At 39.9% G+C, this 115,343-nt stretch carries 97 protein-coding genes, 3 tRNA genes and 1 pseudogene (2 of these 101 only partly in view); 86 read left to right on the top strand and 15 right to left on the bottom strand.

The genetic code is table 11. The features are described from left to right. From Q0A08_RS06340 to Q0A08_RS06255, 18 genes are all read left to right on the top strand, one after another. A protein-coding gene (locus Q0A08_RS06340; RefSeq protein WP_438465630.1) for a type VI secretion system Vgr family protein crosses the window boundary here: on the top strand, positions 1-1,645 show its 3' portion. The gene continues 203 nt to the left of window position 1, outside the view; only the last 1,645 of its 1,848 coding nucleotides appear in the window; the start codon falls outside the window, past its left edge; its stop codon occupies positions 1,643-1,645. A 30-nt stretch (positions 1,646-1,675) separates the two neighbouring features. Continuing rightward, the gene (locus Q0A08_RS06335; protein ID WP_046019733.1) at positions 1,676-1,960 is read left to right on the top strand and encodes a type VI secretion system PAAR protein; all 285 of its coding nucleotides are present in this window, start codon (positions 1,676-1,678) and stop codon (positions 1,958-1,960) included. Positions 1,961-2,298: 338 nt separating this feature from the next. Further along, positions 2,299-2,817 (top strand): Hcp family type VI secretion system effector, encoded by a 519-nt coding sequence (locus tag Q0A08_RS06330; RefSeq protein ID WP_046019734.1) that lies wholly within the window; start codon positions 2,299-2,301, stop codon positions 2,815-2,817. A gap of 670 nt (positions 2,818-3,487) precedes the next feature. After that, the gene (gene tssB / locus Q0A08_RS06325; protein WP_046019735.1) at positions 3,488-4,000 is read left to right on the top strand and encodes a type VI secretion system contractile sheath small subunit; all 513 of its coding nucleotides are present in this window, start codon (positions 3,488-3,490) and stop codon (positions 3,998-4,000) included. Between the two features lie 41 nt (positions 4,001-4,041). Further along, positions 4,042-5,514, top strand: a complete 1,473-nt coding sequence (tssC, locus tag Q0A08_RS06320) for a type VI secretion system contractile sheath large subunit (protein ID WP_046019736.1) — start codon at positions 4,042-4,044, stop codon at positions 5,512-5,514. A 3-nt stretch (positions 5,515-5,517) separates the two neighbouring features. Then, entirely contained in the window at positions 5,518-5,955 is a 438-nt protein-coding gene (gene tssE / locus Q0A08_RS06315) for a type VI secretion system baseplate subunit TssE (protein WP_046019737.1), read from the top strand. 2 nt (positions 5,956-5,957) lie between these two features. After that, positions 5,958-7,724: a type VI secretion system baseplate subunit TssF gene (gene tssF / locus Q0A08_RS06310; protein WP_438465629.1), complete on the top strand. Its 1,767-nt coding sequence runs from the start codon at positions 5,958-5,960 to the stop codon at positions 7,722-7,724. An 11-nt stretch (positions 7,725-7,735) separates the two neighbouring features. Next, a complete protein-coding gene (gene tssG, locus Q0A08_RS06305; RefSeq protein WP_438465628.1) occupies positions 7,736-8,695 on the top strand; it encodes a type VI secretion system baseplate subunit TssG in 960 nt (319 codons plus the stop codon). A gap of 10 nt (positions 8,696-8,705) precedes the next feature. Beyond that, positions 8,706-10,220, top strand: coding sequence for a type VI secretion system-associated FHA domain protein TagH (tagH, locus tag Q0A08_RS06300; RefSeq protein ID WP_438465627.1), 1,515 nt, complete (start codon positions 8,706-8,708; stop codon positions 10,218-10,220). 2 nt (positions 10,221-10,222) lie between these two features. After that, a complete protein-coding gene (gene tssJ / locus Q0A08_RS06295; RefSeq protein ID WP_084616492.1) occupies positions 10,223-10,705 on the top strand; it encodes a type VI secretion system lipoprotein TssJ in 483 nt (160 codons plus the stop codon). Position 10,706: 1 nt separating this feature from the next. Continuing rightward, complete coding sequence (tssK, locus tag Q0A08_RS06290) at positions 10,707-12,044, top strand: type VI secretion system baseplate subunit TssK (protein ID WP_438465626.1); 1,338 nt, start codon at positions 10,707-10,709, stop codon at positions 12,042-12,044. 3 nt (positions 12,045-12,047) lie between these two features. Then, positions 12,048-12,821 carry a type IVB secretion system protein IcmH/DotU gene (gene icmH, locus Q0A08_RS06285; RefSeq protein WP_438465625.1) on the top strand — a complete coding sequence of 258 codons (774 nt, stop codon included), beginning with the start codon at positions 12,048-12,050 and terminating at the stop codon, positions 12,819-12,821. An 11-nt stretch (positions 12,822-12,832) separates the two neighbouring features. Further along, the gene (gene tssH / locus Q0A08_RS06280; protein ID WP_438465624.1) at positions 12,833-15,547 is read left to right on the top strand and encodes a type VI secretion system ATPase TssH; all 2,715 of its coding nucleotides are present in this window, start codon (positions 12,833-12,835) and stop codon (positions 15,545-15,547) included. A 4-nt stretch (positions 15,548-15,551) separates the two neighbouring features. Then, positions 15,552-17,105: a sigma-54 interaction domain-containing protein gene (locus Q0A08_RS06275; RefSeq protein ID WP_438465623.1), complete on the top strand. Its 1,554-nt coding sequence runs from the start codon at positions 15,552-15,554 to the stop codon at positions 17,103-17,105. Further along, positions 17,102-17,809 carry a type VI secretion system-associated protein VasI gene (gene vasI, locus Q0A08_RS06270; protein WP_438465622.1) on the top strand — a complete coding sequence of 236 codons (708 nt, stop codon included), beginning with the start codon at positions 17,102-17,104 and terminating at the stop codon, positions 17,807-17,809. The genes Q0A08_RS06275 and vasI overlap by 4 nt, the downstream gene beginning before the upstream one ends. Positions 17,810-17,818: 9 nt before the next feature. Then, the gene (gene tssA / locus Q0A08_RS06265) at positions 17,819-19,222 is read left to right on the top strand and encodes a type VI secretion system protein TssA (protein ID WP_438465621.1); all 1,404 of its coding nucleotides are present in this window, start codon (positions 17,819-17,821) and stop codon (positions 19,220-19,222) included. Positions 19,223-19,240: 18 nt separating this feature from the next. Beyond that, the gene (gene tssM, locus Q0A08_RS06260) at positions 19,241-22,786 is read left to right on the top strand and encodes a type VI secretion system membrane subunit TssM (RefSeq protein ID WP_438465620.1); all 3,546 of its coding nucleotides are present in this window, start codon (positions 19,241-19,243) and stop codon (positions 22,784-22,786) included. A gap of 58 nt (positions 22,787-22,844) precedes the next feature. Beyond that, positions 22,845-24,098 carry a type VI secretion system ImpA family N-terminal domain-containing protein gene (locus tag Q0A08_RS06255; protein WP_438465619.1) on the top strand — a complete coding sequence of 418 codons (1,254 nt, stop codon included), beginning with the start codon at positions 22,845-22,847 and terminating at the stop codon, positions 24,096-24,098. Here Q0A08_RS06255 and Q0A08_RS06250 read toward each other — a convergent pair. Both Q0A08_RS06250 and Q0A08_RS06245 read right to left on the bottom strand, forming a co-directional pair. Then, complete coding sequence (locus Q0A08_RS06250) at positions 24,095-24,868, bottom strand: hypothetical protein (protein WP_438465618.1); 774 nt, start codon at positions 24,866-24,868, stop codon at positions 24,095-24,097. The genes Q0A08_RS06255 and Q0A08_RS06250 overlap by 4 nt on opposite strands. A 96-nt stretch (positions 24,869-24,964) precedes the next feature. Further along, the gene (locus Q0A08_RS06245; protein ID WP_438465617.1) at positions 24,965-25,603 is read right to left on the bottom strand and encodes an OmpA family protein; all 639 of its coding nucleotides are present in this window, start codon (positions 25,601-25,603) and stop codon (positions 24,965-24,967) included. Between the two features lie 338 nt (positions 25,604-25,941). Here Q0A08_RS06245 and aspS point away from each other — a divergent pair, with 338 nt between their 5' ends. The 13 genes from aspS (at position 25,942) to nadA (ending at position 36,241) form a co-directional block, all read left to right on the top strand. Further along, positions 25,942-27,711: an aspartate--tRNA ligase gene (aspS, locus tag Q0A08_RS06240; RefSeq protein ID WP_438465616.1), complete on the top strand. Its 1,770-nt coding sequence runs from the start codon at positions 25,942-25,944 to the stop codon at positions 27,709-27,711. Positions 27,712-27,845: 134 nt separating this feature from the next. Then, complete coding sequence (gene ruvC, locus Q0A08_RS06235) at positions 27,846-28,397, top strand: crossover junction endodeoxyribonuclease RuvC (protein WP_438465615.1); 552 nt, start codon at positions 27,846-27,848, stop codon at positions 28,395-28,397. Beyond that, positions 28,394-28,993: a Holliday junction branch migration protein RuvA gene (gene ruvA / locus Q0A08_RS06230; RefSeq protein WP_438465614.1), complete on the top strand. Its 600-nt coding sequence runs from the start codon at positions 28,394-28,396 to the stop codon at positions 28,991-28,993. Before ruvC ends, ruvA begins: the two co-directional genes overlap by 4 nt. Positions 28,994-29,002: 9 nt before the next feature. Next, on the top strand, positions 29,003-30,031 hold the full coding sequence (gene ruvB / locus Q0A08_RS06225; RefSeq protein ID WP_438465613.1) for a Holliday junction branch migration DNA helicase RuvB: 1,029 nt from the start codon (positions 29,003-29,005) through the stop codon (positions 30,029-30,031). Positions 30,032-30,040: 9 nt separating this feature from the next. Next, positions 30,041-30,721 carry a protein TolQ gene (tolQ, locus tag Q0A08_RS06220; protein WP_438465612.1) on the top strand — a complete coding sequence of 227 codons (681 nt, stop codon included), beginning with the start codon at positions 30,041-30,043 and terminating at the stop codon, positions 30,719-30,721. Further along, positions 30,721-31,149 carry a protein TolR gene (gene tolR / locus Q0A08_RS06215; protein ID WP_438465611.1) on the top strand — a complete coding sequence of 143 codons (429 nt, stop codon included), beginning with the start codon at positions 30,721-30,723 and terminating at the stop codon, positions 31,147-31,149. Before tolQ ends, tolR begins: the two co-directional genes overlap by 1 nt. Next, a complete protein-coding gene (tolA, locus tag Q0A08_RS06210) occupies positions 31,149-32,180 on the top strand; it encodes a cell envelope integrity protein TolA (protein ID WP_438465610.1) in 1,032 nt (343 codons plus the stop codon). The genes tolR and tolA overlap by 1 nt, the downstream gene beginning before the upstream one ends. Further along, a complete protein-coding gene (gene tolB, locus Q0A08_RS06205) occupies positions 32,180-33,478 on the top strand; it encodes a Tol-Pal system beta propeller repeat protein TolB (RefSeq protein WP_438465609.1) in 1,299 nt (432 codons plus the stop codon). The genes tolA and tolB overlap by 1 nt, the downstream gene beginning before the upstream one ends. A gap of 21 nt (positions 33,479-33,499) precedes the next feature. Beyond that, complete coding sequence (pal, locus tag Q0A08_RS06200; protein ID WP_438465608.1) at positions 33,500-34,138, top strand: peptidoglycan-associated lipoprotein Pal; 639 nt, start codon at positions 33,500-33,502, stop codon at positions 34,136-34,138. Further along, positions 34,138-34,929, top strand: coding sequence for a tol-pal system protein YbgF (gene ybgF / locus Q0A08_RS06195; RefSeq protein ID WP_438465607.1), 792 nt, complete (start codon positions 34,138-34,140; stop codon positions 34,927-34,929). The genes pal and ybgF overlap by 1 nt, the downstream gene beginning before the upstream one ends. A gap of 40 nt (positions 34,930-34,969) precedes the next feature. After that, a tRNA-Lys gene (locus Q0A08_RS06190) sits at positions 34,970-35,045 on the top strand. Positions 35,046-35,073: 28 nt separating this feature from the next. After that, positions 35,074-35,149: transfer RNA gene (locus tag Q0A08_RS06185), tRNA-Lys, on the top strand. A 42-nt stretch (positions 35,150-35,191) separates the two neighbouring features. After that, positions 35,192-36,241: a quinolinate synthase NadA gene (gene nadA, locus Q0A08_RS06180; RefSeq protein ID WP_438465606.1), complete on the top strand. Its 1,050-nt coding sequence runs from the start codon at positions 35,192-35,194 to the stop codon at positions 36,239-36,241. Between the two features lie 35 nt (positions 36,242-36,276). Here nadA and Q0A08_RS06175 read toward each other — a convergent pair whose 3' ends face one another. Further along, complete coding sequence (locus Q0A08_RS06175) at positions 36,277-37,662, bottom strand: M48 family metalloprotease (RefSeq protein ID WP_438465605.1); 1,386 nt, start codon at positions 37,660-37,662, stop codon at positions 36,277-36,279. Positions 37,663-37,727: 65 nt separating this feature from the next. Here Q0A08_RS06175 and Q0A08_RS06170 point away from each other — a divergent pair, with 65 nt between their 5' ends. The 3 genes and pseudogenes from Q0A08_RS06170 to Q0A08_RS06160 all read left to right on the top strand — a co-directional run bounded on the left by Q0A08_RS06170 (position 37,728) and on the right by Q0A08_RS06160 (position 40,485). Continuing rightward, positions 37,728-37,964 carry a sulfurtransferase TusA family protein gene (locus tag Q0A08_RS06170; RefSeq protein ID WP_438465604.1) on the top strand — a complete coding sequence of 79 codons (237 nt, stop codon included), beginning with the start codon at positions 37,728-37,730 and terminating at the stop codon, positions 37,962-37,964. 29 nt (positions 37,965-37,993) lie between these two features. After that, positions 37,994-39,058, top strand: coding sequence for an AI-2E family transporter (locus tag Q0A08_RS06165; protein ID WP_438465603.1), 1,065 nt, complete (start codon positions 37,994-37,996; stop codon positions 39,056-39,058). An 85-nt stretch (positions 39,059-39,143) separates the two neighbouring features. Further along, positions 39,144-40,485 (top strand): annotated as a pseudogene (locus Q0A08_RS06160) (IS1182 family transposase). A gap of 241 nt (positions 40,486-40,726) precedes the next feature. On the opposite strand, the gene bcp reads toward Q0A08_RS06160, so the two are convergent. Continuing rightward, entirely contained in the window at positions 40,727-41,176 is a 450-nt protein-coding gene (gene bcp, locus Q0A08_RS06155; protein WP_438465602.1) for a thioredoxin-dependent thiol peroxidase, read from the bottom strand. Between the two features lie 179 nt (positions 41,177-41,355). Between bcp and dapA the strand changes: the two genes are divergently transcribed. The 5 genes from dapA (at position 41,356) to Q0A08_RS06130 (ending at position 46,137) form a co-directional block, all read left to right on the top strand. Then, on the top strand, positions 41,356-42,234 hold the full coding sequence (gene dapA, locus Q0A08_RS06150) for a 4-hydroxy-tetrahydrodipicolinate synthase (RefSeq protein ID WP_438465601.1): 879 nt from the start codon (positions 41,356-41,358) through the stop codon (positions 42,232-42,234). Beyond that, positions 42,234-43,328, top strand: a complete 1,095-nt coding sequence (locus Q0A08_RS06145; RefSeq protein WP_438465600.1) for a hypothetical protein — start codon at positions 42,234-42,236, stop codon at positions 43,326-43,328. The genes dapA and Q0A08_RS06145 overlap by 1 nt, the downstream gene beginning before the upstream one ends. Positions 43,329-43,360: 32 nt before the next feature. Further along, a complete protein-coding gene (purC, locus tag Q0A08_RS06140; RefSeq protein WP_438465599.1) occupies positions 43,361-44,077 on the top strand; it encodes a phosphoribosylaminoimidazolesuccinocarboxamide synthase in 717 nt (238 codons plus the stop codon). A 127-nt stretch (positions 44,078-44,204) separates the two neighbouring features. Continuing rightward, positions 44,205-45,449, top strand: coding sequence for a lipoprotein-releasing ABC transporter permease subunit (locus Q0A08_RS06135; protein ID WP_438465598.1), 1,245 nt, complete (start codon positions 44,205-44,207; stop codon positions 45,447-45,449). Then, a complete protein-coding gene (locus tag Q0A08_RS06130; RefSeq protein WP_438465597.1) occupies positions 45,442-46,137 on the top strand; it encodes an ABC transporter ATP-binding protein in 696 nt (231 codons plus the stop codon). Before Q0A08_RS06135 ends, Q0A08_RS06130 begins: the two co-directional genes overlap by 8 nt. Before the next feature lie 47 nt (positions 46,138-46,184). Here the strand turns inward: Q0A08_RS06130 and Q0A08_RS06125 are convergent, their stop codons facing one another. Further along, entirely contained in the window at positions 46,185-46,637 is a 453-nt protein-coding gene (locus Q0A08_RS06125) for a DUF2062 domain-containing protein (protein WP_438465596.1), read from the bottom strand. Between the two features lie 111 nt (positions 46,638-46,748). On the opposite strand from Q0A08_RS06125, the gene Q0A08_RS06120 reads away from it, so the two are divergent. The 8 genes from Q0A08_RS06120 to Q0A08_RS06085 are packed head-to-tail and all read left to right on the top strand — an operon-like array spanning position 46,749 to position 53,477. After that, positions 46,749-48,722 (top strand): ComEC/Rec2 family competence protein, encoded by a 1,974-nt coding sequence (locus Q0A08_RS06120; protein WP_438465595.1) that lies wholly within the window; start codon positions 46,749-46,751, stop codon positions 48,720-48,722. Positions 48,723-48,733: 11 nt separating this feature from the next. Further along, positions 48,734-49,366, top strand: a complete 633-nt coding sequence (locus Q0A08_RS06115) for a MotA/TolQ/ExbB proton channel family protein (RefSeq protein ID WP_438465594.1) — start codon at positions 48,734-48,736, stop codon at positions 49,364-49,366. Beyond that, positions 49,363-49,785 carry an ExbD/TolR family protein gene (locus Q0A08_RS06110; protein WP_046019772.1) on the top strand — a complete coding sequence of 141 codons (423 nt, stop codon included), beginning with the start codon at positions 49,363-49,365 and terminating at the stop codon, positions 49,783-49,785. The genes Q0A08_RS06115 and Q0A08_RS06110 overlap by 4 nt, the downstream gene beginning before the upstream one ends. Beyond that, on the top strand, positions 49,782-50,867 hold the full coding sequence (lpxK, locus tag Q0A08_RS06105) for a tetraacyldisaccharide 4'-kinase (RefSeq protein WP_438465593.1): 1,086 nt from the start codon (positions 49,782-49,784) through the stop codon (positions 50,865-50,867). Before Q0A08_RS06110 ends, lpxK begins: the two co-directional genes overlap by 4 nt. A 16-nt stretch (positions 50,868-50,883) precedes the next feature. Next, positions 50,884-51,078 carry a Trm112 family protein gene (locus Q0A08_RS06100; protein WP_046019774.1) on the top strand — a complete coding sequence of 65 codons (195 nt, stop codon included), beginning with the start codon at positions 50,884-50,886 and terminating at the stop codon, positions 51,076-51,078. Continuing rightward, a complete protein-coding gene (locus Q0A08_RS06095; protein ID WP_438465592.1) occupies positions 51,062-51,547 on the top strand; it encodes a low molecular weight protein-tyrosine-phosphatase in 486 nt (161 codons plus the stop codon). Before Q0A08_RS06100 ends, Q0A08_RS06095 begins: the two co-directional genes overlap by 17 nt. A gap of 12 nt (positions 51,548-51,559) precedes the next feature. Further along, entirely contained in the window at positions 51,560-52,597 is a 1,038-nt protein-coding gene (gene murB / locus Q0A08_RS06090) for a UDP-N-acetylmuramate dehydrogenase (RefSeq protein WP_438465591.1), read from the top strand. A gap of 1 nt (position 52,598) precedes the next feature. Further along, entirely contained in the window at positions 52,599-53,477 is an 879-nt protein-coding gene (locus Q0A08_RS06085; RefSeq protein WP_438465590.1) for a glutamate racemase, read from the top strand. Between the two features lie 38 nt (positions 53,478-53,515). On the opposite strand, the gene Q0A08_RS06080 is transcribed toward Q0A08_RS06085, so the two are convergent. Next, positions 53,516-55,162: a SulP family inorganic anion transporter gene (locus Q0A08_RS06080; RefSeq protein WP_438465589.1), complete on the bottom strand. Its 1,647-nt coding sequence runs from the start codon at positions 55,160-55,162 to the stop codon at positions 53,516-53,518. A 206-nt stretch (positions 55,163-55,368) separates the two neighbouring features. After that, positions 55,369-58,458 carry a ribonuclease E gene (gene rne, locus Q0A08_RS06075; protein WP_438465588.1) on the bottom strand — a complete coding sequence of 1,030 codons (3,090 nt, stop codon included), beginning with the start codon at positions 58,456-58,458 and terminating at the stop codon, positions 55,369-55,371. Positions 58,459-58,949: 491 nt separating this feature from the next. On the opposite strand from rne, the gene Q0A08_RS06070 reads away from it, so the two are divergent. Continuing rightward, positions 58,950-59,918 (top strand): RluA family pseudouridine synthase, encoded by a 969-nt coding sequence (locus Q0A08_RS06070; protein ID WP_438465587.1) that lies wholly within the window; start codon positions 58,950-58,952, stop codon positions 59,916-59,918. A 68-nt stretch (positions 59,919-59,986) separates the two neighbouring features. Here the strand turns inward: Q0A08_RS06070 and Q0A08_RS06065 are convergent, their stop codons facing one another. Beyond that, entirely contained in the window at positions 59,987-60,406 is a 420-nt protein-coding gene (locus tag Q0A08_RS06065; RefSeq protein WP_438465586.1) for a MaoC family dehydratase, read from the bottom strand. A 306-nt stretch (positions 60,407-60,712) separates the two neighbouring features. On the opposite strand from Q0A08_RS06065, the gene Q0A08_RS06060 reads away from it, so the two are divergent. After that, a complete protein-coding gene (locus Q0A08_RS06060) occupies positions 60,713-61,792 on the top strand; it encodes a S49 family peptidase (protein WP_438465585.1) in 1,080 nt (359 codons plus the stop codon). Positions 61,793-61,867: 75 nt separating this feature from the next. On the opposite strand, the gene Q0A08_RS06055 is transcribed toward Q0A08_RS06060, so the two are convergent. After that, complete coding sequence (locus Q0A08_RS06055; protein WP_438465584.1) at positions 61,868-62,473, bottom strand: Maf family protein; 606 nt, start codon at positions 62,471-62,473, stop codon at positions 61,868-61,870. A 194-nt stretch (positions 62,474-62,667) separates the two neighbouring features. Between Q0A08_RS06055 and Q0A08_RS06050 the strand changes: the two genes are divergently transcribed. The 7 genes from Q0A08_RS06050 (at position 62,668) to fabF (ending at position 67,791) form a co-directional block, all read left to right on the top strand. Continuing rightward, positions 62,668-63,138: a YceD family protein gene (locus Q0A08_RS06050; RefSeq protein ID WP_438465583.1), complete on the top strand. Its 471-nt coding sequence runs from the start codon at positions 62,668-62,670 to the stop codon at positions 63,136-63,138. A gap of 10 nt (positions 63,139-63,148) precedes the next feature. Next, complete coding sequence (rpmF, locus tag Q0A08_RS06045; protein WP_009831529.1) at positions 63,149-63,328, top strand: 50S ribosomal protein L32; 180 nt, start codon at positions 63,149-63,151, stop codon at positions 63,326-63,328. Positions 63,329-63,340: 12 nt separating this feature from the next. Further along, on the top strand, positions 63,341-64,321 hold the full coding sequence (locus tag Q0A08_RS06040; protein WP_438465582.1) for a fatty acid synthesis protein: 981 nt from the start codon (positions 63,341-63,343) through the stop codon (positions 64,319-64,321). After that, positions 64,318-65,244, top strand: a complete 927-nt coding sequence (gene fabD, locus Q0A08_RS06035) for an ACP S-malonyltransferase (protein ID WP_438465581.1) — start codon at positions 64,318-64,320, stop codon at positions 65,242-65,244. Before Q0A08_RS06040 ends, fabD begins: the two co-directional genes overlap by 4 nt. Before the next feature lie 85 nt (positions 65,245-65,329). Then, positions 65,330-66,073, top strand: coding sequence for a 3-oxoacyl-ACP reductase FabG (gene fabG, locus Q0A08_RS06030; RefSeq protein WP_438465580.1), 744 nt, complete (start codon positions 65,330-65,332; stop codon positions 66,071-66,073). A 131-nt stretch (positions 66,074-66,204) separates the two neighbouring features. Then, entirely contained in the window at positions 66,205-66,438 is a 234-nt protein-coding gene (acpP, locus tag Q0A08_RS06025; protein ID WP_438465579.1) for an acyl carrier protein, read from the top strand. Positions 66,439-66,552: 114 nt separating this feature from the next. After that, positions 66,553-67,791 carry a beta-ketoacyl-ACP synthase II gene (gene fabF, locus Q0A08_RS06020; protein ID WP_438465578.1) on the top strand — a complete coding sequence of 413 codons (1,239 nt, stop codon included), beginning with the start codon at positions 66,553-66,555 and terminating at the stop codon, positions 67,789-67,791. Positions 67,792-67,882: 91 nt separating this feature from the next. Here fabF and Q0A08_RS06015 read toward each other — a convergent pair whose 3' ends face one another. After that, the gene (locus Q0A08_RS06015) at positions 67,883-68,305 is read right to left on the bottom strand and encodes a PA2817 family protein (RefSeq protein WP_438465577.1); all 423 of its coding nucleotides are present in this window, start codon (positions 68,303-68,305) and stop codon (positions 67,883-67,885) included. Between the two features lie 60 nt (positions 68,306-68,365). On the opposite strand from Q0A08_RS06015, the gene Q0A08_RS06010 reads away from it, so the two are divergent. From Q0A08_RS06010 to queF, 3 genes are all read left to right on the top strand, one after another. After that, positions 68,366-69,280 (top strand): ABC transporter ATP-binding protein, encoded by a 915-nt coding sequence (locus tag Q0A08_RS06010; protein ID WP_438465576.1) that lies wholly within the window; start codon positions 68,366-68,368, stop codon positions 69,278-69,280. A gap of 8 nt (positions 69,281-69,288) precedes the next feature. Then, positions 69,289-70,062, top strand: a complete 774-nt coding sequence (locus Q0A08_RS06005; RefSeq protein ID WP_438465575.1) for an ABC transporter permease — start codon at positions 69,289-69,291, stop codon at positions 70,060-70,062. Positions 70,063-70,151: 89 nt separating this feature from the next. Next, positions 70,152-70,967, top strand: a complete 816-nt coding sequence (queF, locus tag Q0A08_RS06000; RefSeq protein ID WP_438465574.1) for an NADPH-dependent 7-cyano-7-deazaguanine reductase QueF — start codon at positions 70,152-70,154, stop codon at positions 70,965-70,967. Between the two features lie 49 nt (positions 70,968-71,016). Here the strand turns inward: queF and Q0A08_RS05995 are convergent, their stop codons facing one another. Further along, positions 71,017-72,585, bottom strand: coding sequence for a hypothetical protein (locus Q0A08_RS05995; protein ID WP_438465573.1), 1,569 nt, complete (start codon positions 72,583-72,585; stop codon positions 71,017-71,019). A 269-nt stretch (positions 72,586-72,854) separates the two neighbouring features. On the opposite strand from Q0A08_RS05995, the gene Q0A08_RS05990 reads away from it, so the two are divergent. Continuing rightward, the gene (locus Q0A08_RS05990) at positions 72,855-73,415 is read left to right on the top strand and encodes a nitroreductase family protein (protein WP_438465572.1); all 561 of its coding nucleotides are present in this window, start codon (positions 72,855-72,857) and stop codon (positions 73,413-73,415) included. A gap of 117 nt (positions 73,416-73,532) precedes the next feature. Next, positions 73,533-73,620, top strand: a tRNA-Ser gene (locus tag Q0A08_RS05985). Positions 73,621-73,707: 87 nt separating this feature from the next. On the opposite strand, the gene Q0A08_RS05980 is transcribed toward Q0A08_RS05985, so the two are convergent. Continuing rightward, a complete protein-coding gene (locus Q0A08_RS05980; RefSeq protein ID WP_438465571.1) occupies positions 73,708-74,616 on the bottom strand; it encodes a hypothetical protein in 909 nt (302 codons plus the stop codon). A gap of 298 nt (positions 74,617-74,914) precedes the next feature. Here Q0A08_RS05980 and Q0A08_RS05975 point away from each other — a divergent pair, with 298 nt between their 5' ends. Continuing rightward, entirely contained in the window at positions 74,915-75,535 is a 621-nt protein-coding gene (locus Q0A08_RS05975; RefSeq protein ID WP_438465570.1) for an inovirus Gp2 family protein, read from the top strand. A gap of 81 nt (positions 75,536-75,616) precedes the next feature. On the opposite strand, the gene Q0A08_RS05970 is transcribed toward Q0A08_RS05975, so the two are convergent. Further along, positions 75,617-76,021, bottom strand: a complete 405-nt coding sequence (locus tag Q0A08_RS05970; RefSeq protein WP_438465569.1) for a hypothetical protein — start codon at positions 76,019-76,021, stop codon at positions 75,617-75,619. A 133-nt stretch (positions 76,022-76,154) separates the two neighbouring features. Here Q0A08_RS05970 and Q0A08_RS05965 point away from each other — a divergent pair, with 133 nt between their 5' ends. Then, positions 76,155-76,457: a helix-turn-helix domain-containing protein gene (locus tag Q0A08_RS05965; protein ID WP_438465568.1), complete on the top strand. Its 303-nt coding sequence runs from the start codon at positions 76,155-76,157 to the stop codon at positions 76,455-76,457. 564 nt (positions 76,458-77,021) lie between these two features. Here Q0A08_RS05965 and radC read toward each other — a convergent pair. After that, the gene (gene radC, locus Q0A08_RS05960; RefSeq protein WP_438465567.1) at positions 77,022-77,483 is read right to left on the bottom strand and encodes a RadC family protein; all 462 of its coding nucleotides are present in this window, start codon (positions 77,481-77,483) and stop codon (positions 77,022-77,024) included. Between the two features lie 133 nt (positions 77,484-77,616). Here radC and Q0A08_RS05955 point away from each other — a divergent pair, with 133 nt between their 5' ends. Then, positions 77,617-77,796: an AlpA family transcriptional regulator gene (locus tag Q0A08_RS05955; protein ID WP_438465566.1), complete on the top strand. Its 180-nt coding sequence runs from the start codon at positions 77,617-77,619 to the stop codon at positions 77,794-77,796. Positions 77,797-78,086: 290 nt separating this feature from the next. On the opposite strand, the gene rmuC is transcribed toward Q0A08_RS05955, so the two are convergent. Continuing rightward, positions 78,087-79,928, bottom strand: coding sequence for a DNA recombination protein RmuC (rmuC, locus tag Q0A08_RS05950; protein WP_438465565.1), 1,842 nt, complete (start codon positions 79,926-79,928; stop codon positions 78,087-78,089). 426 nt (positions 79,929-80,354) lie between these two features. Here rmuC and zorA point away from each other — a divergent pair, with 426 nt between their 5' ends. The 22 genes from zorA to Q0A08_RS05840 form a co-directional block, all read left to right on the top strand. Next, entirely contained in the window at positions 80,355-82,262 is a 1,908-nt protein-coding gene (gene zorA, locus Q0A08_RS05945) for an anti-phage ZorAB system protein ZorA (protein WP_438465564.1), read from the top strand. Further along, positions 82,262-82,999 carry an OmpA/MotB family protein gene (locus Q0A08_RS05940; RefSeq protein WP_438465563.1) on the top strand — a complete coding sequence of 246 codons (738 nt, stop codon included), beginning with the start codon at positions 82,262-82,264 and terminating at the stop codon, positions 82,997-82,999. The genes zorA and Q0A08_RS05940 overlap by 1 nt, the downstream gene beginning before the upstream one ends. Before the next feature lie 2 nt (positions 83,000-83,001). Continuing rightward, the gene (locus Q0A08_RS05935) at positions 83,002-84,477 is read left to right on the top strand and encodes an EH signature domain-containing protein (RefSeq protein ID WP_438465562.1); all 1,476 of its coding nucleotides are present in this window, start codon (positions 83,002-83,004) and stop codon (positions 84,475-84,477) included. Between the two features lie 2 nt (positions 84,478-84,479). Continuing rightward, positions 84,480-87,524, top strand: a complete 3,045-nt coding sequence (locus tag Q0A08_RS05930) for a DEAD/DEAH box helicase (RefSeq protein WP_438465561.1) — start codon at positions 84,480-84,482, stop codon at positions 87,522-87,524. 256 nt (positions 87,525-87,780) lie between these two features. Continuing rightward, positions 87,781-89,292, top strand: a complete 1,512-nt coding sequence (locus Q0A08_RS05925) for a sigma 54-interacting transcriptional regulator (RefSeq protein WP_438465560.1) — start codon at positions 87,781-87,783, stop codon at positions 89,290-89,292. A 197-nt stretch (positions 89,293-89,489) separates the two neighbouring features. After that, on the top strand, positions 89,490-91,097 hold the full coding sequence (locus tag Q0A08_RS05920; RefSeq protein WP_438465559.1) for a type I restriction-modification system subunit M: 1,608 nt from the start codon (positions 89,490-89,492) through the stop codon (positions 91,095-91,097). Next, positions 91,094-92,278 (top strand): restriction endonuclease subunit S, encoded by a 1,185-nt coding sequence (locus tag Q0A08_RS05915; RefSeq protein WP_438465558.1) that lies wholly within the window; start codon positions 91,094-91,096, stop codon positions 92,276-92,278. The genes Q0A08_RS05920 and Q0A08_RS05915 overlap by 4 nt, the downstream gene beginning before the upstream one ends. A gap of 26 nt (positions 92,279-92,304) precedes the next feature. Then, complete coding sequence (locus tag Q0A08_RS05910; RefSeq protein WP_438465557.1) at positions 92,305-95,931, top strand: DEAD/DEAH box helicase family protein; 3,627 nt, start codon at positions 92,305-92,307, stop codon at positions 95,929-95,931. Between the two features lie 301 nt (positions 95,932-96,232). Beyond that, a complete protein-coding gene (locus Q0A08_RS05905; protein WP_438465556.1) occupies positions 96,233-98,521 on the top strand; it encodes an AAA family ATPase in 2,289 nt (762 codons plus the stop codon). A 5-nt stretch (positions 98,522-98,526) separates the two neighbouring features. After that, positions 98,527-99,858: an McrC family protein gene (locus Q0A08_RS05900; protein WP_438465555.1), complete on the top strand. Its 1,332-nt coding sequence runs from the start codon at positions 98,527-98,529 to the stop codon at positions 99,856-99,858. A gap of 218 nt (positions 99,859-100,076) precedes the next feature. Beyond that, positions 100,077-100,766: a vWA domain-containing protein gene (locus tag Q0A08_RS05895; RefSeq protein ID WP_438465554.1), complete on the top strand. Its 690-nt coding sequence runs from the start codon at positions 100,077-100,079 to the stop codon at positions 100,764-100,766. Further along, positions 100,766-101,464, top strand: coding sequence for a PP2C family serine/threonine-protein phosphatase (locus Q0A08_RS05890; RefSeq protein ID WP_438465553.1), 699 nt, complete (start codon positions 100,766-100,768; stop codon positions 101,462-101,464). Before Q0A08_RS05895 ends, Q0A08_RS05890 begins: the two co-directional genes overlap by 1 nt. Before the next feature lie 3 nt (positions 101,465-101,467). Continuing rightward, positions 101,468-102,901 carry a protein kinase domain-containing protein gene (locus Q0A08_RS05885; protein ID WP_438465552.1) on the top strand — a complete coding sequence of 478 codons (1,434 nt, stop codon included), beginning with the start codon at positions 101,468-101,470 and terminating at the stop codon, positions 102,899-102,901. Between the two features lie 3 nt (positions 102,902-102,904). Further along, positions 102,905-106,342, top strand: coding sequence for a DEAD/DEAH box helicase (locus tag Q0A08_RS05880; protein ID WP_438465551.1), 3,438 nt, complete (start codon positions 102,905-102,907; stop codon positions 106,340-106,342). Continuing rightward, on the top strand, positions 106,326-107,828 hold the full coding sequence (locus Q0A08_RS05875) for a hypothetical protein (RefSeq protein ID WP_438465550.1): 1,503 nt from the start codon (positions 106,326-106,328) through the stop codon (positions 107,826-107,828). The genes Q0A08_RS05880 and Q0A08_RS05875 overlap by 17 nt, the downstream gene beginning before the upstream one ends. Beyond that, the gene (locus tag Q0A08_RS05870) at positions 107,812-110,316 is read left to right on the top strand and encodes an AAA family ATPase (protein ID WP_438465549.1); all 2,505 of its coding nucleotides are present in this window, start codon (positions 107,812-107,814) and stop codon (positions 110,314-110,316) included. The genes Q0A08_RS05875 and Q0A08_RS05870 overlap by 17 nt, the downstream gene beginning before the upstream one ends. Then, entirely contained in the window at positions 110,316-112,160 is a 1,845-nt protein-coding gene (locus Q0A08_RS05865) for a hypothetical protein (protein WP_438465548.1), read from the top strand. The genes Q0A08_RS05870 and Q0A08_RS05865 overlap by 1 nt, the downstream gene beginning before the upstream one ends. A 234-nt stretch (positions 112,161-112,394) precedes the next feature. Beyond that, complete coding sequence (locus tag Q0A08_RS05860) at positions 112,395-112,601, top strand: hypothetical protein (protein WP_438465547.1); 207 nt, start codon at positions 112,395-112,397, stop codon at positions 112,599-112,601. Between the two features lie 44 nt (positions 112,602-112,645). Then, positions 112,646-113,683 carry a hypothetical protein gene (locus Q0A08_RS05855; RefSeq protein WP_438465546.1) on the top strand — a complete coding sequence of 346 codons (1,038 nt, stop codon included), beginning with the start codon at positions 112,646-112,648 and terminating at the stop codon, positions 113,681-113,683. Continuing rightward, the gene (locus Q0A08_RS05850; protein WP_438465545.1) at positions 113,680-114,210 is read left to right on the top strand and encodes a hypothetical protein; all 531 of its coding nucleotides are present in this window, start codon (positions 113,680-113,682) and stop codon (positions 114,208-114,210) included. The genes Q0A08_RS05855 and Q0A08_RS05850 overlap by 4 nt, the downstream gene beginning before the upstream one ends. Positions 114,211-114,217: 7 nt before the next feature. After that, complete coding sequence (locus Q0A08_RS05845) at positions 114,218-114,727, top strand: hypothetical protein (RefSeq protein ID WP_438465544.1); 510 nt, start codon at positions 114,218-114,220, stop codon at positions 114,725-114,727. Between the two features lie 17 nt (positions 114,728-114,744). Beyond that, positions 114,745-115,343 carry the beginning of a DEAD/DEAH box helicase gene (locus Q0A08_RS05840; protein ID WP_438465543.1) on the top strand. It continues 2,923 nt past the right edge of the window, so 599 of the gene's 3,522 nt are visible here — the first part of the coding sequence; the start codon lies at positions 114,745-114,747; the stop codon falls past the right edge of the window.

Genomic DNA, 115,343 nt, shown 5'->3' with positions numbered 1-115,343 from the left:
TGAACAACAGTCTTGGCACGGCATAGTGAAGAAGTTCTCTCAAGGTGACACAGGCCATCACCATACCTATTACCACCTAGTGATGGTGCCCGCGTTAAGTCGTAGTGAGTTGCGTCAAAATAGTCGTATCTTCCAATTACAAACTGTGCCAGAAATTATCTCAATTCTTTTGCAGGAAATGGGGATCAATGATTATGCCTTTTCGACATTAAGAGAGTGTGAGCAACGTGAATACTGTGTGCAATACAGGGAAACAGATTTAGCTTTTATTGAGCGAATCACAGCTGAGGAAGGTTTGTTTTATTTCTTTAGCCAAGCGGATGAAAAGCATACCCTAATATTTAGTGATAACAATCAGGTCTTACCTCAAATTCACGATACTTGTTCATATAATGCAACCGCGGCTGGTGGTAAAGGGGGGCCTTTTATTCAATCCTTTAAACGAGTGAATGAATTGGCACCGGACTTAGTTACGTTAAAAGATTACAGCTTTAAACAACCTGACTATTCATTTTTACAGCTGGCCAATGCTGAAGGTGAAATTAACGCTAATTATGAACATTTTGATGCGCCTGGTCGGTACAAATCTGATACTTCTGGCGTTGCCTTTTCTCAATATCGCCTACAGTCATTGCGTAAAAAGTCAGTTCAAGCCTTAGGTGGAAGTAATTTAGCGAGTTTATCTGCTGGATATAAAATGCTTCTCGAAAATCATCCTGATGATATGTGTAATCAAGAATGGTTAGTAACACAGGTTGTTCACGAGGGCGAACAGCCACAAGCTTTGGAAGAGATGGGTGGAGAGGGTATGACTCGTTATGGTAATGAGTTTGAGCTGGTTACTCACGATGTTGTTTGGCGAGCAGATATCAATGCCAAGCCAAGAATAGATGGTGCTCAAATAGCTATCGTCGTTGGGCCTGAAGGAGAAGAGGTTTTTTGTGATGAACATGGCCGTGTAAAGATTCAGTTTCCTTGGGATAGGTATGCAAGTGGCGATGATTTATCTAGTTGCTGGATACGAGTTTCAAATGGTTGGGCTGGATCTCAATATGGTGTTATGGCGTTACCAAGGATAGGGCATGAAGTGATTGTAGAATATTTAGAAGGTGACCCTGACCAGCCCATTATTACAGGTAGGGTGTTTAACAGTATGAGTCTTCCTCCATATGCTCTACCAGAACATGAAAGTAAAACTGTCTTAAGAACACAAAGTCATCAAGGTGAGGGCTATAACGAGTTAGCTTTTGAAGATCAGGCAGAACAGGAAAGAATCGCTTTAATCGCACAAAAGGATTTAAATCTTAAAGTGCTTAATGATCGAATTGATACGATTGAAAATGATGTGCACATAGATGTTCAAAATAACCGAGCTCAAACTATCAGTGCTAATGATCACCTTAGTGTGATGGGTGAATGTCGAGTCAAAGTAAAAGGCGATAAAAAGAGTGAAACGCTTGAAAGCTTACAAAGAAAGCAAGCTAAAGCTCTCGTGATAGATGCAGGTTTAGATATTCAATTAAGTGGTAGTGCAAATGTCGTTCTTGATGCAGGGAATGAGATTACTTTGTCGGCAGGTGGTAGCTTTGTAAAAGTGGATGCGGCAGGTGTTCATGTTTCTGGTGCAGCAATAAACCTAAACTAATAATAAATGAACGTTTAAAGGGAAGTTAAAATGGGAAATGCTGCAAAAGTAGGGGATAAAGGGTTGGATCATGATGGCTTTCCTCCAACCGCAATTACAGCGGGTTCTGGCACGGTAAAAGCAGATGGTGCGGCAATAGCGAGAATGGGTGATCCGTTAGAAATGCACTCTAAGCCAAAGCACCCGCCTCATGGTCGATCTATCGCTGGTGGCTCTGGAAGTGTTTTCGCGGATGGTATGCCAGTAGCAAGAAGTGGTGACCCTGTTGATTGTGGCGGAGCCCTTACTGGTGGTGGCACTGTTAATGTGGGTTAGTTGAACTGATTATTTACCAGAGAGCTATTGAATAATAGAAAGCCGCTTAATGCGGCTTTTTTTATGCCATCTATAAAAGCCTTAGTTAAGCAAGATTTTACTCTTAAGCAATTAATGGCTTATAGCTTAAGCAATTAATTGCTTAGACTGATCTTAGGAGTTTGATTGGGTGGTTTTTAGGTTTCTATAAAATAAAAAAAATTATATAAAACAATGCTTTGTGTTTTTGTTTTAGCATTTTTAAAAAAGTTGGCATATCGTTTGCTTTTATACAGGTGTCTACATGAGTACGACGTTTTATTTAAGGAACTGCGGTTCACATTTATAAGGATTATATTATGCCAACTCCATGCTACATTGCGATTGAAGGTAACACACAGGGTAACATCACAGCAGGTTCATTTACTGCAGATTCTGTCGGTAACATTTATGTTGAAGGTCACGAAGACGAAATGCTTGTTCAGCAATTCGACCACATCGTTACTGTACCTACTGACCCACAATCAGGCCAACCTGCTGGTCAACGTGTACACAAGCCTTTCAAATTCACAGTAGCGCTAAATAAATCAGTGCCTCTAATGTACAACGCATTAGCTTCTGGTGAAGCATTGCCAACAGTTGAATTGAAGTGGTACCGCACTTCAGTTGAAGGTAAGCAAGAGCATTTCTTCTCAACTAAATTAACTGATGCAACTATCGTTAATATCGATTGTAAAATGCCTCATTGCCAAGACTCATCTAAATCTGAGTTTACTCAGTTAGTAGAAGTTTCTTTAGCGTACCGTAAAGTTGATTGGGAACACACAGTTGCTGGAACATCTGGTTCTGATGACTGGAGAGCGCCAGTTGAAGCTTAGTTTATAACAAAAGTTATAAGCTTATAAAAAACACAAGTTTAAACGCTGTTTTTTAGGAAAGCCACACAACAATTATTGTTGTGTGGCTTTTTTTGTGCTCGATCTAATTCTAAAGTTTCATTTTATAGTGTTTTTTTTTGATTAGTGATTGATCCCATTTAATGTTGAAATGTGTAGTAAATTGCACATTTCGATATATTTAATGATTATTGATGCTTTAATAAAAAAATATAAATGTAATTTTTTATTAATTATTAAAGTGAGTAGCAATTCACTTTAAATGAAATAAGCATAAAATGCAGTTTTATTGTAAGTTTATATATCTCTTAGAAATAAAAAAGATGCTTATCAAAAAGCAATAGAGATAAACAAAAATTATGTTTAGTGCTATAAAATAGCTTAAATAGGTGGTAAAAGTGGTTTTTTTTAAGTTTTTTACACTTTTATGAATTTTGTGTCGTTTTATTTGTATCTCATTAAATATCGAAAAACAAAAAATATGTTTTTTGCTTTGTAGGAAATTGGCTATTGAAAACAAATTTTTTATTGATAATCTCTCCCCTGCATTTTTCGGATGCATAATGGAATATCTAAATGGAGTTTAAATGTAATTCAAATTTAGTTACTAGTTTTGATTTATGTTTTTAAAAATTGGAGTTAAAGGGAAGGTATGTCAAAGGAACAAAGTGTTGCACCAAAAGAACGTATTAATATTAAATATGTTCCAAATACTGGTGATGTTCAATCAGAAATCGAGCTGCCATTAAAAACGTTAGTAATAGGCGATTTTAAAGGTCATACAGAAGATGCACCTATTGAAGATAGGGAAGCAATCTCAATAGATAAAAATAATTTCACATCTGTTATGCGTGAAAGTGAGTTATCTGTAAGCGCTTCAGTGCCAAATAAATTGGTTGATGAAGAAGGGCAAGACCTTGCTGTAAACCTAGAATTTAAATCACTTGCTGATTTCTCGCCTGATTCAATTGTTAAACAAGTTCCTGAGTTAAATAAGTTAATTGAGCTAAGGGAAGCCTTGGTTGCACTTAAAGGACCTCTTGGAAATGTGCCTGCGTTCCGTTCACGTATGCAAGACTTGTTAACATCGGATGAGTCTAGAGAAAAGCTTTTGGCAGAGCTTGAGCTGTTAAATGAAGCGGAAGAACCTGAAGTTACTGAGTAATTTTGGGCGGTTTTAATAAGGATTGTTAAAGGTAAAGCGTTATGTCTGAACAAGAACAGGTAGTAGAACAGCAAAGCCAAGCTCAAGTGGGTTTGCTAGATGAAATCATGGCCCAAACTAAGATGGCGCCAGATGAAGAAGGTTATGGTGTTGCTAAGAAAGGTGTAACTGCCTTTATTGAAAATCTACTCGGCTCAGGCCAAGCAATCGATATCGTCAATAAGTCTTTGGTAGATCAAATGCTTGTTGAGTTGGATAAAAAGATTGGTACTCAAGTCGATGCGATTTTACACAATGAATCAGTTCAACAAATGGAGTCTGCTTGGCGTGGATTGAAATTGTTGATCGATCGTACTGATTTTAAAGAAAATATTAAAATAGAACTACTTCACGCAACCAAGGATGAGTTGTTAGAAGATTTTGAATTTGCACCAGAAACTACGCAATCAGGCCTTTATAAACATGTTTATTCTGCTGGTTATGGTCAGTTTGGTGGTGAACCAGTTGGTGCAATTATTGGTCATTATGCTTTTACGCCTTCAACGCCTGACATGAAGTTATTACAATATGTGGGTAGTGTTGGTGCTATGGCACATGCTCCTTTCATTTCTGGTGTAGCGCCAGAGTTTTTCGGTGTTGATTCTTTCGAAGAAATTTCAAACATCAAAGATCTAAAATCTACCTTTGAAAGCCCTAAATATACGAAGTGGCGTTCATTACGTGAAACTGAAGATGCTCGTTATATCGGCCTTACAGCGCCTCGCTTCTTACTTCGTGTACCTTATGATCCTGTTGAGAACCCAATTAAAGAGTTTAACTACAGTGAAAGTGTAAGTGACTCGCATGAAAGTTATTTGTGGGGGAATACTGCGTTTGCTTTTGCCACCCGTCTGACTGATAGCTTTGCAAAATATCGCTGGTGTCCAAATGTGATTGGACCACAAAGCGGTGGTGCTGTTGAAGATCTGCCTGTGCATGTCTTTGAGTCTATGGGAGCTTTACACTCTAAAATCCCTACAGAAGTGCTAATCACTGACCGTAAAGACTTTGAGTTGTCTGAAGAAGGATTCATCGGCTTAACAATGCGTAAAGGTAGTGATAATGCAGCATTCTTTGCTGCGAACTCTATCCAAAAGCCAAAAATCTTCCCAAATACTAAAGAAGGTAAAGAAGCAGAAACGAATTATAAGTTAGGTACTCAGTTACCTTACATGATGATTATTAACCGTTTAGCTCATTACATTAAAGTATTGCAGCGTGAGCAAATTGGTTCTTGGAAAGAAAGACAAGACCTAGAGCGCGAATTGAATGGCTGGATCAAGCAGTACGTTGCTGACCAAGAAAACCCGCCAGCTGATGTTCGTAGTCGTCGTCCTCTTCGTGCTGCAAAAATTGAAGTGCATGATGTTGAGGGTGATCCAGGTTGGTATCAAGTGTCACTTTCTGTCCGTCCTCATTTTAAATACATGGGTGCAAACTTCGAACTATCGCTTGTTGGACGTTTGGATCAGTAATTTATGTCGTATATCGCACTTGAAGAGAGTGCGTATGGTGTCAGCTTCTTTGAACGCTTAGAAGCTGGATCATCACTAAGGTCTGTAACTAAGGGGCCAGATCCTAGTGATGTGCTTGAGTCAATAAAACGTAATGTTAGTAATTTGTTGAACACACGCTTGGGAGAGGCACAAAGTGCTCCTGGTTTAGGTTTGATTGATTTTAATGATGCGACTTTGGGCAGCAATGATCTTGCTGTCCAAATCAAGTTTGCCATACGTCATTGTCTTGAAAAATATGAGCCGCGTTTAAATTGTATGGAAATACGGGTAGTTTCGGATCTCAATAGTCCTTTGAATTTAAGGTTTCAAATTGAGGCAAAAATTAGCAGTAAAGCTTTACATGAAAACGTTCAGATTCAGTTGTTGCTAGATAATAGTAGAAAATACAGAGTATTTTAGTTGTGTCGCAGGATAAATATTTCAGGGAAGAACTTGCCTTTTTAAAAGAGCAAGGCGCGGAATTTACACAAGTACATCCTCAGTTGTCACGCTTCTTAAATGGTGGCTCAACTGATCCAGATGTCGAGCGTTTATTAGAAGGTTTTGCATTTTTAACTGGGCGCTTACGCGCTAAGGTTGAGGATGAATTTCCTGAACTTACTCACTCCATCATAGGTATGTTATGGCCTAACTACTTAAGACCTGTTCCGAGCATGACTATCGTTAAGTTTTTTCCGACGGAAAAATCTATTAGCGCGCGTCAGCAAATTAAAAAAGGTACTTACCTAGATAGTAAGCCTGTTTTAGAAACGGTTTGCCAGTTTCGCACTTGCCGCGATATGGATGTATATCCACTTGAGTGTCAATCTGTAGAAACTACTAATTTTAGAGACTCATCTGAAATTGATTTAGACCTTAAAGTCTTAGGTGATCAAAGGTTAGTGGATATTGATTTAACCGATCTACGCTTTTATATCGGTGGCCAGTCCTATAGTGCGCAAATGCTCTATCTATGGCTTAGCCATTACCTGACTCGTATTGATATTGTTAGCAATGGTAAGACGGTATCCATTCCAAAATCTTGCTTTAAATTAGCGGGTTTTGAAAGCCAAGATGCATTGTTGAGTTATCCCAAAAATGTCTATGAAGGCTACCGTATTTTACAAGAGTATCTGAGCTTTCAAGAGGCTTTTTTATTCTTTGACTTAAAATCGATAGGCGAATTTGTTAATACATCTATGAACGGTGATTTAACCATTCGATTTAGTTTTTCCAAAATGATTCCTGCTGATGTGAGAGTGCGCCAAGAGTGTTTTCAACTTTATTGTGCTCCTGCAATAAATCTTTTTGAACATGATGCTGATCCGATTGATTTAAATGGTAAAAGCAGCGAATACCGAATAACACCTTCAAGCCGACACCCTGCAAATTATGAAATTTTCAGTGTTGATAAAGTTGAAGGTTGGCAAGAAACACAAAATGGAAGAGAAAGAGGTAAGCCTAGAGTTTACACGCCATTTGAAAGTTTTCAGCATGAGATAGAGCGAACTCGTCATAGAAAAGCACTTTATTATCGTGTTCGTGTAAAAGACAGCATTCGTAATGACGGCTTTGATCATTTTATGTCATTTGTACGCAGTGATGAGACAACCGCTGTTGGCATGAGCGAGGCGATTTCGTTACGTATTACCTGTAGTAATCGTCAACTTCCGCTTGAGTTGGGATGTGGTGATATCTGCCAACCTACAGCCAGTTCGCCTACCTTTGCGACCTTTGAAAACATTACTGAACCAACCCAGGCTTTAAGACCTGTTTTGGATGGAAGCTTGTTGTGGACTCTGATCTCTAATCTGTCTTTGAACTATTTATCATTACTATCTAAAGACGCATTAAGTGCCGTATTGCGTGCTTACGACTTTAGAGCCTTAGTTGATAGACAGGCAGAGATTGTTGCCCAACAACGTTTGCAAGGTATTACTAGGGTGACCTCTAAGCCGATTGAAAAAATCATGCGAGGTTTGCCTGTTCGTGGATTGCAATCTGAGATCACCTTAGATCAGTCTGCATTTGGTTCAGAAGGTGACCTGTATTTGTTTGGCACTGTGTTAAGTCGCTTTTTTACCCTATACGCAAGTATTAATTCTTTCCATGAATTGGTGGTGATTAATTCGAGCAACAATGAGCGTTATACCTGGGGCGCAAAAATTGGTGTGCAACCGCTAATTTAGGTGACTGTATTATGATTTCAAATTTACCCCAGGACGCTGAAAACTATAACTTTTTCCAATTGGTTGAGCTTCTTCATCGCTTGTTAGAAGAAGATCCAGAAAGTGAAGAGTGGGAGCTTGCTTGCAGAATGCTTTTTACTGCAAACCCAAGTATGGGATTTCCTGCCAGTGATGTGACTGATCTAAACGCTGCTGACTCAGGTCAGGTGCAATTGCAGACAACTTTTATGGGGTTGTCTGGCTCTCAATCACCTTTACCTGGTTTCTTTTTGGAGCAAATCGCATCCGAGGAAGAGGGGGGAGTAAGACGGCCTTTTTTAGACTTCTTCAACCACAGGTTGATATCACTTGTTTATCGAGTATGGCGTAAGTATCGCTATTACGTGAGGTTTAAAGAGGATGCGAGTGATGCTTTTTCTGCGCAACTTTTTGCTCTTGTTGGCTTGGCTGATGAGAACTTGCGCGGCGAAACCCCTATTAACTGGTGCAAGATGCTTTCTTATGCGGGCATGTTGGCGGGTCGTAGCCGCTCTCCACAAGTTGTCTCTGGGATTGTGGCCCATTGTTTTGACCTTGAAGATGTGAGTATTGAGCAATGGGTTGTGAGAAAAGTGCAGATTCCAGTAGAACAAGCCATGTGCTTAGGACTTGCTAATGCAAGCTTAGGTGAAGATACCATCATAGGGGATGAGGTAAATGACTGTACAGGCAAATTTATTATCTGTGTTAAGGGTTTAACACAGGAGCGCTTTGCTGACTTTTTGCCATCTGGCAAAGAGTATCAGCCTTTTTGTAAGTTGATTGAGTTTATCTTGCGCGAACAAATGGCATTTGATTTAGAACTTGAATTAAAGCATGTAGAAGCCCCTTCGTTAAGTTTGGGTGGCGAAAATGGATTTTCACTGGGTTGGACTTCCTTTATGGGAAGTACGAATCAAAACAGAAAAGTACGGATACAAATAAGGGGCTAAGCGGACACTTATGTCAGATCATGATGTGATTTCGTTTGTTGTGACAAATGCACAACTGCTTGAAGCAGGGCTTACTGCTTCAACTGTGTTTACTGCCAGTGGTGGCTCTATCGGGTCAGGACTAATGGATGATTGGTGCCTGAAAGACGGTGCCGGCAACGTAAGAGAAAACCACTGTCGTATTACTTATGTGGATGGATTCTTTTGTTTATCTGATGTGAGCAATTCGACCTATATCAATGGTTCATCCATGGCGATTGGTAGAAAAACCTTGGCCAGGCTTAATGAAAAAGATGTGCTTCATATCGGCCCTTATAAAATTCGTGTGTCATTTGAGATGAGTGCTGAGGAGATGGCTGATGGCCCTCAGACAATCGATAGACTCTTTAGTGTTGATGAAGATGAATTGAACTTGAATCGGTTTGATTTAATTGAAACCCCATTAGAAATACATAAAGAAATTGCTTACGACCCGTTATTAGCGCTAGACGAGTTAGAGGAAGAGCAAAAGGACGTTGTTGAGAGCCTAATTGAAGAAGTAAAACCCGACCAAGAGGAAGTGAAAAAAGCAGAGCTAGCGGGTTATTTATTAGCAAAAGATCAAATATGGCAGGGTCCAGAGTTATTAGTTCAGGCGGATTCTGAAAGAGACTTTGATTCTGCAATTTTTTTAAAGTCCCATGCTTCAACAAAAGTAGCGAGTTCACAGAATAGTTTGAAAAAAGTAGAGAGAGGGTTCTTGTCTAAGGCGAAAGCTAAGGCAGAAAACTTAAAAAAACAATCGCAAAAAACGCTTACTAATCTCACTAAAAATACGCCAACGAATTGGAATGTAGTCACTAAGGAAAGTCAAATGGATGAAGAAGTACTGGATTTATTAGAAAAAGAAATGGGCATGGATTTTAGCCAAGAGGTGCCTTCCCAAGACGCTAATCACATGGTTACAGGGCCTATTTTTCGTGGGCTAGGTGTCAATGCAGCCAGTAATGATAACGCGGCTGATTTGCAGTTGTTATCTGAAGAAATGGGCGCTTCTTTAAAAGCTGCTATCGTTGGTGTGCTTGATATCCACAAGCAAGTAGAAACAAGCCGTTATGGTGGTATGAATAAAAACCTTCAACCAATAGAAGATAATCCTTTACGTCTTGGTATGACTTATGAACAAACAGTATTAACCATGTTTGATTCTAATCGTAGTCCAGTTCATCTGTCTGCTCCTGCTGCTATTGATGAAAGTCTAAAGCTTGTGCAACACCATAATACGGCCGTTGAAACAGCTATTTCTGAGGCTTTAACTCATATCTTAAATGCTTTTTCTCCTGATGTTCTGATGCGCCGTTTTATGAATTACAGACGCCCAGGTCAATTGACCCAAGAATCTCAAGAAGAGTGGGCTTGGAACATGTATGAAAGCTATTTCAAAGAGTTAGCTTCAAATCGCCAACAAGGGTTTGAAAAGCTTTTCTGGGAAATTTTTGATCAATTTTACGATAAAAAACTACGCGATATTCAAAGGGAGAACTAAGCGTGAATACTCGTCTAGTGTGGGTGTTTTTCATGCTGGCCTTTTTAGTTGGGTGTTCATCTAGTCCTGTTACTTATGATCCTACGTTGGAACCGACACGCGTGACGATCAGTATGTTAGCGGATGAAAAGGTAAACCCTAATTCAAGCGGAGAGGCAACACCGATTGAGTTTACTGTGTTCGAACTAGAAGACGACTCTATGTTTATGTCTGCCGATTATGAGCAGTTAATCGAAGACTATAAGAAGGCGTTAAGCAGTAACTATATCGATAACTATGACTATGTGCTTTTACCAAGCCAGTTCAAGTTTATTGAAGCAATTGAGGTAGATGAAGACACAAATTATATCGGGATCATGGTCAGTTACTCGGATCCAGACACAAGTCAATGGAAGAAAGTTGTGAAGGTTAAGCCGTTAGGTAGAGATTATCATCTACTGACACTTTTTAAGGAAAATGAAGTGATTTTGGAAAAGGTGGAATAAGATGTCATCCAGAAATAGAGTGGTGTGGAATGAAGGGCTATTTATCAAGCCACAACACTTCCAGCAGCAATTGCGCTATATCGAATACATGGTTGACGAGCGAGTTGGGTCAATGAGCCGTTACCTATACGGTGTGACTGATATTGCATTAAATCCTGAGTATTTGAGTTTTGGCCGTATTGCTATCGAAAGAGCGGTCGGGGTAATGCCTGATGGCACCATCTTTAGAATCCCTCAAGAAGATGTTCAACCAGATGCATTAGAAATTGCAGATGGTGCTTTAGCTGGCCAGGTTATTTATCTCGCTATTCCTTTAAGAAGTGACTCTATTACTGAGATTACTTGGCCAGATAGCACAGGTGCTGGGCGTTACCAAGCCAGTAAAGAAGAGGTTCGAGATATTCATACGGTGCAAGGGGACACTACATCCATTGATGTTAGCCCAGTACGTATTCGTTTGATGCTGGAAAAAGAAGATCGCAGTGCTTATGCCTCTATTGCTATTGCTCGTATCTTAGAAAAGCGGCCTGACGGCAGCGTGATGTTGGATGCCAACTTTATTCCTTGTCATCTTAATGTCAGTGCTGTGCCAATCTTGCATCGCTTTATTGGTGAAATGTCAGGCTTAATGCGTGAACGAGCAAAAAATATTGCACAACGTATCGGCGCACCTGGCCAAGGTGGTGTTGCTGATGTATCTGATTTTATGTTGTTACAAGCATTGAATCGCATGCAACCTCATTTACGTCACTTGTCATTTTTGAGAAGCCTTCATCCTGAGCGTCTTTATGAAAGTCTAACTTCTTTATGTGGTGAATTGGCTTCATTTACTGATGAAAGTCGATTGCCCGCTGAATTTGAAGCTTATAACCATGATATGCCTGTGGCAGCCTTTAATTCTGTAATGTCTTTACTACGTCAATCATTGAGTATTGTGCTTGAGCCAAGAGCCGTTTCTTTGCAACTGCAAAAACGTAAATATGGCCTTATGGTGGCACCAGTTCAAGACCCTGAACTGGTTGAAGATGCTGACTTTATCATCGCTGTGAAAGCGAGAATGCCGCTTGATGAGTTGCGTAAACTGTTTATCCAACAAACTAAAGTGGCTTCTGTTGAAAAGATTCGCGACCTCATCTCATTGCAGTTACCTGGTATTCCGGTAACCCCATTGCCTGTTGCACCTAGGCAGCTGCCTTACCACGCTGGTTATACCTATTATCAACTGGATAAAACCAGCCAAGCATGGAGTATGTTGCAAAACTCTAGTGGCTTTGCTTTCCATGTGGCAGGTGAATTCCCAGATATCGATCTGCAATTCTGGGCCGTAAGGAGTAAATAAGGAATGGAATATGAAGCGGAAAAGAATTACGACAATCTGTTGTTTGATGAAGTGAAAAATATAGATGGCGATCAGGACTACTGGTTTAAGTTACGTGGTTCAAATATCAATCAGTTGATCGATGCCGCGACGCCATTAATGGGCATGGCGTTGAGAGTGAGGCGTCTGTCTAGTTGCGATAACGTTGACAAAATTTATGAGCAAGCAGTAGAAGAAGTGAAATCTATTGAGGTGGAGCTTACCGAAGCAGGCTATGAGCATGCCGTCATTCTCGCTTATCGATATGTGCTTTGCTGTTTCGTTGATGAAGCTGTGATGAACACAAGTTGGGGGGCTGAAAGTGTGTGGGCAGAACACTCATTACTGACACGCTTTCATAATGAGACTTGGGGTGGGGAGAAATTTTATACCATTTTATCTCGATTAGAGAGTGATCCTGGCCGTTATCAGCAGCAACTTGAATTTATTTATTTATGTTTGTGCTTGGGCTTTAAGGGCCGTTATCGCGTGATTAATAACGGTCTAGAAGAGTATGAAAAAATTATTACTCATCTATATGACATTTTACAAAAGCTGGATGAAAAAGAGCCACAAGAATTGACCCATGCGGCTGATCATGTGGTGAGAACTAAGTATCGATTATCAAGACAAATGCCAGTTTGGACACTTTTTGCGGGATTTATAGGAGGCTGGAGCCTGCTGTTTGTGGGGTTTTATATCAACTTACACAATAAATCTACCGATGTTTTAGAACAACTTAACCAGATATTGCAGTAAAGGATGAACCTGTGATTCAGATCGAATTATCAAATTTAATAAGTAAGTTAAACAGTCAAACTAAGTTAGTCATGGAGCAGGCTGCTTCTAACTGTATTAGTCGTCAGAACCCTGAGGTGACATTTGAGCACCTTATGTTTGCCATATTAGAAAACCCTTTTTCTGATATTCGAGTCATGTTGAAAAGCGCTAATCTTGATCATGTTTTAATTAAACATAAAGTGGGTGATGCCCTAACGAGTGAAACAGGTAATGCAACTTATCCTGCATTTTCACCTCTTTTAGTGGAGTTATTGCAAGATGCTTGGTTGCTATCCTCAACTGAATTGAACGAAACAGAATTACGTTCTGGCGCGATTTTCTTAGCGGCATTGATGCGCCCTGATCGTTATTTACCTTTTGCACTTATAAATACCTTTCAATCGATTAATCGTGAAACACTGCGAAAGAATTTTACTCAAATTTTGATGGATTCTGCTGAGACAGTACAAAACGACCATTCAGGTAAGAGTAATAAAATCGCGTTAAATGCAGATTCGAGTTCGTTAGCGAAATTCTGTACCAACTTTACAGAAAGAGCGCGTAAAGGTGAGTTAGATCCAGTTATCTGTCGAGATGACGAAATCAATTTAATGATTGATATCCTTTGTCGCCGTCGCAAAAACAATCCTATTGTTGTGGGTGATGCAGGTGTCGGTAAAAGTGCGGTGGTTGAAGGACTGGCACTGAGAATTGTTGAAGGCAAGGTGCCAGAGTCATTACAAAAAGTTGATCTTTTATCGCTAGATCTAGGCTTGCTTCAAGCGGGTGCATCGGTAAAAGGTGAGTTTGAAAAGCGTCTAAAATCTATAATCGATGAAGTAAAAGAATCTCCTACACCAATCATTCTATTTATCGATGAAGCACACACACTGATTGGTGCGGGTAATCAGGAAGGGGGTGGCGATGCTGCTAACTTATTAAAGCCTGCACTTGCCCGTGGCGAGCTATGTACAGTTGCTGCGACAACTTGGAAAGAATACAAAAAATATTTCGAAAAAGACCCAGCGTTAACACGCCGCTTTCAGTTAGTTAAGCTAGAAGAGCCGAGTGTAGATCAAGCTTGCGATATCATGCGTGGCCTTCATGGCGTGTATGAAAAAGCCCATGGCGTGTTAATTACGGATGCAGCGTTAAAAGCGTCTGCTGAGTTATCCGCTCGTTATGTTTCGGGCCGACAGCTACCTGATAAAAGCATTGATGTTCTTGATACCGCATGCGCTCGTATCGCTATTAATTTGACCGCGCCACCGCGTCGTCTTGCTGCAATTGACAGTCAAAGTCATCAACGACAGTTGGAAATTGATATGTTAAATCGCCAACTAAAGCTTGGACGTCCAATAGATCAAACAAGGTTGGATGAGTTATTAGCCAATGACTTGGCAGATCAAGAAGAACATGATTCATTGCATAAACAATGGACTGAACAAAGAGCACTTGTCGACAAAATTGTGTTGGCTCGACAACGTATTCTTGCACCCGAAACACAGCAAGAATCTGGCGATGAAGAAACTGTAGAGCATGATGTGCTTGGTATGGTAGCTGAGTTTGTTGAAGATGCTGAACTTACATCTGACTTAACTGATTCTGCGATAAATGCCGAGCTAGACATTGAGCCAGTATCCGATTTGGCAGCACTTGAAGCATTATATCAAGAATATGATGCCATCCCTCATGATCAAAGATTGATTTACCCAGAAGTAGATGTGGAGCAAATCGCACAAGTTATAGCTGATTGGACGGGTGTACCTGTTAATCAAATGAATACGGATGAATTGAGCAAAATTACCAATTTGCCTGCAATTCTAGGTAAAGCGATTAAAGGGCAAGATATTGCGATAGCAAGAGTGCATCGTAACTTGTTGACTGCAAGAGCGGATTTGCGTCGTTCTGGTCGTCCTAAAGGCGCTTTCCTTCTAGTGGGGCCAAGTGGTGTTGGTAAAACTGAAACTGTCGTGCAACTTGCCGATCAGTTGTATGGTGGCCAGCAGTTTTTGACGACAATTAATATGTCTGAATTCCAAGAAAAGCATACCGTGTCGCGTTTAATTGGTTCACCTCCTGGTTATGTGGGTTATGGCGAAGGTGGTGTATTAACCGAAGCGATTCGCAAAATGCCTTACTCAGTTGTTCTGTTAGATGAAGTCGAAAAAGCGCACCCTGAAGTACTTAACTTATTCTATCAAGCCTTTGATAAAGGGGAATTGGCAGACGGCGAAGGTCGAGTGATTGACTGCAAAAATGTGGTCTTCTTCTTAACCTCTAACCTAGGTTATCAAACCATAGTTGATAATGCTGAAACGCCGAACTTGATAGAAGAGCAACTGTATCCAGAGTTGTGTGACTTCTTCAAGCCAGCCTTATTAGCCCGTATGGAAGTCGTGCCTTACTTACCTCTTGCTGAAGATGTTATTGAGCAAATTGTTAGGTCGAAATTGTCTCATTTGGAAGCGCTGTTTATTGAAAGATACCAAGCAGATGTTGTTATTGAAGATGAATTGATTACCGAAATTATGAGACGTGCAACTCGTTCTGAAAATGGTGCACGTATGTTAGAGGCCATCATCGAAGGCCAAATGTTACCGCCTATTTCCCTTGCTTTGCTGGATCGATTGGCGGCAAGAGAGACGGTTAATCGTATTCATCTGTCTGTTGTTGATGGTGATTTTGTTGGTGAGGTGGAATAGCTAGATGAATTTATGGCTAAGGAAAGCTGTGGAGCAGGGTGAGCTTCGTGATGAGACTGCTTTAATTAATCAATACACCACTACTTTGAAGGAGCAAATAGGGTTATCTCTTGCTCATGTCATCATGCCTTCGCATGATGGCAGTCACCTTGAGGTGATAGATCACCCCCAATCTATAAAGTGGGAAGTTAATGACTTTAACAACCCCTTTTCTCATGTCCTGCAAGCGGCAACGCCTATGTGCATGAGTCTTAAAAAATTACTTTACTGGCGTTCTGATGCTGGATTCAGTGCGCTGGTAGGTATGCCTTCAAGTAATGAAATGGTGGCGATTTACCCTTTGCCAACAGGTAATGCAAAAGTGAAGGCCATGGTTTTGATGGTTGGAGCAATGGGAAAAATCACTCACCTTGATGAACTTGTGGAGTGGCAAGAGTACAGTGCGATTTTTATGAACCAGTTAGGTTTTATTAAGGACATTGGTAATCAAGCAACGCAAAAAGTTGATCTTGTCGGTTCAATTGAAAGGCTTAAGAAAGAGGGAGAGCAGAAAGAAAGCGCTCTCTCCCTTGCTGGGCGCTTAATTGGATCAAGTGATGAAATGCAAAAGCTTAGAAAGCAAATCATTATCGCAGCTCAATCAACTTTAACCGTTTTGGTGCAAGGCGAAACCGGTACGGGTAAAGAGCTGGTGGCACGTGCTGTACATGATTACTCCAATCGAAGTGATCAGCCATTTATTGCAATTAACTGTGCTGCTATTCCTGAAAACCTGTTAGAAAGTGAGCTCTTTGGTTATGAGAAAGGGGCGTTTTCTGGTGCTGATAGTAAAAAGGTAGGTTTAGTTGCTCAGGCCAATGGTGGCACCTTGTTTCTTGATGAAATAGGGGATATGTCACCTTCATTACAAGCAAAATTATTACGTGTATTAGAAACCTGTCAATACCGAGCGCTAGGTGCAAAAGAAGAGATGTCGTCTGATTTTAGGTTAGTGGCAGCGACTCATGTCAACTTACTGAAGTCTGTTCAATCAGGAGATTTTAGACAGGATCTTTATTACAGATTGTTTCAGTACCCACTCATGTTACCTGCACTGTCTAAAAGGCCTGCTGATATTCCTGAGTTGGCATTTAAATTTGTTGAGCAGTTTAACGAAAAGCATCAGACCTCAGTTCGTGGGATTAGCTATTCAGCTTTAGATTTATTGAAGCAATGTAACTTGCCAGGAAATGTACGTGAACTAAGGCATTTAATCGAGTTTGCTTGTATTCAAACTGATGATGAAGAGGAAATTAAACTCAGCGTAGTCAGAGATAGAGTACAAAATTTATTGGTGTTTGATGCCCCGATTCAAGAAACCGCAGAAACCTCTGTTTCGAATGTCTCAAACTTAGAAAGAATACGGGATTTAAAGCGTGCTCTAACAGGTTATGAGATCGATATTATCCGTAGCAGATTGGTGAAATTTGGTGGTGACAGAGCTAAAGCAGCTGAAAGTTTAGGAATTCCAAAGCGTACGTTAGCGCATAAGTGTTTAAAGCTGGAGATAGAAGCATGAGGGTCACATTTCTTTGTATTTATTTTTTATTGGTTCTTCCTGTTAGTGCATGGGCTCAAGCTAATAAAGCGATTGAAGATATTGGATTATTAAAAGGACTTGGTGTAGCCGGAGTTGAATGTAGTCTGGTTGCTTCAAGGTTAGCAAGATTAAGCTGTTTTGATGAGGTGTTTGGTACTGAGTTTGAAGTGGATGAAGTAATTCAACCTAATGCTTTACCTATTATGGCTAGGGCAATTAGTTCAGAGACAGATAGAGGCGAATCTTCTGCTTTTAAAATTACCTATGGTGATACGCCTGAATTAAATAACAGTGTTTGGGTAACTTCATCGGCAATGCCAAATTTAGAAAAATCACAGAAAACTACGGGCATGTTGGAAAACCACTCAACCCCCATTTTGATGCTAAGTTGCCTTGAAACTATTAGTCGGGTTGAGTTGGTGTTACCCCAAAAATTACAAGATGCTAGGGTGAATATCAGTATCTTTGGGGATAATAAAGATACTCAAACATGGGTCAGTGACGAAGATGGTTTTGTATTAAGAACGGGTCGTGGTGTCCCAGCGATTAAGGCGATGAAGGCGATTATTTCTTCTCGTTCTCTGGTGTTGAGATCTAATTCTCCTGTCATTGATGGGCTTAGATTTGATTCTTTGAATCTTGCTAGCACCATTAAACCAATACGTGAAAAGTGCGATTGGTAGGGGAAGCTTATGACTTATCGTGAAAAAATCTTAAAACCTATTAGTGCAGATAGCCCAGTAGGTAGCAAGCTCTTAGAAGATACCTTATTGGACTTTATTGAAAGCCAAATGATGAAAGTTGGCTCTTTATCCCATGCGGATGTGCAATGGGATGAAGTTGAAAAAAGCACTATGAGCCTACTTGAAAACAAAACGAAAGACTTAAAGTTGCTGACCTATTTGTTGCAGTGCTTACAGCATAAAACAACACCAGATCGCTTTACCTTATCGATTAATATTTTATCTGACTTTATGGGGGCGTTTTGGCAAACCTGCTTCCCTGCACCGGGAGACAGAGGCCTATTACCAAGACGAAAGTTTTTTAGTCAGATTGCGAATAGAAGTATGCAGGCGGCTGAAAAGCTTGATGTAGCAATGTTTGATTCGGATCTTAAAAGCGAATTAGATAAAGCGGTTGTTAGTTTGAAGGCAGCTGCTGATACTTTGTCTTTACCGCTAGACCATATTGATGCAATGGAGTCTAGCTTAACTCGTAAATTTGCATTTTTAACACAAAAAAATGAGGTGACAAAAGCTGCGCAAGCACAAAAGAGCGAAGGTGGTGCTGATCAAGCAGAGAGCAAAGCAGCAAAGATAGAGATTGATGGCAGCAGTGATAGGGCAATTAAGCAAACCTTATTAAAAGTGTCTGACTTTCTTGCTGACCTAGATGGCTCTGAAGCTCTGGTATTAAGATTAAGACGCTTTGCGGTATGGCAGTCAATCAAAGCTTTGCCTGAGGTCGATGCAAATGGGCAAACACAATTGATGCCAGTCTCTCCTGATCGAATTCGTGAATACGAAGAGCATTTACAGCGAGGGGCAGATTTGGCTTTGTGGCGAAAAGTAGAGCAAAGCCTGACAGTGTCTCCTTTTTGGTTTGATGGTCACTTCTTAAGTTATCGTATCGCGACAAAACTGAATAAACCTGATTGTGCTCAAGCGATCCAGACGGAACTTTTAAACTTTATTCAACGTTTACCTAAGGTGCTTGAATGTTCCTTTAAAAGTGGTATCCCTTTCGCGAATGAAGAGACTCAGAAATGGTTATCTTCTGTTGAAGAGCAATCATCCAATCAAAATGCTATGTCGATTGGATGGGATGAAAAACGAAAAGAAGCTTTTAGTCTAGCTAAAGAAGGGGGCCTTTCGGTTGCCTTGGGCATGCTTAATGAAGGCTTAAAGCAATCAAAAGAACCAAGAGACAGTGTCTATTGGCGCATGCTGCTAGCCGACACACTTAAGCAAAATAAACTAGCTGCTATGGCAGTAGAGCAATATGAAACCTTGCAAACTCAGGTGCAAGATATGTCTGTATCTGACTGGGAACCCTCTTTAATTCAGCGTTTAGATCGTGTTGTAAAACAAGGATAATCAAAGGAACAAATGGATATGTTTAAACCCTTACTTAAACTCTTCGCAGCAATACTGCCTAGTTTAAAATCAGCAATGCCTATTTTACTGTTTTTGCTGTTTATTTTAATGAATATAGCCATTTGGATGATGGGTCCTTGGTTAAAATATGAAGATACATTTCCGATTGCTTCGGTTTTTGCCCGTAGTTTAGTTAGTTTTATCTTTTCGCTTATCTGTTTCGCTATTTGGGGTGTTGTTCAGTGGCGTCGCTTGAAGGTTTTTCACCAAGAAAAGGAATTAGAAAGAAGTTATCAGGAAGATCCAATTCAGTTATATGAAGAGCGACAAGAAACTGAATTAAATAAAGTTATGCTGAATATGAAGGAGAATTTAAATAAACGAAATTATTTATATGCCCTTCCTTGGTATCTTGTTCTGGGTTTAGAAAATGCGGGTAAAACGAGTTTAATTAATCGTTCTGGTCAAAAGTTTGTTTTTTCTAGTGTAATGCGGGCATCAGGTAAAAAGAGTGAGAACCCATATTCATTTGATTGGTGGATTGGTAGTGACTCTGTGCTAATCGACCCTGATGGTGAATTGCTCACTCAGCGCATGGATGAAGAGGGTAATGACGGCGAAATGGAGCGTCGTTTATGGCACAACTTTGTACATTGGTTGGATAAAACCCGAAGCAGAAGGCCTTTAAACGGTGTAGTGCTTGCTTTAGATATTGCTCACCTTGCTACTGCAACCGCTTCAGAAAGAAGTGCTTATGCCAGTCTTTTAAGGGCGAGGCTAAGAGAATTGATGGAAACCCTTTCTACTCGTTTACCTGTCTATATCACCTTTACAAAATTAGATCTTTTGCATGGATTTGAACCTTTCTTTCGTGAATATACCAGAGCACAGAGTGAAGATGTTTTAGGTTTTACATTCTCAATGGAATCAGTGAATCAGCTTGATAATTGGATTGAAGAGTTTGAAACTGAATTTGCAGGGTTTGTTGGACGTATTAATGATTCCATATCTCCTATTATGCAGGGTTTACCTGATGGTGATGATAAGGTAGCGATTTATAGTTTTGCTAGGCAAATGGCAGGCATGCAGGATGTGCTAAAACAGTTTTTTGTTGATGCATTAGGCAGTGATCAATTCTCAACTGCACCTTTAGTTCGTGGTACTTTTTTTACGTCAGTTTTCCAACAAGGTGTGCCGACAAATGCATTTGTTGATGCGGCATCGCGTCGTTATGGTTTAACCCATTCTATTAATAGCGCGCAAAATGCGGTTAATTCGACGACGTATTTTACGCAAAAGCTGTTCACTAAAATTATCTATCCAGAAGCTGGGCTAGCATCAGACAATTTTAGAGTTGCCCGTCAAAAACGACGTATTCTTTGGTTATCGTTTTTAATTTGTGCCATTAGCTCTGGTTTACTTGCTGTTTCTTGGCACCAATTTTATGAAAAGAATATTGAACAAACCAACGCGGTATTAAAGAAGGTAAATAACTATAAAGAGAAATATGCCAGCGATTCTATGATTCGCTCCGAACAAGATATTTTATCTGCCTTAAACGATATTCGTGATGCCACGTTAGAGTTTGGTTTTTTCAGGGAGAAACCGCTATACATCTCTGACATGGGCTTGTACCAAGGGCATTTAATTGGACCTAAGGTTGAAGAAACCTATTTAAGCTTGCTACAAAACCGATTCTTACCTGAGTTAATGGATCAGGTTGCTAAAGACCTATCGGGTGCTAAGAATGATGTAAATAAGCTTGCGGCTTTAAGAGTTTATAAAATGATGACGGATAAAAATGGTCGTCGTGATGGTTTTGTTGAAGAGTATTTTGCTAAAGGTTGGCAGAAAGAGTATTCAGGAGACAGGGAAACTCAAGAGACGTTATTGCAACACCTTGATTATGCGATGAGACATATCGACTTAGAGGAGCTTAGAGATGGTGGTGATAAGTATGCTGAAAAAGTACTGACTAAACATCAGCCTTTAATCTCTAAAATTCAGTCGGATCTAGGTACTATGCCTGTTGAAGAAAGGGTATATCGTAACCTCAAACAAAATGCCTCTACCGAGCTAGGTTCACCTTTGAATGTGAAGCATGCAATAGGGCCAGTATTTGATATTGTTTTCCAAGAAAGGGTGATTAATACAGAGAACTTATTAGTTTCTCAGTTGCTAACAAGTAAAGGATTTGAGAAGTACTTTTTGCCTCAGTCAGAGTCTGTTGCTGAACTTGCTTTAATTGATAGCTGGGTCTTAGGGCAAAGTGAAGTTGCTGAATTTAGTACGGCAGATAAACAAGTGCTACGTGAGAAAATCAGAGAGCAATATGTGTCTGATTATACTAATACTTGGCGCGCAGCGATTAATGCTATCGATATTAAATACTTTTCAGATATTAATGATGCGGTTCAAGTATTAGATAACTTAACAGGTAGCATGGAACCTTTTTCAAGAATGCTGGTAGCAATTGAAGATAATACTAAGCTGTTCCCTGAGTTGCCTGAAAATGATGCAGAGCGCATTGATCTTATGAAGGCACCTAAGTATCAAGTCGCAGCAGCGGTAAATAGCCCGTTTGCTGAATTGAACTCGCTATTAGATGAGCGTGAAGGGCAACCTGCGTACATGGAAGAAGTCATGGAGGCGGTGGCTCAACTACAAACTTATTTGACAGCCATTCAAAATGCCCCTGATATGGGTAAAGCAGCACTGGATGCGACTAAAGATAGGTTAACCCTTAAAAATGCTGACCCAATTTATACTGTACAGCGAATTGCATCTGGCTTACCAAAACCTTTAGATACCATGGTGGGTAAACTAGCAACCGAAAGTTGGTATGTGGTTAAGCAAGAAGCGGTTAAACATTTGGAAGTGCGATGGTTTAAAGATGTTTACTCCAAGTTCGATAGTAAATTTGCGAATCGTTATCCTTTCGATCCTGCTTCTAAAAAGGATGTTTCGTTACAGGACTTTGAAGATTTCTTTGCACCAGAAGGTACTCTGAATCAGTTTTATGATAATCAGTTAAAAATGTTTATGGATGAAAACTTGGGTTTATCCGCTAACTCAGGCGAGCAGTCCTTGATTCGAAAGGATGTGTTAGAGCAACTTGAAGAAGCAAAAGTTATTCAGCAGGCTTTCTTTCAAAATAAAGGCATTTTAGATGTTAAATTCTCATTAGAGCCTGTAGAGCTGAGTTCTAATAAGCGTCGCAGTGTGATTAATGTTGATGGTCAGTATGTGGGGTATTCACATGGTCCTAAGAAAACGGTTGAGCTAGTTTGGCCTAATACGCTCAGAGAAGGGACATCATCCAAACTCACTTTTGTACCAACTAAGGTGAATGCTTCACCTCGTAGTATTGCGATTCAAGGTGCTTGGGCTTTCTTTAGGTTACTTGAGAAAGGAGAGGTTGTCGGTGCGAGTGCAACAAGTGTGGATTATCGTTTCAATTTGAGCGGTGGATATGCTGTCTATCGTTTGCATTCAGATGCCGACTCAAATCCATTCACTTCATCTCTATTTAAATCATTTAAATTATCAAAAACACTTTATTAAAAAGCGGTACCGGATGGGGCTTTAATGTCCCATCCGACTTAAGGGATTATCAGTCAATATGTTGTTTTTTTCAGATTTACATCAATTTCGCCTCGCCTCTAATGAAAGCCTCTTAAGAGATTTACCTGTCTATCAGCAAATAAGGTCTGAAATTAACCGTAGGAATATTCCACTCGCTGGCGGGACTGATTGGGATAATGTTAGAAAGCTATGTGAGCAAATAGGGGCTAGTGACGGCGTGGATTTGCTGGTGGCAGTTTATTACACGGTGGCTGCAATTAAGACTCAGGGTCTGAGTGGTTTAGCCGTTGGTATGGAGTTACAAGCCGCTGTCATTAAAAAGTTTGGTGTTAATTCTGCGTTTCCTGCTATCAGGCGATCAGAGTTATTAACTTGGATGATAGGAAAAATAGGGCCAGAAATTCGTTCATTAAACCCGAGTGTAAAACAACTTAGAGAGCTATATCGATGTGAACGTGCATGTCACAGCCTACATAATCAATTTAGTTTATTGCAGCCAGATCAGGTGCCTGACCTTGATATGATTGCCTTCACCATCTTTGAATACATTGATAAGCTTGAAACAAATGCTGAGATAGCTCAGCCTAAAACTATCGAAGTTGCAGCAAAGTTGAGTTGGAGACAAAAAATTCTGCCTTACTTTGGTGGCGCGAGTTTAGCTGTTATAGCTACTTTTGGGGGGGAATATCTTAAGCAAAATCTAGATACGCCAAGTTCAATCGTGAGTATTGAGCAAACTGTGCCAAGAGTGATGCAGCCAGAGCTGATTAATAGCCTACCTTTGATAATTGATGTCGGTAACTTTGAGGCCAATAAAGCTGAAATTTCAGCTTTTTATCTTGATCGTTCTTTAGCCTTAATGGATAAGAAGGTGACAGAAGATTTACGGCAAGCATTAGGTTTGGAAACAACGTTACAAGGTCTATATCCTAAGGATGCTTCGCTTGAAGGTGGTGTGGCCACCATGGAAAACTGGAAGGCTGATATGTTGGCTGTTGTTGATGCTCAGTATCAGCGTTTTAGTCGAGCTAGAACTAATGCCGCAAATATTAATTTAATGGTTGAAAGTGATAGGTATGAGCAGGCAAAAGTATTAGCTAAGAAAATGGAAGATTATGCGATTAGTCTGTCTCCAGTTTATGGTAGAGCTATGTATATTGAGGAGCTGATTGAGCAAGGAAGGCTTGAAACCTCTCAGTTAGAGTTAGACAAGTTGTTATATAACCTTAAAGCATTAAACCTGAAAATTGCTTTGCTTGAAAATAAAGTTGAAAGTCAAAGTAGTCATTAACGCCAATTTATCCAGTAGTGATAACTTAAAGATTCATTGTATTCGATGGTGTTTTTAAAGGTTTCACTGGCGTTGTTTTGGCAGCTGACGGGAATGAATTCGGGCTCAGTCCATCCTGTGAAACCACCTATGTACTCTCTTGTGTAGCCCCATTGTCCGCAAGAGAGTAGCTGGTCATAACTGTTCTCTCTCTCACATACCACGCATGTTTCAAACATGATCGTGATATCTTCTCCTTCAACGCCATAGGCATCTGAAATATAAGGCGTGTCATAAATCGCGACCGTTGAACTTCTTTGTACCTGGCCTTCCCATGGTTTGTCTTGGTCGTCAGCTGGGGTGTAATGGTTGCCCCGGCCATGCTCGAGATTCTCTCCATCATAAAATGGTTCTGTATTTTCAGGGGGAATATCAAGCTGATTGATATTTTCATTCACTAGGTTAATGCTGCTTTTTCTAACCTGAAGCATGCGATATTTATCACATTTAGCTTGATTACGACCCTTAAGTTGACCGTTTATGTTAGAAAAAAAGTGAATCTCTAGCCCCACTCCTGTGGCATTATCTGTGGCTATGTAGCTTGCTTGGCTACGGCTACTATGAAACCAAGCTTTTGAAAACGCTAGAATGCCCAAGTGAGTTTGCTTGGTGCTGATACTTGTTTTTACGGGGCATATTTTAGCAACAAGAAGCTCTTCTGCTGTCAGTTTGCCAAAAAGTGAAAGCAATAGTGTGGAAGCAAGAAACGTAGGAAAAATGAGTTTTGTCATACATAACCTAAAATTAAGGGGTTAGGTTACTTAAGTATAGAAAGGTTTATTTAATTGAGGTTCATTGTCATAAAAAATTAATAAAGGACAGGTTTGCTAAATGTTTAGATTTTTAGATTCTGAGGAGTCAACAGTGTAAATCGTCCAGCGTTTTTCAGTTAATTTAAGCTCTTTGATATTAATGTGGCTGACCTCAGCGGTAACACGACGATTGGTGGCGCGGCCTATTGGGGAGTCATTATCTGCGATTGGCTGGCTTTCACCATAACCTACTGCCTTGATACGATTAGGTGCTATGGTGAACTTTTCAACTAATGCCTGTTTTATTGCATTAGCACGGTTTTGAGAGAGAACTAAGTTTTTTGTCTCATCACCTTGAGAATCCGTATGGCCTTCTATCACAACATCCGTTGATTTAAATTGTTGTAAAAACTTGCCTAGCTTCAATAAGCCTTTTAATTCTGAATTTTTTAATAGATGTTTGCTTGTTTCAAAACGCACATCAAGTTTGACTTTATTTTCGATTGAATTACTTAAACTTTTAGAAACAGAGCAGCCAACATTATCGACTTTAGAGCCGGGAGGGGTGTTGGGGCACTTGTCCCGCATAGCAATCACACCGTCTTTGTCATGATCTTTGAAGCGTTGACTAATATCTTTACCAAAGAGTCTTTCTGCAAAGCTAGTCTCTATCATTAAGCTAGAAAAAATGACTATCCATAGCATTTTTTTCATCCATGATCCTTAATCTAGCTCAAGAGGGTTGTTCGGAATGTAGAGTATTACTATTCGTTATATCCAATACCATAGGTGTTTTGTTCTCATTATGTAAAATAATGTAAGGTTTTAGGTGCGGGGGATTTGCGTATTAAATAAATTCTATCTAGGTTTTTTTCATAAATCCTAGAGTGTCGAGAGCTGATCGCATATAATGCTGGGCCTTAAAAATATATTAGTACTCCTTGTTGTTGGTTTTTGACTTTAAATCATCATAAAAGCCTTTAAAAAGACGGCTTTAAAAACAACGGGGAGAAGAAGAATCTCTTACTTAGTAAGTAACAGGAATTAGAATTATGCGCAGTCATTATTGCGGCGAATTAAATGCTTCAAACATTTCTCAAGAAATTACACTATGCGGTTGGGTCCATCGCCGTCGTGACCATGGTGGCGTAATCTTTCTAGATGTACGTGACCGTGAAGGTCTGACTCAGGTTGTTTTTGACCCTGATCGTGCCGATAGCTTCGCACTGGCTGACAGCGTTCGTAATGAATATGTTGTTAAGTTAACAGGTTTAGTTCGTGCTCGTCCTGAAGGTACAGTTAATCCAAATATGGCAACAGGTGAAATTGAAGTATTAGGTACTTCTTTAGAAATCCTTAACGCTGCACAAACACCTCCATTCCAATTAGATGAGCACCAATCAGTTGGTGAAGATGTTCGTCTTAAAAATCGCTTTGTTGATTTGCGTCGCCCTGAAGTACAAGCAAAAATGCGTTTTCGTTCTAAGGTAACGTCTGTACTTCGTAATTACTTAGACGACAATGGCTTCCTTGATATTGAAACACCTATTTTGACTCGTGCGACACCTGAAGGTGCGCGTGACTATTTAGTACCAAGTCGTACTCAACAAGGTAGTTTCTTCGCATTGCCACAATCACCACAGTTATTTAAGCAACTATTGATGGTGTCTGGTTTTGATCGTTATTATCAAATTGCAAAATGTTTCCGTGATGAAGATTTACGTGCGGATCGCCAACCAGAATTTACTCAAGTAGACATAGAAACATCCTTTATGGGTGAAAAAGAAATTATGTCTATGACAGAAGAGATGGTTGTTGGTTTGTTTAAACAACTATTAAATGTTGATCTAGGTACTTTCCCTACTATGCCATATGCTGAAGCAATGGAAACGTATGGTAGTGATAAGCCTGATTTACGTATTCCATTAAAGATCGTCACTGTTTCTGATTTGATGGAAAATGTTGACTTTAAAGTGTTCTCTGGCCCAGCCGTTGACCCTAAAGGTCGTGTGGCGGCGCTTAAAGTGCCAGGTGGTAATGCACTTACACGTAAGCAAATCGATGCTTATACTAAGTACGTTAGTATTTATGGTGCTAAAGGATTGGCTTACATCAAGGTAAACGACAAATCTAATCTTGAAGAGGGTTTGCAGTCTCCGATTGTTAAGTTCTTGCCAGTTGAAGTGCGCCAGCAGTTGCTTGAGCGTCTAGATGCACAAGATGGTGATTTAATCTTCTTTGGCTCTGATTCAGAGAAGGTAGTGAATGAAGCGCTAGGTGCTTTACGTTGTAAGCTTGGTGAAGATCTTGAGCTTTATACTTGTGAGTGGGCGCCTCTTTGGGTTGTTGACTTCCCTATGTTTGAAGAAACGTCAGATGGTGGCATTACCGCAATTCATCACCCATTCACCGCGCCGTCATGTTCAATTGAAGAGTTGAAAGCTAATCCGCTAACTGCTCTTTCACAAGCCTATGACATGGTGCTCAATGGTACTGAGCTAGGTGGTGGTTCTATCCGTATTCATCAAAGCGATATGCAACAAACAGTATTTGAATTGTTGAACATTGATGAGGCTGAGCAAGAAGAGAAATTTGGCTTCTTACTTGATGCGCTTAAATTTGGTGCACCTCCACATGGTGGTTTGGCATTCGGTCTAGATCGTCTTGTTATGTTGATGACAGGTTCGGCTTCTATCCGTGATGTTATTGCTTTCCCTAAAACGCAAAGTGCAACATGTTTGTTGACACAAGCGCCAGGTGAAGTAAGTGAAAAGCAATTAAAAGAGTTGAGCATTCGTGTACGTAAACCTGTTGTAGAATAAGGTTTTTAGACGAATTTTAATAAAAGGGCCGCTTATGCGGCCTTTTTTTTGATTTAATGGTGAAATTCAGTTGAATCTTAAGGGTCATACTGTTGAAATATACAGTTAAATTTATGGATCACTGAGGTGTGTTTTTGACTCGAATATTAGCAATTGATCCAGGTTCACGTATTACGGGTTTCGGAATTATTGATGTGCAGGGAAGGCAGATTCAATATGTCGATAGCGGTTGTATTCGTTTGCCAGACGATGTCTTGGCTGAACGACTAAAAAATATTTATACCAATGTCAGTGAGTTGTTATCACGCTATCAGCCGCAAGAGTTTGCAATAGAGGAAGTGTTTTTAGCAAAAAATGCAAACTCAGCCTTAAAGCTTGGGCAGGCCCGTGGTGCGGCTATTGTGGCTGCGGCTATGGCAGGTTTGCCTGTTGCAGAGTATGCCGCTAAGCGAGTAAAGCAATCTGTTGTAGGAAGTGGTGCTGCTGATAAAGAACAAGTGCAGCAGATGGTGCAGTTATTGCTTAAATTAGAAAAGGCGCCTCAAGCAGATGCTGCTGATGCGTTAGCAATTGCCATGTGTCATGCCCATACGCGAACTTCTTCAGGGCTTGAGTATGGTGTTGGTAAGCGTGCAGCAAGATCAGGAAAGCGTTGGTCAGAATTGGATATAAGGAATCTTAAGTGATAGGTCGTTTAGTTGGGTATTTGGTAGAAAAAGTGCCGCCAGAGTTAATGATAGATGTGAATGGTGTAGGTTATGAGTTAACTGCTTCTATGACGACTTTTTATGAGTTGCCAGCGATAGGAGATAAGGTCACACTTTATACTCATTTTCAGGTTAAAGAAGATTCCCAAAGTCTTTATGGTTTTAAGGGTAAAGATGAAAGGGCCTTATTTCGTATTTTAATTAAGGTAAATGGCGTTGGGCCAAAAATGGCGCTCAGTGTGTTATCAAGTATGTCCAGTGATGAGTTGATTGCAAATGTGCAAGACTCAGATGTTACTGCTCTAACGCGTATACCTGGCGTCGGTAAAAAAACAGCAGAGCGCTTGATTATCGAATTAAGAGATAAGTTAGGGCAAGCTGCTAAACAAGACTTATTTGCAACGCCTGAAGTGTTAAGGCAAGTGCAATCTGACCCAAGGCAAGAGGCAGAGGCTGCATTGGTGTCTTTAGGTTATAAACCTCAAGAGGCGGCAAAAGCCATTGCGAAGGTGCCAGTGTCATCTGATAGTAGTGAGCAGGTGATAAAATCTGCCTTAAAGAACATGCTTAAATAGGCTCTGTACATGATTGAATCCGATAGAATAATTAGTGCTGCATCTGATGCTGTTGAGCTTTCAGGATCTGAATCTCATGTTGATAGGGCGATTCGTCCGAAAATGCTGGATGAATATATTGGTCAGCCTGTTGTTAGAGAGCAAATGGATATCTTTATTCAAGCTGCAAAACAAAGAGAGGAACCGTTAGATCACTGCCTTATCTTTGGGCCGCCAGGGTTAGGTAAAACAACCTTAGCTAACATTATTGCGAATGAAATGGGGGTTGAAATTAAAACTACTTCAGGTCCTGTGCTTGAGCGTGCTGGCGATTTAGCTGCTTTGTTAACTAACCTCAGTGAAGGGGATGTGCTATTTATTGATGAAATTCATCGATTAAGTCCGGCAGTTGAGGAGGTGCTTTATCCAGCAATGGAAGATTATCAATTGGATATCATGATTGGGGAAGGTCCTGCTGCGCGTTCTATTAAAATTGAACTTCCTGCATTTACCTTGGTCGGAGCAACAACGCGTGCTGGCTTATTAACATCACCTTTAAGAGATCGATTTGGCATAGTGCAAAGGCTTGAGTTTTATGATGTTCAGTCGTTAACAACTATAGTGTCTCGCTCATCAGAGAAGATGGGGTTGAATATGGATGCTTCTGGTAGCTTTGAAATTGCTCGTCGAGCAAGGGGTACTCCTAGAATTGCCAACCGATTGTTGCGAAGAGTGAGAGATGTGGCTCAGGTGGGTGGTCATGATATTGTGGCTCAAGAAGTTGCTCAGCGTGCCTTAGATATGTTAAGTGTAGATACTCAAGGATTTGATCACTTAGATAGGCGTATGTTATTGACTATGATAGAGAAGTTTGAAGGAAGGCCGGTTGGCCTAGATAGTATTTCTGCTGCTGTTGGGGAGGATAAAGATACGATCGAAGATGTGATCGAGCCTTACCTTATTCAGCAAGGATTTGTGATCCGTACGCCAAGAGGGCGACAGGTTACGAAAAAGGCATATGAGCATTTTAATTATCAATTGCCAAACGATTTAAATTAGAGGTAGTAAATGTCAATTTGGGGTCTTATCGCGAGTGCTAGCCTTGTTGTTCAGCTAGTCATGTTGTTGTTGGTTTCAGCGTCTGTTTTTTCTTGGGTTATCATTTTTCAGCGTGTGCGAGTGTTAAGAGGGGCTGCAAAAGTTCGTCGTACATTTGAAGATTTGTTCTGGTCGGGTATGGATTTAAGTCAACTTTATCGTCAAGTAACCGCAGAAGGGCGAAGTGTTGAGGGTATTGAAAATATATTTACTTCTGGGATTAAGGAGTTCACGCGACTACGTCAGAGTGCAAATATGGATCCCGATGCAGTAATGGAAGGGGTTCAGCGGGCTATGCGTGTAGCATTAGCGCGAGAAGAGGAAAAACTGGATAAACATTTACCTTTTCTGGCTACCGTAGGATCAACTAGTCCTTATGTTGGCTTGTTTGGAACCGTATGGGGGATAATGCACTCTTTTATTGGTTTGGCAGAAGTACAGCAGGCAACACTTGCCGCTGTGGCGCCGGGTATTGCAGAAGCTTTGATTGCGACTGCAATAGGTCTGCTGGCTGCAATTCCCGCTGTTATCTCTTATAACCGCTTCTCGACGACAGCGGATGCGTTGGCGATTAATTACGAAACATTTTCGGATGAGTTTAGTAGTATTTTACATCGTAAAGTTCATGGTAGAGATGGAGGCGCTGCATAGTGGCTCGCCCTAATCGACGTACGCGCCGTAAACCTATGGCGGAAATTAATGTTGTGCCTTATATCGATGTGATGTTGGTGCTTTTGGTTATCTTTATGATCACTGCGCCAATGTTGACTCAAGGTGTTGATGTTGAGTTGCCAAGTGCTAATGCTGCCCCTATCGAAGACCCACAATCTGAAGTTTTGGTTGCATCGATTGATGCTAATGGTGAGTACTTTGTTGATTTTGGTGGTGAGCAAAAATCACTGCCTTTAGCAGAGTTGCAAAGCAGAGTTAAAAAAGTTATTGCACAGAACCCTAGTCTCCCTGTTCTTGTGAGAGGGGACCGCAGTGTTGCTTATGGCGATGTTATTGGGCTGATGGTGGCGTTGCAGGCTGCAGGTGTGCCTAATGTGGGGCTGGTAACAGAACCTGAGGCACCTTAATGAAGTTTTTCAGTAAAGATAGTTATGGATTGCCTATCCTACTTGCTATAAGTCTGCATTTGTTATTAATTGTGGTAAGCTTGGTTGCAGTAGATTTTAAAGAAGAACAAGACCTTAGGGTAAATGATAGGCCAGTTGTTCAAGCTAAAGTTGTTGATATTAGCCAAACAATTATAGGTAAAAAGCTTGAGGAAGATAAGGCAAAAGCTAAAGCAAAGGCTTTAGCTGTTAAAAAGAAAGCTCAGCAAGAGAAAAAACGTAAGGCTGCTGAGCAAGCTCTAAAGGAAAGAAAGAAGCAATTAGCGCAGCAGAAAAAGCAAAAACAAGCTTTGGAAAAGAAAGCGAAAGCTGCTGAGAAGGCGGCAAGAAAAGCAGAAGCTGATAAGTTGCAGAAAAGGCAGGTAGCGGAAGCTGAGCAGAAGAAAAAAGCAGCTCAGAAAGCTCAGAAAGCAAAAAATGATGCAAAACAACGTTTAGCTCAGGAAGAAAGGAAAGCTGAAGCAGCAAAAAAGCTGGCTGATTCAAAAAGGCGTGAACAAGAGAAAATAAATAGACAAAAGGCGGAAGTTGAGCGTAAGCGTCTTGAAGCGATTCGAATTGCTGAAGAGCAAAAGAAGCGTCAAGAAGAGGCGCAATTGGCTTTAGCCCAGGAAAAAGCAAGGCAAGAAGCATTGGCTATAGAGTTAGCTTTACAAGAAGAGGCTGAAAAGCAGCAGGAAATTGCCGAAGCAAGTGCCCGTCAATCTATGTCTGCATTGATAGATCAGAGAGTAAGATCTCGTTGGATTAGGCCACCAAATGCCGTTAATGGGATGAAGACACAGTTAAAAATCTTCTTTTTACCAACGGGTGAAGTTGATTTAGTTAATGTAACTAAATCTAGTGGAGATGCACTATTTGATCAAAGGGCTGTAGATGCCGTATACAAAATGGGCCGTATTGAAGAGCTGGCTGAGCTTGATCCTTTTGTATTTGAGCGAAACTTTAGATCGATTGACTTAATTTTTAATCCTCAGGATTTGAGACGCTAATGAGAAAATTGAAATATTTTTCGCTAAGTTTGATGATAATGTTGTTATCGAACTTGGCAAAAGCACAATTGGTTATTGAAATTACAAGTGGTGCTGACCAGTTATTGCCTCTTGCTGTTGTCCCTTTTGCCTATGAAGGTAGAGGCGCTTTGCCTGCAGATGTAGCGCAAATTATTGAAAATGATTTGAAGCGTAGTGGCTTATTTGAGGCAATTCCAAGAACAAATATGTTAAGTCTGCCATCTAAGAAAGAAGATGTGCATTTTCGAGATTGGCGTTTATTAAAAAGTGACTATGTTGTTATTGGTGATATCAAACAAATTGATAATGAAAACTTTGAAATCAACTTTGAGTTAATTAATGTACTTAGTCAGCAAACAGTAGAAAAGCATACTGGGTTAGCGGTTAAATCTAGTGGCATGAGAGATGCTGCCCACTATATTAGTGATAAGATTTATCAGTTACTTACTGGCGTTCGTGGTGCTTTTAGTACGCGTATTTTATATGTGACAGCTGAGGGTAATAGAGCTGCGCCAACTTATCGCTTGCAAGTTGCCGATGCGGATGGTCATAGGCCTCAAGTAATTGTTGAGTCTGAAGAGCCTATTTTATCTCCATCTTGGAGTCGTAATGGTCGTTTTATTACCTATGTAATGTTTAGAGATAGGCGTCCAAATATATTTGTTCAGGAGCTTGCGACAGGTAAAAGGCAAAAAATTGCTCAATATAAAGGGCTTAATGGCGCGCCTGCATGGTCTCCAGATGGTAGGCAATTAGCGTTAGTCTTGTCGAAAGATGGTAATCCAGAGATTTATATCTTTGATATAGCAACACAAAAATTACAAAGAGTTACTAATCATTATTCAATCGATACTGAACCAAGCTGGGAGCCAGATGGTAAGGGTATTGTTTTTACCTCTGATAGAGGTGGTAACCCACAAATCTATCGTGTCGATATTAACTCTAAAGCCGTTGAACGCGTTACTTTTGAGGGCGATTTAAATACCCGAGCGAGAATGACGCCAGATGGACGATATCTAGTTACAGTGCAAAAAAATGATGGAAATTATCATGTTGCCTTACAAGATATGAAAAATGGTCGTGTACAAATTTTAACAGAAACCTACCTAGATGAGTCTCCAAGTATTGCCCCTAACGGTAGTATGGTGATGTATGCAACTACGCATAATGGGAAAGGTATTTTGGCAGTAGTTTCCGTTGATGGTCTGGTTAAATATAGGTTACCATCAGCGGCAGGTGAAGTAAGGGAGCCTGCATGGTCTCCTTTCTTTGAGTAGAGTCCCCCTAAGGAGTGAAGAATGAGCGTTAATAAACTAGGTAAAATGGCTGTAATTGGTCTTTCTGCAGCTTGGATTGCAGGTTGTAGTACCACAGCAACTGAGACTGATTCTTCTTCAGTGTCAGAAGCTGAAGCGAATAGTGTGGCGGCTGAGTCTTCAGCTGCGAATGCAACTGGTTCTACAGGTAATGCTGGTGATGAATCTTTTGGTGCAAATGGTAACGGTGATTTATCTAGCGTAATTGTTGACGGTAACGGTAATGTTGTATCTGCAGATACAGCGGCTGCTGCTGAAACAGCTGCGGCAAATGCCAAGGATATGCTTGTAGGCGTTGCTCATGTTTTCTATTTTGATTTTGATAAATCAATTGTACGTCCAGAAGCTCGTGAAGCTTTAGCTAAGCATGCAAAATATCTTGTTGCAAATCCAGATGCGCGTGTTGTTCTAGAAGGTCATGCTGATGAGCGTGGTACTCGTGAATACAATATGGCACTAGGTGAGCGTCGTGCTAAAGCTGTTAGTCGTTATTTGACTATTCAAGGTGTTGCTGCTGCTCAAGTCGAATCAGTAAGTTTCGGTGAAGAAAAGCCACTTGAATTTGGTCATAACAAACAAGCTTGGCAAGCTAACCGTCGCGTAGAAGTGCGTTACGAATAATGTTAGCCGTGACTCATAATCTTCGCTCTATCGCAATGGCGCTGTGTTTCACAGCGCCATTGGCGTTTGCTGAGGGTGAGCCCAGTGCTTTGTCGGTAAGTGCCGCAGCTGAGTTATTGTATCAAATAGAAAACCTGCAACTTGAGGTGCAATCCTTAAGAGGTACGGTTGAGCAGCAGCAGCATGAGCTTTCTAAAATGAAAGCGAGTCAAAGGGATAGGTATATCGATCTTGATAAGCGAATCTCATCTTTGATGAGAGCTGCTCAGGAGCGACCTGTTGCCCCTGTGGTTTCTATTGAAACAGCAACAGCGAATTCAGATGCCTTGCCTGTAAGTAATGACTCCGTCGGTCTTGTTATTCAGCCTGAACAGGTTGAGATTGTCGATGCGCCTCGTATTATTGAGCCAGCAAATGCTGAAACGTTAGCTGAATATAAAGCGGCATACTCTCTTGTGCGTAACAATGAGAACGCAAAGGCAGAGTTAGCTTTTGTTGACTTCATTGGAAAGCATCCAAATAGTGAATTATCTGGTAATTCATATTATTGGCTTGGGTTGTTGAAGTTAAATTCAGGTGATCCAGTTTCTGCAATTGATCAATTTAAATCTGTAATTGCTCAATTTCCTGGACATGATAAAGAGACTGACACCTTATACCGTTTAGGTTTTGCATACCTAAAGCTTGACGATAAAGAGACAGCTAGAGGTTATCTGGTTGATGTTATTGAGCGTTTTCCTAGTAGTAAAGCCGCTAAATTAGCAAAAAATCTCTTATCTAATATAAAATAGCTTGTATTTCCCAATGGGTTCTGTATTATTCGCGCCCGTTGGGTCGTTAGCTCAGTTGGTAGAGCAGTTGACTTTTAATCAATTGGTCACTGGTTCGAATCCAGTACGACCCACCAACAATCTTTTATCTACTTCAGGTAGTCTGGGTCGTTAGCTCAGTTGGTAGAGCAGTTGACTTTTAATCAATTGGTCACTGGTTCGAATCCAGTACGACCCACCAACTTTCAATATCTAATCCCGAGTTTTAGTTAGGGGTAATGACATGTCGAACGTCCTCGATAAAGAAGCCTTAAGAGAAACGGTTCAACAACATCTCTCTTCTGCAGAACAAGTCTTAAAAATGCCTTCAGAAAATGAAGATGCATTGCGCGCTGAAATAAAATCCCTTCTTAAAGCTAAAGATGCTGTGCTCGTTGCTCATTATTATTGTGATGATGATATTCAGGCGTTAGCTGAAGAAACTGGCGGTGTTATTGCTGACTCTTTAGAGATGGCCAGATTTGGTGCAAATCATGATGCATCAACGCTTGTTGTGGCTGGTGTTAAGTTTATGGGTGAGACTTCTAAGATTCTTAGTCCTGAAAAAACAGTGTTAATGCCTACATTAGAAGCTACATGCTCATTGGATATTGGTTGTCCAATTGATGAGTTCTCAGCTTTCTGTGATCAATACCCAGATCGTAAAGTCGTTGTATACGCAAATACCTCTGCCGCTGTTAAGGCACGTGCTGACTGGGTTGTCACATCAAGTATTGCGCTTCAAGTTGTTGAACATTTAGTTGATCAAGGTGAAAAGATTATCTGGGGTCCAGATCAGCATCTTGGTGGCTATATTCAAAAGCAGACTGGTGCCGATATGATTCTTTGGGACGGTGCGTGTATCGTTCATGAAGAGTTTAAAGCAAAAGGTATTTTAGACCTTAAAGCAATTTACCCTGATGCTGCTGTACTTGTTCATCCAGAATCTCCGGAGCCAGTTGTTGATGTGGCTGATGTCGTTGGCTCTACATCACAACTTTTAAAAGCTTCGAGAGAAATGACAAACTCAAGCTTCATTGTGGCAACTGACCGCGGTATTTTTTATAAAATGAAGCAGGCTTCTCCTGATAAGCAGTTTCTTGAGGCGCCAACAGCGGGTTCTGGTGCTACTTGTAGAAGTTGTGCTCATTGTCCTTGGATGGCGTTAAATAGTTTGCAGTTACTAAGGAATGCTTTAGTTGATTCAACAGATGAAATCCATGTTGATGAAATTACCAGAGTGAAAGCCTTGGCACCATTGCAGCGAATGCTAGACTTTCAAGTGCAAAGCTAAATATGAGATGGCCCTGTCACCTAAAGATGGGGTCATCAGTCAAGTTCAATATTATTTCCCTTCTCTAATTCAATTGTGTCGAGTATTTCTTGTTTGATTTTGCTGATGATTTCTAAATCATCAAGATCAGCAACCGATTCAGCTCTTTTTACTAAGTTTAAAGCTGCAAGGCCTTGGCCCTTGCTAAATACTATTCTTGCTTCATATGCTCTTGTGAGTGCAAGGTTTTTGGCTTCTTTTGCTTGGCGTAGATGGATGCGATTGATAATGTCTTTTTCATACTGCATTAACCTGACCTGCTGAGATTGGGTGTTGGTTAGTAGGTGGCTGTCAGGGCTAAGTTCGATAAAAGCCAATTTATTTTTATTAAGGTTGAGTTTGTGTTTAATAATTTTTTGCGCTTGTTCTATCTTGCCGCTGTTAATTAGAATTCGAGTCTTTAGGTAAGCTTGGTTATCCAATGCCATATCTAAATCTTTAGCGAGTAAGTTCGCTTTCGGTCTGTCGTTATTTATTAAAGCGACAAGAGCTTTGGCATAAATTTGGTCGCTTTGAATGTTTATATGTGAGTGGATATAGCTATCAGAATCTAGCATTAGGCTAGCGCGATATGCCAATAGTGTTGCTCTAAATTGATTGAATTGAGTTTGATCTCCTTGCTTTAATACGCTTTGCAAAGGTGTTGTACTTAGGGAGTCTGCTAATCTGCTTTCGGGAATAGGGTGAGTTGATAAAAACTCAATAGGGTCGTGACCTATGGTTCCTTGAAAAAAGGTTAGGAAGAGCTTGGTTGCAGCATGCTCATCTATGCCCGCTCTGATTAGGTATTTTTTTGCTTGCCGGTCGGCTTCTTGCTCTTGAAAGCGGCTATAGCTTAATCTGTTTTCTTGCTGGTTCGCTATGCCGGATAAAAATAAGGCGGAGCTGGCATCGCCTTGAGCGCCCGCTAGTGCTGCGGCTATACCGGCTCCCATCAGTAGCATGGCTTTACTCTTTTCTTGCTCGCTATGCTGGCTTTGTCGTTCGTAGTGCTTAAGGTCTAGATGGGCTAATTCATGTGCAAGTAAAGCTAGCAGTGTTTGTTCGTCATCTATTTTACTTAGCATGTCGCTATAGAGGAACATGTGGCTTCCTGGGAGGACGAAAGCATTGCTTTTAGTGCTGTTTAAAAGTCCAATTTCAATGTTTTTCTGGTAGAGTTCCGTGTACGGAAGAAGCTTAGCTAGTGCGCTTCTAAAGTAATCATATGCAGGTGGGAAGTTTATAAAATGCTTACTACCATGAAGTTTTCTAAACCAATGTTGCCCTAAGATATAGGATGGATTTGAAAGGCTTTGTTCATCAAGATCTGCTTCTAGATTAGGGAGTAAGGTTTCAGCTTTGGGGCTGGATAAAGCAAGGGCGAAAAAAAGGCTTATCATTAGCCTGAAAAATTTTGGTAAAATCATTGTATTAAAAGAGTGTCTTGAGGTTTAGTAGGGTAAAAATGAATAACAAGCAGTATGACGTATTATTGGACGTAAGAGAAGATAAGTGCCCTATGCCATTATTAAAGACTAAAATGGCACTCGCAAAGATGTCATCTCAAGAAGTCTTGTGTGTGTTAGCGAGTGATCCAGGATCTCTTAAAGATATTCCTTATTATTTATCTGTAGTAGATGTTCCATTGTTATTGCAGGAGCAAGTTGATAGTGTATGCCGTTTTTTAATTCAAAAGCCTTAAGTCTCAAAGGCTAAATTAAGCAGGAATCTATGTTAAAAATTGTCGAGTCACTAATAAAGCGCTACTTTTCTGATGAAGAGGCTGTGGTGTTTTTATTGTTGCTAATTACGTGTATTGCCATCTTAGTGTTCTTAGGTAATATTCTCGCCCCTGTCTTGATTGCTGTCGTTTTAGCTTTTTTGTTACAAGGGGTGGTGAGTAAGGTTGAACGAATTGGAGTAGGGCACTTACCTGCTGTCTTGATAGTTTTTCTGTCTTTCACTGCATTGTGTGTGGCATTTATTGGGATAATGGTGCCCGTTATTTGGAAGCAGGCAGGGCGACTGTTGAATGATGCTCCACAAATGTTAACTGACCTTGATGCTGTTGTTAAAACCTTCACATTAGAGCATTTAGAGTATGTAAAGCAGGACTCTATTGATGAAGTTCTAGGTAATATGGCAAATGAGTTGGCTAACCTTGGTCAATGGTTATTGTCTTTCTCCTTATCCAGTATTCCATCAATCATGTCTTTGATGATTTATATGGTGCTTGTGCCGCTTGTTATGTTCTTTTTGATGAAAGATCAGAAGCAGATAATGGTTTGGTGTACAGCTTGGTTGCCTTCAGAAAGGGCGATGATGCGTTCTATTGCGCAAGAAATGAATGATCAAATAGCAAACTATATTCGTGGTAAGTTTATTGAAATGGTGGTTGTGGGTATTGCAACTTATGCTGTCTTTGCTGTGCTGGGATTAAGGTATGCAGAGCTGCTTGCTCTTTTTGTCGGGTTATCTGTTCTTATTCCTTATATAGGTGCGGCAGCCGTTACTGTTCCTGTTGTTATGGTGGCTTTTTATCAATATGGGACCGACTCCGAATTTGTCTATGTTCTGGTTGCGTATCTAGTGGTACAGGCGCTAGATGGTAATGTGCTTGTGCCTTTACTCTTTTCTGAGGCTGTTAATTTGCATCCAGTGGCAATCATTATAGCTGTATTGTTCTTTGGTGGCATTTGGGGGTTTTGGGGAGTCTTTTTTGCAATTCCATTAGCGACTTTAGTTAAAGCAATTATCAATGCTTGGCCAAGACATCATCAAGTTCCCAGTTATTAAAAGAAATAAAAAGGGCACCTAAGTAGGTGCTCAGACTACTGACAAAGTCCTCGCCAATCTAGGCGGGGATTTTTTATAATAAGCCATGCTTAATTCTCGCCCCCAAACCCAGTCTTCTCTTGAGTTCGTCTGTATTGATGAGCTTGTTCCCAAAGATCATTTGCTTCGCAAGATAGATAAGCAGATCGACTTTTCCTTTATTCATGACTTAGTAAAAGATCTTTACTGTCCAGATAATGGTCGTCCTGCACTTGATCCTACTCTCATGTTTAAACTCTTACTGCTTGGTTATTTGTTTGGTGTTCGAAGCGAACGCCAGCTTATACGTGAAGCGCAAGTCAATGTAGCCTATCGCTGGTTCCTCGGCTTAGGGCTCACCGATAAGTTACCTGATGCTTCTACGCTAAGCCAAAACCGCCGCAGACGATTTAATGATTCGGATGTTTATCAGCAAATCTTTGATGAGATTGTGCTTCAAGCTATGCGCAAAAAACTCGTATCTGGCACGGTGCTTTACACCGACTCAACTCATATCAAAGCTAACGCAAATAAAAATAAACATCTTAAAGTGACAGTAAAAGAGGAACGACAAGCTTACTTCGATCAACTCGACGACGATGTCAAAACAGAGCGAACTCGTTTAGGAAAAAAGCCTTAGCGCCATCCAAAAAGGCGCAACCTGAAAAAACGATCAAACAAAGCACAACCGACCCTGATAGCGGCTATATGGTGCGTGACCAAAAGCCTAAAGGTTTTTCTATCTCGATCATCGAACGGTTGATAGTAAAGTCAACATCATCACGGATGTGCATGTTACATCGGGAAATGTACATGATGCGCGCCCTTATATGGCAAGGTTAAAGCGGCAAGAGAAGCGATTTGATTTTGACGTGCAAGCTGTTGGACTCGATGCAGCCTATAACACGGCAGCGCTGTGTAAACAGCTGGAAGATAAAGGGATCTTCCCTGCGATCGCTTATCGCCGCTTAAATCATAAAGCAGGCATGTTCTATAAAAAGGATTATCAATATGATCCTGACACGAATACCTATCAATGCCCACAGGGACAATCTCTTATCTATAAAACAACGACAAGAGAAGGATATCACCACTATCAATCTAACCCAGTGAAGTGTGTCGCATGCCCAGCGCTGAAGCAGTGCACGAAGAACGCGAAATCTGTCAAAACAGTCACACGCCATATCTGGCAAGACAGCAAAGAGAGAGCGAATTTAAAACGTCTGAGTGAGCGCGGTAAGAGAATCTATAAACGGCGAAAAGAAACAGTGGAACGCAGTTTTGCCGATGCAAAAGAGTTACATGGTTATCGTTATGCACGTTTCAGAGGTCAGCCTAAGGTCCAAGCTCAAGCATTAATGACAGCAACAGCGCAAAATATAAAGAAAATAGCCATGCTAACGGGTTAGAGAGAGAAAAGACGTGATAATTACCGCGACGGCATCGTTTTACACTTTATAAAGGCAATAGAAAGGCAGATAAACGTATTAAAAGGGAAATAATTTAAATAGAGAAATAAGACTTCAAAACAACAAACCCCAGATTTTAGCTGGGGTTTGTCACTAATCTGGGCACCTAAGTAGGTGCCCTTTTTTTGGGTTTAAATCTGCTGAACTAGATTATTGTAACGTATGCTACAGGGTACTTAGCTTACGCAAGAATTTGTGCGCTATGTTCTTTGGTTTTAACTTTTTTGATGATATCAGTGATGGTGCCTTCTTCATCAATGATAAAAGTCGTTCTTACTGTTCCCATAAATTCTTTACCCATGAACTTTTTAAGTTGCCATGTGTCGTACAGTTCATGAACTTTTCTTTCTGTATCAGCAAGTAAAGGGAAAGGTAAGTCATGTTTCTTGATGAAATTTTGATGGCGCTTCTCAGTATCTGTGCTGATACCAAGAACAACAAAGTTCTGAGCAATTAAATTCTCAATGTTGTCTCTTAGGTTACATGCCTGTGCAGTACAGCCTGGAGTTGAGTCTTTTGGATAGAAGTATAAAACGACTTTTTTGCCTTTAAATTGGGAAAGAGTGGTTAGCTGGCCGTCTTGGTTTTCGATTTCAAAATCTGGCGCTATTTGCCCTACTTCAAGAGTCATAATTTAATTCCATGCTTTAGAGTGAATAAGCATGAAGTTTAGCAGCTTGCTTAACGAGGTAACACCTTATTAAACCAATAAAAAGACAGGATTTCCTCTTCTTATAAGCAGAGTCTTGTTGTTCTTAAGTTTGTGCAACTGTACTATATGCACGCATAAAATTTTACTGGAGACGCGTAATGATCACTGGCAGCCTTGTTGCTCTAATTACTCCCATGGCAAAAGATGGAAAGCTGGATTCTGTCAAACTGGATGAGCTTATAGAGTTTCATTTAAAAGAGGGAACACATGGTATTGTTGCCGTTGGGACAACAGGTGAGTCTGCAACGCTTGATTATGAAGAGCATGCAAATGTAATTCGTCAAGTGGTAGTAACTGTTGCTGGTAGAGTGCCTGTTATCGCTGGAACAGGTGCTAATTCGACACATGAAGCAATTGATCTTACACAAAGAGCAAAAGATGCAGGTGCTGATGCTTGTTTGTTGGTGACACCTTATTATAACAAGCCGACTCAAGAAGGTTTGTTTCAGCATTTTAAAGCGGTTGCTGAAGCTGTTGATATCCCGCAAATTTTATATAATGTGCCAGGCAGAACGGCTTGTGATATGGATAATGCGACGACATTGCGCTTATCTTCTATTGCTAACATTGTCGGTATTAAAGATGCGACAGGTGACTTAGCTCGTGGCAAGGACTTAATTGAACAAGTCCCTGCAGAATTTGCAGTGTATTCAGGGGATGATCCTACTGCTATTGATCTGATTTTATTGGGCGGTAAAGGGAATATCTCGGTAACTGCAAACGTAGCGCCTGCTAAAACAGCGAAGGCGGCTGAATTGGCGTTACAAGGTAAGGCTGCAGAAGCTAAAGCAGTCGATGCTAGTTTGCTGGGCCTACATAAAAACTTATTTTTAGAATCTAACCCAATACCTGTGAAGTGGGCTTGTGAACAGCTAGGCTTGTGTGACTCAGGTATTAGATTGCCACTTACTTATTTTGCTGAATCATTTCACGCTCCAGTGATCGAAGCAATGAAACAGGCTGAGGTAATTGATTAATGAGCATAGTTAGAATGAATAAATTAGCGGCTGTTGTTAGTGTTACTGCTTTAGTAGCGGGTTGTTCTCTTATTGATGATAAAGCTGATGCTTATCAGCAAAGCCAGACTAATGATGCACAACTTATCGTACCAGAGGGTTCTGTTACGGCAAGAGACAGATTTGTTATTCCAAATGAAGATAAAATTTCAATCACATCTGTTGCTCCAGATCTTTCTATTCCTACCAAGGCGATACCGGATTCATTTTCACCACTGGCTGATTTAGCTGTCACATGGGAAGATGATATTTTATGGATTGATACGCCACTAGAATCAGAAACACTTGGTGCAGTCATAAAGAATTTCTTAGTGTCTATCTACGGTGAAGGTGACCCTGTCGCTGTTAATACGGATGCTGAAATTATCAGTGCGCCAGTGGGTGATCAAGATGTCGGATCATTGCTTAAATTTTATTATAGTATTACTCGATTGTACCCTGATCGTACTGAATATCGATTTGAGTTAGTGGCTGATGCCAAAGGTACAAAAGTTGGTATGCAGTATAGGGTTGTAAGTACTGATAAAAATAGTGATGTGACCTATGGCGATTGGCTGGGCCCTGAGAGCTCCGATCAAGAATATGAATTGGGACTACAGTTTATTTCAGCTGTTTCTCGAGAGGCTTTAGCGCAAGATGAAGAGTTTTCTGCCTCTACAAGATCAAAAACAAATATTTGGGTTACTAGTGAAGGTGACTACGTACTTAAGCTTGATGATTCTTTGGTAAAAGCCGATGTTGCTGCTTTTATTGAGCAAAGTGATTTATATTTGATTTCTCGTAACCCTCTAGAATTGGCATTCGTGACAGAGGGGGAAATTACTAAAGTTGGTGATATTAAACCGCTTAAGTTGCCTTCTAAAACTGAAGGGGGGGAAGATATCGTTTTATTAAACTTGAGATATCGAAACCTTGATGGTGTTAGTTGGCAAAAACGAGTTTATCCTGTGGATTTGATTCAGAAACCTGAAGGTTTGTTTATTGATGCAGATACGTCTGCGACAGAGCTACCCAATGTGGTTTCTTATCGAATTATGTCTGCATTGAAAAAATAACCCCTACAGCAAAATTAAGCGGAGACTCTCCAATGGAAAAGCGTGAAGAACTATATGCAGGTAAGGCAAAATCTGTATTTAAAACAGATGACCCTGATAAAATGGTTCTCGTATTTCGTGATGATACGTCAGCATTTGATGGTAAAAAGGTTGAACAGCTAGACCGCAAAGGTATGGTGAATAATAAGTTTAACGCTTTTATTATGACCAAACTGCAAGAAGCGGGTATCCCGACACATTTTGAAGCACTATTGAGTGATACTGAGTGTTTGGTTAAATGTCTAGATATGATGCCTGTTGAATGTGTGGTGCGAAATATTGCTGCTGGCAGCTTATGCCGTCGTTTAGGTGTAGAAGAAGGTTTAGAGTTAAACCCACCAACATTTGAATTGTTCTTGAAGAACGATGATCTTGGTGATCCTATGATTAATGAATCCCATGTTGAAGTATTTGGTTGGGCTAAGCCTGAGCATTTAGCTATTGCTAAAGAGTTGACCTATAAAGTAAATGATGTGTTAAAAGACATGTTTGCTAAAGGCGGCATGCTATTGGTTGACTACAAACTTGAGTTTGGGGTTTTTAATGGTGAGGTTGTTCTGGGTGATGAATTTAGCCCAGATGGTTGCCGTTTATGGGATAGTAATACTCGTGAAAAACTTGATAAGGATAGATTTCGCCAAGGGTTAGGTGGTGTTATTGAAGCTTATGAAGAAGTTGGTCGTCGTATTGGAATCGACTTTGACGCTTAATGATGCGTTAAATACCAATGTATAGTTAAGATAAAAAAAGGGGGAAACCCCTTTTTTTATCTTTGTAAGATGCCAATTGATGTTATTTAAGTTAGTAAAAGAAATATTTAGATTTTAAGGATGTCATTTGTTTAACTTTTTACCTGTTCGTATCGGGCTTCGTTATGCTCGAGCAAAGCGGAATAATCATTTTATTTCTTTTATTAGTTTTTCATCTATTGCTGGGCTGGCTTTAGGTGTGGCTGTTTTGATTGTAGTTCTGTCTGTTATGAATGGATTTGATCGTGAATTAAGACAAAGAATTCTAGGTATGGTACCTCATGCTACTTTGTGGGGGAGTCCTAATTTACTTAATTGGCAGGCTGATGCTCAACTAGTTGAAGCTTTACCTGGGGTCCTTGGTGTTGCTCCTCATACGCAAGCACAAGTGATGTTTCAATCTAAAAAGGGTGTGCAAGGGGCGCTCTTGAACGGTATTGATCCTGAGTTAGAGGCAAAGGTTTCAATTATAGATGAGCATATGGTTAAAGGGTCTTTGCAAGCTTTAAATGATCAGTCATTTGGAATTATTCTGGGTGAACAGCTAGCAAAAATTTTAAGAGTTAAGTTGGGTGATAAGGTGACCGCTATTTTACCTGAAGCTAACGTTTCTATTGCAGGAATAACCCCTAGATTAAAACGATTTACCTTAGTTGGTATTTTTAAGGTTGGTGCTGAACTCGACTCAAGCCTAGCCTATATCCATGTTAATGATGCGGCTAAATTAAAGCGATTACCCAAAGGTCAGGTAGAGGCTTTAAGGATATCATTTGATAATTTGTTTAAAGCACCTACTGCAATTTGGGAGATAGCCAGAGCGGTACCTGGGCAAAATAGGGTGAGTGATTGGACTAAAACTCATGGTAATTTGTTTCAAGCAATTCAAATGGAAAAAACCATGATTGCCCTTTTGCTTTTACTTATTATTGCTGTCGCAGCATTTAATATTGTATCAACCTTGGTCATGGTCGTAACGGACAAGCAAACAGATATCGCTATTCTGCGTACTATGGGGTTAACCTCTGGGCAAGTTATGTGTGTGTTTATTGTACAAGGGGTTTTTATCGGTGCATTTGGCTCTATTTTAGGTCTTATATTAGGTGTGCTTGGTGCTTTGAATGTGAGTGCTGTGATTAGTTGGTTTGAAAAAGTTATGAATATTCAGTTTTTAAATGCAGATGTTTATTTCATTAGTTATTTGCCTTCTGAGTTAAATTGGCAAGATGTTAAGTTAATCATGATTTCAGCATTCATTATGACAGTGTTAGCAACGATTTATCCTGCGTGGCGAGCATCAAAAGTTCAACCGGCTGAGGCGCTGCGTTATGAATAATAAATTAGTATTAGAGTGTCGAAATCTAAGTAAAGACTATGATGATGGTAAGCATAAAGTCTCAGTGTTTGAAGAAATTCAGCTTGCGCTTAGAGCAGGAGAGACTGCCGCTATTGTTGGTGCATCTGGTTCAGGTAAAACAACCTTGTTAAACCTATTGGCTGGGCTGGACTTAGCTTCTAGTGGCGATGTCCTTTTAGATGGGGTGTCTTGGGCTAGCATGAAAGACAAGCATAGGGCGATCATGCGTAATAAAAACTTAGGTTTTGTTTATCAATTTCATCATCTTCTTCCAGAGTTTAGTGCGCTTGAAAATGTAATGATGCCCATGTTGATTGCAAATAAAAGTCGTAAAGTTAGTCAAACTAAAGCTAGCGCTTTACTTGAGCAGGTGGGCTTGGGGGCAAGGTTGGAACACAGACCTTCTCAGCTTTCGGGTGGTGAGCGGCAGCGAGTGGCAATAGCAAGAGCATTGGCGAACGACCCTGCTTGTGTCTTAATGGATGAGCCAACAGGTAACTTAGATGAGAAAACGGCTAATGAGATTCAAGCTCTGATTCAAAATTTGAAAGTCGAGTTAAATATGGCTTTCTTAATCGTAACGCATGATGAAGGGATGTTGGATTGGATGGATTCTGCTTACCGACTACATTTTGGAAAGATTCAAGATATAGAAATCGCTCGATGAAATGTGATTGAGGTCAAACAAGCCGGTGTTGATTCAATACCGGCTTTTTAATGTTTCTTTTTTGGCCTAAGCTTTCTTGCGTTCCAGCGTTTATTTACCTTGTGTCGCCAAAGTATCAAAATCGCTAAATAGCCTGTGATACCCGCTACGATTCCAGTAATGAGTGAGCCTATGTATAAAGGCAACCAGATATGTTCAAGTTGTCCCCAGATCCAGTCGATAGAAAGTTGAAATTCTGATCCATGGTGATTGCCAACCACTAAAGTGCCTATTAAATAGTTACAGTAAAATAGGAAAGGCATAGTAATTGGGTTGGAAACCCAAACTAAGGCAATAGAAAGAGGAATGTTTGCTCTTAAAGGAATGGCAAACAATGCCGCAGCTAGCATTTGTAAGGGCATTGGAAGTGCAGCCCAAAATAAACCGTTTAAAAAAGCTTTAGCAACAGATTTTCTATGTAAATGCCATAGTTCATGGTCATAAATCTTACTTCCTAACAAGGCTAAAAGTCTATTTTCCTTTAGCTTGTCTGGATGAGGTATAAATCTTTTAAAATATCGCTTTGGCATAGAGTGTTTTTCTAAAGTAGCTAAAAGGACATGGAGGTCTTAATGCTGCTAATGCAACTCGCATTGCTTATTTTGGGTGTTTTGTGCCCATATGAAATAAGACTCGGGTATTTTACTCATATCTTAATCTTCTGTCTCTATTTATTAGTGACTAAAAACTACAAACATCTGATTTTTATTACAATATTGATAATGAGTTTGTTATTAGTATGGGGGCAGCAGGGTCATGATCTCAAACTAAGATTGATGGATGTTTACCCCATTTCTATAGCGGATGTTAAGGCGCATTCTGAGTTCGAGTTTATCTCTGAAGCAGACCTTTTTTTAGATGAAGAGTTTGCTTGGTATCATGTGTTAGGTGTTAATAAACAGAGGTTTTCTCTCAAATTCTCTTTTGATGATGAACAAAAGAGTGAGCCATTAGTTAAAGGAGGCTTATCTAAAGAGTCAAAAAAATTGACGCTAAAACTCATTTCTATACAAAAAGCTGATGTAGGTGGAAGTTGGCTGCAAAAAAAATTATATCGAAATGGTTTGAGTGCAGAACTGAGCTTTCAAGTGCTTAGTTGGAATGACTCTCAAAAAAGGGGTCTTGATGCATCAAAATCGACTTTAAGGCTCAGTTTGACTCAGGAGATGGATGGTTTGTTCCATACACTTGAAAGTTGGCCTTACTTGAAGGCGCTGCTCATAGGGAATACTGAAGGGCTTAGCCAAAGAGAGCGTTGGTTTATTAAGTATTTAGGGCTGATGCATATATTTGTTGTTTCTGGATTGCATATAGGTTTTATATATCTAATAGTTTCTGTTGCTGCAAAATTATTATGGTTTGTATTACCCGGTTTTATTATTGAGTTTTTTGCACATAAATTAGTGTTTAAATTAGCTTTGTTACTGCCTGTTACATTATTTTATGCTTATTTATCTGGTTGGGGAGAGTCAGTTCAAAGGGCGGTTATTATGCTTTTTACTTGGCAAGTGATTAAGCTCTTTAGTGTTAAGCTAATTTCAACCAATGTACTCTTAATTAGCTTGTTTGTGATTTTATTGCTAAATCCTTTATCCATATATTCCGCTGGGTTGTGGCTTTCGTTCTCTTTAGTGCTTTTATTACTGCTATATTTTGAAAGTGATGCAAGGCAGTCTTTGCAGGCCGTTAAATTACAAGTGTTATTAAGCTTATGTGCTACTAGCTTGATTTTAGGCTGGCAAATCTCTGTATCTTCTGGTGTTATTTTAATTAATCTTATTTGTCTACCAATTGTTGGTCTCTTTCTATTTCCTTTGGCATTTATAGCTAGTCTAATTGGGCTAATTTTTACGGATATTAGTTTGATGCTTTGGTTGGATGGGTTGCTCATTTGGGCTCTATCTAAGTTAGATTACTTAATGTTGAATATGCCGTCTTTGTCACTAAATCGAGATTTAGGACTTGTTTTTAAGCTGACTCTCTATTTTGTATGCGTGATATGGGTGTTATATAGACACAAAGTGTATGTTTGGCTTTGTTTTCCTCTTCTCTTATCCATCATGATTTTTGCAGGTGTTTTAAATGGCCCTCAAAAAAACCTTTATCGTCTGTCAAATAATTCAAATATTTTGGCGTTGAAGTCTCAGCAAAAGAGTCCTTTGTTGTCATCATATTGGGTGAATAATGCATCTGAAATGTCACTTTTATGGATTGGTGATTATTTGGCTGATCTCGATATGCGGCCAAGGCTGTTAGTGTGGCCATTTTCAAATGCAAAGGTTACGGCGTCGGCTCTTAGGGCATTGTCACCAAGATGGATAATTTTAAAATCTCCTCCAGATTTAGAAAAGGTGGCTCTTCTGGATGCGATGAATGTGTCTTGGGTGGTTTTAGCTGAAGGAGAAGAGATAAAGTTTGAGTTTTGGCGGAAGCAATGGGTTATAAAACATTCTAACTGTTTGATTTTTTTAATTTCAGGTCAAGAAAGCAATTGTATGCGTGTTGCCGAGCTAGAGAGTGTGGTAAATTATTCGCCAAAGCATTAAGGGAGTTTTTTGTGTTAGATTTTATTCAATCTGGCGGTTTTTTTATGTGGCCGCTACTTGCCTGTTCTATTTTAACTTTAGCTATTGTCATTGAGCGTTTTTGGACGCTAAGGCGATCAAAAATAACTCCTCAAGGTATGCTAAATAACATCCTAATGATGTTGCGTGAAGATAAGCTGAATCGTGAAAATATACGTAAGCTACAACTTAGCATGGGAATGGGGTCTATTTTTGCTGCAGGCATTTTGAATTCAAAATACGGCCGCAACATTATGAAAGAAAGTATTCAAGAAGCTGCCAGTCATGTTATTCATGAGTTAGAGCGTTTTATGAATACATTAGGCACGATAGCTGCAATTTCTCCGCTATTAGGTTTGCTAGGTACTGTTGTTGGTATGATTAAAGTTTTTGCAGTGTTAATGGAACAAGGTGTTGGTGATACTGCGTTATTAGCTGGGGGTATTTCAGAAGCCTTATTAACAACAGCCGCAGGGCTTGGTGTGGCGATTCCAGCGCTTATTTTTCATCGTTTTTTTGCTCGTAGAATTGATGAGTTGGTTGTGACAATGGAGCAGCAATCAACAAAGTTGGTGGAAGTTATTCATGGTGACCGTGATGCTGTTTCCGCAGGAGGCAAGCGTTGAAGTTTAGACGTCAAAAAATTGATGAGGTAAATATTAATTTAACGCCTTTGATTGACGTTGTTTTCCTCCTACTTATCTTTTTTATGGTGACAACGACATTCAAGCAAACGGATGAGCTGACAATTGAGTTGCCCAGTGCACAGGCGTCACAAGTTTCTGACTCAGAGAAAAATAAAATTGAAATCCTCATAACGGCAGATGGTCAGTACACCCTGAATGGCATGACTCTAATTAATGAAAAAGCAGATACGCTTAAACAAGGTATTTTAGAAGTCTCTGAGGGCGATACACAAAGACCGCTCATAATTACGGCAGATGCTAAGGCATCTTATGAACTTGTGTTGCGTATCTATGATGCAGCAGCTCAACTGGGCTTTGCAAAGCTTGCTCATACGACAGCAAGAGAAACGCAAGAGTGAGTCTAGAAACATTATTTAATAAAGCTTGGTACGGTAAAAGTAAATGGACGCAGGTATTTATGCCTATCCTGCCACTTGTTTCTCATTTAGTGGGTAAAAAACGTCGCCAATATTTGGCTGATAGTAATAGGCACAATCAAGTAAATGTTCCTGTTATTGTGGTTGGCAATATTAGTATTGGCGGTACAGGCAAGTCTCCTATGGTGCTTGCTTTGATTGAAGTGTTGAAGTCGGCTGGATATTACCCAGGTATTGTTTCTCGTGGTTATGGCGTTGATGCGCCAGAGCCTATATTGGTAACTGAATCGTCGCTCGCAAGTGAGTGTGGCGATGAGCCTGTTATGTTGGCGCGGCGCTCTGCAAGCCCCTTAGTTATTTGTCAAAATAGAGTTGCTGCCATTCATGCATTACTGAAAGATAAGCGAGTTGATCTTGTTATTAGTGATGATGGTATGCAGCACTATGCTATGTCACGGGATATAGAAATACTCATGCTAGATGCTAAGCGTGGGCTTGGAAATGGTCGGTTATTGCCGGTAGGTCCTTTAAGAGAGCCTGCATCAAGGATGTTAGAAGTTGATTATGTGGTAAGTCTTATATCTGACCAGAATAAATTAGACAGAGAGAGTAAGAAGCAAGCGCTTGGTCGATTGTTACTTGGTTATCAAGGTATAGATGATTTTAGGGGGTTAGACTCAAAGTTAGTTACTGCACCCCTTAGTGCTAAAGGTTTAATTAATCTTAAGACAGGTGAGCATGCCTCTTTAGATTTATTAAAGAGCTTTAATGAATGTGAACTTGTCGCGGGTATTGGGAATCCAGAGCGGTTTTTACATACCTTGTTAGAGGCAGGTTTACCTTCTGGGTATACTGCTAACTGGTTTGGTGATCATCATAAATTTAGTGTAGAAAATATTGCTCAAAATGTTCCCGTGGTGATGACAGAAAAAGACGCAGTAAAATGTAAAGATCTTAATTTAGTGAATGAAAATGTATGGTATTTGCCTATTGAGGTAAGATTGCCAGTAGAATTTATAGAGTCACTGCTTACTAAAGTATTATCGGTTAGTGGCAAGGAATAGTTTTTAGGAAATTGAAATGAAAAAAGCATTGTTAGATATTTTAGTATGCCCAGTAACAAAAACACCTTTAGTTATGAATGAAGCTGGTACTGAGTTAATAAGTAAGGTTGGTGGTATGGCGTATCCAATCCGTGATGGCATTCCTGTATTGCTTGAAACAGAAGCGAGAACCTTGACGACAGAAGAGCGTCTTGATGAATCAAAAAAATAAGCCAGACCAACCTTTAAATGTTCTAGTTGTCTGTTTAGGTAATATATGCCGCTCTCCTGCAGCTCAAGGCATTTTAAAGGCAAATATTAATGATCGTGGTTTAAATATTAATGTGGATTCAGCTGGAACGGCTGCTTACCATATTGGAAAATCACCAGATAGTCGTTCTATAGCAACTTTAGCCTTAAGGTCGCTTGATATTAGTCGTCAGCAAGCAAGACAAATTAAACCAGTTGATTTTGAGCGCTTTGACTGGGTACTAGCCATGGATGAGTCTAACTTAAGCGATTTGCAGGCGAATTGTCCTACTGCCTTGCTTCATAAGGTGGTTTTGTTTTCACACTTCTCTGGTGTCAATGAAAGTGTTGCTGATCCCTATTATGGTTCTGATAATGGTTTTGAGCGTATGGCTGATCATCTGGAGCGATTGTCTCAATGCTTTCTCGATAATGTTGAGTCTGAGTTATAAGGTGTTTATCGAATGTCACAGATAGTTAAACCTGACTTTATTCAAGAGTATGTCTCGCTAAAGCCTCATAATAGTTTTCGTTTTGATGCTACCGCCAGATTTTATGGACAAATTACTCATTTATATCAACTTGATTTAGCGGTTAAATGGGCGAATGCAAACCGCGTATCTATTTGTATGTTGGGTGAGGGGAGTAACTTACTGCTAACGGGTGATCTTGACGCATTGGTGCTGATTAATAATTTAAAAGGTATTGCGTTATCTCGGTCTGAAAATTTTGCTGAATTAACTGTTTCAGCAGGAGAGAGTTGGCATCAGGTCGTAACTTATGCGGTAGATAATAGCTTTGCTGGTATTGAAAATTTAGCGTTAATACCTGGCTCTGCTGGAGCTGCACCTGTTCAAAATATCGGTGCTTATGGTGTAGAGGTTAAAGATACCTTAGCTCGTGTACAGGTTTTTGATAGATCTAGTGGTGAACTCCTATGGATTGATGCAAAAGAATGTGGTTTTGCCTATCGTGATAGTCACTTTAAAGGTATTTGGGCGGATAAGTACTTTATTACGGCCATATGTTTGAAGCTGAATTTGGATTGCCAGGTTAAAGTGTCTTATGGTGGTTTAGCTGAGGGGTTACCAAGTCAGCCGTCAATAAAGCAAGTGTTTGATCGTGTTTGCGAGGTTCGAACTGCAAAGCTCCCTGATCTGAAAATGATAGGGAATGCGGGGAGTTTTTTTAAAAATCCGATAGTTACAAATGATGAATATCAAAAAATTCATCAAAGTTATCCCGACCTTGTGGCTTTTGCTTTTGAAGGGCGGTGGAAGCTTGCAGCAGGTTGGATGATAGACAAAGCTGGTTGGAAAGGTGTTAGTCAAGATGGTGTGGGCGTTTATGAAAAACAAGCCTTGTGCCTTGTTAATCATAGTACCGACAGGGCTGATAGTTTGTTAAAACTTGAGCAAGATATTAAATTAGATATCAAACAAAAATTTGGTGTCGTACTGGAGCGTGAGCCAGTACAGCTCGGTAAGGTGCCATTAATTTAATATGACAGCTACTCAAGCTCAGCTTAAGGTTGGAGTGCTGGATTCAGGTGCTGGAGGTTTGACTGTTCTATCAGCCTTGCTTAAGTCGAGTCGCGCATATGAGTATCATTACTTTGCTGATGATGCTTTTGCGCCTTACGGTAGTTTGTCTATCGAAAATATGTGCACTAGATTAGAGAAAATCTGTCATTTCATGATTGAATTAGATATAAGTGTCTTAGTCATTGCTTGTAATACGGCTACTTTAGCTGCTATTTCTTATATTCGAAACCTACCTCTAGTTTTAAGTAATAAATTAATTGTGGTCGGTGTAGAGCCTGCGGTAAAGCCTGCTGGCTTAATGTTAGAAACCGGCGTTGTGAGTGTGTTGGCAACGCCTATTTCCTGTGATAGTCAGCGTCTTAAGTCTTTGATTCAAAATAACCTTCAAATAGAGAAAGCTAACTCCGATGCTTTTGTGAAGTATCACTGTATTGCGAGTCATGTACTGGCAAAAGCCATAGATGAATTGCCAGATAGTCAGCAAATCATTGAGCAGGAATTACTTCGAATTAAAGGGGTAATGATGTCTATGGATTCTCGTGTTCTTGTACTTGCCTGTACTCACTATCCTCTTATTAAGCCTATGTTTGAATCGCTGTTTGGCCAGGCTATTAGTATTATTGAGCCAAGCCAGGCCGTAGCGGATAGAGTGTTTGATCGTATTGATCAGGAGTTGAGGGTTGATAATTTGAGTGTGACTCAACAAGCTCTGTATTTGTATTCTAGTGCTGGCAGCAATGAGGTAACAAGATTGTATGCTTGGTTAGAAAGTTTGTTGGGGCAGATGTCAATGGCACGCTGGAAAGTGTATGAGACATCAAATTGCATGCTGGATTAGTCGATAAAACTAAAACTGACTAATCCAGATTTATTGCATCAGTTAAGGCTTAGGTTTGCTTTTTCAAGAGCCTCTTTTCTAGAGTCAACAAAAGCATCGTCTGGTAGTAATGCCGGAATTTTAAGTTTCTCAAGTCGATCGATGGCTTGTCCGTTAGGGCAGAAAATATAAACTTTGCAGCCAGATTCAACAGCATCTTTAATCGCATTTTCTAGTGCTAAGCCAACGGTTAAGTCCATCATGGGGACCGCACTGAGGTCTAATACCATAGCTTGATATTCTTTGACAGTGTTGTGGTGCTTAGCAATTGTCTTGCTTACCCCAAAAATCATAGGACCTGACAGGTAGAAAAATAAAATTTTACCATCAGCTTTATCAAGTAATTGAGTTTCTTCTGGTGTTAGAGGAGTGTCATCATCTGCATCGCTAATAGCTTTGATATTGCCAGACTGGAAGCGGCTTAGTTTTTCAATGGTTAAAATGTTTGCAATAAAAACCCCAATACCTACTGCCACCATTAAATCAACAAATACCGTTAGTAGCATTACCCCATACATTATGATGGTAGGAGACCATGCAACTTTATGTGCTCTTTGTAAGAAGCTCCAATCTAATATGTTTATACCAACATAGAGGGCGATACCAGCAAGTACTGCCATTGGGATTGATGCTGTTAAGTCTGCTGCCCACATCACAACTAAAAATAAGATGAAAGCTCTCACCATGCCAGATATGGGGGATCTAGCGCCAGACTGAACATTTACTACGGTGCCCATAGTTGCACCTGCGCCTGGTAAACCACCTAAGAAGCCAGAAATAAGGTTGGCAATACCTTGCCCAACGAGTTCTTTATTAGAGTCGTGTTCTTTGCGCGTTAAGCTATCTGCAATAACGGCTGTTAGCAGTGTATCAATGCAGCCAAGTGTGCCTAATACTAAGGCGTTAATGACCATATTGCCCATCATATCAAAGGTGAACGTCGGCCAGTGAAGGCTTGGTAAGCCAGATGGTATTTCGCCAATACGTCTTATGCTGTCTTGATCGAATATGATAATTGAAACAAGGGTGATACTGACAAGAGCGAGTAGTTGAGGTGGTACGTATTTTTGCCATTTTTTAGGCATGTAATATAAAACTGCTAGGGTCATTATGCCTAAAAATAATTCACCAAAATCCATGTTCATAACAAGACTTGGCAGCGCAGAAAGTGTACCAGGAACTCCGCCAGGTGGACTTGTCTGGCCTAAAAAAGGTGCGATTTGTAAAATGATAAGAATAATGCCTATTCCTGACATAAAGCCTGAAATAACACTGTATGGCATCAGGGTAATATATTTCCCCAGTTTTAACTTACCAAGGGTAATCTGGAATAGTCCGGCAAGCATTACCACTGTAAATGCCATAGCAAGGCCTTGCTCCGGGTGAGCTGCCATCATGGTGGTTAGAACTGCCGTCATGACAACCGTCATTGGTCCGGTTGGTTCAGAAATAAGTGAGGTGGAGCCGCCAAATACGGACGCAAAGAAGCCCACAAGAATGGCGCCCCAAAGTCCGGTTTCAGCGCCTGCGCCTGAGGCAACGCCAAAGGCAAGGGCAAGAGGGAGTGAGACGATTGCCGTAGTTAAGCCGCCAAAAAGGTCGCCTACAAAATGAAAATCTTTAAATCGAGAATCACCAAAAAACATAGATAATCCAGTAACAGGTTAAGCGTATAAAATTCTAATATAAAACAATGTAATAACTAATATGTAATGACACTTAGCTTGAATGAAAGTGCTGAGTTCAAGTTTTTATTTCAGGATGTAATATTTAGTTCGTTTAAATTAACGTTTTTCTTTTTTGAATGCAAAAGAGCCCGCGAATCGCGGGCTCTTTTAACCTTAAGAATAAATTATTCTGAAAGGTTAGCTGTCTCAGCTGTTGTGCTAGGTGCTGATTCCTGCTTAGTCGCTCGTGGATCATTTTTCACACGAGATTCGCTGCGTGAGCGGCGAGGTTTAGCTTCAGCATTGCGCTTAGCTCTTTCTGCTTTTTGCTTTTCTTGCTGATCGATAACAGCCTGAGGTAGCTCAACGGCCGCTTTTGGTGCTTCGGCTTTAATAGCTGGCTTACCGCGAGCACGTCTTGGGGCGCGCTTTTTGGCTGAATTTGCTTCTTCAGTTATTGCTTCAGGTGCTACTTCAACTTTAGTTTCAGTAGTTGTTTCAGCTTTAACTTCAGGTGCTACTTCAGTTTTAACTTCAGGTACAATTTCTGATGCAACTTCAGCTTTAACTTCAGGTGCAGTTTCTGGTACTACTTCAGCTTTAACTTCAGGTGTAGTTTCTGGTGCTGCTTCAGCTTTAACTTCAGGTGCAGTTTCTGGTGCTGCTTCAGCTTTAACTTCAGGTGCAGTTTTTGGTGCCACTTCAGCTTTAACTTCAGGTGCTTTTTCTTGTACCACTTCAGCTTTAACTTCAGATGCTGTCTCTGGTATTACTTCAACTTCGGGCGCGACGTCTGTTGCTACTTCAGTTTTAGTTTCTACTACTTCAGTTTTAACTTCAGGAGTTGCTTCTGTTACTACTTCAACTTTAGTTTCTACTGCTTCAGTTTTAACTTCAGGTGCAGCGTCAGTTTTTGCTTCTGTAGCAACTTCTGTCACTGTCTCTGTTTTTACTGTAGGAGCTTTCTCAGGGGCAACTTCAGTTTTAGTTTCAACTGCCGTTTCTACTTTCACTTCAGTTGTTTGAGTTTCTTCTTTTACTTGATCGCGATTGCGGTTTTGGCCACCACGACGAGTGCGTCGGCTAGGATTACGTTTTTCACGTGTGCCGTCTTTACTCTCTGTAGTTGCTTTCTCCGCTGCTTCTTCAATTGCTTGTTGCTGTGCTTTAGCGGCTAAAGCTTCTTCGTTAGCTTTATTTGCTTCGTCTTTGAGCTTGCCATTACGACGTTTGTTTTGATTACGCTCGCGTTTACGCTCTTTAACTTCAGGGATAACTTTCTCTTTACGTTGAGGGCGTTTGTTCTGCGTCTCTTCGTTATTGGCCTTGCTATCTTGCTGATCATTACGAGCAGGTTTGCTACGAGTGGATGACTTGGCTTCCGCTTGTTCTCTTCTGCTTTGTCTTGTTGATTGCTGCTTATCGTTTTCACGATCATCAGTATGCGCCTGCTTCACATTACGGTTGTTGCCGCGAGTGTTTCTGTTTTTGCTGTTCTTGTTGTTGCGAGTATTTGGCTTTTTGTTAGCAGGTTTGCTTTCGGCTACTGGCTTAACTTCTGGCGTTTCTTCAACCCCAAAAATAGCGTTTAGGATGCGTTTAAAGAAGCCAACAGGCTGGGCCTTCACTGGTGCTTTTTTAACATCAGCAGGAGCAGGGGCAGGAGCTGGTGCTGCAGGTGCTATGCTGGTTACAGCTGCTTTCTGACGTGTTTCTTGGTCAGGCTGGCGTGGCTCGTAAGGTGGTTGCTCAGGCGTTTCTACTAATGTATAGCTGTTTTCGTTTTGAACAACAGAAGAGCTATCATCACGAATACGTTCTACTTCAAAATGTGGCGTTTCCATATGAGGATTTGGCACAAGAATAATATGAACGTGATTGCGTTTTTCAATCTTGGCTATGTTTGTGCGCTTCTCATTAAGTAGGAAGGTAGCAACAGAAACAGGTAGAACCGCTCTAATTTGTGCTGTTCTTTCTTTTGCACATTCTTCTTCAATCAAACGAAGGACAGACAATGCTAGTGATTCAACGTCACGGATAAAGCCTTGACCAGTACAGCGAGGACAAACGATACCGCTGGTTTCGCCTAGAGAAGGGCGTAAGCGTTGACGCGACATTTCAAGTAACCCAAAGCGTGAAATACGACCAAGTTGAACGCGTGCGCGGTCAGCTTCTAGTGCGTCTTTCATGCGGTTTTCAACTTCTTTTTGGTTACGAACAGGCGTCATATCGATAAAGTCGATGACAACAAGGCCGCCAATATCACGCAGGCGTAATTGACGGGCTATTTCGTCTGCCGCTTCAACGTTTGTTTGAAGTGCGGTTTCTTCTATGTCACCACCTTTGGTTGCGCGAGCAGAGTTGATATCGATAGAAACCAGTGCTTCGGTTGGGTCGATTACAATTGATCCGCCAGAAGGTAAGCGAACTTCACGCTGAAATGCTGTTTCAATTTGACTTTCAATTTGGAAGCGATTGAATAGCGGTGTTTGGTCTGTATATAGTTTAATGCGTGATTTGAAATGAGGCATAACCTGCATCACAAAGTTCATGGCATCTTGGAAAACAGACTTTTCATCGATTAGTACTTCACCAATATCTTCACGTAGATAGTCGCGAATTGCGCGAATTACTATGTTGCTTTCTTGGTAAATTAGGAAAGGAGCTGGTTTCTCAGATGCTGCACCTGTGATTGAGTTCCAAAGGGTGTTTAAGTAATCCAAATCCCATTGTAGTTCTTCTGTGCTGCGACCTACACCTGCAGTTCTTACAATTAGGCCGCCATTGTCAGGCATATTAAGGCCAGACATCGCTTCTTTTAGTTGGGTTCTATCGTCACCATCAATACGGCGAGAAATACCGCCAGCGCGTGGATTGTTTGGCATTAATACCAAATAGCGACCAGCAAGGCTTACGAAAGTTGTTAGTGCTGCGCCTTTGTTTCCGCGCTCTTCTTTATCTACTTGAACAACAACTTCTTGGCCTTCTGAAAGCACATCTTTAATATTGATGCGTCCTTCACCATGATTAGGCTTTTTAGAGAAGTAGGTTTTTGAGATTTCTTTAAGAGGTAAAAAACCATGGCGGTCTGCGCCGTAATCAACAAAAGCGGCTTCTAGGCTAGGCTCGATTCGTGTAATACGACCCTTGTAGATGTTTGCTTTAGTTTGTTCGCGAGAACCAGATTCAATATCAAGATCGTACAGACGTTGGCCATCAACTAAGGCCACGCGCAACTCTTCTTGTTGAGTTGCGTTAATTAGCATTCTTATCATTTATAAAACTCTGTATTGCTGAGTTAGAAAGCCAATTCCTTGTGCAGTGCTATGTCATGGTTGTTACACAACGCGTATTTAGTTGATCTTTTCTGTTTTTCATTTAGGCGCATAGAGTGTGCTTTTACGTCCATTTTCCGCATACATATTCACGGGCTCGACTGGAGCGATTAAGTGCATTCATTGCCGTAATCAATAACAAAATCAATACTCATCAATGTTCTTCTGCATATGCGCATAAGACCTGTTGATAAGTGTAAAAAATAGACATTTTCTACACTTGGAAGAGGAAATTTCCAAATCAAGTGGTTAAATTATTTAAGCTTATCTTTTACAGAGGTAAGATATAAACTGAAGTGTCGCTTCAGCGGGAGCTCTTTTGGGGTTCTTTTTAGACTTCGAGGCGTTTTGTTTGCCTCTTACCCTCTGCGCATGTGAATATATCAGTAAAAACTAAGTGCTTCAATTATAAAGGAAACCATTCTTCAGTTATGTCAGATACGAAGAGTAATGAAAATGACCGTCCAAAGGTCAAAATTAATACAATCGATGAAAATAATCATGATCAGAGAATCGATAATTATTTAATGGCCCAGCTAAAAGGGGTTCCTAAAGGACGTATCTATAACCTGTTAAGAAAAGGTGAAATACGTGTTAATAAAAAGCGCGTCAAACCTGATACTCGTATTTATTCGGGCGACATTGTTAGGATAGCGCCTATTGTTGTCGAGCCACCTAAAGAAGTTTCAGCAGTTCCACAGAAATTGATGCAAATAATCGAGTCTCGTATCGTGTACGAAGATGCTGGTTTAATTGTAGTAAATAAGCCTTCTGGTTTAGCTGTACATGGTGGTAGTGGCCTAAACTTTGGTTTGGTAGAAGTTGTTAGGCAATTGCGAACTAAAGAAAAAAGCATTGAGTTAGTACATAGATTAGACAGAGACACGTCTGGGTTAATTATGATCTCTAAAAAGCGATCAGTACTTAAGCAGCTTCATGCAGCACTACGCGATAAAGAAGGCGTTCAAAAAACATATCAAGCGTTAGTTTATGGCTCTTGGCCAAAACGTAAGTTGCAGGTGAATGCGCCTCTTTTGAAAAATGAGCTCAAATCTGGTGAACGTGTTGTAAAAGTGCATACCGACGGTAAAGAAAGTTTAACGCGTTTTAAATTACTGCGTCAGTTTGAAGGTTACAGTTTGGTTGAGTGTGAGCCAGTAACAGGTAGAACCCATCAAATCCGAGTGCACACTTTACATGCAGGTTACCCAATAGTCGGTGATGATAAATATTCGCCATCAGAGCAAAATAAAGAGGCGAAGGCGCTTGGGTTTAAACGATTGTGTCTTCATGCCGCTAAATTAGACATTATGCTTAATGATCAGCGTATTTTGGTTGAAGCCCCAATTGATGATGAGTGGCGTAATGCTATGAATAAAAATTTAACGGGTATTTACTAAATAAAATTTAATTCGTTATAAAAAAGACCGCGCTATGAAAAATCAGTGCGGTCTTTTTGATTGGGGTGCTAAGCTTTTGGAATCATAATGATAGCTTCACCTTTGATCACAACAGTATCACCGCATAAGCATTCTGTTTTGAGTGTCACACGACGACGGCGTTCGTCTTTTTCAAGAACTGTGATGCGTGTAATAACTTTCGCACCGACAAAAACAGGGGCACGAAATTTAAGTGCCTGTTCTAAATAAATGCTACCAGGCCCTGGAAGTTCAGACGCAATGGCGGCTGAAATTAGGCCTGCACCTAGCATGCCGTGCGCTATCGGTTTTTCGAATTGAGTAGTTGCAGCGAATTCTGCATCAAGGTGAACCGGGTTGTGGTCACCTGTTAAATCTGCAAATGCTTGAACATCTTCTGCTGACACTACTTTAGTCACTTCGACACTTTGTCCTACAGTGATTTCTTCTAGGGTATAACCTTGGCTCATGTGAGACTCCATTTTTGTCTACCATAATTGTTATATGGTGAATAATAAATTGTCAGAAATTGCGTCTGTGCATCTTCTTGATGAATCGAGATAAATTCTATCGGAAATGGCGATGTAAGTGGATAATTTATGGATAAATCCTATCTTGTTTATTGTTATTTAGAGTATTTGTCGAACTGATAAGTGTTTTGTGAGTCTGTGTAGGAGGATTCACTCTTTAATGCTTGATATTTTTAGGAGTGACCGCATATTCAAAAGATATTAAGTTTTAAATGTGATTGACAATTTATAGGGTGAAATTAGGTTATGGCTTGGACGGAAGACGAAGATAAAGCAATAAAGCCGCTTGGTGAAGGGCAGGCTCAAGTTGATCAAATGGATGAGCCGGGTCAGTCGCAGTTAAACCATGATAAAAAGGTGGAAGGGAGGGAGAATACTTCACCTTCTAATGAGGGTGGCAATAAAAATACCGATAAACTTTGGCAGCTGTTAGAAGGAACACTAAAAGAGAATTTGGTTGAAAAGCGACGAGCGCGTCGTTGGAATATCTTTTTTAGAAGCTTAACTTTTTCTGTGATTATTGCGGTTTTTGTTGTGGCAATGAGTGAAACTGATATCTCAGAGCTTGATGTTCAAACTAATTATGTCGCCGTGATTCCGATGGAAGGTCAAATCGGAGCAGGTCAACCTGTTGATGCTAACGTGGTTTTGCCATTAATAGATGATGCTTATGCGAAGCCTGGAATAAAAGCGTTAGTGTTAAAAATGAATAGCCCTGGTGGTAGTCCAGTGCACTCGGGAATCATTTATGATGCTATTCAGCTTAAGCGCAAGCAGTATCCAAATGTCCCAACATATGTGGTTGTTGAAGACCTTGCTGCTTCTGGTGGTTATTATATCGCCTCAGCTGTTGATCATATATACGCAGATAAGGCGAGTTTAGTTGGCTCTATTGGTGTTATCTCGGCTGGGTTCGAAGCGACAGAGTTGTTGAAAAAGATCGGTGTTGAAAGGCGCGTATTTACAGCTGGTGAAAACAAAGCTTTCTTAGATCCTTTTTTACCTATGGCTCAATCTTCAATAGATAAATGGCAAGCCGTCTTAGATGAAACGCATGGTCAGTTTATTGATGCAGTGAAAGAAGGGCGTGGAGATAGGCTTAAAGAGTCATCAGATCTCTTTACTGGTGCTGTGTTTACCGGTGCTCAAGCAGTTGATCTGGGTTTGATCGATGGCCTAGCAAGCTTTTATCAGCTATTAAATAGTGAATATAAAGGTTTGGAAGTGTTGTACTTCACAGAGGATAAAGAACCGTGGGAAGATGTTATTAAATCCTTTGGCGTTAGCGTGACTAACACGTTTTTAGAGTCAATGCGTCTACAGTAAATATATTGGCTCTAAGCTTTGATGAGCTTAGAGCCAAATAAAATTTTGTTTAGACTTTCCTTATACTGCTACTTATTAGAAAGCTTGGTGAGTTAAAGGGTTAAGCCCAAAATCGCTAAGTGATTGACATACTTTTATTAATGGTAGTCCTATTAATGCATTTGGGTCATCACCTTCCATTTTTTCAAATAGAGCCACACCCAAACCTTCACACTTAAAGCTGCCTGCACAAGCTAACGGTTGCTCTGCATCAACGTAACCTTCAATTTCTGCAAGGCTTAGCTCTCTAAAGTAAACGCTATATACGCTTGTTGAGAGATCAGCTTGTTTAGTTTTGCTATCAGTAACACAAAGGCTTGTTAAGAACTCTACTTTTTTGCCACTAAAAAGACTGAGCTGTTTAATTGCGTTATCTCTTGTTAAAGGTTTGCCAAGAATTTGTCCTTCTAAGCAAGCTACTTGGTCAGAAGTAATTATGATGCTTTCCTGAGTGTTTGAGATTTGCTCAAAAATAGCCGTGGCTTTTTCCTTTGCTAATCTTTCTACTAATGCCTTTGGTGCTTCTTTTTCTAAAGGGGCTTCATCGATATCGGGACTAATGCACTCAAATGGGAGATTTAATCTTTCCAAGAGTGCTTTTCGGTAACGTGAAGAGGAGCCTAAAATGAGTCTTTTTTGCACTGTTTATCCTAATAAAAATGAAAAACACGATTGATTTTAAAACTTTTTTAAGAAAGTTGATGAAAAGTGTATAAAAACTGCTTCAAATAGCAATCAAACTTTGACAACTAGCATGCATATCCATATCATTTGCCGCCATGTTGAATAGCTCATTACCCATATATATAGACCCTCGCAAGTATGCCAATCACGAAATGGCACTTGAAGGACAAATCTCCCTTAACCAGCTTAAGGAGCTTTGTGCTGCCTTGGCGTCTGATGTTGGTGAAGTGACTGTTCATCTGAACTTTAAAGTTGATGAAGATAGGCGCTACATCGCGACAGGCAATCTTAAAACCCAGGTTCAACTCATCTGTCAAAGATGTATGGAACCGACCCCATATGATGTGGATATAGAATTAGCTTTGGCTTTCGTTTATGACGAAGACCATGCTAAAAATATATCTGTTGATTATGATCCAGTTGTTATGACTGAAGGTGAGATTGTTTTAGCCAAAATGATAGAAGAAGAATTACTTCTGGCGCTACCAGTAGTTGCTTATCATGATCAAAGTGGTTGCAACCCAATAGCTTTAAAGTATGCATCGTCTACCGATGACGCCCCGGATGACGAAGAAAATCCGAATCCATTTAGTATATTGGCCCAATTAAAGGCCAAAAGTTAGGAGCTCCAAAATGGCAGTACAAAAAAGTAAAGTGACTCGTTCACGTCGCGGCCAACGCCGTTCTCATGATGCATTGACTGGTGCAGCTTTATCTGTAGAACAAGCTACAGGTGAAACTCATCGTCGTCACCACATCTCTGCAGACGGTTTTTACCGTGGTCGTCAAGTTATCACACCAAAAGGTGAGTAACTAGATACCCGTATGATTAGGGTAGCTATTGACGCTATGGGCGGGGACTTAGGTCCCTGCATTGCATTTGAATGTGCAAATAACCTCCTTTCAAAATACTCTGATATTGAGATTCAGCTCTATTATCATGAGTCTAGCTCTTGTAAAAACAACTCTAAGAACCCATATCTATCAAAGTTCACTAAAGATGCATTGTCACGTTTAACATTAGTTAATTGTCTTGACTACTATCGAGTGGATGAAGAGTTAGAGCGAAGTTTATTTAAACGAAAAGAAGCAAGCCTATATCAAGCTTTATTAAGTATGAAGCAAGGCCGAAGCGATGTAGTAGTGACCTGTGGAAATACTGGGGTTATGGTTGCTTTAGCGCGTTACTTATTAGGATTGATTAGGCCTAAGTTATACCCGGCTTTGATGCGAGAGCTTAGTGTTAAGCCATTACGTTGCCTTGTTGATTTAGGCGCTAATGTGCATTGTCCAGCAAGTATGTTGTGTGGTTTTGCCGAACTTGGCTCTGCCTATGTTGAAGAGATGGGTAAAGAGAAGGCTAAAGTTGGTTTACTCAATGTTGGTGTTGAAGCAAGTAAAGGTAGCAACATAGTTAAACAAGTGGATAATTTACTTTCAAAGCGAAAGTGGCCGAATTACCTTGGATACGCAGAAGGGCATGAGCTTTTTACGGGTGATAAAAATGTCATAGTGTGTGATGGCATGGTGGGGAATGCTGTTTTAAAAGCGTCAGAAGGTCTGTTGCACTTTTTGATGGGAAAAACAGCGCAATTGAAGGATTCGAATCAAGTGCTTGAGTCTTTTTACCAAAGTGAGCGACGACACGGGGCTTGTCTGGTGGGTGTTCGCGGCAATTTGGTAAAAAGTCATGGGGATTCAGATGTGCCTGCCATGATGGGGGCGGTTGAATACGGAATTGATATAGCGCGAACTCAACTATCTAAAAAAATTGAGGCGCGATTGACTAGAGAGGAAATCGAATGAAAAATGAATTAGCTTTTGTCTTTCCTGGGCAAGGTTCTCAGCAATTGGGTATGTTGGCAGATCTTGCACAAACCCATAGTGTTATTGAAGAAACATTTGCTGAAGCATCTGAAGTGCTAGGTTACGACCTTTGGGTGCTTGTTCAAAATGATGCCGATAAGTTAAATCAGACAGATAAAACTCAACCAGCTTTGCTAACAGCAAGTGTTGCACTTTGGCGTTTATGGCAACAACAAGGTGGTGCGCAGCCAGCTTATGTTGCAGGTCATAGTTTAGGTGAGTATTCAGCTTTAGTATGTTCAGGTGTAATGGCCTTTGCTGATGCCGTAAACCTTGTTCGTTTGCGTGGCGAATACATGCAACAGGCTGTTCCAGCTGGTGAAGGTGCAATGGCTGCCATTATTGGTCTTGCTGATGATCAAGTTGTAGCGGCATGTGAAGGTATAGAGGGTGTTGTTAGTGCTGTTAACTTTAACTCGCCTGGTCAAGTTGTTATTGCAGGCCATGTTGCGCCAGTAGAGGCTGCAATGGCTGCGGCAAAAGAAGCTGGTGCTAAACGTGCATTGCCACTGCCTGTGAGCGTACCGTCTCATTGTGAATTAATGATTCCAGCAGGCGAAAAACTAGCACTTGATCTAGAAAAAATTGAATTTAATGCGCCTAATTGCACACTAATTCAAAACGTTACAGCAAAAGCAGAATCAGACCCTGCAAAACTAAAAGCGAATCTTTTAGCGCAACTAAGTGAGCCAGTTCTATGGACTCAAACGGTTGCTCTTCTGTCTGATCTTGGCGTAACTGAGACATTAGAGTGCGGTCCTGGAAAAGTATTGTCAGGCCTAAATAAGCGTATTGTTAAAGGCTTGGGTGCAGCAACAATTTCTGATCTTGCGAGCTTTGACGCTGCAATTTCAAAAAATTAATAATTGCTATTTTGAGTGTTTATGAATATAAACACTCCATATAACAACAATTTAAAAATTACGATAAGTAAAAACGGAGACAGTGATGGGTCTTGAAGGCAAAATAGCCCTAGTAACAGGTGCTACGCGCGGAATAGGTAAAGCGATTGCTTTGTTGCTTGGTCAACAAGGTGCAACGGTTATTGGTACAGCAACGAGTGAATCAGGTGCACAAAGTATTTCTGATTATCTTGCTGAAGCGGGTAATGCTGGTAAAGGTTATGTCCTAGATGTTGCCGATGCAGACTCAGTGACTGAAGTGGTTAAGGCCATTACAGCAGACTTTGCAGCTCCGACAGTTCTAGTAAATAATGCTGGTATTACTCGTGATAACCTTATGTTGCGCATGAAAGAAGATGAGTGGGATTCTGTAATTAACACCAACCTATCTTCTGTGTATCGTGTAACGAAAGCGTGTATGCGTGGAATGACAAAAGCGAAATTTGGTCGTGTGATTAGTATCAGTTCAGTTGTTGGCTCTATGGGTAACCCAGGTCAAGCAAACTATTCTGCTGCTAAAGCAGGCTTAGAAGGTTTTAGTCGTTCTTTGGCATCTGAGATAGCATCACGTGGCATCACAGTGAACTGTGTCGCTCCAGGCTTTATCGAAACAGATATGACTAAGGTATTACCAGAAGAGCATAAAGCCGCTTTGACTGAAAAAGTCCCAGCGTCTCGTCTTGGTCAACCTGAAGAAATTGCGGCTGCAGTCGCATTTTTGGCATCTGAAGGTGCTTCATATATTACGGGTGAAACAATACATGTTAATGGTGGCATGTATATGGCGTAATTTGAGTTGAATTTTCTAACGATATCAACGAAAATAGCGGTCCGGTTCATCTTGAGAATCACGTCGTAAAGACGGTTATACATTTTTATAAAGCTCAAATGAGCTAACAATGAGTAGAGTAGGAACTTCTAATGAGTAGCATTGAAGAACGCGTTAAAAAAATTGTTTGTGAACAACTTGGTGTTAAAGAAGAGGAAGTAGTAGCAACTGCTTCTTTCGTTGATGACCTAGGTGCAGATTCTCTAGACACAGTTGAGCTAGTAATGGCTTTGGAAGAGGAGTTCGATACTGAAATCCCTGATGAAGAAGCTGAGAAAATTACCACAGTTCAGGCTGCGAATGATTACATCAATTCGAACCTGTAATTTGGTAAACTGAGTTTTTGGAGAAGCCGCTTGTCTTGTACATAGCGGCTTTTCTTTTCTATAGCCCTTTTTTATAAAGCCTTTTCGGGTTGGGCGTACTTTTGGAGGAAGGATATGTCTCGTCGTCGTGTTGTTGTCACAGGTATGGGAATGGTTACCCCTTTGGGCAGCAATGTGAAAGATACGTGGGATAACGTATTGGAAGGAAAAAGTGGTGTATCTGACATTGATGTTTTTGATGCGTCTCAATTTTCCACACGCTTTGCTGCACAAGTAAAAGACTTCGATGTTGCTCAATACATGACAGCAAAAGAAGCTCGTAAGATGGATCTTTTCATTCAATATGGCATGGCTGCTTCTATGCAGGCTTTAGATGATGCCGAACTTTTGAATGATAATTTAGACTATAACCGAGTAGGCTGTGCAATCGGTTCTGGTATTGGTGGTCTTCCCATGATTGAAAAGAATGTGGAACTACTAAATAAATCAGGCCCAAAAAGAATTTCTCCTTTTTTTGTACCAGGGGCAATCATAAATATGATCTCTGGGCATGTCGCTATCAAATTTGGCTTTAAAGGACCAAACATATCAATCGTAACGGCCTGTACAACAGGTACCCACAACATTGGTATGGCAGGGCGTATGATCTCCTATGGTGATGCAGACGTTATGATAGCAGGCGGTGCTGAAATGGCGATTACCCAATTGGGGATCGGTGGTTTTGGTGCGGCAAGGGCATTATCAACACGAAATGATGATCCTAAAACAGCAAGTCGACCTTGGGATAAAGACCGTGATGGCTTTGTTATGGGTGATGGTGCTGGCATATTAGTACTAGAAGAATATGAGCATGCTAAAGCTCGTGGAGCGAAAATTTATGCAGAGCTAGCTGGTTTTGGCATGAGTGATGACGCGCATCATATGACTGCGCCACCTGAATCTGGTGTTGGTGCTTTATCTGCCATGTCAGCTGCATTAAAAGATGCAAAACTAGAAGCTGCTGATGTGGATTATATTAATGCCCATGGTACTTCTACACCAGCTGGTGATTTAGCGGAAACTAATGCTGTTAAGTCATTAATGGGGCCTGCTGCTTCAGATGTGGCAATTAGTTCAACAAAATCCATGATAGGCCATTTATTAGGTGCTTCTGGAGCAGTTGAATCTATTTTTTCTGTATTAGCGATACGCGATCAATTGGCACCACCAACGATTAATTTAGAAAGCCCCGGTGACGGCTGTGATTTGAATTATGTGCCACATACACCACAAAAACGTCGTATTGATGTTGTACTAAATAATTCATTTGGTTTTGGTGGAACGAATGGATCGCTGGTGTTTAGTAAAGTTTAGCGAATCTTATAAGTATAAAAATAGGAGCTTGAGCTCCTATTTTTATGTCTTAAAGATCAGTTTAAGTTTGGCTAAAATGGATAAATCTAGCTTAATGAGTAGTATTTGAGTTATTTGTATCTAATTCTTGACGTAAAGACTTGATTTGCTCATTTAAGTCCACATTAATGCCTTGGTTATCGAGTTGATACAAACGGTCTTCTAACTCCTGGTAAAAGCTGAGTTCTTCATCACCAAGAAAGTGTAAACACTCGCCACCGATAAACCAAAGTAATTCGCGACGTACCAAAGGTACTAAGTTTGCGTAACAACGAATAAATCGAGATAAGATTTCTTGAGCGTCAAAACTGTAATCTGCCGCTTGATTTTCTATGTCTTGAAATAACTGATTCATTTTTTCAATCAGATCAGCTTCTTCTTCATTTAAGGGTGTTTGATCAAAAGGAAAATGTTCAGACATTCTGCTTTTTAGATCTTTGAATGCATTCAATATGAAATCGTTACGAGAATCCACGTAATAGCCTTTTACAGTTAAATGTTCATGCCAGCCCAATGCTGGCAAAGATGAGTAATTATGACATATGCAATAGAAATTAGTGACTTAAAAAAACGTTATGATAATGGTTTTGAAGCCCTTAAAGGGGTTGACCTTAAAGTGGAGAAGGGCGATTTCTTCGCACTACTAGGACCAAATGGTGCGGGTAAATCTACAACGATTGGTATTCTGTGCTCTTTAGTGAATAAAACTGAAGGTAAGGTCTCTATTTTCGGGGTCGATATCGATAAAGACTTTGCTGGCGCTAAGCAATATTTAGGTGTTGTACCACAAGAGTTTAACTTCAACGTATTTGAAACGCCTTTTAATATCATTGTGACTCAAGCTGGTTTCTATGGCATTCCTTATGATGTTGCAGCGCCAAGAGCTGAAAAATACTTGAAGCAATTAGGATTATGGGAAAAGCGTAATAACCCTTCTATGCAGCTCTCTGGTGGTATGAAGCGTCGTTTGATGATAGCAAGAGCGTTAATACATGAGCCTCAAGTACTTATTCTCGATGAACCAACGGCAGGGGTAGATATCGAGCTTCGACGCTCAATGTGGGAGTTCATCAAAGAGTTAAATGATAATGGTACAACGATCATTCTAACTACCCACTATTTAGAGGAAGCAGAGCAGTTGTGTCGCAATATCGCTATTATTAACAAAGGTGAAATCGTTGAAAACACCAGTGTGAAATCCCTCTTAAAAACCTTGAACCAAGAAACCTTCATCTTGGATTTAGCGACAAATATTGATTCTGACGTCAGTATTGATGGCTTTGCGGTTAATACATTGGCAGATGGACACTCAATTGAAGTGGAAGTAAGTAAGGGTCAATCCATCAATGACATTTTTATCGCGCTGAATGAGCAAGGCTTGCAAGTGCAAAGTATGCGTAACAAATCAAACCGCTTAGAAGAGCTGTTTGTGAAGTTAACCAAGGGGTAATTTAAATTATGAAAAATACACAAATATTGGTGGCTTTCTTAACGATCGTTCGACGAGAAATACGCCGTTTTATGCGAATTTGGCCACAAACCTTATTACCACCTGCCATAACCATGACCTTATACTTTGCCATTTTCGGTAATCTAATTGGTTCTCGTATTGGTGAAATGGGTGGCTTTAGCTATATGCAATACATAGTGCCGGGCTTAATTATGATGTCTATCATTACCAATTCCTATGCCAATGTATCCGCTTCATTTTATTCTGCTAAATTTCAGCATAACGTCCAAGAGCTGTTAGTTTCGCCAACACCTAACTGGATTATTTTAATGGGTTACGTTGTTGGTGGTGTTACACGTGGTTTGTTTGTTGGTTTTATCGTGACTCTCTTGTCGCTTTTCTTTACGGATATGCACCTTGAGAATCTACTAATTACCATTCTAGTGGTGTTTTTGACTGCTGTACTGTTTTCTTTAGGTGGTTTTGTAAATGCAGTATATGCCAAGAGTTTCGATGATATTTCTATCATTCCAACCTTTGTATTAGTGCCTTTGACTTATCTAGGCGGTGTGTTCTATTCAATTGATTTGTTGCCAAGCTTTTGGCAAAACATGTCACTATTAAATCCTGTGTTATACATGGTGAATGCTTTTCGTTATGGCGTGCTTGGTGTTTCTGACATTAATGTGGGATATGCCATCGTGATCATTCTTGCTTTTATCGCTGTTTTATTTACCTATGCACTTCGTCTACTAAACCGTGGGCATGGTATTAGAAGCTAATAGCAGCGCAAGCAAGAAGCGAAAACTGCTGCTATAAAAAACGTTTTATTAGAATATTTAAACATTGCAAAGAGTTAAGTGAGGCTGTTATGGGTGCGTTACCACTAGGTCAAAAAACCGAATACATTTCTGAGTACTCAGCAGAATTGTTATTTCCTATTGCTAGAGTAGATAAATGGCAGGAAATGGGAATTGAGTCTGAACGTCTTCCATTTTTTGGTGAAGATATCTGGAATGCTTATGAAGTGTCTTGGTTGAATAGCAAGGGTAAGCCTATTGTTGCTATTGCTGAGTTTAGATTGCCCCATGACTCACCAAACATTATCGAGTCAAAGTCTTTTAAATTGTACCTGAATTCTTTAAATCAAATGCGTTATGAAACAATGCAAGAAGTTGAAACACTGTTAGTGCGTGATTTAAGCGCAGCAGCAGGTGCTGAAGTCAGTGTTGTCATTCGTGATCTTGAAGCCATGCAAAACTTAGTGATTCAAACAGCAGATTACTGTATTGATGATCTAGATGTAGAGGCAAGTATTTATCATCCTGATGCTAGTTTATTAGCGCTTGATAAAGACTCTGAGCAAGTTGAAGAAAAAGTTGTAAGTCACTTGTTAAAATCAAACTGTCCTGTGACGAATCAACCAGATTGGGGTTCGGTATTTATTGAATACCATGGTGCTAAAATTTGTCATGAAAGCTTACTTAAATATGTCATCTCTTTTAGAGAGCACACAGATTTTCATGAGCAATGTGTTGAGCGAATTTTTATCGATATCATGCAAAAATGTGCACCAGACTATTTAGTTGTTAATGCGCGATATGTGAGACGAGGTGGATTAGATATCAACCCTTACCGTGCATCAGAACCTTTAACTTTAGGTAATGAAAGATTAAGCCGTCAGTAAATGATCGCTATAAAAAAAACCAGCGTATTAGCTGGTTTTTTTTGCTTCGTTACTGGTTGAGGTGCTTGCTGCTATCGAGCTGTTTCTTTTCAAGGTCAATAATAGCAAGCTGAAGTCTATCCGCTTCAAGGTTCTTGCGGTTGTATTCGTTTCTGAGTTCTGTTTCTTGGTCTTGGCTGATGCTGGCAAGTAGTTGTTGTTTTACCTGACTGTGTTCTGTTAGCAGTTTGTGATGATGATTTTCCAGCTGCTGAAATTTGTTATTGCTACCTGAACTCGCTTCATTACGAAAATTTGGATCAACTGTTTCTATTGTGTGAATGATTTCATTGTTGGCTTTTCTCGCACTTTCTAATTCAAGCTCTAGTACGGTGACACAGGTTTCAGACTCTTTTAACAACTTCTCAAGAGTAGCCGACTCTTTTTGCTGTTCTTCAATCAAGCTTCCTAATTTACTGTTCTCTGGCGCATTTGAAAGTTGTATTTTCATATCCTCAACTTTTGATTGTTGATTCTTAGCTGATTCACGGAATGAAGTCGAAGCAGTTTTCTTTGCTACAACCAACTTTTTCTCAGTAGCAATGAGCTGTTCGCTCTTTTTTTGTATATCTGACTTTAATGATTCAATTGATACGTTCGTTGTACCAAGTTCATTCTCAAGTTGCAAAATAAGCGTGTCGGATTCTTTTATCATTTGTTCAATTCTGCCGATCGCAATTTCTTGAGATTCATCTATGTTGATAGACTCTTCTTTGCTGGCTTCGTTAAGTTTCTCTCTTAACAGGTCAATGACAATCTGCTGACGGCTTGCGATCTGGTTTAAAGAGTTTATTTTCTTGTTGGCTCTATGTTTACCTAGATCATGTTGGCTGTCTTTATTATCCGTTAGATTATCTTGTTGCATAATCTCTTCAAATTCATTGTCCAACTCTAGGTTTTTTAAGGCTTGCTTGAGTTGATCAACATTCTTCATGGCGCTAGTGATAGATAGCTCTAAATTATTCTGCTCATGCTTTTTAACTGATAATCGATTGAGTGCTTCTTCAAGTTTATCAATTTGTATTAGTAATTCTTTTCTTATCGCTCCTTGAGCTTTATCAAGCTCGACTTTTAATTGCAGCACTTCATTTGACTGAATCGCTGATTTCACAAGCTTGGCGAGTTTCGTTTTTAGTGCTTTAACTTCTAAATTCTCTTTGTTAGCACTAAATATGTTATTTAAAATATTAGAGAGCTGTTTGTTTAAAATACTTTCTGTGTCTTCTTGGTTAGATGTCTCTAACACTTTTGCTTCTGCTTTTAAAAGTGTTCCCCAAAGCTTTATTAAAATGACTTTTTTGGATTTATCTTGGTTTTTAGCTCTCGATAGTTGCTTAGAGGCATGTAAAATTTGATTATTAACGAATCGTTTAAGTGCTGCTAAATTCGGATCTTCACTTTCTGGGGTAGACTCGCTCTGGGTTAGGTCAGCGTTGCTATCGGCTTGGCTCGCTTCTTGTGAAACGGCTTCAGCTTCTGACTTATTTTTGTTTAGGCGTCTTTTAAACCATATTAGTAAGCCGCCAGAAAACACTAGTAAGGTAATAATTTCTATGAGTGTCCATACCAATAGCTTCATGAGTAAAAGGGCGCCTATTAAAATCGAATATATAAATACTATGTTCACTAGAGAAAGCCTTTCAGGCTGCCTCTTAGGTCTATCAATGGCTAAGTTAGTTTAATTTAAAATCTACTGCTTACTTAGTGTAAATTGTTTGCTTATCCATTTCCAAAACTCTCTATCTCTAATGAGACAGATTATAACTTCATGCTAACATGAGTAAATTGAATTAATGTAAAGCAACTCAATGACTTACTTATTTAAGTATGGCCTAGGTAAATAATAATATGAAAGAATTTATCCAATTTATGCGTGAAAGAAGTTCTCAGAACGCATTATTAGCTCCAGCACCGACGAAAGAAGAATGGCAAGACGTTTTAGAATCGGCAAGTAGAGCAGCTGACCATGGTGCTATTAGGCCCTGGCGCTATCGCGTTTATACAGGTAATAGCTTAGATGCTTTGGGCGAGTGCTACTGGCAGCATGCATTGGCAACTACACCAGAGATGCCATTGGCGAAAAAAGATAACTTTGTACAAAAAGCTCATAGAGCACCCTCTGTACTTGTGGTGACAGCAGCATTGGAAGATCACGCTAAAATCCCTAAGATTGAACAAACGATGGCAGTTTCAGCAGCTAGTCAACAAGTATTATTAGGACTAAATGCTTTAGGCTATGGTGCCATTTGGCGAACGGGCCCTGTTGCTCATAGTGAATTAACAAAAGAACTTTTAGGGATAGAAGCGCATCACCAAGTGATAGGCTTTATTTATGTTGGTACTCCTAAAGCAATAGAGAAAAGAGTAAAAGAAGTGGATCTAACTGGCCACCTTGAATGGTTTGATTGATCTTTGATCAAGCCTAACTCTAAGCTAAATTTCTCGTTAAAAAGGGCTTGCGTTTCAATCACTTCGACATTAATATACGCGCACTCTTTGATAGGCGACGCCTACAAAGTGGCCTGTGGTGAGCTGTCCGAGTGGCCGAAGGAGCACGCCTGGAAAGTGTGTATGTCGAAAGGCATCAAGAGTTCGAATCTCTTGCTCACCGCCATTATTATAGTAAAATCAAGGCTTACAACGAAATTCTTGATTCTGTACATCAAAAAGTACAACATAAAAAAGTCGATTAGATTAGTGTCTAATCGGCTTTTTTTTCATTTTTCATATTTAGCCAAGAATCTTCAATTAAAATTTCTAGCATTTCATTTTTCTTTCTTCGGTTTTGTTTGCTTAGCTTATCAAGAAGTTCGATAGTTTTAGTGCTTAGCATAAATGAACAAGCTTTTTTATCATTGTTTGAGTCTCGATTTTTTTTACTGCTCCATGCAGACTTGATTTTTCTATACTTTAATTCAAATCCTTCGTTAGAGTGTGATATGTAGGATGTAACAACTAACAAGTTTAAGAGTGATTCCATATTGCCATTGTTAATATATTCAGTTATTGAATTATGTGACTTATTTTTTAATTTTTTTGAAAACCATTGAAAGATTTCGAACTTTAAACTCTCTTCAGACTGTTTTAATTCTTGGTTTATCCAGTTAAATGTGCTTCTTGTGTTGTTATAGATTTCAATACTAATCTTTTTGAGTAACTTCAAATGAGCTTCTTTTAGCAAAATATTTTGATTTAGTTCTAGATCGAAGTAGGTTACTACATTGCATATTAGTTTTTTTCTTGATAAATCGCTGTCGAGGCAAGTGGATTTTTCAAAACGGATTTTCTCTCCTACTCCTTCATTTACGTTGAAATACAGTTCAAATTCGGGAGTAAATCTTTTTCTTAAAGCATCTATTGTATGAGTTTCTCTAATCAATAAATTTGTAATGAGTAAGGCGTTAATATCTAGTGACTCGAGCCATGTAAAATCATAGTCACTAATCATTTCAAGGTTGTAATCTATCCGAGGTCGATAGTAATTACGGACTTTGCTCAAGAGCTCTTCTTTATCTAAAAGAAATAGATCTCTAGCCTCAGTGGTATTTAGCTGCCTATCTAACAGTAGAAGTTTAACATGCTTTCGTGTTGATTTTTTTGGTATGATCATATAATCACTAAGTGAATTTTGAGTTATTATAAAGTGTTTTAGTTGTATATAATTAATGATTTTAGCGTATTGTAATTTATGCTTAATGTCTATTATTAGCGGCATATAAGTGCTTTTAGACTTTAAAATAATGTCAGAGCAGCCATTGCAGAAAAATCACATGTATGTGAGGGGACTTTATCTCCAAAAAAAAACTGACCATGTAATAGTATATAAGAAATGATTTTTTCTAAGATCAAGAACGTAAAAAAATACTCCGATCCTCTTGTATGAACCAATCACATACAAGAGAAAACTCATGAGTAAATTTAAATATCAAAACTTACAAATTTTGTTCGCCCTTTCAGAGTGTAACGAGCACTATTTGTCTAGAATAAAAATTACAGTTGATCAAAGTCTTAAGCGTTCCAAAAGGTTGGTTGCTTTTAGATTTGACCTTAGGTTTCCAGCTGATTTTCAAGGTGATACAGATAAGGTTATTACTAAATTTTTTGACTCTTTTAAGGCAAAGCTTAAGGCTATAGAGAAAAGGCAATTTAGATTGGGTAAGAGAGTGTATAAAAGTAACTTAACTTACATTTGGGTGAGAGAAAGATATAACTCAAATAATGATCATTTTCATGTAGTAATCATGCTTAACAAAGATGCATTTCATTCGTTTGGTAAATTAAATAGTGTTAATCCAAACTTAGCGACTCGCATTATGGCTTCTTGGGCAAGTGCTTTATCCCTTAAAGATACAAATAAAGATGCAAGAGGCTTAATTCATCAAGCAAAAAATGGAATGTATGTATTTAATGAAAAAGATGATAACTACAGTGAAAAATACGAAGCTTTTTTCAAGCGTCTAAGCTATTTTGCAAAGGATAGAACGAAAGTGTATGGAACGGGGAAGCGCTCTTTTGGGTGTAGTCGATAAGCGCCTTAATTGAAGTGAATATATTTATTGGTGTACAGCCTAACTTTTATAGATGTTAGTGAAGCAAGTTAGGCTGTTTTTTTATTTTGAAATTAAGTTGCCTGCCATTACTTTAGCTAGCACTCTAGCTTTAACCCCACTAATCCCATATACAACAACTTCAGTATCATCTATATCCTCTAAGTACGAAAGTTCGTATGTAAACTCTTTATTAGTACTTTTCTCATCGAATTCAAATGAAAACTTTCCAGAACATGAATAGAAATCGGTCTTCTCGTTGTGAGAAAGGGTTTTTATTCCTTCAATAGAGTAGTTGTTAAGTCGATTACTCTCTTCACTTTCAATAGCATATCGAGCTTTCCTTACTTCGGTTGTAATAATGTCTAAAACCGTATTTTTTATATCTTCATTGTTACAGGGCAGTGTGCCAGAAGAACAGCCAGTCAATGTTATGGCTGTAATCGTTGATGCTAGTGCGAGTTTCATTGTGATTCCTTAAGTGGTGGTTTTATTAGGTGCTAAGTATTTCTTAGCTATTAATGCTAAGTTATTCTTAGTATCGGATCAATCACTTTGCTAAGAAAATCTTAGTTTGGATTTGTGATGATTGATGTGCGATGTGAATGTATTTACGAAAAGGTTAAAAGAAGCTAGAAAAAATGTAGGCTTATCTCAAAAGCAGTTAGGGATTCATGCTGGTTTGGACCCATCAGTGGCTAGCCCAAGAATGAATCAATATGAGAAGGGTACTCATTTGCCCGATATCAATACAGTAGGGAAAATTTGTAATGTATTAGGTGTTCCTGTTGCTTATTTGTACTGTGAGGATGATGAATTGGCTGAGTTGATTTCAGTCTATGATAAATTGTCAGAACAGGCTAAAAAAGAGATTAGAAGTTTAATCGTGAACTGTAGTATCTAATTTGAAAGGTCTTACCTCTATCGGTGATTAAAAATTTGGTTTATTAAGCTATAGTATGCTGTCTTGTAAGCCAAATTTTTCACCTGAAAAACTTGATTTTTCTTTTTATTAAATAATATAAGTTTCAAATTAATTTAATTATGGCTCTTAGTTGTAGTTCTTTTCAAAGTAGTGATAACTGTTGATAGTTAATGTAAAAAAATTGCTATTTAGAAACTTTAATATCAGAGTTGTAGTGACCGCCTAATCTCTTACTGTTGTTGAGATAATGGCATCAGAAAGCCTAGGTATGTTGGTAGACAAATGTTGGTTTAGTAATATAAGTAAAGTTATAGATCTTTGGAGTACATAGCTTCTCTTATGTTTCCAACATGATAAGAGAAGCTCTATGATTTGAATTGACAAACTAAAGATGCTGCTATCGCTCACTAATTGTAATAAGTTATATCAAAATTTGATGTGGTCGATAGTCTATCCTGCCTGTGTAGATTTTATTCTTAATTTCCTTTTTGATACTTTTTTGCAAGTTACTTTGTAAGGGTGGAAATGCTCCCTTGAAATTATCTATAGATATCCTCTTTCTGCTAATGATGTTTGACTTTTTCCCACAATAATATGATCAAGAGTTCGGATATCAACCAAGCTTAATGCTCGTTGTATTTTCTCGGTTATTGCTATATCTGCTTGAGAAGGTTCCGTAATTCCTGATGGATGGTTATGTGCCAGTATGACTGCAACAGCGTTCGACTCTAAAGCTGCTTTAGCTATTTCTCTTGGGTAAACGGAGGCGCTATCTATAGTGCCGAAAAATAGCTCTTTGTATTCTAATAATTGATGTTGAGAGTCTAGTAGTAATACTGAAAATACTTCTCTTGAGTAATTCGCCATTTTGCATGCTAAAAATAGTTTTGTGTCATTTACATTAGTGAAAATAGCAGTGCGTTTGAATCGTTCTTGAATGATGTCTATGGCGGCATCTAAAATTTCTTGATTTGAATGATAGGTAAAAATTGGTTCATTGTGCATTAGCTTCTCCATGGGTCTTTTAGAGGGTGATTACACAGAGATGATGTATGTTTGAGATTGTTTTAAATTAAACCTATTAAGAAGTAAAAGTTTACGGCCAGAGCATTTGATGGACTAATACGAGGACATCAAAATGCGAGTCATGAAACTAAACGAAGTCATCAACACTACAGGACTGTCAAGGTCATCAATCTACGCTTACATGGCTAAAGGTGTATTTCCTAAACCAATTCAACTTGGGCCTAGAGCAGTTGCTTGGGTAGAGGAGGAGGTTCAAGGGTGGTTGCAGGTTCGTTTGGATGCTAGAGGTTGAGAAATATATTTGTTCATGCTCAATGACGAGTAAAACAAATGAAAAATACAGCGGGTAATAAGTGGTGTTGCAATTGTGGTAATGACGTAGTGAGGATGTTAAAGGTAAGTACATGAAAATAGAAAGTATTTTGTGCTAAAGCCGAAATGATAGGCGATTTTGTTTTTCTTTCGATATTCATAAAATATCAGTAGCGATAACCTGATTAGATATTTCTTAATTCATCATCAGTTTATCGCATACATTTAAAAAGTAAAATTGAGTTTATAGCCTCCTTTATAAACGAAGTGCTATTTTGTAGTTTCTAATTTAGATGTATTGTGCTCTAAAGACGGTTCAGTTACCTCTTCGATGGCTTCATTAATAGGTTCAATAATAAGTGCTAGTCTTTCACTTTCAAAATCAACATGTTTTGGCTCTAACTTTGTCATCGTCTTACTTACTTTCACAGAAAGCCGATTAAAACGTTCAACTTTGCCATGTAATCCTTGTGAACCAGCTAGTGCTTTAACAGTGCTGTTGTAGTGAGTGCCAACGGTTTTTAGTGTATTTCCTAGTTTATCTAGCCTCTCAGCAACCAAGCAGACCGAGTTGTAGATCTCTCCCGCTTTTTCACTTATTTCTTTTGCTTCTGAATTGCTTCGATCAATCATCCATAAATTAGAAACAGTCCTTAAAATTGGTATTAATGTCGTATGAGAAACGAGCACGATGTTTTTCATATAACCATAATCAAATAAGTCTTTGTTGTTTTTTAAAGCTTCAATGTAAGCAGGTTCAATAGGCATAAACATGAGAACAAAACTTGGGCTGTGCATACCAATGACGTTGGTATAATCAGTTGCAGATAAATCATCAATGTGTTTTTTCACTGCATTGATGTGTTTTGCCATGGCTATTTTTGATTCCTCAGGTGTCTCTGCACTGACTAGTTGGTCATAGGCCACTAATGACACTTTACTGTCGATAATCATGTGTTTACCGTCAGGGATTTTAATAAGGTAGTCGGTGCGTTTTGTTTTACCCTCTGCATCTTTAAAAGAAGATTGAGCTTCAAAATGAGCACCTTCAACTAAGCCGCTCATTTCTAATGTACGTTCTAATTGAGCTTCACCCCATGCCCCGCGCTGCTGGGAGTCGCCTTTTAATGCTGATGTTAGACTCTTAGCTTCAACATTCATTTTGATGCCAATTTCTAACACGTTCTTTATTTGAGAATTAATTTCAGTCTTGCTTTTAATCGACTCATCATGAACTTCATTTACACGCTTTTGGAAACCGTCAATCTGTTCACGAAATGGTTTCAGCATGCTATCAATGCTTGCTTGGCTAGTTGTATTAAAGCTTTTACCTTTTTCCTCAAAAATTTTGTTTGCTAAGTTTTCAAACTCTTTTGTTAACGACTGCTTAGCTTCTTTCTGTTGGGTCATTTGTTCTTCAAAATTCTCTTCACGTTTTTGTAATGAGGTTTTTAATTCTGTGAACTGTTCTAGCAGGTCCTGATATTTAGCCTGTAGGGCTTTATACTCGAGAGTATCTGCTTTTTTATTCTCTTTTAGTTCTGTGTTTTGGTCGCGAAACTCTTTCAGAGTGGCTTCGAAAGAGTTAGCTTTTTTGCCTTCATCTGCTAATTGCTGGTTACTCGTTTTTACATTATTTTGTTCAAGGGTTAATTTTCTATCTGCATCTACTAAGCGTTTTTGGAGCTCCTCGTGCATTTCTTTGGCATTGCGAAGTTCTGTTTGCAGAGTTTCTTCTTTTGTTTTGGTGTTATGAAGTGCAGTTCGAGTTTGTTCCCATCTTTCTTCGGCTTCCAGGTGGTTTATTTTACTGGATTCCAACTCATGAATTAAGCGTTCTTCAGTTTTTTGTGCGTTTTCATATTTCTCTTTAACTTGGCTAAACATTATTTCTTGTTCGTGCTTTTCAGATTCTATAGCTTTTTGCAGGCTTTGTGCTGTTTGTAGGTCTAGAGTTGCTTGTTCCAAATTATGGTTTGAAATTGCCAGGTCATTATCAAGTGCTTTTTGCTTATTATTCAGAATAGTATTATTAATAAAAAAGCCCATGCCTGCAAAAACACAGGCGACAGTCAATAACATTACAATGGTTTGAGTGGTAAATTCGATCATTACTTTCCCTTGATTTATCAAATATGTTGGTATCCGTTCATTGATTATATGCAGTTCAGCTAATTAAAATGCAATGTTTAATTTTTAATATTTCGTTAACTAATACTGTTAAGACAGTTACTTAGAATCATTGAAATGTGGAGGAGAGGCGAGTATAAAGGGCCTAGACATAGTAAAAATGAAGCATACTTACTTCTATTCTCTTTTTTAGTTTTAAATCATGTTTGAAAGTGGTGATGCGGTTCAATCAAGGATGGTTATTTTGGCTAAGCTAAGAATGCTTAAATCAAAACTGCTAAGCGTAGCAGATATGCGAGTTTGGGGCCTGTTCCATTCTCCAAAAAAACGATCAATGATCTTAACTTTTCTACCTATATCTTTCTTCGAAAAAACACTAAATATCAATGACATACTCAAGGCTTAATAATGGACGCTACTCAACTATTTCCACTTATCGGTTTATTGAATGGAGAAGGAGGAAGTAACCAATGGATAAGCGCAATCTTTGTTTTGGTTGTATGTGTTTTGCTAATTGTATTCATGCTCACATCATTGGTTTTGTATATAAGCTCAAAGAGGAAGGTGAGTGTAATTCTAGATTCAATTGATGATTTGAAACAGGATTCTTTACATGAAAGAAAAAGAGATATTCTTAACTCAATAAAAGATGTAGATAAAGATAGTGGGCGTTTGTGGAAAGAATTTGATGAGTCCCTAGTAACCTCAACTGAGGCACCCTACATACGTAATACTTTGGATGCCGAACATTTTTTTAACTCACATACATTATCTCGAGGGTTAACCGAAAATAGATTAATAGCGGCCGCACCGGGTTTTTTAACCGCAATAGGTGTAATCGGAACTTTTTTAGGGCTTACACTGGGCTTGAGTGGTCTTAATATTGGAGGAGGGGCTGAGACGAGTGAATTAACTGCAGGTATTCAGACAATGATTTCTGGAGCATCTGTTGCATTTATTACATCAGTATGGGGAGTGGCAACAAGTCTTATTTTTAATGTCTACGAGAAAATTTTAGAGCGTAGTATTAGAAGTAAAATTCAACGTTTACAAAACCGAATTAATGAGCTTTTTCCCAGAATTACTGCAGAGCAGTCACTAGTTCAAATGCTTGAACATAATAAAAATACAGATGAAGCGATACAGGTACTTGCAGAAAAAATTGGCGATAAAATGCAAGAAGCGATGGATGAAGTTTCAACAAGTATTAACTCCAGTTTAAAAGATGCTTTAGAAAGCATCATGGCACCAGCAATTGAAAGTCTTGTTAGTAATGCCAATGGCGGAGCACAAACAGCATTAGATGGTCTTATGGAGCGCTTTTTAGAGAAGATGGGCGATGCTGGGAGTGCTCAGCAAGAAATGATGCAAAGTGTCTCTAGTGATGTCACTACGGCAGTTAGTGGTTTATCCACCGAACTAACAGGTTTTGTTGATGGGTTTAAAAGCCAGACGACTGAAATGAATAAGAACTTAGACGATCAACTGGCTAAAATGGATGAGCGTGAGAAAAACAGTGCCGCTTATCAAGAGAAGCATTTCAGTGAATTTTCTGATCGTAGTCAATCGCTAATGGATCAATTAGGATCATCGCTCAAAACTCAGTTTGAGGAACAAAATTTATTGGTAGAAAAACAGCAGCTTGCTTTTACTTCCTCTCTAAGCAATATGCAAAATACACAAACCGATTTGTTGACGGAAGTAAATCAGTTGATTGCTTACCAAAAAGAGTCGTCAAGTCAACTAATGTCAAATTTAGAAGGGTTAGAAAGTAAGCTGTCGAATATGGCAAATGCTAACGAAGCGGCTGCTAACTCTTTAAATTTAGCGACTCGTGAAATGACAGGTAACACCAATCAATTAGGTGTTATGTCGGCAAAAGTGCAAGAAGCAACGGCCAGTTTTGCTGATGTTACCAAAGAAGCTACCGGTATAATGGAGTCATTAACAAATGCTCATGAAGCGCTATTAAATAAAGCTAATTTAATTTCGAACGACTTTGGTAAAACACAAACGAGTATTGCTAATGCGTCTAAAGACTTAAAAGATGCCGCTTCATATGCTGAATCAGGCTTAAGAGCAGTTGATCAAAGTATGAATAAGTTCATAACGGATATGTCGGGTCAGGTAGAAAAATTAGAGCAGCAATCAGCTCATTTACTTGAGGATTTTGCTAAGCGAGTCTCAGACCAAACTCAACATAGGATGTCTGAGTGGAATAAGCATACAAATGAGTATACGTCCTCTATGGAGAGAGCAATTAATACAATTAATAACGTAGTGAGTGAGATAGACAGTAAAGTAGGTGTTAACTAATGATAAGAAAACCAAAAGGGCTGACAAGCGCTAGTGTCGATGAGGAAAATCCCTATTGGATTTCATTTTCAGACATTATGTCTGGTTTATTAGTTATTTTTATACTGGCTTCCATGGTTCTTATACTCCAGCTTATGGAAAAGAGAGATAAGGTCAATAGTGCGATAAATGAGCTGCAGCAATCAGAAGCGGCTAAAGAGCAAATATTGACGGAGATACAAGAAGAGTTAAAAAAGTACAAAATAACAGTAGAGATTATTGATAATAAATCAGTTCTTCGTATCCCTGATGAAGAATTAACGTTTAGACCTGATAAATATAATGTACCTAAAACCGGTGAGGCTTATAAGCGCGCTGAGCTTATTGGTCGGGTTCTGTATGAAGCCGTCACTAAGAACGATCGTCAAAAGTACCTAGATACTGTGTTCATTGAAGGGCATACAGATAGCCAGCGATCACGTGTTTTCAAAGAAATGGGGAATTGGGGGTTATCCACATTTAGAGCTATAGCAGTATGGAAATTCTGGAACCAGCAGTTAGGGAGTGTTGCCAATTTATCCACTATAACGAATCATGCAGGGAAGCCATTGTTTTCTGTTAGTGGTTACGCTGCACAGCGTAGATTGGTTGAATCCGAGTTAACAAAAGCAGATTTACAGAAAAATCGTCGTATTGATATTCGTTTTACTGTGAAAAGGCCGAAGATCAGTGATTATGAGAACGCACTAGGCAAATGAATATGTCAAAGATTGGTGAATTAACATTAGGTTTTAAACTTAAAGAATGGACCGAGCATGATTTTAATGGCTTTAAAAAAGCTGCTCGATTGTTAGATAAGTTAGGAAGCAATGTTGGTATATCTGATGAACGATTTAAGGCGTTATGTGAGCAATTTAAATCGTTGGCAAAAGCGGGTAAAAAAAGCGAATTAGTAAATAAAATTAAACGTAGTTCTGATGTACGTGTGATATCAACGCTTTGGTTGGAAGATAAGGTATTTCGAACAGACTTTCCAATTCACTCAGAATTGCTAGAAAAATTATTGTTGGGAAAAAAGAGGTTGCCTCTATTAGCGCTGATGAGCTTGTTAGAGTTATATTTTAAAGAGTTTGATCGACTCTTTTTTCAGAAAGAAGACCTCCAGCGTTTTTTAAAAAACGAGCTTAAAAAGCAAGCCTCTAAAAACTCTGAACTAAGTTTGTTAGCGGGTTACAGAGATAAGCTACTTTCTTCAAATGGTCCAAGCTGGATTGTAAATGAAGCTCACCAAAGGAAAACGGATTTAATAAATATATACCCGGCTCTGGGGTTAAGCTCTTATGAAAAAGGTCGGTATATGGAACTGGTTAAAGTAAATTTCTATTTAGACACTTTAAAAACCATTGCACCAGAAGATGTTGATAACCCGATATTAACTGAACTAGAAAGACAGGGTGTTTATAGTTCACCTTGTACAGGTGAACGCTTAATTGGGCATGAAGTGCTGTCAATTTTAATAAATCGAGTTTCTGGAAATAAAGTTCCAGAGCATTGGCGCTCTTTGATCCTTGCTATCGCTGGTGACCCTAGAGTTGCGACAAGCAGTAAAAAATATCAAATGTGGTGGTCATTGCTTGAAGAAAAGCAGATTAGGAAAGTACGAGGTTGGTTATCTAAATTTGATCTGAAACTCTTTTTGGAGGCGCTTAAAGATAGTGCAAAGGATGCAAATGAGTCAGACATTGAAAGAATGTTTACTGACCGTAAGAACTTTATGGAAGGTTTGGATAATCAAGACTTGATCATTGAATCAAGGTTGTTCCTTAGCGGGACTGCGCAAACTTACATGCTTCATAACTATAAGCAATCTGAACTCCCTTCATATGCCTCTTCTGGCTCTAGTAAGACATCTGTTATCTACTTAAACGTAAATGGCGTTCATTTAGTGGAAGGTAGTCATAGTTTTACCTTAAAGCTTATGGATAAACTGCCTAAGAAAACGAATATTCTCAACTATTCAAAAGTTAAATTTAATGATGCCGACTTTAGAACAAATATCTCATTTGATTATAAACGGGAGTTTGGGGAGGACGGTGTTGCTGAAATTAGGCATGATCGTCTTATTTGGCAGAATAAGGCGATCGACTATTTAGATCAGCATGGCGTCAATGTGAATGTTGAAGATGTCTTATCGAAACCATTATATAAACAATATAAAACACGCTTTGGAGTTTGATTTTGGGAATACTGTCATTTTTTAAAAAGGTCAAAGAAAGCGCCGCTGATCAGCCAACGTATAAGGCAACAGCAGACTCGCTAGGGTTGAATTTTTCCGTTGATCCTGGTGTGCTTTTGACGTCTTTAGATGGTGATACTGACGCGCTTTTACTTCGTTACCAGCATATCTTATTGAAAAATCTTGAAGAACAGGGGGCTGCAACACGTATCGCTAATGGCTTTGAAGTAAAGTCAGTTAATGTGGTGAAGCTTGATGAGAGCTTTTATGAGGCCTTCTATTTACCAGCAGTATTCAAAGGGAGTATTAATACCAAAATAAAAGGCCGTACTAGTCAAGCAGCGTTCGCGATAAATGCAGTGCCTGTCATGCCAAATGGTGAATTGATATCTCATTATGAGCTAAAAGGACCTTATCTTAGGATATCGCAGACTGAGCAATTCCTTCTTAAAAGTGCCGATTGGCAAGCGTTGTCCTCTATCGATAATCATCAAGTTTTAAATGCGAGTCAAAAAACTGAATTTGCCAATAATAGCCTTGTACTACAACTTAAAAATGCAGAGGCAGCAGGCTGTAATATTGATCTCTCTCATTTCAAAAACATTGATTATATCCAACCTGAAAAGATGGGGTTGTCGATGCAAGAGCTTGAGAATGGCGACTTAATGCTATCCCCAACGTTTGGCAAAGACCTTGATCAGAAAGATATAGAGAACCGCCTTGGGCAAATAGGCGATGCTAAGCAAGAAATGATTTTCAAAGTAAGGAATTCATTTGTGCTTCTAGATGAAAAAAGACTAGAAGCTGCTAAAGAGATCCTTACAACACGGCGAATACCCAAATCGCAAGTGAAAAAATTCTTCGAAGCTCCAACTGCCTATCTAAACGCAGCCGTTATTGACCTTGATACTGGATTTTCTATGCGTGTAAAAGGCGCTGAAAAATTCCAACATGCGTATTTTGGTGATGTAGAAGAAAGTGGTGTCGATTGGTTTGGCGACGGTAAACCAAGAGAAAAGTCAGAAACCGTAGATACCCTAGGTCAAATAATAAACAATGATGAAACCCTAACTGAATTTAAGCAGAAAGTAGAAGACGCCCAAGAGCTTGGCGCGCAAACAGTAGCTTTTGAAGGTATTACTGTTGATGTCACCGACAAACAACTGATTGATCAAATAGTTGAACAAGGTGAAGCGCTTATAGCGAATAAACATTCATCAGCTCATTATACTGAATTAGAGGATGAGCAAGGTTTAAATGCTGAAGAGCCAGAAGTGCAATTGCAAACGGCAGTGGTAGCTATTGATACCAATGATGACGACGTTGACTTTGAAGTAACCAATAATAATATTAATGACATTCATTTTGAGAAAATGACGTTTGCTCGTGATAATTTAAAACGAGAACCATTTCCTCATCAAGAAGAAGGTATTCAATGGTTGTTAGGATTAATGACCTCAGGCCAGTTTGGTGAGGGCACCCCAGTTGGCGGAGGGTTATTGGCCGATGATATGGGGCTTGGTAAATCTTACATGGCTCTAGTTGCAATTCACGAATACAAGCATCGTATTAAAGAGCGTAAAAAACGTGAAAAGCCTGTTTTGCTCGTCGCACCACTAAGTTTATTAGAAAACTGGAAGGATGAAATTGATAAAACCTTTCATGCCTCACCTTTTACCGATGTTGTTATATTGCAAAGTGCCGCAGACCTTAAGCGTTTTAAAGTGCAGGGTGCAAAAAAAGAAACACTGCAAGCTGTGGATAATGACTCCATGTTGCAGCAAGATGATATTCGTTACTCATTAAAAGTGGGTGGTGAATACGGTGCCGATAGATTAGATCAACCAAACAGATTGGTATTAGCAACTTACCAAACCATACGAGATTATCAATTTTCACTAAGTCGTATTGATTGGGCCGTCGTTGCTTTTGATGAAGCACAAAATATAAAGAACCCTAATAGCATAGTGACTCGTGCAGCCAAGGCGTTAAAAGGAGATTTTAAATTACTTGCCACGGGCACCCCAGTAGAGAACAGCCTAAAAGACTTTTGGTGTCTGTTTGATACTGCTGTGCCGGGTTTATTAGGTTCTTGGCGTGAATTTCGCGAAATTTACATAGCCCCTATTCTAGATGCAAAAGACGATTCAGCTGCAGTACAACAAGAAGTAGGCCTTCAATTAAGGCAAACAGTGGGTCGTTATATGCTTCGCCGTACGAAAGAAGAAAAATTGACAGGATTACCTGCAAAACACTTATGGATCGGGGATGAAGCTCTAGCGGAAGGGGGAGGGCGTTTTCATAAAGGCCTTGTAGGTTGTATGCAGAGCCATCAAAAAACCGCTTATGATCAAGTGCTACAAAATGTTCATGATCAAGAGGGGGACAAGCGCGCCCTTATACTCAGCAGTCTGCCCAAACTAAGGCAGATCTGTATACATCATGATATTGATTCGATACAACCAGCCTCTGCAACATCAAAAATTATTGCAGATTCAATTAATGCCTCCTGTAAAATACAGTCACTCATAACCATTTTGGATGAAGTTAAACAGAAGGCTGAAAAGGTCATCATCTTTGCAACGACAAAGGATATTCAACGCTATTTGAGCTTTATACTTGGCGTGCGGTATAACTTAGCCATTGATATCGTTAATGGTGAAACCAAAGCCATATCAAACACGGCAAATGTAAGTACGCGCAAATCGATATTGGCCGAGTTTGAAGCGCGGGAGGGTTTCAATGCCGTTATCATGTCACCAATCGCAGCGGGAGTTGGTTTAACGGTAATCGGTGCGAATAATGTGATACACCTAGAGCGGCATTGGAACCCAGCCAAAGAGGCTCAAGCGACAGACCGTGTCTATCGAATTGGACAAAAGAAAGAAGTGAATGTCTATTTGCCGATAGCGACACACCCCAGTATTCGTACATTTGATCAGCAATTAGCTAAATTACTGCAGAAAAAAACTAACCTAAGCGAAGCTGTTATTGCACAACCAGATCTGCAGAAGGATATCGCTAAAATAATGGAAGGTACCTCTTAAATTAAAATAAAGAAGAGGCTAATCGTTTACCACTTAACTTTACGATAGTGAACAAGATTCACAATAGCCTCAACTTAAATGGTCATGCTCCTGCCAAAATGATGACCATGTAATTAATTTGTATTATTGGCTTGCAAAGATCTTGCATGAAACATGAAAAATAATTCTCTGTTACGAACTAAATACTTAACCTAAATGACTTTTAAGATATGAATGTGATTAAATGAATTACCTTTAATTTATATGAAAGTAGCAGATGGAACGTATTCTCATTGCCTGGATAGGCGGCTTCGATATTGATAATGGCCATGATGGCGGCACAGGTGCGATTCATGCGACCTTAACCCAAGATGACATCACTTATTCCCGTGCTTATTTTCTCTGCAATTACGACAAAGCATTTAAAGATTCCGATGCTTACCTTGATTGGCTTAACACCCAGACTGAAACCACATTACACAAAGATGATATAACGCTCACCAGCCCTCAAGACTTTGGTGAAATCTACGACGCGGCAGATAAGCTACTTAGCCAAGTACAAGCTCAGCACCCCAAAGCACAACTCAGTATTCAAATAAGCCCTGGCACCCCCGCGATGCAGGCGGTTTGGATCTTGCTGGGTAAAACCAAATATCCAAACGTCACCTTCTTGCAAAGTAGTAAAGAGCAGGGAGTGCATGAAGCTCATATTCCCTTCAATATCTCCGCTGAATTCCAGCTAGGGAATAAGCTAACTGACCTTGCTACATCTAATGTGCCAACCCATGCGGCCTTTGATGATATTAAAACCCAAAATGCGGATATGAATCGGCTCAAACAAAAAGCCAGTGTTTTAGCCAGTCACGATATTCCTGTCTTGATCAATGGCGCCTCTGGCACAGGTAAAGAGCTCTTCGCCACCGCCATTCATAATGCCAGTGAGCGACGTTCGCAGCCGTTACAAATCCTTAACTGTGGTGCCATTCCCAAAGAGTTGATTGATAGCACCTTGTTTGGACATAAAAAAGGGGCTTTTACCGGGGCATTGTCCGACCAAAAAGGGGTATTTGAGGCGGCCAATGGCGGCACACTCTTTTTAGATGAATTTGGCGAGCTGCCGCTGGATGCCCAAGTCAGATTATTGCGGGTACTACAAGAAGGCACCTTAAACCGAGTAGGGGATAGTAAAACCATTAAGGTCGATGTGCGCCTTATCTGCGCGACTAACAAAGATCTGATGCAAGCGGTCGCTTCTGGCGAGTTTCGAGAAGATCTTTTTTATCGCATTGCTGTAGGTGTATTAAACCTACCGCCTATTAAAGAGCGCAAGGGTGACTTGATTTACCTTGCCGATACCTTGCTTGAGCAAATTAGCCCGCAGTTCAGTACTTCTGGCGAGTTACAAGCGGGTATGAATGAGTCAAAACAAGGGGATAAAAAACTTTCTCCTAAGGCAAAAAATATTATCCTCTCTCACGATTGGCCCGGTAATGTGCGCGAGCTTCACAGCACCTTATTGCGGGCTTGCCTTTGGTATAAAGGAGCAATAATTAGCGAGCAAGAGCTCACGGATGCCATGTTTGCTAAAGCACAAGGATCCGCTAAGGAACAAGCGATAACTTTAGATCAAGCAGTTGATTTACAAGAAATTTTAGATTCATTGGAAGAGAAGTATGTGCGCCTTGCTTGGCAAAAAACTAACGGCCAGAAGAAAAAAGCCGCTGAGTTATTAGGCTTTTCCAGTTATCAGAATTACAACAAACGCTTAGAAAAATACGGAATTAAATAAATTTGGCACAGGTCTTGTTAAGCCCTTGTAAAAAGAGCTTGTAAATAGCCCTTGAATTAAAGCCATTTAGGCAGCAAAGTAGCGGCCAAATACACTATACAAGTCGTCTTCATAGGATAAGACATCACTTCACGTGATAAAAAAGCAAAATGAAATGAAGGCGATCAGATAAACCGTTTAAAAGAGTTAGATGCAGTATGTTAACAGGTAAAATTCGTAGTCAAATTGATCAAGTATGGGAGATGTTCTGGACAGGTGGGGTAGCAAACCCGATATCTGTGATCGAGCAAATTTCTTACCTGTTATTTATTCGTCGTTTGGATGAACTTCAACGCACCGAAGAGCGCCGTGCTCAGGCTACAAGCTTACCCGTGCGTAATCCCATTTTTGGGCCAGATGAGCAAGCCCTGCGCTGGAACAATTTTAAAGACAAAGACCCAGAACTCATGTTGGATCTGGTGCAAAATAAAGTTTTCCCTAAAATCAAATCCCTGCAAAACCAAGGCAGCTTTGCTGAGCACATGCAAGATGCCATCTTTATGATCCCTTCGGCCAAATTGCTGGACCAAGTGGTGCAGCTGTTAAATGCCATCAATATGGATGACAAGGACACCAAGGGCGATTTATACGAATACCTTTTAAGCAAGCTGCAACAATCTGGGGTCAATGGTCAGTTTCGTACTCCCCGTAACATCATCCAAATGATGGTGGAGCTCATGCAGCCAAAACCCGGTGATACCATTTGTGATCCATCTTCTGGCACCTGTGGTTTCTTGATGGCCGCGGTCGAGCATGTGGAAAACCATCACAAAAGCGAAATTAACAAACCCCTGAACCGTGCCCATTTTAACAATGACATGTTTACCGGTTACGACTTTGATAAACACATGTTGCGCATTGGTGCCATGAACATGTTGTTGCACGGTATCGAAAACCCTAGCGTACATTATCGTGATAGTTTGCAAGATCAAGGGGCAGAGAACATCAGCGAAGCCTTTAACCTGATTCTGGCAAATCCGCCTTTTAAAGGGTCAGTAGACTTTGATATTGTCGCACCGGATTTATTGCGTGCCTTGGGTAAGAACCCAGCGGCGAAAAAGCCTAAACCGACCTATAAAACCGAAATCGACGAAGACGGCAATGAGATTCAGGTGGCGGTGAAGAAAAAGGGCCCCACGGAAAAATCCGAACTGCTCTTTTTAGCCCTGATTTTACGCATGTTAAAAGTCGGTGGCCGTGCAGCGGCCATCGTGCCAGACGGGGTACTGTTTGGCTCGACCAAGTCCCACAAAAGCATTCGTGAAAAAATCGTTAACGAGCAAAAACTCGAAGCGGTTATTTCTTTACCTTCTGGTGTCTTTAAACCTTACGCTGGTGTCAGCACGGCTATTTTGATCTTCACCAAAACCAACTGTGGCGGTACCGATAAGGTCTGGTTCTATGACATGCAGGCCGATGGTTATTCTCTTGATGATAAGCGCACAAAGCTAACCAAAGACAATGAAGAAGCCACCCACGAACAAAGCAATATTCCTGACATTATTCGCCGCTTTAACACCCTGAGTAATGAGGATGGCACGCCGAATACGGAAAGCGGGGAGTTAGCTCGTGCTAAAACCGAACAGAGCTTTATGGTGGCAGCTGATGAGATTATTGCGAATGGCTATGACCTCAGCCTTAACCGTTACAAAGAAGTGGTGTACCAAGAGGTGCAATACGACAGCCCCCAAGAGATTCTTGAGCGCATTAAAGCCTTGCAAGACAAGATGGCCAAGGGTGTCGCAGAGTTGGAGGAATTGTTGTGAGTTGGCCTTTGGTGAAATTGGGCAGTATCTCTGTAGAGCGAGGAGGATCATTAAATCCTGAGAAATTTCCGGATGAACGCTTTGATCTTTTTAGTATTCCATCATATGACATTGGCGTACCAGAAGTTTTACTAGGTAATGAAATAGGATCTAGCAAAAAACTTGTTGAGCCAGGTGATGTCCTTCTGTCAAAAATTGTCCCCCATATTAAACGCGTTTGGATTGTAGGAAAGAATAGAGGAAGAAGGCAAATAGCATCAGGTGAATGGATTGTATATAGAACTAAAAAAGTTGATGCCGAATTTTTAAGGTTTTTTCTATTATCTGATGCTTTCAGAACACGATTCATGAGCACTGTGAAAGGTGTTGGCGGTTCATTATTGCGGGCTACCCCAAGTCAAGTAAATGAATTTAAACTCCCACTCCCTCTTCTCGAAACTCAAAAGCAAATCGCAGCGGTGTTAGAAAAAGCGGATCAACTGCGTAAAGACTGCCAGCAAATGGAGCAAGAACTCAACAGCCTCGCCCAGTCTGTGTTTATTGATATGTTTGGTGACCCCGTGACGAATCCGAAAGGGTGGGAAACCTCCTCACTTAAAAAGCTTGTTTCTGTTTTGAGTGGTGCTACGCCTTCAAAGTCAAATAAAAAATATTGGACAGGTAATTATCCTTGGGTATCTCCTAAGGATATGAAAGTAACAGAAATATCAGATTCTATTGACCATGTGAGTGATCTAGCATTTGAAGAAACAAACTTGAAGCAAATCTCAGTGAACTCGATTCTTATTGTTGTTAGAGGGATGATTCTAGCTCATACAGTTCCAGTCGCAATTACTAGAAAAAATTTAGCTATAAACCAAGATATTAAAGCGCTAACTGTTAAAAATGGATCTCTGAGTAATGAATTTCTTTTGTGGGTATTAAAGATAATGCATGAAAAGTTACTCGATATAGTGTCAACTGCCGCACATGGCACAAAGCGAATTGATATGGACGACCTTCTCTCATTGGAAATAATACTTCCATGCGCTGATTTACAAGATAAATTCATAAAAGTAATTACTTCATTGAATTTACTTAAAGAAAATAATATGAAGGAATCTATGTTATATAAAGATAATTTCAACTCCCTCATGCAACGTGCTTTTAAAGGCGAACTCAACCTCACCGCTCCCGTGTAACGCTTACCCCGTATAAGGATGTACCCATGCCAGATAATCTGACGAATCACCAAGGCCTCCCGCAAAGTAACTTTGCTTTCTTGCAAGTGTGGGAGGATTTGTCTGAACTTATGGTCCGAGCCCAAAGCGCAGAGGCTGCCCTCAAGGCGAGCCCGGCGGGGCCCTGTGATCCTCGCATTGCCGGCTTCTATGCCCGCAATGCCTTGGAGTACATGGTGAAACTGGTGTTTGATCTTGATACTTGGCTGACGCATCCGCGTCACGATACGGGTTTGATGAGCTTGATTCATGATAAGGGCTTTAAAGATAACTTGCCCTATGATCTCTTCCCCAAGCTTAAGCTGATTATCAAACTCGGTAACGAGGCGGTACACGGTAAATCCCCTCTTAACAGGCGAGATGCACTGCAAGCGGTAAAAGAGTTACACCATGTTTTATATTGGTTTGTGCGCACCTATGCCCCGAATTTAGATAGAAACACCTTTCAAGTTGATCTCTTTGATGAGGCCTTGATCCCAGAAAAAGTGGCCTTGGATACGGATGTGGCGATTAAGGCTTTATCCAGCATTAAAAAGCTCAAAGCCCTAGAAAAAGAGCAAGCGGAAAAAGACCAAGCTAAGCGTGAAGAGCAGGCCAAGCAACTTAAAGAAAACGACGTACTTCGCGCCCAAAACCAAGCCCTGTTAGCGCAAATTGAGCAAGCCAAGCAAGAGTCAGCGGCCATTGTAGATGTACATGATTATCACGAGGCCGAAACCCGAGATTATTTAATCGATGTGTTATTGGCAGAAGCCGGCTGGCCCCTAAAGAACCAGCGCGATCGTGAATATCCTGTTTGCCATATGCCGGTTTCCAGTGTTAACCCACAGGGTAATGGTTTTGTGGATTATGTTTTGTGGGATGATGATGGTACTGCCTTGGCGGTGGTGGAGGCGAAACGCTCAACTAAAGACCCCCGTGTTGGTCAGCAGCAGGCGAAGCTATATGCAGACTGCTTGGAAAAACAAACCGGCACTCGCCCCATTATTTTTTATAGCAATGGTTATCAGACCTTTTTATGGGACGATAGCTTTTACCCACCAAGAGAAGTGCAAGGTTTTTATACCAAGGATGAGCTGGCTCTTATGATTAAACGTCGCCATGAGCGTTTGCCGTTTTTTCATAAGGGTGTGAAAACAAAAGAGCTTAAAATCAATAACGATATTACCAACCGCCACTATCAAAAAGCCGCTATTTATAATGTATTGCAGCATTTTGAAGAAGATCACGCCCGTAAGGCTTTATTGGTCATGGCAACGGGCACAGGTAAAACCCGTACTGTGATGAGTTTGGTTGAGTTATTAAGCAAAAATAATTGGGTTAAAAATGTGCTTTTCTTGGCAGACCGTAATGCCTTGTTAACCCAAGCAAAAAAGAACTTTGTCAAACTGCTACCTAACATAAGTTGCACCATTTTAAGCTCGTCTCTTACCAAAGACAGTATCGATAGCCGCTTGTATTTCGCCACTTATCCCACCATGAAAAACCTGTTGGATAAAGGGGCCGATGAACGGCCTTTTGGCGTGGGTCATTTTGATCTGGTGATCATTGATGAAGCTCATCGCTCTGTGTATGCCAAGTATCGTCAGATCTTTAGCTATTTTGACGGCTTGCTGGTGGGACTAACGGCCACCCCAAAAGGGGAGGTAGAGCAGGATACCTACGGGATTTTTGATTTACAAAAAGGCATGCCGACCTATGCCTATGAAGATGACAGTGCCTATGGGGAAGGCTATTTAGTGCCGCCGACTAAAATTTCGGTGGCCACCAAGTTTGTGCGAGAAGGCATTAAATATAATGACCTCAGTGATGATGAAAAGTTGGAGTGGGAGAGCAAACCTGAACTAGAAGACAGGGAAGAAGTGCTGCCCTCTGAGATTAATAACTTTTTGCATAATGAAGACACGGCGGAAAAAATGTTTGCCCAGCTATTGGATAAAGGCCCAGATGGGGGAATCCATGTTGAAGGCGGGGATGTGATAGGTAAAACCATCATCTTTGCGGCGAACAATGACCATGCGGTTTTCTTACAAAAGGTGTTTGATAAGAATTACCCTAAATGGGCGGGTAAACTCGCCCGTGTCATCACCCATGCCGAAAAATACTCGCAAAGTTTAATCACTGAGTTTGAAGGGGATGAGAACGACCCGAAAGAGTTTGATCCTAAGAACCCAACCTGTCGCATTGCCATCTCAGTAGACATGCTAGATACGGGCATAGATGTGCCTGAGGTGGTGAATCTGGTGTTTTATAAGGTGGTGCGCTCTAAGGTGAAATTCACCCAGATGATAGGCCGAGGCACCAGACTCAAACCTAATCTCTTTGGCCCAGCAAGTGATGGCAGTGAGGACAAAACGACCTTTAAAGTATTCGATTATTGTCAGAATTTTGAATACTTTGATGCCAACCCAGAAGGCATGCCGATCAGTGTAACGAAACCTGTGACACAACAAATTTTTGATAAGCGTGCCTTGATGGGCAACTTGATTAATCAGCAGCTCGATAATCAGGCTTATGTGAATGAACAGCCGGAAGATGCTGAACGTTTGCGTCATTTAAAGGCTTATCAGCTGGATATGTTGCATCATCAAGTTGTGGGGATGAATTTAGATAATTTTATCGTTCGACCGAAACGTCAAATCATCGAACCTTTTTTAGTGCGAGATTACTGGGATAGCTTGGATGATAGTCAGTTATATGAATTAGAAAATCATATTTCTGCTTTACCTAGTGAAGCAGATGCCTTTAATCAGGATGAGCAGCTTGGGCACTTGTCTTATCGCTTTGATAACTTGATTTTAACCTTGCAGCTTGAGGTATTAAAAAAGGGCCATGTTTCTGACAAGGGCCGCGTGCGTGTGATGGAATTGGCGCAACAGCTTGAAGCAAAAACCAGCGTACCTGCGGTACGGGCTCAACTGGCATTGATTCAAGACATACAAACCCAACATTTTTGGGAAGATATTCATCTGGTGACCCTAGAAGACGTAAGGCGTGCTCTGCGTAACCTGATGTTTGCCCTTGATAAAGAGCAAAAAGAGAAGGTTTATACCAATTTCGAGGATGAAATATTAGGTGTGCATGATGTTACGGCAACCTACAATATGCCCGGTCTCGACCTAATGCAATATCGTAAAAAGACAGAGCTTTATATTAAAGAGCATCAAGACCAGCTCACCATTCAAAAGCTCAAGCGCAACCTGCCGATTACGCAAGCGGATTTGGACGTTTTAGAAGGCTTATTACTGGATGCCAGCGGCATGGCAGACAAAGCAGCTTACCGTGAAAAAGTACTGGAAGATAAACCTTTAGGCACCTTTATCCGTGAACTGGTGGGCCTTGACTTGAGCGCCGCCAAAGCGGCTTTCAGTCACTTCTTAGACGAAGGCGCTTATAACCCAGAGCAAATCCATTTCGTTAATAAGGTGATTGACCATTTGTTAGATAATGGCGTGCTCCCTGTCGAACATATTTTTGCCCCACCTTTTACCGATGATCACCACGAAGGAGCGTATGGCTTCTTCGATGAAGACAAGGTGGTGAAGCTTTTCAACACCATTTGTACCATCAACGACAACGCCGATGTAAAAGGTGATGACGGTAGGGTAGCGTAAAGCTTATTTGTTAAACCATATATAGAAACACTGGCTCGTTATGTTTGAATTGAACTCAAATGTAACTAGTCAGTGATTAAGCACAGGCAATGACGCCAGCAGGACTTAAGGAGTGAGTTTGAAGAGCCTATCTTTTATTTTTAATTTATCAACTCTTAACTCATTTCTTTGTGTGAGAGGCCATTATAGGTTGCTTGCCACTTGCTTGGTGTTGGCTCGAAAAGATAACTCTTAGAATACACATTAAATGATTATGTTAGTGCGCCTTTCGGTGTGCGTTTTATTATAAATAGGACTTATGATGAGTGAGCTACAAAAATTATGGGACAGTTTTATTTCTCGTTGGCCTTTTAAAAACCTTTCCAGTATGACGTTAGAGCAATACGTTTCGGTTGATGATCAGGATACCTTTACTTATTGGTTAGAAACTAAAACTAAAAAACTCGGCTCTATACAAGGTAATACGTCAGCTAAATTTGGTATTTATAAGCGAGCTAAAGAAGGAAAAGAGCAAAACGGCATTGTACATGGTAAGACGTATTCTTGGCGTACTCTTTGTGGTAAAAATGAGAGTGATGCGTTTTTGTATGTGAAAAATACTTTAATCACTATCGCAAAAGCAGCTTACGAGGGAGATTTAAAAACAATTGATGACGTAAAGCTTGCGCCATTAGTTAAGTGGAAAATTGCATTTCTTTATCAAAACCAAAGAAAACCAAATATTGTTAATGTTTTTGCTAAAGACAAATTAGCAAAGCTGACGCAATTGCCTGAAGAGTCTGAACAGTCAGAGTTTTATAAGCAACTTTCATTGCGATATAGTAAGTCCGTGCATGGGAATATTGCTGAGTTCGGTGAATTTCTTTTATCTAAGTTGGGTAATGGTACTTTAGAGGACCCTGCTCTAAAAGAGTTGATGTCGAATATAACTTTGGAGCAAGAATTAATTCCTTCAAACCAAATTCTTTATGGTCCACCAGGCACAGGTAAAACTTATCATACTATTGATGCGGCGGTAAAAGCGGCCGAACCAAACTTTTATTCTTCCTTAAATATTGATCATAACTTGGGTGCGAATGTAGAGCAGCGTGAGCAGTTGCAAGAGAGATATAGAGAATTATCCATAGATGGTCGTGTGCGCTTTGTTACTTTCCATCAGAGTTATGGATATGAAGAGTTTGTAGAAGGCATTAGTGCAACTACTAATGATGATAAGGGTATTGCTTATTCTATAAAGCCCGGTGTTTTTAAACAGATTTGTGACGCAGCTCGTTTATCCTCACAAACTCAGAATGAAAGTATTAATCCAGAAGGTCGAGTGTGGAAAATATCCATTGAGGGTACTTACCAGAATTCAAGAAAAACTTATTGTTTGGATAATGATTTAGCTGCAATTGGTTGGGATGATACGGGAGACCTCTCTACTAATGAACAAAATGCCTATTTTAAAGGATTGGGTAAGAATGATCAGAATACTCTGATATATTTTTCTCAAGAGATGAGTAAAGGTGATCTGGTTCTTTGTATAAATAGTAATACTTCAGTAGAAGCTGTTGGTGTTGTCAGTGGTGATTATCAATATGTTGAAAGCGGTATTGTTGGTAAAGGATATGCCCATCATTTGCCTGTTAATTGGTTACAAAAGGACTTCTCAGTCGACTTCCAATCAATAAATGGCAATAAACGATTTAATTTGCCAACTTGTTATCCTTTATCGCGTTTATCTGTATCTGACACGATAAGCCATTTGTTATCTCATGGTGTCGATATTAGTGAGAAAGAGAATGCATCAAAGCATTCAGAAAACTATGTGCTTGTTATCGATGAAATTAATCGCGGTAATATCTCTAAAATATTTGGTGAGCTTATCACCTTAATTGAGCCATCAAAGCGTCAGGGCCAGCCTGAAGCCTTGGAGCTGCTATTGCCCCATGCAGAAAATGCAAGCAAGCCTTTCTCTGTCCCAAGTAATTTGCACATCATTGGTACCATGAATACCGCAGACCGTTCTTTAGCCATGATGGATACGGCATTGCGTCGCCGTTTTGATTTTGTGGAAATGATGCCAAAGCCTGAGTTGTTAAAAGGTGATCCGGTCAAAGGTATAGACCTAGAAGAGCTATTAACCACTCTCAATAAGCGTATCGAGATACTTTACGATCGTGAGCATATGCTAGGTCACGCTTTCTTTATGCCGGTTAAAACCTTGATGGAACAAGGAGAAGAAGCATTAGCTTTTACTCAGCTTCAGTCTGTGTTCCAGAATAAGGTGATTCCACTACTTGAGGAGTACTTTTTTGAGGATTGGAGCAAGATACGTTTAGTGCTGGCAGATAACCAGAAACCAGAAGGTTTTCAGTTTGTTTCAGAAAAAACACAAAACAGTAGTGAGTTGAATGCGCTTTTTGGTACAGGTCATAAGTTAGATGAATACGGTCAATCTGTTACCCAGTATACCTTGGCTGAAAATACCTCAGATGTGTGGGAAGAACCGAACGCCTATATTGGTATCTATCAAATCTTGAATGAAAAGAAGATAGATAACAAAGCGCCTGAAAGTGAAGGTGAACTAACTGCTGTAAAAGGTTAGTTGCCATGCATACATCTGTTTTCGAATTCGGTTATTTAACTTCAGGCCAAGTGGCCGCTTCTGAACTTAAGGCGACTTTAATCTCTGCTGATGCGTTTAATTATCTCAAAGAGGTGAGTTTAAGTGCTGCTGAAACTGAAACAAGAAAGTGTCTTAGTTTAAGCAAGCGCTATGGTCATGAGCTAATCCAAGTTAAAAATTATGTGGGCGTCTTGTTCACACCCACGGGTGAACATATTGAGGTACTGCCAAAGGTCGGTCGAAAAGGTGATGATGACAAGCAAACTCAAACCTCATCACGAGATAGCTTGTTGATGATGTTGCAGCATTTAGGCATGTTTCGGCACCTTGTCACTAATCAGGCGAGTATTTCAACTAAACAGATGCCTTTGCTGGAAGTCTTCATTAGCCAATTTCTTGCATCCGTTAACTTGCTCGTGAAACGGGGGTTAAAAAGTGACTATGTGAGAGTGGAGGATAACCAGAGCTTTCTAAAAGGAAAGCTATTGGTTGCCAAACAATTTCGCCATAACTTGGTTAACCAACATAAGTTTTATGTTGAGTTTGATGATTATCAGATTAATCGCCCAGCCAACCGTTTGATTAAAACCGCCATGGTGAAGTTATCAAAATATACCCGCTTGGCCGTGAATCAAAAGTTATTGCGTGAATTGGACTTTGCTTTCACTGACGTACCTTTATCCAAGTCGGTAAAACAAGATATTAATGATCTCAAACTCGATCGAGGTATGAAGGATTATCATGCACCTATAGATTGGGCCAAGCTCATTTTAGAGGGCTTCTCACCCTTGAGTATGCAAGGCAACCACAATGCCTTATCACTACTTTTTCCGATGGAATCGGTATTTGAGAGTTTTGTGGCATCCATTTTGAGGGAGCAATTGGTAGAAGGTGCGGTACTCACCACCCAAGCGAGAAGTAAATATTTGGTGAATCATAATGAGCAGAATCAATTTCAACTCAAGCCCGACTTGTTAATTTCTCTACCTAATGAGAAACAAGTGGTATTGGATACGAAATGGAAGTTGTTAGATAAAGACTCAAGTAATGGTGGCCTCTCCCAATCCGACTTCTACCAGATGTTTGCCTATGGCCATAAGTACCTTGGTGGTAGCGGAGATATGGTGCTCATCTACCCTGCCTGCGACACCTTCAAAGAGCCAATAGAAACCAGCTTTGATTTTAATGCTGAGCTCAAACTCTGGGTGGTGCCAATGGATTTATATCCTAATACAAAAAATAGCAAACGCTTGAGATTGCCAGCAGGTTTTAGTTCGCTATATCACTTTGTGAAGAGTGATAGTGATGAGGTATAAAAAATTACAGATAGATAATAAATATTATCCATGTTGTTTTTGATAAAACCCTGTAAGCCCCGTTTTATGGGGTTTTAATAGTTGGCACACTACTTGATATACGGAATATACAATTATTAAAAGGATAAAACCTTTATTTATCTTTTTTGAAATATTTGAAGTAACTGTCTTTTGTTATTGCTTAAAAAAATTATATTAAAATTAAGGAAAATTTACCGATGTCAAAGTTAAAACAATTTCAAGTTCAAAGTGCTCGCCCATTACCAATTATTATAATGGCTGACACCAGTGGCAGCATGTCTGTCGATGGTAAGATTGATGCACTTAATCATGCTCTAAAAGAAATGATTAGTACCTTTTCTAGTGAAAGCCGGCTAAGGGCTGAGCTACAAGTGTGTGTTATTACTTTTGGTGGTGTCGCTTCAATGCACTTACCACTAACAGCGGCCCATAAAATTGAAGGTTTTGAACCTCTGCCTGCAACAGGTGGCACGCCAATGGGCACGGCTTTTCAGTTGGCTGCAGATATGATGGAAGACCAAGAAATAATTCCATCTCGTGCTTATAAACCTGTGGTTGTACTTATTTCAGATGGTCATCCAACTGACGATATTAATTCATCGTTCGATCTGCTAATGAATGGCGAGAGATCAAGTAAGGCAACTCGGTTTGCCATGGGTATTGGTGCTGATGCAGAGTTAAGTTTGCTGAGTGATTTTGCCAATGACTTAGAAGCCCCGGTTTTTAAAGCTGAAAATGCTCGCGACATTCATCGTTTCTTCAAGGCGGTGACTATGAGTGTGACGACTCGTAGTCGATCGACTACTCCTAACCAATCCACCCCACTTGAACTACCTCCCGTTTCAGAAAATGAAAACGACGACGAGTTTGAAGAGCTGGATTTCTAATGAAGCTTGCTGCAACTGGCTGCTCAGTGGTTGGCCCAGTTCATCAGCAAGATAACCAACCTAATCAAGATACTGTGCTCGTACAAGGCATTAGAAAAGGGTGGTGTATTGCTGTGTGTGATGGGCTAGGGAGTCGCAAGCTCAGTCACAAGGGGTCTAGGCTCGCGGCAAATCTAATTCGGTTAGCTATTAGACAACCAGATGCTGTTGACTGCTCTGCTGAAACAATCAGTTTAGGTTTACAAAAGAACTGGCTTGTTGCTGTTGATCAGAATTCATCACCTTATGAAACTACCTGTCTTTGGGCTTCGGTTGATTCAAATGGTGTATTAAAAAGTGCGCAGGTTGGTGATGGTTTGTTGTTGGTTCGAAGTGAAGGAAGGTTTTCGGTGATTACACCAGAGCGTTCTGGCTTCGGTAACCAAACGCAAACTTTATCTCACGCCAAACTATGTGATTGGTCTTTTGGAGAAACGGCTCTCAGTCAAGTTGGTGATGGTGTGCTACTGATGACAGACGGGGTTTCAGATGACTTGATTCCCGAACAGCTAGAGCCATTTTTTGAAGCTGTATATGAGCAACTTAAACGAACAAATAAACGTCGCTGTAAAGTTTGGCTAAATCAAGAGCTGACAGAATGGAGTACCCCATTACATGGGGATGATAAAAGCATTGCTGGCATATTCAGGGTTGAATAGAAAATGAGTAAACAAATAGCAAAAAAGAAAAAGCTACCTGTATTGGAAGACATACATGGCGCTAAATACCCATTGAAAGAAGAACTAGCAAGTGGTGGGCAAGGCATAGTTTATGCCACTGAATTGCCAGAGACTTTGATAAAAGGATTTACAAGCAAAGATGAATTGGCCAGAACGAGTTGGCGTGAACATATAGCCTGGTTGATTCGACAGGACCTGCAAGATTTAAAACTGGCAAGGCCGTTAGTTTTATTGAAAGAACCGCGAATGGGTTATGCGATGGAGCTAATGGATGGCCTAATTCCTTTGTCAGATTTATTTGATAGTTTTATTAAAGCCAGTGATGACATTTCAGAAGAAAACCCAACACCGCATATACAAGATTACCTTGATCAAGGTGGTTTGAAGCGTCGTATAGGTATTCTTTGCCAGTTGGCACGCACGCTCAACCAACTGCATAGCCGAGGTATGCTTTATGGTGATATTTCACCCGATAATATTTTTATATCGGATGATGTTGATCATACAGAAACTTGGTTGATTGATTGTGACAATATCAGTTTTGAGTCTCACTCTGGCTTGGCTGTGCATACTCCTGAGTATGGTGCACCTGAGTTGGTTCGTGGTGAAGCTATGTTATCAAGTATGACTGATTGCTGGAGTTTTTCCGTTGTAGCTTATCAGTTGCTTACTCATAATCATCCTTTGAAAGGAAACTTGGTAAATGATGGAGAGCCAGAAGTAGAAGACGAAGCATTTCGTGGCGAGCATCCTTGGATTAATGATCCTGATAATTTCGATAATGAGTCGTTTACTAATTTACCCATACAGCTACTTGAACACAGTAATTTGCCTGAATTGTTTCAACAAACATTTGGGCCAGGGATGAACTCCGCTATACAGCGGCCAACAATGGCTCAATGGCTGGAAGCTTTAACGGAAGTTGATGAACATCTATTTTCTTGCCCAGAGTGTGGCGGTTATTCTTTGTTACCAATCGAAGAGTTAGATCATGATGAAATCCCCTGTTTTTTCTGTGACGAGAATATAGCTGGTGAACTCGTATTATTCGAGGAATTTGTCCAATTATCTGAGCAGGAAAAAGATGACAAATACCCGGATTTAAAAGATAAACGAATAGCGACTGGTCGGATAGTTTGCATTCAGCCTGGAGAAAGTAAGGAGCTAAAGCGTTTATTGCCTTCATTTAGTTATGACAAGGTGCCAAGTGATCATATTCAGTTGGAATATGATGATGAAAAACTGGTTATTACTCCTGTCGAACCGCTTCATATCTCACGTGGAGATGACAAAATTCAAGAATTTAAAAAGAAGGTGCCACTAAAAACTTCACGTAAAGGCAACGATCCTGAACCTTATTGCATACACCTCGGGAATCCTAATGAAACGCATGTTATTTGGCAGTTTGGGTGGTGATGTATGAGGTTAAATGAATTTCCGTATTTTTCACATGATTTAATTAATTTGAAATCAGATGAAGACTTGACGAGTCTTAACGACAATCAAGCCGTCGAGCTGATTGAATATAATGGTGAATGGTTATTGCAACAAGGGGGGGAGCGTGTAGCTGTTACTTGCACTAAGCTTGATCGCCCATTGTTTTCGACCATAGTGAATAGAGATCAGACACAGTGGATGTTGGCACAGGTCCAAAAGAAGACACTGCAGCTGCAATACTTAGCGCCTGTTGAAATGACAGTGTTGGATATCGAGCTGGGTATTGATGGCTTGGTATCAGATGATTTATTTACTAAAAATGAGATTAGTGAAAATACAATTGAATTAGCTTGCGATTGGTTTTCTGAGAATTTTCTTACAGATTTTAGTAATACAGATAATAAACAAGAGAATTATCAGAACTGGTTAACCATTTCACGCTTTAGTAATTCTAGCATCGACAGTACAGGTAATGGTTTTCAGTTGTTGGGTAATGGTTGGCGTGCAGATGTAGAAGCAGAGCGTGATGGCCGTTACTTAATTAAACGGATTACCCGCCATTCTCGTCGTGATGGTAGTTTTTCTTTGTTAGTTGGTTCGTTTACTTTTACTGATGCGAGCAGTGCAGCGATATTGCAAAGTGCAACCCATAAGGCGAGTTTAGAGGCTGCATTAAGAGATAATGGCAGTTATCTTGAATTGTGGAATCTTTATAATGATAAGGAATGGGCAAGGGCCTTAAAGCAAGCTGAAACTCTAAAGGCACTTCGATTTTCGCATACAGAGGCCTTTGAAGATGGCCGTGTGAATTGCTGGAAAATTTGGCCAAAGTCAGAGGAGGCCTATCAAGAATTTCGTAATCGCTGGAAGTCGCTTGAGATTGTTAAAGGTTCACAGGTAGATCTATCTATTGAAGCTCCAGATTGGGCGGAAGAGTTAGGCGCGGAAACTAAGCTAGGTGAGCAAAAGCAAAACTCAAGGGGCGATATTCGCTTTGAGCAAGATCACCTAATATTTAAAGTATCTTCAAACCATAGGGATGCTGCACCACGCTTTGAGGGTAAAGGTAATGAGGAGGCAGGCGGTTGGCTATTCCTGTCTTTAGCAGGGCAGAGAACAATGAGCAAGCGACGGCTTATTGCTCGACAAGGCATTGATTCTGGTATGCGAATGCCGCAGCTAAAATGGTTAATGGAAGGTGTTTCTGTACCTTCTGAAAGGCGCAGAAAAATTAAAGGATTAACGCCTTATGCTAAAGAAACGTTTAAGGGAGGGAAGCCCACAGATAAGCAGGTCCTAGCAATAGAAACCGCACTTAATACCCCTGACTTGGCTATTATCATTGGCCCACCAGGTACGGGTAAAACACAAGTTATTGCTGCTTTGCAGCGCAGGCTTGCGGAAGAGTTTGAAACGAAAAATATTAGTGGGCAAGTATTAGTCAGTAGTTTTCAACACGATGCTGTTGATAACGCACTAGAGCGAAGCCAAGTACTTAATTTACCTGCGACTAGAGTTGGAGGGAAAAAACAAAGTGCTGAGGATGAGGGGCCGTTTAGTCGTTGGGTTGATAAGCACTCAGCATATTTAAAAGAACAAGTAACTAATCAGTATCAAAAGACACCTATGCTACAGCAGTTGGATGAAGTGTCACTTACGCTGGGGCTGTTGAGGGTAAGTCAATTCTCTGCCCAACAATACGTTGAGCAACTTCGTAAGCTTCTTATACAACTGGAGGATCTAGAGCAGTCTGGTGTGCGATTATCTGCCCGATTATTAAGTGAATTAGAAGATTATATTGAAGAGCAGCAGAATTTAATTCCTAAGTCTGAATCACCTGAAAATAATTTAAAAGTTTTGAGGTGTATTCGCGGATTACGCACTAGCGAGTTAAGTTTCTCTGATGATGGCAAATACAGAGCGGATGATTTAAGGCGAGAATTGAATCGCAACTTGCACACATACTCGTTAGGTAGTGAAAAACTATTATCACAAGTTATAACAATATCATCACCTGATGCTGAGTTATTACAGCAATTATCTGAACTAAAAGATCAGTTACTCGACCAATATCTTCCTGATTACCGTCCGCCGGAATTGAAGCAGTCGCTTAATCAACAAGGTAAAGATTTATTAGATCTTTTAGAGAGAAACCTCGAGCAATTTATGTTGCAGCATAAACAAGGAGTTGCTTGGGCGCTGCAAGAGCTTGCAATGAGTATAGAAACCGATCGACAGTCTGCACTGAGCACAACTGAGGACTATGCCATGGTCGTTGGTGCGACCTGCCAGCAATCGGCTGGTAATAAAATGGCTAGTTTGAAATCTGTATCGAGTTTAGACAGTTCTGAGATTGACTTTGATACTGTCATTATCGATGAAGCGGCTAGGGCTAATCCACTCGATTTGTTTATACCTATGTCTATGGCTAAGCGTCGCATTATTTTAGTGGGAGATGATCGCCAGTTGCCTCATATGCTGGAACCAGACATTGAAGGAGCGTTACAGGAAGAGCATCAGTTGACGGAACAACATTTAGAGGCCTTTCGTTCAAGCTTATTTGAACGTCTACGATTACAAATGGAAGACCTTGATGATTACCAGCGAGTTGTGATGCTGGATACTCAGTTCCGCATGCATCCTATATTGGGTGATTTTGTGAGTCAGCAGTTTTATGAGTCTGCTATTAAAGGTAAGACAATGGAAAAGGTTAAGTCAGGTCGCCCAGAAGAAGATTTTCTTTTTGAACCTGACTTTATCACTGCTTTGGGGGATAACGGAAAATATTACCAGGATAAGGTTTGCCAATGGATTGATGTTCCTTTATCCGATGGTAAATCTGGCAAACGAGGTACGAGTAAAATTCGTGAAGCTGAAGCGGATCGAATTGCGCAAGAAGTGCAGCATTTACTTCAGGTTGCAGGTAACTCACTTTCTATTGGTGTCATTACTTTTTACGCAGCACAACGAGATATGATCATGGAAAAATTAGCCACTACCGAGGTTAATGGAATTCCTTTAATGGTTAGGCGTGATGGTGAGTTAGTTCCTTCCGAAGAGTTTGCCACGACTATCGATGGGGAAGAAGGCTTGAGGGTCGGCTCGGTCGATGCCTTTCAGGGAAAAGAGTTTGATGTGGTTTTACTTTCTTGTGTTCGAACTTTTTATGAGCCAAAGAATAAAGATAAAAAATCTAAATTTAATGATGAATCTAAATTAGAGCATGAAGAAAAACTGAATAAATTATTTGGTTTTTTACGCTTGCCTAATCGAATGAATGTAGGGATGAGTCGACAGAAACGGATGTTAATTTGTGTGGGGGATATGAAGCTGGTTACTAATGATTATGCTGATGAGGGTATACCCGCACTTAAAGCCCTTTATCAGCTATGTGGAGGTGAGCATGGCTGTATTCGTTAATAATGCGACTTATCTTAACTATGGGAATAAACCCGCAGGGAAAGCTAGAGCTGTTTTATGGCCAGTATTAGTTCATCGTATTTTGTACCCTGAAGTAGCCCAAGCAAAGATGAATTTATTTCAGAAGGTTGTGATGCGCTTGGTCCGAGCCAAGGTTTATGATGTTGAAGATCTAGCAGATTTAACTGGGTTTCATAAAAACCTGGTTTTATTAATATTTGCTCAATTAATTAGTCGTGGTTGGCTTTCTGACGATGCAAAAGAAATAACAGAAGTGGGTGAGAAAGCAATAGATGAAGAGGACGAACAAACTGAAAAGCTTGTCAGTGGTTATCTCTTTCAGGATGCAGTGACGGGAAAGCTATGGCCTAGAATGGAAAATCGCTTAGCCTTGGAAGAACCTATTAATCATGGTGAAGAGCGTCCTAAGTTTGTCTTGAACCGAAAAACGGGAAAGTCCATAAATCCTTTTAAGCCATTGTTCAAAGCAAGACGATGTGATGCACCTACTTCGGCGAATACATTAGATGCATGGCAAGAGTATCGATCTGATTATCGAGCAGCGAGGCAGCTTGCATATTCAGGTGAGTTACCTAAGCAGGTTAAATTGTCTGGCATTAGTTATCAATCAGAACAGCCTGAATCGGCTTGGGTGATTGTATGGATTACAGCAAGTAATGACAGTAATCTTTGGAGCATTAAAGATCCTTTTGGTATTCGTGATGAAGCTTGGTGGCTGGCTAATAGCTTACCTAAGGTATTAGATTCTAATAAGAATCTTGCTAAAAAATTGGCTGAATTAATTGGTCAGCCAGAGCCCGATGAACAAACTGCTTCGGAATGGCTAACAAGTTTGAAAGATCAGGCGGAGTTACAGGTTTTACTCGATTATCCTTGGGCCAAAAATGATCCAGATATTACAGCGGCTTTAGCTGTTTTATTAAAACGACGTGAAATGTTGGATAGTGGTCAGGACCATAAAAATGATTTAGAAGCTGCAATTACTGAGGCTCAAAAATTGCTGGAAGTATTGATGCAGTGGTTGATCGTATCATATCAAGCTGATAACGGAGCGCTTCCTAAATCTGGAAGAAATGATTGGGGGTTGAATGAACGAGTGCTGGAAGCTCTTCAAATCCCTTCTTTTAAAAAAGAGATAATAAGGGTTTTAGCTCGTCAGCATTTACAAAGTGTGATCAGGTGCTTGAATAGTCCTGTAAGCTCTTTGAAAGCACTACTCTTTGCAGCTGCATTAGGAAGCATAGGAAATACTGACCATCCTTTAAAATCACTAAGCGATAAGCAATTAAGGCTAAATGATCTATTGAGCTTAGCTGACCTTCGAAACCAAACAAGCCATGGTAATAGCCTGCATACTGGCAAAAATTATAAAGAAATAACGATTGATACTGCACGTGAATATATTAATTACGCGTTGCAATTTACAGAACACTTCAAGGAATGGATAAATGTCCAAGAAAAATAGTCGCAATAAGAATATACCTCAGGGAAATACTGCAGTTGTTGAGAACTCAGCGGACAAGGCTCAATTAGAAAAGCTAATTCCTAATTGGAATGCTGCTTTTGAGAATGCAAGTAAAGCATATAAAAACAAAGGTAGTAGTTTAGAGATAAAGACAGATCAGGATTATTTAAAGGCACTGATTAACGCAATACCTGATAATAAAGCGAAGGGCTTCAAAATATGGATCCAAGAGTTTGCAGATGTTTGTAAAGAGTTAAATAAATATCAGTATAACCTTGAAGAAGAGTGTAAAGCTCGTTGGATATCGTGTAGCCAACAAGGAAAAGAACAGGAGGCTAAAGAGTCTGAACTTGCGGCAAAAGATGCTGAATTAGAGGCTAGGAAAAAAATAATTGAAGTTGAACTTTCAGAAAAACAATCTGAATTAGAGGCTAAGCAAAAAGCGATTGAAGTTCAGGCTGAGGGAGTTGTTGAACGAGAAGAAGAGGTTGCTTTTCGAGATAGTCAGCTGCTAATTTCCGAACGAGATATTCAGGCCAGAGAATTAAATGCTTCGCAAGGCTTTGCTCGTCAAAATCGCGAGTTACTGGCTGGACTTGAGAATAGTAAAAGAGAAATAGAAGCTGATCATCAGAAGGGACTGGAACAAATAAGAGCTGAGAAAACAGCGCTAAAAGACGATATACGTAATGCAGCAAGGCAGTTAGCAGAGCTAAGAAATACATATTCTGATGAAGAGCATAAAAAGCTTAGTGAACTTAATGAGCGTAAACATAATTTGCTAGCTCATGAGCAGAGTTTAAATGAGAAATCTCTACGAATTAAGCTTGAATGGTCTGACATTAAGGCCGCCAAAAATAATATCTCATCGTTGGTAGATGAAGGGTTAACTCATGAGCGTGAATCTCATGAGCGTGAGTTAGAGCGCTTGAATAAAAAGCTTAATAAAGCTTGGTCAAATGTTGATGTGTTGAAAACTCAGCTTAACGATTTTAAAGAGCTAGCTGTAACAGTGGGTGAGCAATCTGCTGAGGAACTTCTACAGCAACAGGAAGAATTAAAGCAAGATAATCGGCTGCTTCGAAAAAGGCTAGAGGATAACGATGTTGCTGAATATGAAGAGCAAAATGAGCAGTTACGTAGTCAAGTAAATATTCAAGAAAAAGAACTTAAGGATTTACGTCCTGAATTAGATCGAGCACGTATTGAGGCTGCACAAAAAAGAGTAGCAGCAACCGAGCTTCAAGCTAAAGAGCTAGAACGACGTGTGCTTGAGCAGCACCAGGGGGTATTGAAAGTCCATATCGATGAGTTGGAAAGTCGTATTGGCCAACTGACTGATGCTAATAAAACTCAGACACCGTTCCCTGCTATGTCTGCTATGGATGTTAAGAAATCTTTTCAATCTAGTAAGGTATTGGAAGATGTACCAAACCTTAAATTTTTTGCTGAAGAGCTTCAACACAGAGTTGCACAAGCTGAAAGAGTAGAACTCTTCTACCCCATTGAAGATATTCAAACATTGTTAGGTGGTCTGGCTATGAGCCAGCTTCATGTATTCCAGGGAATTAGTGGCACAGGTAAAACCAGTTTGGCGAAGGCCTTTGCTAAGGCTATGGGTGGTTTCTGTACTGATATAGCGGTACAAGCTGGTTGGCGTGATAGAGATGATTTGTTAGGGCATTATAACGCTTTTGAAAAGCGTTATTACGAGAAGGATTGCTTGCAGGCACTTTATAAAGCGCAAACTCCTCGTTGGAGTGATACCTGTAACGTTATTCTGTTAGATGAAATGAACCTTTCTCGCCCAGAGCAGTATTTTTCAGAATTTCTTTCTGCATTAGAGAAAAATGACCCTAACGAGCGACTTATCAGTTTGTCAGAAACTGGATTGCCTAACGCTCCCAAAGGACTTAAGGCTGGTCGTCAAATTATTGTGCCACCAAATGTTTGGTTTATTGGTACGGCTAATCATGATGAAACGACGAGTGAGCTAGCGGATAAAACTTATGACCGCTCTCATGTAATGACATTACCGAAGCAGGATCATCGTTTTGATATCAAGCCATATGATAGAAAAAGATACTCTTATAGCTCTCTAATGAATGCTTTTGATAACGTTGCAAGAGATGGCGAAGACCAAGTCGAAAAACTATTAGGCAAGCTAACCAGTCATGATATTACCAATCAGCTGGCGGATACTTTTGACTTGGGTTGGGGGAATCGTTTTGAGCGCCAAGCTAAGCGCTTTATTCCGGTTATGCTGGCGTGTGGCGCAACGGAAAGTCAGGCTTTAGATCATTTATTATCTACAAGAGTAATGCGTAATGGCAAGGTAACAGGGCGCTATGATGTCAATGCAGATGCTATTGGTAAGCTGACTGATTCTTTAGAGCATTTTTGGAAAAATACAGGAATGCTTGGAGACCCTCTGAAGTCTTTAGAGCTTTTAAAGGCTGACCTTAAACGCAAGGAGCGTGGAGGCTAATGTGGTTTGACAGACTGACTCAAACAAAGGTTAAAAAACTGCCAGATTTAGTAGAAATTGGTCGTTTTCAATGGGCTGGGAAGAATATTGAATGTCTTAATGGACATTCACCTATCCAATCTGGTGAATTGTTAGTTGGGGATGGCTCGGGGCGCTGCCAGCTGCTCTCTGGTAGTTACTCTTTTATATTGCCTCAAAAAGACAAAAATGCAGATATAGATCTTTTTAATAACTCCATATCTACTATTGGTAGACAATTAGAAGCGAATAAGAAACTAATATCACCAATGCTACCTGCGACGGTAATTGATTCTGAAAGTCGCTTGCTTCCGCTTGAAGAGTTATTAGAAGACACTCTTAGTAAAGGTCATTTGCACCAAATATCTCGCAACCCTAGATTAGATATTCGTTATGCCGTGGAAGTGACTGATGTTGCCCGTGCTAAAAGGTTGGCGAAAGGTGCATTTGTACACTTAGCGTCACACTCAGAATGTTGGCAACGACAGACCTTGAGTGGAATTGTACCGAAAAAAGTTAAAGCCCGTTTTAGTGAAGATGATTTCAATATTTATGAAAACATTGTGTACGTACGTTTACTTGATAAATTAGATCGACATGTAAATTTGCGAATTAACACGATTGAACGATTGAACGGCACTCTTGAAGAAGCGCTAGAGTTTTATAGTGATAGCGCGGCACTACACCATAAGTTGCAAAATAAGATTTGTACATTGTGGGGGCAAGTTTTTGATGAAGAAACTACGACTGAAACGCTAGGGCTGCTGGAAGATACTTTAATTCGTTTACGTGAAATGCAGTTATCTATAAGGAATTTAAAACAGAGTGCTCTATATCTTAAGGTTGCGAGGCATGCGCAAGTAGGTGGTGCACTTCATCGTACTAATATTCTTAATCATGATTCGCATTATCGTCATGTGGCCACGTTGTGGGATGAACTTAGTAAGCATCAGCAAAAGTCAGTTCGCACACCCACTGAGTGCTTCCAAGATGGACAGCAGCTGATTGAGCAATATAGTCGTTTTGTGGGTTTGGTGCTCCAGCAAGCTATACAACCGTATTTAGAGAAGCAGATAAAAAATACATTTGATGGGACAGAATTAAGTTTTGATTGGGCTGGTAGGACACTCGCAGTTAAAAGAGAAGAGTTTGACTGGAAACTAGTTGTAATTGATGAAGACGGAAAACAAGAAATTTTATTAAACTTGGTGTCTTGGTTGAGTTTTACAGATTATCCAGTTACGAAATCTACTTCAGCTAATACCTTAATAGCTTGGCCTTCACTTGATCAAATTTCCAGTCAACAGGCTATTTCAAATAGTGGTGGAATAGCTATCTCACCAATGGATCTTTATTGTATTGAACGTTTAGGCTGGTATATCGATAAGAAGCTAAATCAGCTTTTAGTTGCCAATTACGCAAAACCTATTGAGAAAATCCCACAAGAACCTGTGAAATGGATTCAAAAGCAGGAATTAGATAAATCTATTGAACTAATTAATACTCAACCTCCATCGTTGAAAATTTTGGAGGATTTGAATAAAGGTAATCTTAGTGACTTAGATGATCGACTAGATAATAGTAATGCCGTTGTCCAAAAGCAGGCTGTAAATAAGCGAGTGATGGAAATACGGGCTTTACAATACTGTCCAGTATGTGAGTCAAAAGCTAACCGCTTATATGGGCAGAGTAAGGACTGTTTCAGAGTTGAATGCTCTATTTGTCAAAGTAATCGTTATCTGAAAATATTTGACGGTAGTCTACATTTTGAGATTCAGTTAGCAAGTGATAATAGTTTTGCAGCAAGAGGGCGCTGGCATCAATAAACGTAAAATGGGTGGAGGGTGCTGTAAGCTATTTTTATACTAGTTCAGGCCTAATCTGACAGTTATTGTAATTTAATTAGTATCAGTCAGTTTATATATGACTTAAATTCATTATCGCATAGATTACTTTTTCATCAGTAAAAATTTAGCCCAGCCTTCAAGGGTAAGCCCAGTAAGTTAACATATGCTTCTTAGATCTAGAATGAGGATATACCAATATTAAAGGACATAAAAATGGTTAGACCAATTGGGCCTGTGAGATTAGATTGCCAAGATTATAATTGGGAAAAGAAAATGAATTTCAAATCAGATGCTCTTTACCGTGTGCCTGATAAATGTCCTAAGTGTGGAAGTAAGAAAGTTGGAATGAAAAAAGATGCCAAGCTGAAAAGAGTGCTATCTGAATGTATTGATAAGGTTAGTAAAATAATTGCATCGTAAGTTTAAAACTTCGGTAAATCATAAAGAAATATAAGGATATTTTAGTGGAAATAGAAGTCAAAGTTGGGGTGAGGTTTCGTCAGTTTCAGGTATCTCTTAGTCATAGTCAGCTAGACCAATTAGGCAGTGTTAGTCGTTATGTACTAGTCGCTTTAGCTCAGGAAGGTGTTGACTGGCTACAGTTAGTTTCAGTCACCACTCTTGATGAATTTTCATTAAAGCCAATTAGGGACCGGCTTATTATGTTGAGATATCTTGATGTTGGGGGCCAATTAACCTCATTAGGCCGATCGATGTCGCAGCTTCTGACATTAATTGAATCACCTCAACATGTGTGGGTAGATGAATGTTTTAGTGTCAGAAATAACAAAGTGGCTATTCTCAAAGATCATACTGGCCTCTCAAAAGTTGAGGAAGGTGAGCTAGATCTTCTTCCACCCCTCCGTGGTATTAATATGGTGAAAGAATACTCTCAGGTCTCTCGATTAAAAAAAGCGGTTGATTACTGGCGAATGGAAGAAAAGCTTGTATCTACATTGGAACTGCTTTGGTCTGAAGCTAGTGATATGTTTTCAAATTATTCAATATTGAATGAAATAGATCTAGAGTTTAAGCAATTAAAGGAAACAATCGTTGTACCATTTACTAGCACTTTCTCGAGTGAGAAAGTGCACTCTTCTTGGGGGTTAAACAGTCCAGCTCTTCATTGTGTACGGCATGCCAGCCTCGACCCCTCCATACCTAAATTTATTCCAAATTTAGAAGATACACCTTTTATACAGAGTGTTTGCCTGCTAACAGGTGAACTGATAGATGATACTCACGTATCTGATGACGGAGACTCAAATGCATTCGCAGAGATTGAGCCTTTAGGAGAGGATAAAACACAAGCATGGAATGTATTGCACTCGAAATTGGAAGAAATTGAAACGGTTTCGTATATGAATATAAATCTAAAGTTTACAGAGAAATATAGAAGTTTTTACCTTCCAGTTTCATCATTTTATGATGAGATTGAGAATGACCTTGATGTCTTTCCTGTGCATAAAAGCTCTTTACGTAAGCAAGGAGCAATGCAATGAAAACACTGAATATATTTGAAAATATTTTGAATACAGCAGGATCGGAACGGACTAAGCGAGTATATCGATCGGGAAAAGTACTGTACTCCTTGGCTAAAACTGGAAAGGCTGCTGTTAATCCTGCAACAATTTGGGTAGATGCAGCCCTGGCTTGTTTGGATGCAATCAACGCTTATTTGAGACTACAAAGAGCAAAAGAGATTACAAAACAGCTAACAGCTGTAAGAGATGCACTTGAACACCGAGTATTTAACAATCAAAAGATCCTCGATATGCATCTAACAGATATACAGGAAGATACTGATTTAAGATTAGAAACGCTTGATCGATACTTTAATAACTACAAAATAGAGTCAGAACGACTAATCCTTGACGTCTCCAATAACCGAAATGATATGTTCGAGAATATGAAGAGTATTTCAAAATTGCGGAAATCTGGACAAGGGTATTCTTCTCAATTAGCGAAGTTGTTGAAAACTGCAGATGCGCTTGTTTTTGCAACTCTACACCTTATTAAAACCGGATAGAACAATAATGAAAACAATTAACACTAACCCTCGTCCATCAAGAAAAGCACCCGCTTCAAAAAAAGGTGGGCTATTTAATCGAGGGAGGAATAGTAAAGGATCAGCTACAACTCAAAAAAAAGATGAGTACCTTGATACGTTTAAGTCATTGGGTGCTTCTGAGCAGAAAGCGATCATTAATGGCGTCATCGATTTAGGGAAGAATTTTTTTGAACTGATGTCAGAGCGAGAGCGTACCAGTCAAACAATAATTGAATCGCAACGAGATATCACACTTTCAAATAATGAAGTTGAAAAAGTACGCTTGGAAATGAATGATAGGCAAGGAATCAGGCAGATTGAGTATGAACAGCTAAAGAGCGAAAGCGAAATTACAAGTCGGGACCTGTCTAGGAAAGAGAAACTGTTGAACGATGATTTGTCAGAACGTAGCAAGCTTCTTGAGCGTTTGAGTGAGAGAGACTTGTCTGAACAGGAGTTTCAGGTTCTCTTAATTATCATTGAAAGTCAGTATTAAGAATAAAAGGATTTTATATGTTACCAATAATATTTGGTATTGGTGCAGCTGTGGCGATAGGCACTTCATGTATAGCTTGGCTTTGCGATGAAGCGACTGAAAAAGAAGAGGCTAAGCACCGAGATTTGGAAGAGAAAATCAGTGACTTGCAATCGAAACTAGATGAATTTGATGTGACGCTCGAGACAGAAACAATTGCAGGGTTACGAAAATCAATTCTCAAAGTGATAGAGAAACTAAGTGAGGGGTGTAATCAGTTTAGTGAGCATAAGAGTCAGTTAAAGAAAGAGCTTGAGCGGCTTCCAGCTTACATTTCAGCAGAGATAGAAAATGATGAGATAGGTCCATTTAGGCGGGAAGCTCTAATTAAAAATAGGTGCTTAATTGAAGATGCTTCTGCAAGGCTTAAAGCTTACTTCGACTATTTGGATGGTTATCGAAAAAATCTTGATATGTGGCGTGAAGCAACAGGTAATAGAAATAGTATCGATGATCTTCAAAAACTGTTGCAAACTATTACACCACCTAACCCTACGTTGCCTGACGAATTCTTATATGTCGGCAAAGTGGTTCTAATCAAAGAGAGCGAGTTAGATAGAAATCTAGCTTACAGTTC

It is taken from the genome of Marinomonas sp. PE14-40, assembly GCF_051623805.1.
GTDB lineage: Bacteria > Pseudomonadota > Gammaproteobacteria > Pseudomonadales > Marinomonadaceae > Marinomonas.
The sequence above is the reverse complement of the archived record's forward strand: the minus strand, read 5'-3'. Positions and strand labels throughout refer to the sequence as shown.

Bases quoted from the DNA above. Each gene is read 5' to 3' on its own strand.
- tssM (WP_438465620.1), top strand. From the start codon at position 19,241: ATGTTTAAACCCTTACTTAAACTCTTCGCAGCAATACTGCCTAGTTTA.
- tagH (WP_438465627.1), top strand. From the start codon at position 8,706: ATGTCAGATCATGATGTGATTTCGTTTGTTGTGACAAATGCACAACTG.
- ruvB (WP_438465613.1), top strand. From the start codon at position 29,003: ATGATTGAATCCGATAGAATAATTAGTGCTGCATCTGATGCTGTTGAG.
- bcp (WP_438465602.1), bottom strand. From the start codon at position 41,176: ATGACTCTTGAAGTAGGGCAAATAGCGCCAGATTTTGAAATCGAAAAC.
- Q0A08_RS06060 (WP_438465585.1), top strand. From the start codon at position 60,713: ATGGCTTGGACGGAAGACGAAGATAAAGCAATAAAGCCGCTTGGTGAA.
- Q0A08_RS05970 (WP_438465569.1), bottom strand. From the start codon at position 76,021: ATGAAACTCGCACTAGCATCAACGATTACAGCCATAACATTGACTGGC.
- Q0A08_RS05955 (WP_438465566.1), top strand. From the start codon at position 77,617: ATGCGAGTCATGAAACTAAACGAAGTCATCAACACTACAGGACTGTCA.
- Q0A08_RS05900 (WP_438465555.1), top strand. From the start codon at position 98,527: ATGCATACATCTGTTTTCGAATTCGGTTATTTAACTTCAGGCCAAGTG.
- pal (WP_438465608.1), top strand. From the start codon at position 33,500: ATGAGCGTTAATAAACTAGGTAAAATGGCTGTAATTGGTCTTTCTGCA.
- Q0A08_RS05865 (WP_438465548.1), top strand. From the start codon at position 110,316: ATGTGGTTTGACAGACTGACTCAAACAAAGGTTAAAAAACTGCCAGAT.
- Q0A08_RS06005 (WP_438465575.1), top strand. From the start codon at position 69,289: ATGAAAAATACACAAATATTGGTGGCTTTCTTAACGATCGTTCGACGA.
- Q0A08_RS05860 (WP_438465547.1), top strand. From the start codon at position 112,395: ATGGTTAGACCAATTGGGCCTGTGAGATTAGATTGCCAAGATTATAAT.
- tssG (WP_438465628.1), top strand. From the start codon at position 7,736: ATGATTTCAAATTTACCCCAGGACGCTGAAAACTATAACTTTTTCCAA.
- tssB (WP_046019735.1), top strand. From the start codon at position 3,488: ATGTCAAAGGAACAAAGTGTTGCACCAAAAGAACGTATTAATATTAAA.
- purC (WP_438465599.1), top strand. From the start codon at position 43,361: ATGGAAAAGCGTGAAGAACTATATGCAGGTAAGGCAAAATCTGTATTT.
- Q0A08_RS05975 (WP_438465570.1), top strand. From the start codon at position 74,915: ATGAGTAAATTTAAATATCAAAACTTACAAATTTTGTTCGCCCTTTCA.
- zorA (WP_438465564.1), top strand. From the start codon at position 80,355: ATGGACGCTACTCAACTATTTCCACTTATCGGTTTATTGAATGGAGAA.
- Q0A08_RS05935 (WP_438465562.1), top strand. From the start codon at position 83,002: ATGTCAAAGATTGGTGAATTAACATTAGGTTTTAAACTTAAAGAATGG.
- Q0A08_RS06175 (WP_438465605.1), bottom strand. From the start codon at position 37,662: ATGATAAGCCTTTTTTTCGCCCTTGCTTTATCCAGCCCCAAAGCTGAA.
- Q0A08_RS06065 (WP_438465586.1), bottom strand. From the start codon at position 60,406: ATGAGCCAAGGTTATACCCTAGAAGAAATCACTGTAGGACAAAGTGTC.
- fabG (WP_438465580.1), top strand. From the start codon at position 65,330: ATGGGTCTTGAAGGCAAAATAGCCCTAGTAACAGGTGCTACGCGCGGA.
- Q0A08_RS05875 (WP_438465550.1), top strand. From the start codon at position 106,326: ATGGCTGTATTCGTTAATAATGCGACTTATCTTAACTATGGGAATAAA.
- Q0A08_RS06145 (WP_438465600.1), top strand. From the start codon at position 42,234: ATGAGCATAGTTAGAATGAATAAATTAGCGGCTGTTGTTAGTGTTACT.
- Q0A08_RS05880 (WP_438465551.1), top strand. From the start codon at position 102,905: ATGAGGTTAAATGAATTTCCGTATTTTTCACATGATTTAATTAATTTG.
- dapA (WP_438465601.1), top strand. From the start codon at position 41,356: ATGATCACTGGCAGCCTTGTTGCTCTAATTACTCCCATGGCAAAAGAT.
- Q0A08_RS06070 (WP_438465587.1), top strand. From the start codon at position 58,950: ATGTCAGATACGAAGAGTAATGAAAATGACCGTCCAAAGGTCAAAATT.
- ybgF (WP_438465607.1), top strand. From the start codon at position 34,138: ATGTTAGCCGTGACTCATAATCTTCGCTCTATCGCAATGGCGCTGTGT.
- Q0A08_RS06330 (WP_046019734.1), top strand. From the start codon at position 2,299: ATGCCAACTCCATGCTACATTGCGATTGAAGGTAACACACAGGGTAAC.
- Q0A08_RS06080 (WP_438465589.1), bottom strand. From the start codon at position 55,162: ATGTTTTTTGGTGATTCTCGATTTAAAGATTTTCATTTTGTAGGCGAC.
- Q0A08_RS06010 (WP_438465576.1), top strand. From the start codon at position 68,366: ATGACATATGCAATAGAAATTAGTGACTTAAAAAAACGTTATGATAAT.
- Q0A08_RS06245 (WP_438465617.1), bottom strand. From the start codon at position 25,603: ATGAAAAAAATGCTATGGATAGTCATTTTTTCTAGCTTAATGATAGAG.
- Q0A08_RS05995 (WP_438465573.1), bottom strand. From the start codon at position 72,585: ATGAAGCTATTGGTATGGACACTCATAGAAATTATTACCTTACTAGTG.
- Q0A08_RS05905 (WP_438465556.1), top strand. From the start codon at position 96,233: ATGAGTGAGCTACAAAAATTATGGGACAGTTTTATTTCTCGTTGGCCT.
- rne (WP_438465588.1), bottom strand. From the start codon at position 58,458: ATGATAAGAATGCTAATTAACGCAACTCAACAAGAAGAGTTGCGCGTG.
- Q0A08_RS06250 (WP_438465618.1), bottom strand. From the start codon at position 24,868: ATGACAAAACTCATTTTTCCTACGTTTCTTGCTTCCACACTATTGCTT.
- Q0A08_RS06100 (WP_046019774.1), top strand. From the start codon at position 50,884: ATGAAAAAAGCATTGTTAGATATTTTAGTATGCCCAGTAACAAAAACA.
- Q0A08_RS06335 (WP_046019733.1), top strand. From the start codon at position 1,676: ATGGGAAATGCTGCAAAAGTAGGGGATAAAGGGTTGGATCATGATGGC.
- rmuC (WP_438465565.1), bottom strand. From the start codon at position 79,928: ATGATCGAATTTACCACTCAAACCATTGTAATGTTATTGACTGTCGCC.
- Q0A08_RS05850 (WP_438465545.1), top strand. From the start codon at position 113,680: ATGAAAACACTGAATATATTTGAAAATATTTTGAATACAGCAGGATCG.
- Q0A08_RS06165 (WP_438465603.1), top strand. From the start codon at position 37,994: ATGTTAAAAATTGTCGAGTCACTAATAAAGCGCTACTTTTCTGATGAA.
- tolQ (WP_438465612.1), top strand. From the start codon at position 30,041: ATGTCAATTTGGGGTCTTATCGCGAGTGCTAGCCTTGTTGTTCAGCTA.
- fabD (WP_438465581.1), top strand. From the start codon at position 64,318: ATGAAAAATGAATTAGCTTTTGTCTTTCCTGGGCAAGGTTCTCAGCAA.
- tssE (WP_046019737.1), top strand. From the start codon at position 5,518: ATGTCGTATATCGCACTTGAAGAGAGTGCGTATGGTGTCAGCTTCTTT.
- Q0A08_RS06275 (WP_438465623.1), top strand. From the start codon at position 15,552: ATGAATTTATGGCTAAGGAAAGCTGTGGAGCAGGGTGAGCTTCGTGAT.
- Q0A08_RS06130 (WP_438465597.1), top strand. From the start codon at position 45,442: ATGAATAATAAATTAGTATTAGAGTGTCGAAATCTAAGTAAAGACTAT.
- Q0A08_RS05845 (WP_438465544.1), top strand. From the start codon at position 114,218: ATGAAAACAATTAACACTAACCCTCGTCCATCAAGAAAAGCACCCGCT.
- Q0A08_RS06095 (WP_438465592.1), top strand. From the start codon at position 51,062: ATGAATCAAAAAAATAAGCCAGACCAACCTTTAAATGTTCTAGTTGTC.
- Q0A08_RS05885 (WP_438465552.1), top strand. From the start codon at position 101,468: ATGAGTAAACAAATAGCAAAAAAGAAAAAGCTACCTGTATTGGAAGAC.
- queF (WP_438465574.1), top strand. From the start codon at position 70,152: ATGGGTGCGTTACCACTAGGTCAAAAAACCGAATACATTTCTGAGTAC.
- aspS (WP_438465616.1), top strand. From the start codon at position 25,942: ATGCGCAGTCATTATTGCGGCGAATTAAATGCTTCAAACATTTCTCAA.
- Q0A08_RS05890 (WP_438465553.1), top strand. From the start codon at position 100,766: ATGAAGCTTGCTGCAACTGGCTGCTCAGTGGTTGGCCCAGTTCATCAG.
- Q0A08_RS06255 (WP_438465619.1), top strand. From the start codon at position 22,845: ATGTTGTTTTTTTCAGATTTACATCAATTTCGCCTCGCCTCTAATGAA.
- Q0A08_RS05870 (WP_438465549.1), top strand. From the start codon at position 107,812: ATGTCCAAGAAAAATAGTCGCAATAAGAATATACCTCAGGGAAATACT.
- tssA (WP_438465621.1), top strand. From the start codon at position 17,819: ATGACTTATCGTGAAAAAATCTTAAAACCTATTAGTGCAGATAGCCCA.
- icmH (WP_438465625.1), top strand. From the start codon at position 12,048: ATGGAATATGAAGCGGAAAAGAATTACGACAATCTGTTGTTTGATGAA.
- vasI (WP_438465622.1), top strand. From the start codon at position 17,102: ATGAGGGTCACATTTCTTTGTATTTATTTTTTATTGGTTCTTCCTGTT.
- nadA (WP_438465606.1), top strand. From the start codon at position 35,192: ATGTCGAACGTCCTCGATAAAGAAGCCTTAAGAGAAACGGTTCAACAA.
- tolB (WP_438465609.1), top strand. From the start codon at position 32,180: ATGAGAAAATTGAAATATTTTTCGCTAAGTTTGATGATAATGTTGTTA.
- rpmF (WP_009831529.1), top strand. From the start codon at position 63,149: ATGGCAGTACAAAAAAGTAAAGTGACTCGTTCACGTCGCGGCCAACGC.
- radC (WP_438465567.1), bottom strand. From the start codon at position 77,483: ATGCACAATGAACCAATTTTTACCTATCATTCAAATCAAGAAATTTTA.
- Q0A08_RS06170 (WP_438465604.1), top strand. From the start codon at position 37,728: ATGAATAACAAGCAGTATGACGTATTATTGGACGTAAGAGAAGATAAG.
- acpP (WP_438465579.1), top strand. From the start codon at position 66,205: ATGAGTAGCATTGAAGAACGCGTTAAAAAAATTGTTTGTGAACAACTT.
- Q0A08_RS06040 (WP_438465582.1), top strand. From the start codon at position 63,341: ATGATTAGGGTAGCTATTGACGCTATGGGCGGGGACTTAGGTCCCTGC.
- Q0A08_RS06050 (WP_438465583.1), top strand. From the start codon at position 62,668: ATGGCACTTGAAGGACAAATCTCCCTTAACCAGCTTAAGGAGCTTTGT.
- Q0A08_RS05980 (WP_438465571.1), bottom strand. From the start codon at position 74,616: ATGATCATACCAAAAAAATCAACACGAAAGCATGTTAAACTTCTACTG.
- murB (WP_438465591.1), top strand. From the start codon at position 51,560: ATGTCACAGATAGTTAAACCTGACTTTATTCAAGAGTATGTCTCGCTA.
- tssC (WP_046019736.1), top strand. From the start codon at position 4,042: ATGTCTGAACAAGAACAGGTAGTAGAACAGCAAAGCCAAGCTCAAGTG.
- Q0A08_RS05910 (WP_438465557.1), top strand. From the start codon at position 92,305: ATGCCAGATAATCTGACGAATCACCAAGGCCTCCCGCAAAGTAACTTT.
- tssK (WP_438465626.1), top strand. From the start codon at position 10,707: ATGTCATCCAGAAATAGAGTGGTGTGGAATGAAGGGCTATTTATCAAG.
- Q0A08_RS05920 (WP_438465559.1), top strand. From the start codon at position 89,490: ATGTTAACAGGTAAAATTCGTAGTCAAATTGATCAAGTATGGGAGATG.
- Q0A08_RS05990 (WP_438465572.1), top strand. From the start codon at position 72,855: ATGAAAGAATTTATCCAATTTATGCGTGAAAGAAGTTCTCAGAACGCA.
- Q0A08_RS06085 (WP_438465590.1), top strand. From the start codon at position 52,599: ATGACAGCTACTCAAGCTCAGCTTAAGGTTGGAGTGCTGGATTCAGGT.
- tolA (WP_438465610.1), top strand. From the start codon at position 31,149: ATGAAGTTTTTCAGTAAAGATAGTTATGGATTGCCTATCCTACTTGCT.
- fabF (WP_438465578.1), top strand. From the start codon at position 66,553: ATGTCTCGTCGTCGTGTTGTTGTCACAGGTATGGGAATGGTTACCCCT.
- Q0A08_RS05895 (WP_438465554.1), top strand. From the start codon at position 100,077: ATGTCAAAGTTAAAACAATTTCAAGTTCAAAGTGCTCGCCCATTACCA.
- Q0A08_RS05925 (WP_438465560.1), top strand. From the start codon at position 87,781: ATGGAACGTATTCTCATTGCCTGGATAGGCGGCTTCGATATTGATAAT.
- Q0A08_RS06120 (WP_438465595.1), top strand. From the start codon at position 46,749: ATGCTGCTAATGCAACTCGCATTGCTTATTTTGGGTGTTTTGTGCCCA.
- Q0A08_RS05940 (WP_438465563.1), top strand. From the start codon at position 82,262: ATGATAAGAAAACCAAAAGGGCTGACAAGCGCTAGTGTCGATGAGGAA.